This is a genomic window from Pseudomonas sp. MT92 (genome assembly GCF_058792515.1).
Genome location: NZ_JBXAFA010000006.1, coordinates 210,957 through 325,846 on the forward strand (window position 1 = coordinate 210,957; position 114,890 = coordinate 325,846).

Below are 114,890 nucleotides of genomic sequence, written 5' to 3' on the forward strand. Positions count from 1 at the left end.
CACTGCTTGTACGAGATAACTTACGCAGAACAGAGATCCATGTAGCAAAGTTGCCACATCAACTTGTGCTGAATAATTCCTGATTTGGGCAATACACAACGGACAGGAGATAACGTTTTATGACTATCCCCTACAAGGCCATGGCAGCGCCCCTATAAGCGTGCTCAATGGAGCACCCAAGCGCTTGATTTACGGGCTCACGGCCTGGTATCGAGCGCGCAAGACGATTGCACGGACATCCTCTGAATAGTGGATTGGCTGCATAACAGGGCACGTCATAACAATAAGGCCCGATTGCGCACATCTTGAGTGCACTTATTTAGACACTCATCATTCATATGCCAGAACACGGCATTGTTGCGCCTGTAAGCCGCACTTGCGAATGCACTATGAACGCTGAAACACCCTTAACTCCAGCCATCTAATGGCTTGATGAATACAGGCTTGATAATAGAGAGGTAATTGCGATGCGCATCAGCATATTTGGTTTGGGTTATGTCGGCGCAGTCTGTGCCGGATGCCTGTCTGCACGGGGCCATGACGTTGTCGGCGTCGATGTTGCCAAGGACAAGATCGATATGATCAATGCCGGCAAATCGCCGATCGTTGAACCGGGCCTGGGCGAACTTCTGGCGCAAGGTATCCAGACGGGTCGTCTGCGTGGCACGACCAACTTCGCCGAGGCGATTCGTGACACCGACCTGTCGATGATCTGCGTCGGCACGCCGAGCAAGAAGAACGGCGACCTGGAACTGAACTACATCGAAGCGGTGTGCCGCGAAATCGGTTTTGTCCTGCGCGACAAGAGCACCCGCCACACCATCGTGGTCCGCAGCACCGTGCTGCCAGGCACCGTGGCCAACGTGGTCATCCCGATTCTCGAAGATTGCTCCGGCAAGAAGGCCGGTGTCGATTTCGGTGTCGCCGTGAACCCTGAGTTCCTGCGCGAAAGCACCGCCATCGCCGACTACGACCAGCCGCCAATGACCGTCATCGGCGAATTCGACAAGGCCTCGGGCGACGTTCTGCAATCGCTGTACGAAGAGCTCGACGCGCCGATCATCCGCAAGGACATCGCCGTCGCCGAAATGATCAAGTACACCTGCAACGTCTGGCACGCCACCAAGGTGACCTTCGCCAACGAGATCGGCAACATCGCCAAGGCCGTCGGCGTCGACGGCCGCGAAGTGATGGACGTGGTCTGCCAGGACAAGACCCTGAACCTGTCCCAGTACTACATGCGCCCCGGCTTCGCTTTCGGCGGCTCCTGCCTGCCCAAGGACGTTCGCGCCCTGACCTACCGCGCCAGCTCGCTGGATGTGGAAGCGCCGCTGCTCAACTCGTTGATGCGCAGTAACGAGTCCCAGGTGCAAAACGCCTTCGATATCGTTGAAAGCCACGACAAACGCAAAGTCGCCCTGCTGGGACTGAGCTTCAAGGCCGGCACCGACGACCTGCGCGAGAGCCCGCTGGTGGACCTGGCGGAAATGCTGATCGGCAAAGGTTTCGACCTGAAGATCTACGACAGCAACGTCGAATACGCCCGCGTCCATGGCGCGAACAAGGACTACATCGAGTCGAAGATCCCTCACGTCTCGTCCTTGCTCAACGCCGACTTCGACGACGTCATCAACAACTCCGACGTGATCATCCTCGGCAACCGCGACGAGAAATTCCGCGCCCTGGTGCAGAACGTTCCTCACGGCAAGCAGGTGATCGACCTGGTCGGCTTCATGTCCAAGGCCACCAGCGTCAGCGGCCGTACCGAAGGGATCTGCTGGTAAAGCAGCAATAAGCGACAAGCTTCAAGCGGCAAGTTAAGCGCTCCTCGCTTGCTGCTTGAGGCTTGAAGCTTTCAACTGACTTTAGGATTCCGATTATGCACAGGCTAAAGCACGGCCTACTCCAGGCCGCCGGTTGGCTGTTTTATCTGAGTTTATTGATGGGCATCGCCATGGCGTTGCCTGTGTCCACATTCGACTCCGAGTCGAAGGACTTCATTTTCCTGATCGGTATCGTCGGCATCTGGCGCTACTCGATGGGGGCCACGCACTTTCTGCGCGGCATGCTGTTTCTGTACGTGGTCTACCCGCACCTGCGGCGCAAAGTGCGCAAGCTGGGTAAAGCGGCAGACCCGTCCCATGTATTTCTGATGGTCACCAGTTTCCGCATCGACGCCCTGACCACCGCACAGGTCTACAGCTCGGTGATTCGTGAAGCCATCGACTGCGGCCTGCCGACCACCGTGGTCTGCTCCATCGTGGAGATGTCCGATGAGCTGCTGGTGAAAAGCCTGTGGAACCGGATGAATCCACCGGCCCGGGTCAAGCTCGATTTCGTGCGCATTCCCGGCACCGGCAAGCGTGATGGCCTGGCCTACGGCTTCCGCGCCATCTCCCGTCACCTTCCGGATGACCGCGCCGTGGTCGCCGTGATCGATGGCGACACCGTGCTCGCCGAGGGCGTGGTGCTCAAGACCGTGCCGTGGTTCCAGCTGTTCGGCAACGTTGGCGGCCTGACCACCAATGAGTTCTGCGAAGTGCGCGGCGGCTACATCATGAGCGAATGGCACAAGCTGCGCTTCGCCCAGCGTCACATCAATATGTGCTCGATGGCCCTGTCCAAGCGCGTGCTGACCATGACCGGCCGCATGTCGGTGTTCCGCGCCAGCGTCGTGACCAACCCGGACTTCATCGCCGACGTGGAAAGCGACTCGCTGCAACACTGGCGCCTGGGTCGTTTCAAGTTCCTCACCGGGGACGACAAATCGAGCTGGTTCAGCCTGATGCGCCTGGGCTACGACACCTTCTACGTGCCGGACGCCGCGATCCACACCGTGGAACACCCGCCGGAAAAGAGCTTCATCAAGGCCAGCCGCAAGCTGATGTTCCGCTGGTACGGCAACAACCTGCGGCAGAACTCGCGTGCCCTGGGCCTGGGGGTCAAGCGCCTCGGTGTGTTCACGTCGGTGGTGCTGTTCGATCAGCGCGTGTCGATGTGGACCTCCCTGCTGGGCCTGACCGTGGCCCTGATCGCCAGCTTCAAGTACGGCACTGCGTTCATCCTGGTGTACCTGCTGTGGATCGGTATCACCCGCCTGATCCTGACCCTGCTGCTGTCCTGCTCCGGTCACCGGATCGGCCCGGCGTACCCGGCGATTCTCTATTACAACCAGATCGTCGGCGCGCTGGTGAAGATCTACGTGTTCTTCCGCCTCGACCAACAGTCCTGGACTCGCCAGCCCACTTCTCTGACCCGTGATCTCGCCAGCTTTCAACGTTGGTTCAACACCTGGTCGTCTCGGACCATGACCTTCTCTGCCGGCAGCATTTTCGTCGCCGTGCTGCTGATGATGGTCTGACCGCCCCCTTATTGAATTAACCAGGAAACCACCCCTATGAATACCGCCGTCAACGCCAACGTAGTGCATGAATCCGAAGCCCAGCGCCAACACGCCCGAGTGAAAATCCCGGCCAAGCTGCGCTTCTACGGTCCCGACCGCACGCCGGTCGAAGCACGAGTGCTCGACCTCTCCGCCGGTGGCCTGGCCTTCAATGCCGGCCAGTTGCCGCTGAAGATCGGCGACGTGTACAAGGCGCGCCTGCAATTCGTGATCGACAACCTCGGCCTGGCCATGGACGTCGAGTTGCAGGTTCGCTCCTTCGATCGCCAGAGCGGTCGCGCCGGTTGCCAGTTCCAGAACCTGGAACAACAAGACATCTCGACCCTGCGTCACCTGATCACCTCGCACCTGGCCGGCGACATCGTCAGCATCGGCGAAGTGCTGGCGACGCTGCAGCGCGACAACTTCACCAAGGCACGCAAGGTCAAGGACGGCGGCCACGGTATGTCCGCGTTCGGACGCATGAAAGCCGTGACCTTCAGCCTGGGGATCTTCGTCGTTGGCCTGGCCGCGTTCGGCTTCATCTTCAAGTCTGTGTACGGCATGTACTTCGTCAGCCACGCCCAGGCCGGCCTGGTCAGCGTGCCGGGTGTGAACATCACCATGCCTCGCGACGGTACCGTGCAAAGTCTGTTGAAACCCGATGGCGTGGCCGCCAAAGGCGCGCCGCTGGCGACCTTCAGCACCAGCATGCTCGACGTGCTCAAGGGTCATCTGGAAGACGATCAACTGACACCGGCCAAGGTCGAAGAGCTGTTCGGCAAGCAAATGACCGGCACCCTCACTTCGCCGTGCGATTGCACCGTCGCCCAGCAAATGGTCGCCAACGGTCAGTACGCCAGCAAAGGCGATGTGATCTTCCAACTGGTGCCGCGCAACAGCGAAGCCAACGTTGAAGCGCGCTTCTCCTATCGCCAGTTCAGCGACGTGCTGCCAGGCACTGCGGTGCGCTTCCAGATCGCCGGCGAAGACAAATCCCGCACTGGCAAGATCGTCAGCAGCACCAGCCTGAAAAGCGCCGACCTGTCGTCCGACATTCGCGTCCTGATCCAGCCGGACGAAGCCCTGGACACCACCTTCGCCGGCCGCCCGGTGGAAGTGAGCAGCGACCGTGGCCCGAACCTGAACTGGCTGATCGACAAAGCCATGGCCGCTGGTCTTTAAGCGGAGGACATGCCTGTGACGATCATCAGTCTTCTGAGAACACCGAGCTCCCACAGTGGCTTGGTGGTGTGCTCGCTGGCCTTGGCAGTCAGCCTCGCCGGCTGCGCTGGCCTGCCCGACCAGCGCCTGGCCAACGAAGCGCTCAAGCGTGGCGATACCGCCACCGCGGCGGCGAATTACCAGCAACTGGCCGATCTGGGCTACAGCGAGGCGCAAGTCGGTCTGGCTGACATTCAGGTCGACAGCCGTGACCCGGCGCAGATGAAACAGGCCGAGGCAACTTACCGCGCCGCCGCCAGCGTTTCACCGCGAGCGCAAGCACGCCTGGGTCGTCTGCTGGTGGCCAAACCCGGCTCCACCGAAGCCGAGCAACACGAGGCCGAAGGCCTGTTGAAAAAAGCCGCCGCCAATGGCGAAGGCAACACATTGATCCCGTTGGCCATGCTGTACCTGCAATACCCGCACAGCTTCCCGAACATCAATGCCCAGCAGCAGATCAGCAGATGGCGCGCCGAAGGCAAACCGCAAGCGGGTCTGGCGCAGGTGCTGCTCTACCGCACCCAGGGCACTTACGACCAGCACCTGGACGAAGTGGCAACGATCTGCAAAGCCGCGTTGAACACCACCGACATCTGCTACGTCGAGCTGGCCACGGTTTATCAGAAACAGGCCAGGCCCGAGCAACAAGCCGAATTGATCAAGCAGCTGCAAGCCGCTCACGCTCGCGGCACGGTTTCCGCGCAACGGGTCGACAGCGTTGCCCGTGTGCTGGCGGATGCGACCCTCGGCACGCCCGATGAAAAAACCGCGCAGTCGCTGCTCGAACCCATCGCTCCGGGTTACCCGGCATCGTGGGTCACCCTCGCGCAACTGCTCTACGACTTCCCCGAACTGGGCGACGTCGACCAGATGATGAAGTACCTGGACAACGGCCGTGCCGCCGACCAGCCGCGCGCCGAACTGTTGCTGGGCAAGCTCTACTACGAGGGCAAGAGGGTTCCGGTCGATGCCAAGGTCGCCGAAGAACACTTCCAGAAAGCCGTCGGCCGCGAAGTCGCCGCCGATTATTACCTCGGCCAGATCTACCGCCGTGGCTACCTGGGCAAGGTCTATCCGCAAAAGGCCCTCGATCATCTGCTGACCGCGGCCCGCAACGGTCAGAACAGCGCCGACTTCGCCATCGCCCAATTGTTTTCCCAGGGCAAGGGCACCAAGCCTGACCCGCTCAACGCGTATGTCTTCAGTCAATTGGCCAAGGCCCAGAACACCCCGCAAGCCACCGAACTTGCACAAACACTCGAAGCCCAACTGCCGCCTGCGCAGATCAAAGAGGCCCAGCGTCTGTTGAAACAGGAACAGGCGACTCGTGGTGCCTTGAGCCAGAACACGCTGCAACTGCACGCCCTGCAAGAAGACGGCGAGGAATCCCTATGAAGTTGAATCCATTCGTCAAGGCCGGTATTGGCCTGACATTCGCGCTGATCTGGTCCTGCCCGACACTGGCGGCGATCACCGAAACCAAGAACTTCGGCCTCGAAGTGAAAATCACCGGCCAGTCCGAAGACGACCGTGACCTCGGCACACAGCCCGGTGGCGACGTCAACGGTGTCGGTCTGGACCTGCGTCCCTGGGTCTATGGCGAAAGCGGCGCGTGGAGCGCCTACGCCATGGGTCAAGCCGTGACGTCCACCGACATCATTGAAACCGACACCCTGCAACAGTCCGAAGGCACCGAGAACACCAGCAACAATGATCGCCAGACCAAGAAGAACTACCTGGCGATGCGCGAGTTCTGGGTCGGCTACAGCGGCTTCACGCCCTACCCCGGCGAGATCCTGAAAGTCGGTCGCCAGCGCCTGCACAATGACGACGGACAATGGCGCGACACCAACATCGAAGCCGTAAACTGGACCTTCGACACCACCCTGTTGCGCGCCAACGCCGGTGTCGCCGAACGCTTCAGCGAATACCGCACCGACTTGAAAGAGCTGGCGCCCAAGGACAAGGATCGCCTGCACGCTTACGCCGAGGCCGAATACCAGTGGACACCGGGTCAATGGGTCGGCATTCGCGGTCATCACACCCACGACGACGGCAAGCTCGACTATGCGCAACCGGGCGTGCCCAGCGATTCGCTGGACAAAAAACAGAACGGCGACATCAGCTGGATCGGCCTGCAGGCCAACAGCGACGCCTACAACTGGCGCAACACCAACATGGTCAACTACTGGGGCAGCGTCACCGGCATGAGCGGCGACCGCGACACGGTCAACCCGCTGAACGCCGATGGCACCGCACCCGCGCAACCCAAGCAAAGCGGCGATGTCAGCGGCTGGGCCACCGATCTGGGTGTGCGCCTGCGCCTCGATCCGCAATGGCAAGTCGGTGCGGCCTATGCCCGAGCCAGCGCCGATTACGAACAGAACGGCCTGGAAAGCAACCGCTCGAACTACACCGGCACCCGCTCGCGGGTGCACCGTTTCGGCGAGGCCTTCCGTGGCGAAATGAACAACCTGCAAACCGCCACGCTGTTCGGTTCGTGGATGCTCAACGACGAGTACGACGCCAGCCTGATCTACCACAAGTTCTGGCGTGTCGACGGCAACAAGCCGGTCGGCAGCAACGGCATCGATGCGGTGCAGAACAACACCGATGACGTCACCGGCGCCGTGCTCTCCACCACCTCCCTGCCGCTGAACGATGGCGAGAAAGACATGGGCCAGGAAATGGACCTGGTCGTCACCAAGTACTTCAAGCAAGGCCTGTTGCCAGCAGCGCTGAGCCAGAAGATCGACGAGCCTTCGGCCCTGGTGCGCTTCCGTGGCGGCGTGTTCAAGCCCGGCGATGCCTACGGCAGCCAGGTCGATTCGTACATGCACCGCGCGTTCATCGACGTGATCTGGCGCTTCTGATGCACACCGCGAAGGGAGTTTTCCAGATGAATCATCAAGCCCGACAAGGCTCGATCAGCTTGTTGGCCGGCGCTTTGCTGCTGGCCAGTGCAGCTGCCTTCGCCAGTACGGAGCCGGCAGCCAAGCCGGCCACCATGGCCAAGGAACTGCAACAGGCCAAGACCTACACCGTCAGCAGCGCACCGACCGCGCCGCTGGAACTGGCCACGCCGAAATTGCCGGACATCTCCGGCTACACCGCCGAAACCATCGCCGCGAAAATCGTGCGCAGCAAGGCCGGCAAGATCAGCGTGCGCCGGATGATGCAGGAAGACGCCCTGAAGGACTTCATCGGCGGCGACAACAAGATGGCCGAATGGGTGGTGCGTCAGCATGGCATCCCCCAGGCGATCTTCGTCGACGACGGCTACATGAACCTCAAGGACGTGGCAAAAAAGCTGCCCAAGTACGTCATCGAAACCGCGCCGGGCGTGTTCCTCGCCAAGCTGCCGATCGTGGTCGGTCGCCACGGCATCCTGGAAATCGACAAACAGACCCAGGAGCTGCGCCTGTCACAGGAGGCCGGTTCGTTCCTGGTCAACGACGGCCAGTTGTTCGTGCGTGACACCAAAATCACTGGCTGGCGCGAGAAGGACAACGGCCCGGCGACGTTCACTTCGCCGAAGGAATTCCGTCCGTTCCTGCTGTCCTGGGGCGGCACCGAGACCTACATCGCCAACAGCAAGATCGCCAGTTTCGGTTACGCCAACAGTAAGTCCTACGGCGTGAGTATTTCCCAGTACACGCCGAACATGGCCAAGGTGCTCAAGCGCCCTGAACCGACCGGCTGGATCGTCGGCTCCGAGTTCTCGGACATGTGGTACGGCTTCTACTGCTACGAAACCCGCGACTTCGTGGTCAAGGGCAACACCTACAAAGACAACATCGTCTACGGCATCGACCCGCACGACCGCTCCCACGGTCTGATCATCGCCGACAACACGGTGCACGGGACCAAGAAGAAGCACGGAATCATTATTTCCCGTGAGGTCAACGACAGCTTCATCTTCAACAACCGCAGCTACGACAACCACCTCTCGGGGCTGGTGATCGACCGTAACAGCGTGAACAACCTGATCGCCCACAACGAGATCTACCAGAACCACACCGACGGCATCACCCTCTACGAGAGTGCCGACAACCTGTTGTGGGGCAACAAGGTCATCAGCAACCGGCGCCACGGCATCCGCATTCGTAACAGCGTGAACATCCGCCTCTACGAAAACATCGCCATGGCCAACGGCCTGACCGGCGTCTATGGCCACATCAAGGACCTGACCAACACCGACCGCGACATCAAGCTCGACCCGTTCGACGCCCAGGTGTCGCTGATCGTGGTCGGCGGCGAACTGGCCGGCAATGGCAGCGGGCCGCTGTCCATCGACTCGCCGCTGAGCGTCGAGCTGTACCGCGTGTCCATGCTCGCACCGACCAAATCCAGCGGCATCAGCTTCTCGGGGATTCTCGGCGAGCGTCAGGATGAAATTCTCGACCTGCTGGTGCGCCAGCAGAAAGCCGTGCTGATCGACCCTGTCGAACGCCAGACCGAAATGCAGGACTGAGGATAATTTTATGCACCCACACTTGATCAAATTACTCAGCCTGTCGGGCCTGACACTCGGGATGATGGCGGCCGCCAGCGGTGCCCGTGCCGACGAAGTCAAGGCGCCCGTCTTCACCGCCGAACCGTGCTGCAGCCTGTGCCCGGCGGCCCACGACCCGAAGAACTACACCACGCGCTATCAGCAGAACTTCACCACGCTGGTCCAGGCCCAGGGCGACTGGTTGTTCCGTACCCAGGAAGACCTGCGCACCGAATTCGACACCACGCCTGCCGGCTACAAACGCATGAAGCAACTGCACGATGCGTTCAAGAGCAAAGGCGTGGAACTGGTGGTCGTCTACCAGCCGACCCGTGGCCTGGTGAACCGCAACAAGTTGAACCCGGCGGAAAAAGCCAGCTTCGATTTCGACAAGGCACTGAAAAACTACAAGACCATGCTCGGCCGCTTCGCCGCCATGGGCTACGTGGTCCCGGACCTGTCGCCGCTGACCAACGAGTCGTTGCCCGACACCCTGCCCGCCCACGACTTCTACTTCCGTGGCGACCAGCACTGGACGCCGTACGGTGCCCAGCGCACGGCAAAAATCGTCGCCGAGAAAATCAAGCAATTGCCCGAGTACGCGGACATTCCCAAGCGTGAATTCGAGACCCACAAGTCGGGTCGCATGGGCAAGACCGGAACATTGCACAACATGGCCGGTCAACTCTGTGGCACCAGCTACGCCATCCAGTACATGGATCAATTCACCACCGAGCCGAAGGGCGAAGCAGGCGATGGCGATCTGTTCGGCGATTCCGGCAACCCGCAGATCACCCTGGTCGGCACCAGCCACAGCGGCAAGAACTACAACTTCGCCGGTTTCCTCGAAGAGGCCATCGGCGCGGACATTCTCAACGTGGCGTTCCCCGGCGGCGGCCTGGAAGGTTCAATGCTGCAGTACCTGGGCAGCGAAGAATTCCAGAAGAAACCGCCGAAAATTCTCATCTGGGAATTCTCGCCGCTGTATCGCCTCGACCAGGAAACCATCTACCGCCAGATGATGGCGCTGCTGGACAACGGTTGCGAAGGCAAAGAAGCACAGATGTCCGGCAGCACCACCCTGAAGCCGGGCAAGAACGAATTGATGGTCAACAGCAAAAACCTGAACCTGCAAAACAGCAGTCACCAGGTCGACATCCGCTTCGCCGACACCTCGGTGAAAACCCTGCAAGCCACCCTCTGGTACATGAACGGGCGCCACGAGGACATCAAGATCGACAAACCGGAAACCTCCGAGACCGACGGGCGTTTCGCCTTCGAGTTGCGCACGGACGAAGACTGGGCCTCGCAGAATCTGCTGGCCGTCGAAGTCCAGGGTCCTGAAGCAGGCACCGCGCCACAGAAAGTCGAAGCGAAAATCTGCAAACGCAACGTATTCCCGAGCGCTGAGCAACGTACCGCTCAGGCCGGGCAATGAGGTCTGCCATGCGAAATCCAAAACTGAAAAGCCTGTTGGCACCCACGCTTTTGAGCCTGGCGATGTTCGCCGGCGCGACCCAGGCTGCCGCGCCATTGCGCCCGCCACAGGGTTATTTTGCACCGATCGAAAAACTCAAGACCGGCGACAAGGGCGAAGGCTGCGAAGCGATGCCGACGCCGTACACCGGTTCGCTGCAATTTCGCAGCAAGTACGAAGGTTCGGACAAGGCCCGCGCCACGTTGAACGTGCAATCGGAAAAAGCGTTCCGCGACAGCACCGCCGACATCACCAAACTGGAGCGCGGCACCAGCAAACGGGTGATGCAGTTCATGCGTGACGGTCGTCCGGAACAGCTGGAATGCACACTCAACTGGCTGACGGCCTGGGCCAAGGCCGATGCGTTGATGTCCAAGGACTTCAACCATACCGGCAAGTCGATGCGCAAATGGGCGCTGGGCAGCATGGCGTCCGCGTACATTCGCCTGAAGTTTTCCGACTCCCATCCGCTGGCCAACCATCAGCAGGAATCGCAGCTGATCGAAGCCTGGTTCAGCAAGATGGCCGATCAGGTGGTCAGCGATTGGGACAACCTGCCGCTGGACCAAACCAACAACCACTCGTACTGGGCCGCCTGGTCAGTGATGGCCACCTCCATCGCCACCAACCGCCGCGACCTGTTCGATTGGGCGGTCAAGGAATACAAGATCGGCGCCAACCAGGTCGACGCCGACGGCTACCTGCCTAACGAACTCAAGCGCCAGCAACGGGCGCTGGCTTACCACAACTACGCCCTGCCACCGCTGGCGATGATCGCCAGTTTCGCCCAGGTCAACGGTGTGGACTTGCGCCAGGAAAACAACGGCGCGCTCAAACGCCTGGCTGATCGCGTCCTCGCCGGCGTGAAAGACCCGGACGCGTTCGAGAAAAAGAACGGCAAGGAACAGGACATGACCGACTTGAAAGAGGACATGAAATTCGCCTGGCTCGAACCGTTCTGCACCCTCTACACCTGTGCGCCGGACGTGCTGGAAAAAAAACACGGGATGCAGCCGTTCAAGACCTTCCGCCTCGGCGGCGACCTGACCAGGGTCTATGACCCGGCCAACGAGAAGGGCAAAGGTTCTTAGGCAAACATATAACCCTGTGGGAGCGGGCTTGCCCGCGATAGCGGTGGGTCAGTCGACATCAATGTTGAATGTCAGATTGCAATCGCGGGCAAGCCCGCTCCCACAGGGTCGGTGTCGAGTTTGAGTTTTTGTGTGTTACGCCCCCCGGTTTTTGGTGGGGGGGTTTGGGGGGGCTGCGGCCCTTGACTGTGGTTAAACAAGGAGAGATCGGGATGGTTTTTTCGTCCAACGTGTTCCTGTTTTTGTTCTTGCCGATCTTTCTCGGCTTGTACTACCTGAGCGGGCAACGCTATCGCAACTTGCTGCTGCTGATCGCCAGCTACGTGTTCTACGCCTGGTGGCGGGTGGACTTCCTGGCACTGTTCGCCGCAGTCACGCTGTGGAACTACTGGATCGGCCTCAAAGTCGGCGCCGCCGGTGTGCGGACCCAACCGGCGCAGCGCTGGCTGCTGCTCGGCGTGGCCGTTGACCTGTGCATCCTCGGCTACTTCAAATACGCCAATTTCGGCGTCGACAGCATCAACGCGATGATGACGTCGGTGGGCCTGGAGCCGTTCATCCTGACCCACGTGCTGTTGCCGATCGGGATCTCGTTCTACATCTTCGAGTCCATCAGCTACATCATCGACGTCTACCGTGGCGACACCCCGGCGACCCGCAACCTGATCGACTTCGCGGCCTTCGTGGCGATCTTCCCGCACCTGATCGCCGGCCCCGTGCTGCGCTTCCGTGACCTGGCCGACCAGTTCAATAACCGCACCCACACCCTCGACAAGTTCTCCGAGGGCTGCACGCGGTTCATGCAGGGTTTCATCAAGAAGGTGTTCATTGCCGACACCCTCGCGGTGGTGGCCGACCATTGCTTCGCCCTGCAAAACCCGACCACCGGTGATGCCTGGCTCGGCGCGCTGGCCTACACCGCGCAACTGTATTTCGACTTCTCCGGCTACAGCGACATGGCCATCGGCCTGGGCTTGATGATGGGTTTCCGCTTCATGGAAAACTTCAAGCAGCCTTACGTCAGCCAGTCGATCACCGAGTTCTGGCGACGCTGGCACATCAGCCTGTCGACCTGGCTGCGCGACTACCTGTACATCACCCTGGGCGGCAACCGCAAAGGCACTTTGATGACCTATCGCAACCTGTTCCTGACCATGCTGCTCGGTGGTCTGTGGCACGGCGCGAACATCACCTACATCGTCTGGGGCGCGTGGCACGGCATGTGGCTGGCGATTGAAAAAGCCATTGGCCTGAACACTTCGCCACGCCGTTTCAACCCGATCCGCTGGGCACTGACTTTCCTGCTGGTGGTGATGGGCTGGGTGATCTTCCGTGCGGAAAACCTGCACGTGGCCGGTCGTATGTACGGCGCGATGTTCAGCTTCGGCGACTGGTCGCTGTCGGAACTCAACCAGGCCAGCCTCACCGGCCTGCAAGTGGCAACGCTGATCGTGGCGTATGTGACCCTGGCGTTCTTCGGCCTGCGCGACTTCTACACCAACCAGCCACCGGTCAAGACCAAGCCTGCGGTGAACGTCGACAGCGACGGCCCGGCCGCCGCCGAACCGGGACTGATCAATGCCGCGCCTGGGGATAACCCGGCGAGCATCCATCAGCCCGGCTACACCGTCGGGGTTGAAGCCCAGGTGCAGCCGGCCTACTGGACCGCCGACTGGTCGCGCTACGTGATGCGTGCGCTGGTGCTGCTGCTGTTCATCGCCTCGATTCTCAAACTTTCGGCACAAAGCTTCTCGCCGTTCCTTTACTTCCAGTTCTGAGGGATCTGACCATGACCCGCTCATTACGCATCTTCTACATCGCCCTGTTCCTGGTGACCCTGTTGGCCCTGGGCCTGTGGTCTACGCGCAGCTTCTTCGGTTTCAGCACCAACGCCGACGCCACCGTGCTGAACGGTCGCTGGACCAAGGCGGTAGAGACGCACTACGACGACGAGTTTCCGATCAAGCGCCTGGGCACCAACCTCTGGGCGGCGCTGGACTTCAAGCTGTTCAACGAAGGTCGTCCGGGCGTGGTGCTCGGTCGCGACCAGTGGCTGTACAGCGATGAAGAATTCCACCCGATCGTCAACGAAGAGCTGAACCTGCAAGGCAACTACGCGCTGGTCGAAGGCGTGCGCCAGACCCTGAAAGCCAAAGGTGTGCAACTGGTAATGGCAGTGGTGCCGGCCAAGGCACGGCTGTACCCGGAACACCTCGGCGAGGTGAAACCGGCAAGCATCCACGCCAACCTCTACAAGGACTTCCACCAGCGCCTGGCGGCCGACCGGATTCCGGCACCTGACTTGTTGGGCCCACTGCTGGCGGCCAAACGTGACGGCAAGCAAGTGTTCCTGCGCACCGACACCCACTGGACCCCGGAAGGCGCCGAAGTCGCGGCGAACAAGCTGGCCAGGACCATTGCCGACAAGTTCCCGCTGAGCGGCGAACCGCAGAACTTCGTCACCGAGCCTGCGGAGAAAGTCACGCACAAGGGCGACCTGCGTCTGTTCCTGCCGCTGGACCCGCTGTTCGAAAACCTGATGCCGGCGCAAGAGCCTTTGCAGAAACGCAACACCGTGGCGGCCGGCGACCCGCCGGCCAGTGACGATGCCCTGTTCGCCAACACCGAAGTGCCGGTGGCACTGATCGGCACCAGCTACAGCGCCAACCCCAACTGGAACTTCGTGGGCGCGCTGAAACAAGCGTTGCGCAGCGACGTGGTCAATTACGCCGAGGACGGCCACGGCCCGATCCTGCCGATGCTCAGCTACCTCAAAAGCGACGCTTTCAAGAACAGCCCGCCACAAGTGCTGATCTGGGAATTTCCCGAACGATATCTGCCTGTGAATAACGAAATCGGTGACGCCGACCCGCAGTGGGTCGCAGAGCTTAAACAAGCCGGCGCGCGCCAACAAAACGTAGCAATCAACACTAAATCCGAGACGCCCGACCGGGCGCAAAACTGAAAGAGAGAGGTACTTCCATGACTTTCACGACTACTCCTCGCCGTCTCGCTAAGACTTTTGCTCTTGTCGCTGGCATGAGCGTTCTGTCGATGCACGCCTTCGCCGGTGGCGACGCCGCACTCTACGGCCCGACCGCACCGAAAGGCTCGACCTTCGTACGGATCTACAACGCCAGCAACGCTGAAGTCAGCGCCACCGTCGGCAGCACCAGCCTGAGCGATGTCGCACCGCTGTCCAGCAGTGACTTCAGCTTCATGCCGGGCGGTGACTACAGCGCCAAGGTCGGTAGCCAGACACTGCCGGTGAAACTGGCCGGCGATCACTATTACACCCTGGTCAACAACGCCAGTGGCGCACCGCAATTGATCGAAGAGCCGCCGTTCAAGAACAAACAGAAATCCCTGGTTCGAGTACAGAACCTCAGCGACAAGGCACTGACCCTGAAGACCGCCGACGGCAAGACCGATGTGGTGCCCAACGTTGCGCCCAAAGGTCGTGGCGAACGTGAAATCAACCCGGTGAAAGTCAGCCTGGCGCTATACGATGGTGACAAGAAAGTCGGCGACTTAAAACCGGTCGCCCTGGAACGCGGTGAGGCCGCGGTGCTGTACGTCACCGGCAACGGCAGCAGCCTGTCGCCAGTCTGGGTGAAACGCCCGGTATCGACGCGCTAATGAATTTTTCCGGCTGACCAGGAACCCCGTAGGAGCGAGCCTGCTCGCGATGAACTCAAGGACACCGCGTTCATCCAGACAGCACGCGTTTTCGTTGACGTCCATCGCGAGCAAGGCTCGCTCCTACAAGGGACCCAGGTGTCAGCTGGGACACGGAACAAGAACAAGAGAGAAACGACACAGCGTTCGTAGCTCTAACCAAACGATTTTCAAGGAGTAACAACATGATTCCGGTGATCTTGTCAGGTGGTAGCGGCTCACGTCTTTGGCCGCTTTCCCGTAAGCAATTCCCGAAACAGTTCCTGGCCCTGACCGGCGAGCACACGCTGTTCCAGCAAACCCTGGAGCGCCTGGTGTTCGAAGGCATGGACACGCCGATCGTGGTCTGCAACAAGGACCACCGTTTCATCGTTAACGAGCAACTGACCGCGCGCAAACTGGAAACCCAGCGCATCCTGATGGAACCGTTCGGTCGCAACACCGCGCCGGCCGTGGCCCTGACCGCGATGATGCTGGTCAATGAAGGCCGCGACGAGTTGATGCTGGTGCTGCCCGCCGACCACGTGCTGGAAGACCAGAAAGCCCTGCAACGCGCCCTGGCGCTGGCCACGGTCGCCGCCGAAAACGGCGAAATGGTGCTGTTCGGCGTGCCGGCCACCAAACCGGAAACCGGTTACGGCTACATCAAGTCGACCAACGACTCGCTGCTGCCCGAAGGTGTCAGCCGCGTCTCGCACTTCGTCGAAAAACCCGACGTGAAACGCGCCACCGAGTTTGTCCAGTCCGGCGGTTATTTCTGGAACAGCGGCATGTTCCTGTTCCGCGCCAGCCGTTTCCTCGAAGAGCTGAAAAAGCACGACCCGGACATCTACGACACCTGCCTGCTGACCCTGGAACGCAGCCAGCAGGATGCCGACACTGTCGACATCGACGCCGCTACCTTCGCCTGCTGCCCGGACAACTCCATCGACTACTCGGTGATGGAAAAAACCCAGCGCGCCTGCGTCGTACCGTTGACCGCAGGCTGGAGCGATGTCGGCTGCTGGTCGTCGTTGTGGGAAGTGAACGAAAAAGACGCCAACGGCAACGTCACCAAAGGCGATGTGGTCATCCAGGACAGCCGCAACTGCATGATCCACGGCAACGGCAAACTGGTGTCGGTGATCGGCCTGGAAAACATCGTGGTCGTCGAAACCAAGGACGCCATGATGATCGCCCACAAGGACAAGGTCCAAGGCGTGAAGCAGATGGTCAACACCCTCAACGAACAGGGTCGCAGCGAAACCCAGAACCACTGCGAGGTCTATCGTCCGTGGGGCTCCTATGACTCGGTGGACATGGGCGGCCGGTTCCAGGTCAAGCACATCTCGGTCAAGCCGGGCGCGTGCCTGTCGCTGCAAATGCACCACCACCGCGCCGAGCACTGGATCGTGGTCAGCGGCACCGCTGAAGTGACCTGCGACGAGAACGTGTTCCTGCTCACCGAGAACCAGTCGACCTACATTCCGATTGCCTCGGTTCACCGTTTGCGCAACCCGGGCAAGATTCCACTGGAGATCATCGAGGTGCAATCGGGCAGTTATCTGGGCGAAGACGATATCGAGCGGTTTGAAGATATCTACGGTCGCTCCACCCCGATCGAGCGTGGCGTGTCGGTGAAGACCATCGCGCAGTAACCCTCGGAAAAACTCAAAGCCCCCGTCCAGCCCGCTGCGTTCCCCATCCGCAGCGGGTTGGGCTGGGGCTTCTTTTTTTTTGGCACTGAATAGTGTGGAGCCTCGGCTGGCCGCTTCGTCGGAATCCTGCCCATCGCCAACCTCACCTACGCTTAGGTAGGATGCTCCTCTCTGCTTCCGAGGTTTGCGCGTCATGTTCATCGGTGTCCTGCTCGTCATCACCTGGCTGATCCTGCTACTGCGCTATCCGGCCAAAGCGCTGCCCGTTTCCATGGCCGCCGCCGTGGGCCTGGGTATTGTCGCCACGTGGGTGATCTGGATGGACCACCGCGAGCTCAAGCAACTGGAGCGTCTTGAATTGCGCATCAGCTACGCACCGCAACACTGCCCCGCCGACCGGCCGCTGCAATTGACCCTGAACAATGGCAACGACGTGCCGCTGACCGAACTGCGCTGGCGTGTCGCCGCCTATGCGCCGGGCGACACGGTCAATCTCGCGGACAACCAGTACACCGCCCCACGCTACCGTGGCCCCGGCGAATTGCAGGCCGGTGGCAACTGGGAAGACTGTCTGCCGCTGCCGCCGTTGCGCCCCGGCTACCGCCCGGAAACCCTGGAATTTCGCGCCGAGCGCTTGCAGGGTAGTTTCTCCGACTGAGCCTTCCCCCCACTTTTTTGCACAAGGACCGCGCCATGCCCGTTGCGTTGATTACCGGATGTTCCAGCGGCATCGGCCGCGCCCTGGCCGATGTGTTCAAGGCTGCCGGCTACACAGTCTGGGCCAGCGCCCGTAAGCCTGAAGACGTGGCAGCCCTGACCGCCGCCGGTTTCACCGCCGTGCAACTGGACGTCAACGATGGCCAGGCGCTCGAACAGTTGAGCGAGCGCATCAACCAGCAACACGGTGGCCTCGACGTGCTGATCAACAACGCCGGTTATGGCGCCATGGGGCCGCTGCTCGATGGCGGTGTGCCGGCGATGCAGCGTCAGTTCGAAACCAATGTGTTCGCCATTGTCGGCGTGACCCGCGCACTGTTCCCGGTGTTACGCCGGGCCAAGGGCCTGGTGGTGAACATCGGCAGCGTCTCCGGCGTGTTGGTGACGCCATTCGCCGGCGCCTACTGTGCTTCGAAAGCGGCGGTACATGCCTTGAGCGATGCCTTGCGCATGGAACTGGCGCCGTTTGGCGTGCGGGTCATGGAGGTTCAGCCGGGCGCCATCGCGTCGAGTTTCGCCAAGAACGCGGGCCATGAAGCCGAACAACTGATCAGTGAGCAATCGCCGTGGTTTCCATTGCGCGAAGGTATCCGCGCCCGGGCCAGGGCCTCCCAGGACAATCCGACACCCGCCAGCGAATTTGCCGCCGGAGTAATCAAGGCTGTGCAGCAAGGCAAGCCGCCACGACTGTTACGCCTGGGCAATGGCAGCCGGGCGTTGCCGTTGATGGCCGGACTGTTACCCAAGGGCCTGCTGGAATCAGGCTTGATGAAGCGATTCGGATTGCGCGGGCAGCTTTAAGACCGGGTTATCGTTCTTCGCGGCCAAGCAGACTTTGAGGAAACACCATGACCGACTACACCGAATACTTCGACGAAGTGATCAAGGCCCACGTCGCCATCGAACAATGGTTGGCCGAAGAACGCGATGGGCGCGAACTTGAACAGTTGCTGACCCGTTTTTCGCCGCAATTCTCCATGGTTTCGCCATTGGGACGAGTGCTGGACTTTGCCGCGCTGAACGAGCTGTTCATGCTGGCCGGCGGCAAGAAGCTGGGTTTTCGTATCGAGTTGAGCGAATTTCGCGGCATTGCGCTGCATGACGGTGGCGCCACCGTCAGTTACCGCGAGCAGCAGACCGATGCGACGGGGCTGCATTCGGATCGCCGCTCGACCGTGGTGTTCGAGAAACAGGCGGACGGCAAGGTGCTGTGGCGACATCTACACGAGACGTTTAGCCAGGGCTGATCCCGGACTCGACGACAATCAACTGTAGGAGCGAGCTTGCTCGCGATGAAGGTCAACGATAACGCGTTCTTTCTGGATAAACGCGGCGCCCTTGATTCCATCGCGAGCAAGCTCGCTCCTACAATGGCTTCACCACCACCGTACAGGTAATCCCCGCCGCCAGCAGCACGCCTTCCGGCACTTCGTCGATGTGAATCCGCACCGGCACCCGTTGCGCCAGGCGCACCCAGTTGAAGGTCGGGTTCACGTCGGCGATCAACTCACGGCTTTCCGGGTTGTCGCGGTCGTAGATACCGCGCGAGATGCTTTCCACATGGCCCTTGAGCACTTCGCCGCTCATCAGTTGCATGTCGGCCTTATCGCCCACGCGCACATGGGGCAGCTTGGTTTCTTCGAAGAAGCCATAGACCCAGAACGAGTTCATGTCGACCACGGCCATTTTCGCCTCGCCGATGCGCGCGTAGTCGCCGCGATGCACGTTGAGGTTGGTCACATAACCGTCCACGGCGGCGCGGACTTCGGTGCGTTTGAGGTTCAGTTCGGCGGCTTCCAGTTGCGCCTGGGCCTGCTGGTAATCGGCCAGGGCCGAGTCGGCGAGGTTGCTGGCGTCGTCGCGGTTTTCCCTGGAGATCACCAGGTTGTCCATATCGGCCCGGCGATGGGCGTTGACCTTGCGCATCTCCCACGTGGCCTTGCGCGAAGCCACCAGCGACTGCGCCTGCTTGACCGCGAGGCGGTAGTGCTCGGGGTCGATCAGCATCAGCAGGTCACCCTTCTTCACCAACTGGTTGTCACGCACCGGCACGTCCACCACCTCGCCGGTGACGTCGGCGGCGACGTTGATGATGTCGGCGCGCACCCGGCCGTCGCGGGTCCATGGCGTCTCCATGTAGTGCACCCAGAGGGTCCGGCCGATCCATATCGCCAGAGCCAGTACCAGCAGGGTTGCAAGCAGGCTGAATAGCTTTTTCATCAAGGTGTTCTCAACGGTAGACAGTCAGCGCCAGGGCGCCGAACAGACAGGTAAACAGACTCAGGCGCAGCAACGCCGGGTGCCAGAAAAAACGGTACAGGTCGAACCCGGACAAGAAGCGGTCCAGCGCCCAGGCCAGCGCCGCCGCGATCAAAAACATCAGGGTCATGGTCGGCATGTACACGCCATGGAAGGCGATTTCACGAGGCATGTTCAAGTCCTTGGGGCTTGGCGGTGGCATGGTTGTAGCCGGCGAGCGGTGATTGCGGGTCCAGCAGCGAGGTGCGGATGAAGTGCAAGTAGCTCTTGACCCGACGCAACGCCGAGGTGTCGAAGTGCGGAGCGAAGGGTTCGTCGGTGGCTTGCACGCGACTGATCGCATGGTCGACCGCGATCAACGCACGCTCCAGATTGCTCTGGCCGGGTTGCAGGAACAGCCGCACCAGCGAACGCCCCATCACACGGATCGACTGGCGCCACGGCTGGGATTCGGCATAGGCGGGATGCACCGGCAGGACGGCTTGTTCCTTGCGCAGTTCGATGATCGCGTGCCCCACTTCCAGCACCACGAACATCCAGCGCAACAGGTTTCGCTGGACCTGCGGCTGCCCCGCCGCGAAGCCATAGGCCTGGTGCACCAGGTCGCGGGTGCGGCTTTCGAAACGCGAGGCCAGGCCCTTGAGTTTGCCGCTGATGGCATACACCACCTGGCCCCGCAGATCCTGCTCCAGTCGACGCCACAACCAACGGCTGTTGGGCGGCAGAATGATCGCCCCCGCCGCCGCGCACACCAGCATGCCCAGCACCATGGCGATGTAGTCGTTGATGAAGGTGTACGGGTTGTAGACCGTGAGATTGTCCGGCACCGAACCGGTACTGAAGAAGATCAGCAATCCCAGCCCTACCCCGACGTACTGCGGCCGCGAGGTGAGGAACGACCCCAGCACGATCACCGGGGCGAGCATCACACAGAGCAACGGAAACCCGTCGATCCGCGGAAAAATGAAAAACATCTCGACAAAGCCGATCAACGCCCCGAGGAAAGTGCCGCAAGCCATTTGGAATGACATGCGCTTGGGGTTCGGTGTGGCGGCGGAAAGGCCGACGGTGGCGGCGGCGATCAAGGTCATGGTCGCCCCGCTCGGCCACGCCGTGGCCACCCAATAGCTGCCCAGCACCACCAGAATGAAAGCAGCGCGAATCCCTGAGGCGGCCGATACCAGCCAACTGGTCTGCGGCGTGAACGGCTCGTCCCAGCGCTCCCGTTCGTGGCTATGATCGGCCAGCGACGCGTGGGTCTGTGCATAACTGTGCAGGTCATCGACGAAGCGATAGAGCAGTTCGTACGCCGTGTGGAAATCCAGTTGCTCGGCGTCGCTTGGCTGACTCTCCTGGAAAAGCGCCCGAAGGCTGCGTACCCGCGCCGGAAGCCCTTCCTTATAAGCACTCAGAGCCTTCACCAGACGCGCCGCATCGGCGTTGGTCAGGGCGCGGCCGCTGAAGCCGTCGAGCAATTCGGCCAGATCAATCAACCCCGGCTTGATCGCGGCCACCACTTGGTCCGCTGCGCTGCTGCGCAGGCGTTCCAGCAACTGGTGCAAAGCGTTGAAGCGGGTGGTGATGCCCATGAACTCGCTGTTCAGGCGACTGAGCCGGCCGTTGCGGCGGCGCATGTGCGGGTCTTCGAACATGGTGACGCTACGCAGCCCCTCCAGGCCCACGGCCTCGGCGATGAAACGCACGTTGCCGGCCTCGAACGCTTCGCGCTGACTGCGCCCACGCAAACCGTCGGTGACGAACAAGGCGAACACGCCGAAACGCTGGTAAAGGGCGTTGCGCATGGCGGCACCGGACGATTGCGGCAGGATCGCGGCACTGACCAGGGTCGAACAGAGGATCCCCAGGGAGATTTCCAGCACCCGCCAGACCGCCGCCATGAAGGCGCCGTCCGGATGGGCCAGCGCGGGCAAACCGACCATCGCCGCGGTGTAACCGGCCAATACGAAACCGTAGGCGCGAAAATTACGATAACGGGCCGCGCCGGCCGTGCAGATACCGACCCAGATCGCCAACGAACCGAGGAACAGTTCGGTGTTCTGCGCAAACAGGGCGATCAACGCGACCATCACCGACGACCCGGCCAGGGTGCCAAGGAACCGATAAAAACTCTTGGCGAACACATGACCGCTCTGCGGCTGCATGACGATGAACACCGTGATCATCGCGGTGCGCGGCTGCGGCAACTCCAGGCGCATGGCCAGCCACAGGGTCAGGAATGCGGCGATCAACACCTTGAAAATGTAGACCCAGGTCACGCCATCGCTGCGTGCCCAGTCGAAGAACCCCCGGCGCCATTCCAGGGAATACAGCCAGCGCAGAGGTGCGGGCAAGGGAGTCATGGAGTCCTGCTCACTTAGGAAAGTCTGGAAACAATTGAAGCCCTGTGGCGAGCGAGCTTGCTTGCGCCGGGCTGCAAAGCAGCCCCAAAACGCTGGCAGTCATTGCTGATGTTGTGAGCGCTGCGCACTCAAGCGCGAGCAAGCTCCCTCGCCACAAAGATGGCCTTGCCTGATGCATCCGGGTCATCTCAGCAGCCTCGGCGTTTTCGGCGCGGCGGTCTGACTGTCCTTGGGCACATCGTTACCGGCCCCCAGCCCACCGCCCAACGCCGTCACCAACTCGGCATGAGCACTCAGTCGCGCCGCCTGAACCTGTTGCTGCACTTGCTGCTGTTTGAACAACAAGGTCTGGGCATTGAGCACGTTGAGGTAATCGGTGAGCCCGCGTTGATAAGCGACCATTGCGATGTCGTAAGTCTTCTGCGCCGTCGCCACCGACTCGGCGGCAAACATTTGCTGCTTGTCCATGGACTCCCGGCGGATCAACTGATCGGAGATGTTCTTCAGCGCGTTGACCAGGGTCTGGTTGTACTTCGCCACGGCGATATCGTAACCGGCCGAGGCTTCACCCAGCTCCGCGCGCAATCGCCCGCCGTCAAAGATCGGCAAGGAAATCGCCGGGCCGACGCTGTAGTTGAGTTTCTTGCCGGTCAAAAACTCCAGCGCGCCACCGCCAGTGGCCATGTAGCCGAGGCTGCCGACCAGATCGACGTTGGGATAGAAACCGGCATGGGCAACATCGATACCGCGCGCCTGCGCCGCCACTTGCCAGCGACTGGCGACCACGTCCGGACGTTGACCGAGCAACTGCGCCGGCAACGATGATGGCAACTTCAGCGCCGCGCCCAACGACAGCGTCGGTCGCTGCAACTGCGCGCCCTCGCCAGGACCTTTACCGGCGAGCGCGGCCAATTGATTGCGGCTCAGGGCGATTTCTTCGTCCAGCGCATCGATCTGACGATGGGTTTCCGGCAGTGGCGTTTCGGCCTGGCTGACTTCGAAATGGGTGCCGATTCCGCCGTTCAAGCGCTTTTGCGCCAGCTCGAGGATCTGCTCTTGCTGCTTCAATGTGGCTTCGACAATGTCGCGCTGCGCGTAATGCAGCGAGAGTTCGATATAGACGCGCACGATGTTGTTCTGCAGTTCGAGCTGGGCCTGGCGCGCTTCGGCGACGGTCATGTGCGCCATGTCCACGGCGCGCTCGGTGGCATTGCTTTCACGGCCCCAGAGGTCGAGGGCGTAGCTGAAACCCAATGCGGCGTTGTTGTCCCAAGTGGTGGTGTTGGCCAGGTTACCGGGGCCATAGAACTGATCGGTCGGCCAATTGTGGCGCTTGAGGGTCGATTCGCCATTGATCTGCAGCGATTCGGCAGACTCGGCGAGGCCAGCCATGGATTTGGCCTGACGCACCCTCGCGGCGGCCATGGCCATGGTCGGACTGCCTTGCACGGCGAGGTCGATCCAGCGATTCAGTTGCGGGTCGCCATACGCCTGCCACCACTGTGCGGTGGGCCAATGCGCATCCTGAGCGGCGCTTTGGATGGCTTCGTCGGTGACCAGTGAATCGGCCTCCAGCGCCTTGCCCTGCGGGGCAATACCTCCGGTTCCGATGCAGCCGCTGATTGCCAGGGTTAAAGCCAAAACACTGAGCGGTTGAAGCGCTCTGCTAATGCGACGCGGCACTGCTGCGATTTCCTGAAATAGAGGAGGTAACGAGATCTGACAGGAGCCGGCTGCTGGCGATGCAGACACCCTGGAACATCGGGATGACAGCAGCGACGCATGCGCCAGCAAGCCGGCTCCTACAGTCCATACAATTCTATGGATGAGCCTTGGTCGCGATAAGCCGGAATTCCTGTGAATCTTTGTTACCGTTAACGCGATAATCCCTTGGTCGGGGTCTCAAATCCTGAAACTTCATGTCACAATTTGCCATCGAACCCGAGAGCCCCCCATGGACACATTGCAAAACATGCGCGCCTTCAGTTACGTGGCCGAAGCGGGAAGCTTCACCGCCGCCGCCGTACAACTGGACACCACCACGGCTAACGTCTCGCGCGCGGTCTCCAACCTGGAAGCCCACCTGCAAACCCGTCTTCTCAACCGCACGACCCGCCGCATCGCCCTCACCGAAGCCGGCAAGCGTTACCTGCTGCGCTGCGAGCAGATCCTGGCCTACGTCGAAGAAGCCGAAGCAGAGGCCAGCGACGCCCACGCGCGCCCGGCCGGGCAACTGAAGGTGCACACCATGACCGGCATCGGTCAGCACTTCGTGATCGACGCCATTGCCCGCTACCGCAAGACCCACCCGGACGTGACCTTCGACCTGACCATGGCCAACCGCGTACCGGACCTGCTCGACGAGGGCTACGACGTGTCCATCGTCCTGGCCAGCGAACTGCCGGACTCGGGTTTCGTCTCCCAACGCCTGGGCATCACCTTCAGTATCGTTTGCGCCTCCCCGGCCTACGTCAAAGCCAACGGTTGCGCGCAAAAACCCAGTGACCTGCTCAACCACGCCTGCCTGCGCCTGGTGAGCCCGGTGATCCCCCTGGAAAAATGGGCCTTCGACGGCCCGGACGGCCAGGAAATGGTCACCATCAACAGCTCGCCGTTTCTGGTGAACTCCGCCGACGCCATGAAAAGCGCGATCACCAGCGGCATGGGCGTCGGCGTGCTGCCGCTGTACGCAGCGATCGACGGCCTGCGCAACGGCACTCTGGTACGCGTGATGCCCAAATACCGCTCCCAGGAACTGAACCTGTACGCCATCTACCCTTCGCGGCAATACCTGGATGCAAAGATCAAGACCTGGGTCGAGTATTTGCGCGGATCGCTGCCGGAATTGTTGGCGGCACATCAAGTGGAACTGGCGGCTTATGAAATGAGCGGGAGCATGGCCGGGGCGCGAATGGCGAACTGAGCCTGCCAGAGACACACAATGCCCCCACGGGAAATGGCTGCGTAACCCTATTCCGCGTTCGACCAAGACCATGGGTAGGAGCGAGCCGGCTCGCGATGGACGTCAACGATGACGCGGGCTGTCTGAAGGCCCGCGTTGCCCGGACTTTCATCGCGAGCAGGGCCGCCAAGGTCAAACCAAACTGACAGCGCCGTCAGTTAGCAGTCACCTTCCTGACCGTCAAACAGGTTTATAAAGGAACGTAACGACCTACCGACCACCAGCCCTGGCGCCCCACTCGCATGCGAATCCAGCAAAAACCTGCCCTGCTCGTCGCCCTCCTGATCGTCCTGGCAGGGCTGGGCCTGTGGTATGCCAGCCAACCCGCCAAAACCAGACTCGCCGCCCCCACCGCCATCCCCGTACGCGTCGTCAGCGTCATCCAAAAAGACGTCCCCCGCTACGTCACCGGTATCGGCTCGGTCCTGTCCCTGCACAGCGTGGTGGTGCGCCCGCAAATCGACGGTATTCTCACCCAACTGCTGGTCAAGGAAGGCCAACTGGTGAACAAGGGCGACCTGCTGGCCACCATCGACGACCGCTCGATCCGCGCCAGCCTCGATCAGGCCAGGGCGCAACTGGGTGAGAGCCAGGCGCAACTGCAAGTGGCGCAGGTCAACCTCAAGCGCTACAAACTGCTGAGTGTCGACGACGGCGTCTCCAAACAGACCTACGACCAGCAACAGGCGCTGGTCAACCAGCTCAAGGCCACCGCCCAGGGCAACCAGGCCTCGATCGATGCGGCGCAAGTGCAACTGTCCTACACGCAGATTCGCTCCCCGGTCACCGGCCGCGTCGGGATTCGCACGGTGGACGAAGGCAACTTCCTGCGCATGACCGACGCTCAAGGGCTGTTTACCGTGACCCAGATCGATCCGATTGCCGTGGAATTCTCCCTGCCGCAGCAAATGCTGCCGACCCTGCAAGGCTTGATCGGCGATCCGGAGCGCGCCCAGGTGAAGGCCTACATCGGTGCCGATACCGAGGGTGAAACCGGCAACCTGCTGGGTGAAGGCCATCTGACCCTGATCGACAACCAGATCAATGCCAACACTGGGACCATTCGCGCCAAGGCTGAATTCAGCAACCCCGCGCAGAAGCTCTGGCCTGGCCTGCTGGTGACGGTCAAGATTCAGACAGCACTGGATAAAGATGCCCTGGTGGTTCCACCCACCGTCGTACAGCGTGGCCTTGACCAGCATTTCGTTTACCGGGTGAACGGCGACAAAGTCGAAACCGTTAGCGTGCAGATGGTGTCCCAAGGCAGTGGCCAGGACATCATCAAAGGCGTCAAGCCGGGCGATCTGCTGGTCAGCGACGGTCAGTCGCGGCTCAAGCCCGGGTCGACCGTGCAGGTCCTGACCGACCCGCCGCAAGTGGTCCAATCGGAATCGAAACCATGAAGGGCCACGGTTCGGTTTCGGCCTGGTGCATTGATCATCCGGTCGCGACAATCCTGCTGACCTTTGCCCTGGTCCTGCTCGGCGTGATCGCCTTCCCTCGACTGCCCATCGCGCCACTGCCGGAAGCAGAGTTCCCGACCATCCAGGTGGCGGCGCAATTGCCGGGCGCCAGCCCGGAAACCATGGCGTCGTCGGTGGCCACACCACTTGAAGTGCAATTCAGCGCCATCCCCGGCGTGACCCAGATGACCTCAAGCAGTGCCCTGGGCTCCACCAACCTGACCCTGCAATTCACCCTCGATAAAAGCATCGATACCGCCGCTCAAGAGGTTCAGGCCGCGATCAACACCGCCGCCGGCAAACTGCCCAAGGACATGCCGACCCTGCCGACCTGGCGCAAGGTCAACCCGGCCGACAGCCCGGTGCTGATCCTCAGCGTCAATTCGACCCAGATGCCCGGCACTGAACTCAGCGACCTGGTGGAAACCCTGCTTTCGCGTCAGATCAGCCAGATCGACGGCGTAGGCCAAATCAACATCACCGGTCAGCAACGTCCGGCGATTCGCGTCCAGGCATCGGCCGACAAGCTCGCCGCCATCGGTCTGACGCTGGCAGACATTCGTCTGGCCATCCAGCAAACCAGCCTCAACCTGGCCAAAGGCGCCCTGTATGGCGAGTCGAGCATTTCGACGCTGTCTACCAACGACCAGTTGTTTCACCCCGAGGAATACAGCCAGCTCATCGTTTCCTACAAGGACGGTGCCCCGGTTCATCTGAAGGATGTCGCCAACGTCGTCAACGGTTCGGAAGATGCTTACGTGCAGGCCTGGGCCGGGGACAAACCCGGCGTGAACCTGGTGATTTCCCGGCAACCGGGCGCCAACATCGTCGAGACCGTGGATCGCATCCAGGCCGCATTGCCCGCCCTCGAAGCCATGCTGCCGGCCTCGGTGCAGGTCAAAGTGTTGGTCGACCGCACCCAGACCATTCGCGCCTCGTTGCATGAAGTGGAAGTCACCCTGCTGATCGCCATCCTGCTGGTGGTCGCCGTGATGGCGCTGTTCCTGCGCCAATGGTCGGCGACGATGATTGTGTCGGCGGTGCTCGGGGTTTCACTGACGGCCAGTTTCGCCCTCATGTACATCATGGGCTTCAGCCTGAACAACCTGACGCTGGTGGCCATCGTAGTGGCCGTGGGATTTGTGGTCGACGATGCGATCGTGGTGGTGGAGAACATTCACCGACACCTCGAAGCCGGCGACGGCATGCGCGAAGCGGCGATCAAAGGCGCCGGCGAGATCGGTTTCACCGTGGTGTCGATCAGTTTCTCGCTGGTGGCGGCGTTCATTCCCCTGTTGTTCATGGGCGGCGTGGTCGGGCGACTGTTCAAGGAGTTCGCGTTGACCGCCACTTCGACCATCATGATTTCGGTGGTGGTGTCACTGACATTGGCCCCGACCCTGGCCGCGCTGTTCATGCGCGCCCCCGCGCATCATGCCCACAGCACACCGACCTTCGGTGATCGTTTGCTGGCCCTCTATGAAAAAGGCCTGCGCCGCGCCCTGGCGCATCAGAAATTGATGATCGGGGTGTTCGGCCTGTCCCTCGGGCTGGCGATTGCCGGATACATTTTCATCCCCAAAGGTTTCTTCCCGGTGCAGGACACCGGTTTCGTCCTCGGCACCACCGAGGCGGCTGCGGATATTTCCTACAGCGACATGGTGAAAAAACACCTGGCGATGGCTGAAATCGTCGCGGCAGACCCGGCGGTCGCGGCCTTTTCCCACTCGGTCGGGGTGTCGGGCAGTAACCAGACCATCGCCAACGGACGCTTCTGGATTTCCCTGAAAAAACGCAGTGATCGCGATGTTTCGGCCAGTCAGTTCATCGACCGGATTCGCCCGCAACTGATGAAAGTACCGGGCATCGTGCTGTACCTGCGCGCCGGACAGGACATCAACCTCAGTTCCGGCCCGAGCCGCGCCCAGTACCAATACGTACTCAAGAGCAACGACGGCGCGGTCCTGAGCACCTGGACCCAGCGCCTGACGGAAAAGCTGCGTGGCAACCCGGCATTCCGCGATGTGTCCAACGACCTGCAACTGGGCGGCAGCATCACCCATATCACGATCGACCGCAGCGCGGCGGCACGTTTCGGCCTGACCGCCAGCGATGTCGACGAGGCACTGTACGACGCCTTCGGCCAGCGCCAGATCAACGAATTCCAGACCCAGATCAACCAGTACAACGTGATCCTGGAACTGGACACCAAGCAACGTGGCAAGGCGGAAAGCCTCAACTATTTCTACCTGCGCTCCCCCCTGAGCGGCGAGATGGTGCCGTTGTCAGCATTGGCGAAATTCGATGCGCCGACCGTTGGGCCGCTGTCCATCGCCCATGACGGGATGTTCCCGGCGGCCAACCTGTCGTTCAACCTGGCGCCCGGTGTGGCGTTGGGCGATGCGGTGATCATGCTCAACCAGGCCAAGGTCGACATCGGCATGCCCGTGGCCATCAGCGGTAATTTCCAGGGCGCGGCCCAGGCATTCCAGAGTTCCCTGGCCAGCCAGCCATGGTTGATCCTGGCGGCGCTGGTGGCGGTGTACATCATTCTCGGTGTGCTCTATGAAAGCTTCGTGCATCCACTGACGATCATCTCGACCCTGCCCTCGGCGGGCCTGGGTGCGGTGATCATGCTGTGGATTTGCGGTCAGGACTTTTCGATCATGGCGCTGATCGGCCTAGTGCTGCTGATCGGTATCGTGAAGAAGAACGGCATCCTGATGATCGACTTCGCCCTCGAAGCGCAGCGCAAAGGTGGCTTGCCACCGGAAGAAGCGATCTTCCAGGCCTGCATCACGAGGTTCCGGCCGATCATCATGACCACCCTTGCAGCCCTGCTCGGCGCCTTGCCACTGATGCTCGGCTACGGCACCGGCGCCGAACTGCGCCAACCCCTGGGGATTGCGGTCGTTGGCGGTTTGCTGGTGAGCCAGGCGCTGACGCTGTTCACCACGCCGGTCATATACTTGTGGCTTGAGCGGTTATTTCATAGACCCAAACCTTCGCCCGTACCGGCGCTGGCAACCACAGACTGAGGCGGGTCATGCGCGTTCTGATTATCGAAGACGAAGAAAAAACCGCGGATTATCTGCACCGCGGCCTGACGGAACAGGGATACACCGTGGACCTGGCACGCGATGGCGTGGAAGGCCTGCACCTGGCGCTGGAAAGCGACTATGCGGTGATCGTCCTCGACGTGATGCTGCCGGGCCTCGACGGCTTCGGCGTCCTGCGCGCCCTGCGTGCGCGCAAGCAAACGCCGGTGATCATGCTCACCGCCCGTGAGCGTGTCGAAGACCGGATCAAGGGCCTGCGCGACGGTGCCGATGATTACCTCGGCAAGCCGTTTTCCTTCCTGGAACTGGTGGCGCGCCTGCAAGCGCTGACCCGGCGCAGCGGTGGCCATGAACCGGTGCAAGTGAGCATCGCCGACCTGTGGATAGATTTGATCAGCCGCAAGGCCACCCGCGCCGGTACGCGCCTGGACCTGACCGCCAAAGAGTTCTCGCTGCTCAGCGTGCTGGCCCGCCGACAAGGGGAAATCCTCTCGAAAACGGCGATCGCCGAGATGGTCTGGGACATCAATTTCGACAGCGACGCCAACGTCGTCGAAGTCGCGATCAAACGTCTGCGGGCCAAGCTCGACGGGCCGTTCGAAGAGAAACTGCTGCACACCATTCGTGGCATGGGTTATGTGCTGGAGAGCCGTGGTGTCCAGTAACTCGATCGCCCTGCGCCTGAGCGGCATGTTCACGCTGGTGGCGCTATTGGTGTTCCTGTTGATCGGCTGGGCGCTGTATCAGCAGGTGGATAAAGGCTTGGGATTGTTGCCCGAAGCCGAACTGGATGCGCGCTACAGCGTGCTTGAGTCCACCGTCGGCCGCTATGGCACGCCCGAGCACTGGGTGAAGATCAACAACAAGCTCAAGCTGCTCGGCGAAGAGGACAAGCGCATCAGCTTCTGGATCACCAGTGGCGATCCGCACTACGAATACGGCAACCTCACCCCGCAGATCCGCGCCTTCGCCCAAGGGCCGCTGGGCATGCGCGACCTGCAACTGCCGGATCAGCCTTATCCACTGAAAGTGCTGGTCAGTGAATTCCCGGCCAAGGATCAGCGCCCGCCGCTGCGCTTCATGATCGGCATCGACACCGAGACGTTTTTCCAGACTCAACACCACTTGCTGGTTGCCCTGATCAGCCTGGCGATTATCGGGGTGCTGCTGGCGTCGGCGCTGGGTTACTGGGTGGCGCGAATCGGCCTCAAACCCTTGATCAAGCTGTCCCAGGAAGCTCAGCGCCTGGCCCCGCCATTGCGCTCGGGGCGTCTGCAAATGTCGTCTTTGCCGCCCGAACTGAATCAGTTCGTCAACTCGTTCAACTCCACGCTGGAACGGGTCGAGCAGGCCTACTCGCGCCTTGAGTCATTCAATGCCGACGTCGCCCACGAACTGCGCTCGCCGCTGACCAACCTGATCGGCCAGACCCAGGTTGCGCTGACCCGCGGTCGTTCGGCCGAGCATTATTTCGAGGTGCTGCAATCGAATCTCGAAGAGCTGGAGCGACTGCGTTCGATCATCAACGACATGCTGTTCCTCGCCAGCGCCGACCAAGGCAGCAAGGCGACCAAATTGACCTCCACCTCATTGGCGGACGAAGTGGCGACGACCCTGGAATACCTGGATTTCATTCTTGAGGATGCCCAGGTTCAGGTGCAGGTCAGCGGCGATGCGCAGGTGCAAATCGAGATCGCGCATCTGCGGCGGGCGTTGATCAATCTGCTGAGCAACGCAGTGCAACACACCCAGCCCGGGCAGGTCATTCAGGTAATGATCGAGGCCGAAGAGCATCTGGTCAGCATTGGCGTGGCCAACCCTGGCTCGCCCATCGCCAGCGAGCACTTGCCGCGTTTGTTCGAGCGTTTCTACCGTGTCGATGCTTCGCGCAGCAACAGCGGCAATAACCATGGATTGGGGTTGGCGATCGTCAAGGCGATTGCCCTGATGCATGGCGGCGATGTGTTCGTGCGCAGCGACCATGGGATGAATACCTTCGGGATTCACCTGCCTGTCTGACGCCCTATCCCTGTGGCGAGCGAGCTTGCTCCGGGCGGCGTTCCGCCAAACTCCTTCTTCACAAAGTCCTGGTGTCTTCAGGAACACGAACTATTGCTTAATACGCAATAGTCCTTTCTTGAATCAGGTCTGTTTCTCGGCGCTCAAGATCCTTATCTTTGCCCGCACTAAATAGCACTTGCCAAGCAAGAAGGTTTTAAAGATGTCCAACAGTATGGGTATTGCCAGCGCTTTCGTTTTGTCCTCTTTGTTCGTGTCTCCGTTCGCCATGGCTGAAGAGTCGCACGCCTTCGTCGCACAAAATTCCGCACGCGCCGCAGCGTTTGAAGAGCATCAGGGCGAAATGACCGCCAAAGCCCAGAAAGCCAACCAGGCCCCTCAAGCAGCGAGTTCCAAGACCCAGCCTGAAGCCCGGAAAGACAGCTGATTGCTGCGCGCCACACCTCTTTCCCTCGACGCTTTTCATCGGCTCTTCCCTTTGAAAAGTTGTCTTCAAAGCCGCTGCTATCAGCGGCTTTTTTTCGTCGCGTTATTTAAACGACACGCTCGATTTCTTCTGTAAGCGACGTCTTCCACCGCAAAAATACTAACGTTCAACCTGGACCAGGGCGCTTGGCTGCACGTGCATTTCCCATTCGGTTTCAATCCGTCATTCATTACAGTCACTGCAACGATGGCGACTATTGCCTACAGGACGATGCGCCGGCCATCGAAGGTTCGAGTTTGAATTTCAATGTTCGTCATTGTCTTTTAAGCGTCAACAAGCAAAAGGCCAGCACGTTTTGCTGGCCTTTTTTTTGTCTGGGATTTATATAGTCGCTCTGAATGTCACCGGTTTCTGAGACTCTGCCTTACTCTCGAAAAACTTCAAAATGGCCCCTTAGCAGAAGTCAGAACCATGAGTGTGAGCAGTACGCCATCTCAACCACCGACCCGGTCAATACAGTCTGAGTGGTTTCTGGTGATCAGCAGTTTGTTGCTGGTAACGGCGATATTGAGCATTGTCGCCTTCCTGCTGATCCGTGAACGCGGCAATGCACAAGAATCCGCCACGCGTGCTGCCTCCAATATCGTGCAGTTGATCGATGCAGATGTACTGCGCAACGTCGAACTCTATGATCTGACATTGCAAGGCCTGATCGCTGCATCCCGCCGCGACGACCTCAAGGCGGTTTCTCCAACCATACGTCATTTGGCCTTGTTCGACCGCTCCACTGCCGTGCCCTACAAGGGCGACATTCTGTTGCTTGATGCGCAGGCAAATGTGATCGCGGACTCCGCGTCAGTGCAACCACGCAATGGCAATTATACCGACCGCGAATACTTTCAATCCCACGTCAACAACCCGGACCTGGGGATGTTCATCAGCCGCCCCTTCCGCTCCCGACATGCCGGGCATGAGTGGCGCATCAGTTTCAGCCGCCGACTCAGCGGCGAACAGGGCGAATTCCTCGGCGTCGCTGAAGCGGCAATGCGCCTGAGCTACTTCGACCAATTGTTCAGCAGTCTGAACATCGGGCGTAACAGTTCGGTGAATCTGATCAGCAAGGACGGGATTCTTCTGGCCCAGGAGCCACGTCTGATGGACGAACTGGTCGGCAAGGATTTCAGTAATCGCCCCAACTTCCAGCGCATTGTCAGAGAAGGCGATGGCAGTTTCACCGGCATCTCAAGCCTCACCCATGATGAACGCTTGTACACATTCTCCAAGGTGGGCGACTTGCCATTGATTGTCATCGTCGCGCAGTCCAGCAATGAGGTGTTTGCGTCATGGAGACGCACTGCAATCGTGGTCAGCCTGGCGACCCTTGCACTGTGCATCAGCCTGCTCTGGCTGACCTGGTTGCTCTGCCGGGAACTGCGTCTGCGCCGACAGGCCGAGAAAGAACTGGCGCAACTGGCCACCACCGATGGCCTGACCGGCGTGGCCAATCGGCGGATGCTCGATCAAACCCTGCGCCACGAGTGGTTCCGCGCCCAACGTTCGGGTGAACCGTTGTCGGTGATGATGATCGATGCGGATCATTTCAAGGCGTTCAATGATCGGTATGGGCATCAGGCCGGGGATCGGGCATTGCGCGAGCTGGCCAAGGTCGTCGTTTCGAACGTGCGGCGCCCGGCGGATCTGGTGGCGCGTTATGGTGGCGAAGAGTTCTCGGTGATCCTCGCCGACACCAACGTTGCCGGTGCGCGGCAGATTGCCGAGCATATTCGTGCGGCGGTGGAGCAGATGCCCAAGGTCGAGGGCGCAGAGGTGGCAATGACCGTGAGCATCGGCATCAGCACCTGGACGACTGCGAGTGAGATGACGCTGGAGCAGCTGTTGTTTGCGGCGGACAAAGCGTTGTATCAGGCCAAGGAAGGTGGGCGCAACCGGGTGGTGGCGACTGACTGATGGTGGTTTTGCTCTTCCAGGCAATGCAAACCCTGTGGGCATAAAAAAAGGCCACCCAAAGGTGGCCTTCAAAAAACTAGAGAGGTTTTTTACTTACACGGCCGCAACAGGACGCATGTAAGAGATCGGTGCAGTGCTGGCGTCTTCGAAAGTCACGACTTCCCAAGCATCTGTCTGCTCAATCAACTTGCGCAGCAGCTGGTTGTTCAATGCATGTCCGGACTTGAAGCCCTTGAACTCACCAATCAGGCTATTGCCCAACAGGTAGAGGTCACCAATTGCATCGAGGATTTTGTGCTTCACGAATTCGTCTTCATAGCGAAGGCCGTCTTCGTTCAGTACACCATCCGCGTCGACCACAATAGCGTTTTCAACGCTGCCGCCGAGTGCGAGGTTGTGCTTGCGCAGGTACTCGATGTCACTCATGAAACCAAAGGTACGGGCGCGGCTGACTTCTTTTACGAACGAAGTGCTGGAAAAATCCACGCTTGCACTTTGTGTGCGGTCACGGAAAACCGGGTGATCAAAATCGATCTCGAAGCTCACCTTGAAGCCTTCGAAAGGGACGAAAGTGGCGCGCTTGTCGCCGTCTTCCACTGTCACTTCCCGCAGGATACGGATGAACTTCTTGGCGGCGTCCTGTTCTTCCAGGCCAGCCGACTGAATCAGAAATACGAAGGGTCCAGCGCTACCATCCATGATCGGGACTTCGGACGCGGAGAGCTCGACGTAGGCGTTATCGATGCCCAGGCCAGCCATGGCCGAGAGCAAGTGCTCCACCGTATCCACTTTGGTGTCACCGTTGACCAAGGTGGTCGACATCGTGGTTTCACCAACGTTTTCCGCGCGGGCAGGGATCTGCACCGCAGGGTCCAGGTCGGCACGAACAAACACGATGCCGGTGTCGACAGGCGCAGGCTTGAGGGTCAGATAGACCTTTTCCCCGGAGTGCAGACCTACACCTGTGGCACGGATAATATTTTTCAGTGTGCGTTGTTTAATCATGGCTTGGGCCGCTTCAGCGCAAATTGCGAACTGGTATCAACAAAGGCTGGCGATGATAGCAGACCACGCCTTTGCTGAACACCAATCACCTTCATAGCCCTGATACATTTCATCAATCGGCCTGACGACGCAGGAATGCCGGGATATCCAGGTAGTCCAGATCATCTTGCGGATTCATCTTCGCGGCAGTCGCAGCACCGGCCTGAGCCTGGTTGCGCATGACGGTCGGACGGTCCAGGTCACGGTAGTTCACCGCTGGAGCTTCCTGACGAGCAGGGGCTTGCTGTTGTGGCTGCGAAGCCATCGAGGTGTGAACGGTATTGTCGATGACCTTCACAGGCTTCTCGATTTTTGCGCCCAGACCAGTGGCAACCACAGTCACGTGCAACTCGTCGCGCATGTCCGGATCGATAACGGTACCGACCTTGACCATTGCGTGCTCGGAAGCGAAGGCTTCGATGATGCTACCCACGTCGGAGTACTCACCCAGGGACAGGTCAGGACCGGCGGTGATGTTCACCAGGATGCCGCGTGCACCTTGCAGGTTCACGTCTTCGAGCAACGGGTTGCGAATGGCGGCTTCAGTCGCCTCACGCGCACGGTTCGGACCGCTGGCGCAGCCTGTGCCCATCATCGCCATGCCCATTTCGCTCATTACGGTACGTACGTCGGCGAAGTCGACGTTGATCATGCCCGGACGCTTGATGATGTCGGAGATACCGCGAACGGCACCGGCCAGTACATCGTCAGCCTTGGCGAAAGCCGACAGCAGGCTGGCGTCTTTACCGAGGATGGTCAGCAGCTTCTCGTTGGGAATGGTAATCAACGAGTCGACGCTTTCGGAAAGCAGACGGATGCCTTCATCGGCGATCTGCATGCGCTTGCGACCTTCGAACGGGAACGGACGGGTCACCACCGCAACGGTGAGGATCCCCATTTCCTTGGCCACTTCAGCAATGATCGGCGCAGCACCGGTACCGGTACCACCGCCCATGCCAGTGGTGATGAACACCATGTTGGTGCCCTGCAGGACTTCGGCAATGCGCTCACGATCTTCGAGAGCGGCCTGACGACCTACTTCAGGGTTGGCGCCAGCGCCCAGACCCTTGGTCACGCCGGTACCCAGTTGAAGGATGGTCCGTGCGCCAATGCTTTTCAGCGCCTGGGCATCAGTGTTGGCGCAGATGAACTCAACGCCTTCAATGTTGCTCTTGACCATGTGATTCACGGCGTTGCCGCCGCCACCGCCAACACCGATAACTTTAATAACCGGGCTTGCGGGGATGTTGTCTACGAGTTCGAACATTTTCCCTCTCCTTTACGTTCTCTAGTTTTTTCGCCTACTGCTTTTGCTGCCTGCCGCTTTACCACTTTGCTCTGCTCTTGCCGCTTGAAGCTTGTGGCTTGAAGCTGCTTTTAGAAATTGCCCTGGACCCAGCTCTTGATGCGATCGAGCAAGGCGCCTTTCGGTTCTTCGTTGCTGTAGCTGTCGCGGCTGCCGATGCCCGAGAACGAAATGCCGTCGGATTGCTTCTGCAGGCCGTACATCAACAGGCCGACGCCCGTTGAATAGATCGGGTTGCGGACCACGTCATCCAGGCCTTTGACGCCATGCGGCACGCCCAGGCGCACCGGCATGTGGAAGATTTCCTCAGCCAGTTCGGTGGCGCCTTCCATTTTCGACGTACCACCGGTCAGCACGATGCCGGCCGGGATCAGGTCTTCGTAGCCACTGCGGCGCAGCTCGGCCTGGATCAGCGTGAACAGTTCGTCGTAACGCGGCTCGACCACTTCGGCCAGGGCCTGACGGGACAGTTCGCGTGGTGGACGGTCGCCAACGCTTGGCACCTTGATGGTTTCACCGGCGCCAGCCAGTTTGGCCAGGGCGCAGGCGTAGCGGATCTTGATTTCTTCGGCGTACTGGGTCGGGGTGCGCAACGCCATCGCGATGTCGTTGGTCACCTGATCGCCCGCAATCGGGATCACCGCGGTGTGCCGGATCGCGCCTTCGGTAAAGATGGCGATGTCGGTGGTGCCGCCGCCGATGTCGACCAGGCATACGCCCAGTTCTTTCTCGTCGTCGGTCAGTACCGAGTAGGCCGAAGCCAGTTGCTCGAGAATGATGTCGTCAATTTCCAGACCGCAGCGGCGCACGCACTTTTCAATGTTCTGTGCGGCGTTGACGGCGCAGGTGACCACATGAACCTTGGCTTCCAGACGCACGCCGGACATGCCCAATGGCTCGCGGACACCTTCCTGGTTATCGATCACGTAATCCTGCGGCAGGGTGTGCAGCACACGCTGATCAGCCGGGATTGCCACGGCCTGGGCAGCGTCGAGTACGCGCTCGAGGTCGGCGGAGCTGACTTCGCGATCACGAATCGCCACGATGCCGTGGGAGTTCAGGCTGCGGATATGATTGCCCGCCACACCGACGAAGGCCGAATGAATGCGGCAGCCCGCCATCAGCTGTGCTTCTTCGATCGCGCGCTGGATCGACTGCACGGTGGACTCGATGTTCACCACCACGCCTTTCTTCAGGCCACGGGACGGATGGGTACCGATCCCGACGATTTCCAGCGTGCCGTCGTCCGCAACCTCGCCTACCAGCGCCACCACCTTGGAGGTGCCGATATCGAGACCGACGATCATTTTGCCGCTTTGCACGTTTGCCATGGGTCCTGCCTCTTCTTAATTCTTCGCGACAGCGGGTTGGGCTGTCGTGGGCGCTACAGGTTCCCGCCAGCCAACAGCGAGGCCGTTGGCATAGCGCAGATCGATGCGCGCAATGTTCGTAATCTGTTCTTTGAGCGTCTTGTCATAGATGGCAATGAAGCGGCGCATCTTTTCCACCAGGTTGCCGCGTCCCAGCAACAGTTCGATACCGGGGCCCGAACTGCCGGGGCCGGTGGTCAGGAACCAGCTGCCACGCTCACGCAGCTCCAGGCGTGCAATCGAAAAGCCCAGCGGCCTGAGCATCTGGCTCAACACCTGGTATTGCTGCATCACTTGCTGTTGAGCCCGTTGTGGACCAAACAGCTGAGGCAAGTGTTCGTAGTTCGCCAACTCGCGCGGAGTAAACGCCTGACCCTGGTTGTTCAACAGCGACTCGTCGCCCCAGCGGGCCACCGGCAGTTGCTCTTCCAGGCGGATCACCACTTGATCCGGCCACACCCGACGCACTTCGGCGTGGGCAATCCATGGCATTTGTTCCAGCTCGGTGCGCATGCTTGCCAGGTCGATGGTGAAGAAGCTCGACGCCACGTACGGGGCGATCCGCTGCTGCACGGCTTGCTGGCTGATATAACTCAAGTCGCCCTGCACGTTGATCTTGGTGATCGGCCGGTCGGCGTACGGCAATAAACGCTGCGCGCCTTCGTAAGTGCCGAAACCCAATGCAACCAGCAGTACCGGCCAGAACAACGCTTTGAGAAAACCGAAGTTGGCTTTCGGCAGGCGCACGGACATCGGCTCTTTGGCCACCATTCGGCTGGCACCCCGCGGCACCGGCTTGCGGCCGGGAGCGGGTGGCTGATGTCTTAGCTGTGCGCCTTGCATGGTCTTAACCTCGCGTCGACTCTTGGTTGCCAGCCGTGTTGCCGGCAACGCTCGCAGCCAGGATGGCCAGAACCAGTTGCTGGAAATCCAGACCGGCGGCACGGGCCGCCATCGGAACCAGACTGTGGTCGGTCATGCCCGGTGCAGTGTTGACTTCCAGGAACCAGAACTGCCCTTCGGCGTCCTGCATCACGTCCGCCCTGCCCCAACCGGCGATACCCAGCGCCTCACAGGCTTTCGCCGTGAGGTCCATGAGTTCCTTTTCCTTGGCGCTGTCCAGCCCGCACGGAATGCGGTACTGGGTATCGTTGGCGATGTACTTGGCGTCGTAGTCGTAGAAACTGTGCGTCGTACCCAGGGCAATCGGTGGCAACACCTGGTCACGCAGGGTGGCGATGGTGAACTCGGGACCTTGAATCCATTGCTCGACCAACACTTGCGAATCGTAGGTACTGGCCGCTTTCCAGGCGTCGATCAACTCGGACGTGGAACTCACTTTGGCCATCCCGATACTTGAACCTTCATGGGCCGGTTTGACGATCAAAGGGAAGCCCAGTTCCGTCGCCGCCGAAATACAATCGGCCTCGCTGCTCAGTACCGCGTGACGTGGCGTCGGAATGCCCAGGCTGTGCCAGACCTGCTTGGTGCGCAGCTTGTCCATGGCCAGTGCCGAGGCGAGGATGCCACTGCCGGTGTACGGAATGCCCAGGCATTCGAGCAGGCCCTGCATGCTGCCGTCCTCACCGCCACGACCGTGGAGGATGATGAAGGCGCGGTCGATTTTTTCGTTCAACAGGCGCTGCAGAAGGTCATCGCCCACGTCGAGGCCGAACGCGTCCACACCCGCGCCTTGCAGCGCATCGAGAACGGCGTTGCCGGACTTCAGGGACACTTCGCGCTCGGCACTCTTGCCACCGAACAGCACGGCGACCCGGCCGAAATCTTTCGGCGCGACGGTGGAGACGAGGTTGGCGTAGGCAGCAGTCATTTCAACTTCCCCTCGACCGACGCCGCAACGGCGCCAGCGAACAACTCACTCTTCAACAGTTTGGGTGCAAGGCCACCGATGTCACCGGCCCCCTGGCACAGCAGGATGTCGCCGGCGCGCAGCAGCGGCTTGACGATTGGCGCGAGGTCCACGCCGCGATCGATGTAGATCGGGTCGAGCTGGCCGCGCTGGCGGATGCTGTTGCACAGCTTGCGGCTGTCGGCCCCCGGGATTGGCTCTTCGCCCGCCGGATAGACTTCCATCAGCAGCAGCACATTGGCGTCGGCCAGTACATTGACGAAATCGTCGTACAGGTCGCGTGTGCGGCTGTAGCGGTGCGGCTGGTAAACCATCACCAGACGACGCTCCGGCCAGCCACCGCGTACCGCCTTGATGACCGCCGCGACTTCGGTCGGGTGGTGACCGTAGTCGTCCACCAGCATCACGTTGCCACCCTCTACCGGCAGTTCGCCGTAGACCTGGAAGCGCCGGCCAACGCCCTGGAACCCGGACAAGCCCTGGACGATGGCTTCATCGCTGACACCTTCGTCGGTGGCGATGCAGATGGTGGCCAGCGCGTTCAGCACGTTGTGGTTGCCCGGCATGTTGACCGAGACATCCAGCGGCTCGCGATCGGGGCGCAGCACGGTGAAGAAAGTCTGCATGCCTTGCTGGCGCACGTTGATAGCGCGCACATCGCAGTCATCGCCGAAGCCGTAGGTGACGGTAGGACGTTTGACCAGCGGCAGGATTTCACGCACCACCGGATCGTCCAGGCACACCACCGCCAAACCGTAGAACGGCAGGTTGTGAAGGAACTCGACGAAGGTTTTCTTCAGTTTGTTGAAGTCACCGTCGTAGGTCGCCATGTGGTCGGCGTCGATGTTGGTGACCACGGCCACCAGCGGCTGCAAGTGCAGGAAGCTCGCGTCGCTCTCGTCGGCTTCGGCGATCAGGTAACGGCTGGTGCCGAGCTGGGCATTGGTGCCCGCGGCATTCAGACGGCCGCCGATCACGAACGTCGGGTCCAGGCCACCGGCCGCGAACACCGAAGCGATCAGGCTGGTGGTGGTGGTTTTGCCGTGAGTACCGGCGACGGCGATGCCGTGGCGATAGCGCATCAGTTCAGCCAGCATTTCTGCACGAGGCACCACCGGAATGCGGCGCTCCAGCGCGGTGGCGACTTCCGGGTTGGACGTGTTCACGGCACTCGATACCACCAGCACATCGGCGGTGGCTGCGTTTTCGGCGCGATGGCCGATGAAAATATGCGCGCCAAACGATTCCAGACGCTCGGTGACTGGCGACGCCTTAAGGTCGGAACCGGACACTTCATAGCCCAGGTTCAACAACACTTCGGCGATCCCGCACATGCCCACGCCGCCGATCCCGACGAAGTGGATGCGACGGATGCGGCGCATTTCCGGTTGTGGCATGGCTTTCTGATTCTCAACCATGGGCCACCTCCAGACAGGTATCGACCACGTTACGGGTGGCATCGGGTTTGGCCAGGCGGCGGGCCGCAGTAGCCATATCGTTGAGTCGTTGTGGTTGCATCAGGACCTCTGTCAGGCGCGCGGAAAGATCCGCTGCGCCAGTCGTTCTTTGCGGCATCAGGAAGGCTGCACCTTCACGGGCCAAATAATCGGCGTTGCGGGTCTGGTGATCGTCGATCGCGTGGGGCAAAGGCACCAGCATCGAGGGCAGACCGGCGGCGGCCAGTTCACTGATGGTCAGCGCACCTGCGCGGCACACCACCAGGTCGGCCCAGCCATAGGCTTGGGCCATGTCTTTGATAAAGGGCTGCACTTGCGCCTCGACGCCAGCCGCGCGATAGCGCTCTGCAGTCACTTCATCGTGGTTTTTGCCAGCCTGATGGAACACTTCCGGTCGCAAGTCGACGGCGACTTGCGACAGGGCTTCAGGCAGCAACTTGTTCAACGGTTCTGCGCCCAGGCTTCCGCCCAGGATCAGCAAACGCGCCTTGCGACCGGCCAGGGCTGGTCGCGGTGTTTCGAGGAACAGCTCCGGGCGCACCGGGTTACCGGTGGTCCGACGGCTGCCCGACAGGGTAAAGGTGTCGGGGAAGGCTTCACAGACCCGGGCGGCCAACGGCACCAGCAACCGATTGGCGGTACCTGCCACGGCGTTCTGCTCGTGAACGATCACCGGAACACCGGCCAGTTTGGCGGCAACGCCCCCGGGACCGGTCACAAAGCCGCCAAAACCGACGACACAGACCGGCCGCAACCGGCGAATGATCGCTCGTGCCTGCCAGACCGACTTGAGCAACATGAACGGCGCCTTGAGCAGCGACAACTTGCCCTTGCCGCGCAGGCCGCTGGCATTGATCCGATGCAGCTCGATACCGGCCGCCGGGACCAGATCGTTTTCAATGCCGCGCGGCGTACCGAGCCAGTGCACGGTGTAACCGCGGGACTGAAACTCACGCGCACAGGCCAGCGCCGGGAACACGTGGCCACCGGTGCCGCCGGCCATGATCAAGACGTTAGCGCCCATGGTTCGGCTCCTCGGCGAAGTCGCTCTCATGGAACTCCATCTCTTCGCTGCCCAGGTGGGTTCGACTCTCCCACTCGATGCGCAGCAACAAGCCCAGACAGGCACAGCAGATCACCAACGAACTGCCGCCATAACTGAGGAACGGCAGCGTCAGGCCTTTGGTCGGCAGCAGACCGACGTTCACGCCGATATTGATCAGGAACTGACCGATCCACAGGAACGACAAACCGTAGGCGACATAGGCCGCGAAGAACTGCTTGGCCTTCTCGGCCCACAAGCCGATGTACATACCGCGAATACAGACGAACACGAACAGCGCCACCGTGCACAACGAACCCACGGCACCCAGCTCTTCGGCCAGGACCGAGAACACGAAGTCGGTGTGGGCCTCTGGCAGGTAGAACTGTTTCTGCACGCTGTTGCCCAGACCAACACCCAGCCATTCGCCGCGACCGAAGGCGATCAATGCCTGGGACAACTGATAACCGGCACCGAACTGGTCGGCCCACGGGTCGGCAAAGTTGGTCAGTCGCGCCATTCGATAAGGCTGCATCTGGATCAGCAACACCACCGCGCCGACGGCCAGCACGACCATCAGGGAGAAACGGAACAGCCCCACTCCGCCGAGGAACAGCATCGCCGCAGCAGCCCCCATCATCACGACAGTGGCCCCGAAGTCAGGCTCCATCAGCAACAGGCCGGCCATCGGCAACAGAACGATGAATGGCTTGAAGAAGCCCATCCAGCTTTCACGCACTTCTTTCTGGCGACGCACCAGATAACCGGCGAGGTAGATCACCACGAACACCTTGGCGATCTCGGAAGGCTGAACGTTGAAGAAGCTGAAGCCGATCCAGCGCATCGAACCGTTCACTTCACGGCCGATGCCCGGGATGATCACCATCACCAGCAAACCGAACGCGCCGATCAGCATGAGCCAACCCAGGCGTTGCCAGGTCGCGATCGGGATCATCATGGTGACGATGCAGGCGCCAAGGCCGAGTACGACGTAGATAAGGTGGCGAATCATGTAATACAAAGCGCTGCCCGACTGCACCGCCGCCACTTCGGTCGATGCCGAGGCAATCATGATCAACCCGAGACCGAGCAAGGCCAGGCAGCCGGCGAGCATCGGAAAATCGAGGTCGATTCCGCGTCCGGTGATGATCGGCGACGGGTACGGCTTGATGATGTTTCTCAGGCTCATGCCAGTTCCTCCACAGCGCGGACGAACTGGTGACCACGGTCTTCGTAGTTTTTGAACATGTCGAAACTGGCGCAGGCCGGAGACAGCAACACTGCGTCGCCCGGTTCGGCGACAGCACGGCAATGCTCGACCGCTTCGATCAGCGAACCGACACGAATCAGCGGCACGGCATCGCCGATGGCTTCACCGATCTTGTCGGAATCGCGCCCCATCAGGATCACGGCGCGGCAGTTGGCCGCCACGGGATCACGCAGGTCCTTGAACTCGGCACCCTTGCCATCGCCACCGGCGATCAGCACGAGTTTGCCGTCGATGTCCGCGCCCAGACCTTCAATCGCGGCCAGAGCAGCGCCGACGTTGGTGGCTTTGGAATCGTTGTAATAACTTACGCCGTCGAGATCGCGGACCCATTGGCAACGGTGTTCAAGGCCAGCGAAAGTACGCAAGCTCGACAGCATGGCATCGAAGGGCAGACCGACGGCGTGCCCCAGCGCCAAGGCCGCCAAGGCGTTGGACTGGTTATGGGCGCCGCGAATCTTCAGCTCGCGCACCGGCATCAGGTTCTGGAACTCGAAGGCCAGGTACTTCTCGCCGTTTTCCTCGCGGATACCAAAGCCCTTGAAATCCGGCTTGCTCAAACCGAAGGTCCAGCACGGCTGCCCCTCGCCCATCAGGGGACGGCTCAAGGCATCCTGACGGTTGACCACGAACTGTCTGGCACCACGAAAAATCCGGTGCTTGGCCAGGTGATAAGCCGGCAGACCGCTGTAGCGGTCCATATGGTCTTCGCTGATGTTGAGTACGGTCGCCACTTCAGCATCGAGTTGATCGGTGGTTTCGAGCTGGAAGCTCGACAGTTCCATCACGTACAGCTCGATGTCATCGCTGAGCAGGTCCAGCGCCGGTGTGCCCAGGTTACCGCCAACGGCGACACGCTTGCCGGCCGCTGCCGCCATCTCGCCGACCAGGGTGGTCACGGTGCTTTTCGCGTTGGAACCGCTGATGGCTACGATCGGTGCCTTCGCGTTACGCGCGAACAGCTCGATGTCGCCGGACAATTTTACGCCACGGGCGGCGGCGGCCTGCAGGGCCGGGGTCGCCAGCGCCAGGCCGGGGCTCACGTAAAGCTCGTCGGCACGGCACAGGAATTCCACGTCCAGCTCGCCACAACGCACTTCCACGTGCGGATAGTCACGCTTGAGCGTGGCCAGTTCCGGTGGATTTTCCCGCGTATCGGCCACGGCAAAGGCCACGCCCCGGTTCGCCAGGAAGCGAACCAGGGACATGCCGCTCTTGCCGAGGCCGACAACGATGCGGAAGTGGTCAGAAGCGATCAGAGACACTCGTTCTACCTCAGCTTCAGGGTGGCAAGGCCGATCAGCACGAGAATCACGGTGATGATCCAGAAACGGACGATCACGCGCGGCTCGGGCCAGCCCTTGAGTTCAAAGTGGTGGTGAATCGGCGCCATGCGGAATACACGGCGACCGGTCAGTTTAAAAGAGGCAACCTGAATGACGACTGACAGGGTTTCCATCACGAACACGCCGCCCATGATGAACAGGACGATCTCCTGACGGACGATCACGGCGATGGTGCCCAGGGCCGCGCCCAGTGCCAGCGCGCCGACGTCGCCCATGAAGACCTGGGCCGGATAGGTGTTGAACCAGAGGAAACCCAGGCCGGCACCGATCAGCGCGCCGCAAAAGACGATCAGCTCACCCGCCCCCGGTACGTAGGGAATCAGCAGGTATTCGGCGAACTTCACGTTACCCGACAGGTAGCAGAAGATGCCCAGGCCACCGCCGACCATCACGGTCGGCATGATCGCCAGGCCGTCGAGACCATCAGTCAGGTTGACCGCGTTGCTCGATCCGACGATCACGAAATAGGTCAGCACGATGAAGCCTGCGCCCAGCGGAATGCTGTAGTCCTTGAGCATTGGCAGGATCAGGGTGGTTTCCACCGGAGTGGCGGCAGTCATATAGAGGAAGATCGCCGCGCCCAGGCCGAATACCGATTGCCAGAAATACTTCCAGCGGCTAGGCAGGCCACGGGAGTTTTTCTCGATCACCTTGCGGTAGTCGTCGACCCAGCCGATGGCGCCGAACAGCAACGTCACCAGCAACACCACCCAGACATAACGGTTGGTCAGGTCAGCCCACAGCAGCGTGCTGACCCCGATGGACGAAAGAATCAGTGCACCACCCATGGTCGGCGTGCCCGATTTGGACAGGTGCGATTGCGGACCATCGTTGCGAACGGATTGACCGATCTGACGGTTCTGCAGGGTGCGGATCATCCACGGGCCATAGCACAGCGACAAAACCAGCGCGGTCAGCACACCGAGGATCCCGCGCAGGGTCAGGTACTGGAAGACCGCGAAGCCTTTGTAGAACTGTTGCAGATACTCCGCTAGCAGCAGCAGCATTAATGTTTCTCCAGACGGGTCCCGCACAAGGCGGCAACGATGTTTTCCATCGCGGCGCTGCGCGAGCCCTTGATCAAAATGGTGGTGTTTGTGTCTTGCTCGGCGTCCAGGGCCTTGATCAGTTCAGCCTGCGTGCTGAAGTGAAAGGCTTGAGGACCGAAGGCGTTGACGGCGTGGACCATCATCGGCCCGACGGCGTACAGCGCAGAAACCTTGCCACGGGCGTATTCGCCCACGTCGCGGTGCCCCTGCTCCGCCCAGTCGCCCAACTCGCCGATATCTCCGAGCACCAGAACGGTGCGACCGGAAAAGCCGGCGAGTATATCAACCGCCGCGCACATCGAGGTGGGGTTCGCGTTGTAAGTGTCATCGATCACGCGCATGCCGTTGCTGGCCAGTTGCGCGACGGTCCGGCCCTTGACCGGCTGTACCGCGCCGAGTCCTGTCGCAATGCCGAACAGCGACACGCCCAAGGCATGGGCAGCGGCTGCGGCAGCCATGGCATTGGCGACGTTATGGGTGCCGAGCAGGTTCAGTTGAACGTGCTCCACGCCTTCGGGGCTGTGCAGATTGAATGCCGGGCAGCCGCGAGCATCACGGCCAAGGTCGCTCGCATGGAAGTCTGCGCTAACGTTGCTCAGGGCAAACGTCAGCACTTTGCGACCAGCGGCGCGAGCCTTCCAGATGTCGAAAGCCTTGTCGTCCAGATTCAGAACGGCGACGCCATCGGCATCGAGCCCTTCAATAATCTCGCCCTTGGCCTCGACGATTTTTTCCGGCCCGCCGAACTCGCCGACGTGAGCGGTCCCGGCATTGTTGAGAATGGCCACGTGCGGCTTGGTCATGCCGACGGTGTAGGCAATTTCGCCGAGACGCGAAGCACCGAGTTCGATCACGGCAGCCGTATGCTCCGGCGCCAGCTCCAGCAAGGTCAACGGTACGCCGAGGTCGTTGTTCAAGTTGCCGCGGGTTGCCAGCACCGGACCACGGGTACGCAGGATGCTCGCGAGCATTTCCTTGACCGTGGTCTTGCCGCTGGAGCCGGTGACGGCGGCGACTGGATGGGTGTAGGCCGCCCGGTTGAGTGCGCCCAGTTGACCCAACGCCTGGCGGGTATCGCTGACCACCAACTGCGGCAGCGTGCTGTGGGCGCTTTCGCGCTCGACCAGTGCTGCCACCGCGCCTTTTGCCGCGACATCATTCAGATAGTCGTGACCATCGAAACGCGGACCTGTCAGCGCAATAAACAGTTGCCCCGGCTTGATCGCGCGACTGTCGATGCTGACGCCGTCGAAGCTGACATCGGCACCGACCAGGCGAGCATTCAGCGCGCCAGTCAATTCGCTGAGTTTCAAGGCCTTAAGCATGGGCCACCTCCCACGCGGTCAAGGCATGATCAGCCTCGACCAGATCAGAGAAGGCGTGACGTTCGCCATTGATTTCCTGATAGTCCTCGTGACCTTTACCGGCCAGCACGATCACGTCATCCGCCGAGGCACTGCCAATCAGCTGGGCAATGGCCTGGCCACGACCGGCAACGAAGGTCACGTTATCCACAGCCGTGAAACCGGCGCGGATGTCATCGAAAATCACCGAAGGGTCTTCCGTGCGCGGGTTGTCATCGGTCACCAGCACGCCATCGGCCAGACGCTCGACCACTTCAGCCATCAGCGGACGCTTGCCGCGATCGCGGTCGCCGCCACAGCCGAACAGGCAAAGCAGCCGTCCTTTGACATGCGGACGCAGGGCTGTCAGGACTTTTTCCAGCGCATCCGGGGTGTGGGCATAATCGACCACGACCAACGGCTGAGTCCCGCCGCCCAGGCGCTGCATGCGACCGGCAGGACCTTCGAGCTTCGGCAGAACCTTGAGAATTTCGTCCAGCGCGTAATCCAGGCCGAGCAAGGCGCCAACCGCCGCCAGCACGTTGCTCAGGTTGAAACGGCCAAGCAGCGTGCTGCGCAAGTGGTGCTCGCCTTGTGGGGTAACCAGTGTGGCGCGTACACCTTCGTCGTCGAATTGCGCTTCGCGGCAATACAGATAGGCACTGGAGTCTTCGAGGCTGTAGGTGATCAACCGCGACTCACGTTTTTCGGCCGCCAGTTGCCGGCCGAAGTCGTCATCAAGGTTAACGACCCGGCACTTCAAGTCGTTCCAGGCAAACAGCTTGGCCTTGGCGTCGCCGTAGGCCTGCATGGTGCCGTGGTAATCCAGGTGATCCCGGGACAGATTGGTCATCACGGCCACATCGAACGCCAAAGCAGTCACACGGCCCTGATCCAGACCATGGGAAGAGACTTCCATCGCCACGGCTTTGGCCCCGGCCTTTTTAAGGTCCGCCAGGGTGGCTTGCACGGCGATTGGATTCGGCGTGGTATGCAGGCCGCTTTGCAGCGCGCCGTAGAAACCGGTACCCAGGGTGCCAACGATACCGCAGTGCTGGCCGAGCAGGTCCAGCGCCTGGGCAACCAGCTGAGTCACACTGGTTTTGCCGTTGGTACCGGTCACGCCGATCAGGTTCAGATGATGACTCGGCTCACCGTAAAAACGCCCGGCGATGTCCGAAAGTTGTGCCGCCAGGCCTTTGACCGGAATCAATGGCACTTCGGTGATCGGCAGCACGGTGGCGCCTTCCACTTCATAAGCCACGGCGGCAGCGCCGCGCGTCAGAGCGTCGGCGATGTGTGCACGACCGTCGAATTTGCCGCCCGGTACCGCGAGGAACAGGTCACCGGCGCGGACGTTACGACTGTCCAGCGCCAATTCACGGATCAACAGATCGTGGCCGGCGTGGGGGAAAATCTTGTTCAGACTTAATGACATCAGCCGCGCCCTCCATTGGCTTTCAGTGGAACAACCGGCGTAGCGTTCGCTTGTTGAGTGGGCGGCAGGTTGTCCGGAGTGACGTTCATCAGGCGCAGGGTGCCGGACATCACGCGACTGAACACCGGCGCCGATACCAGACCACCGAAGTAACCGGCCTTGGTCGGCTCATCGATAACGACCACGATGGCGTAACGCGGATCGCTCATCGGGCCGAAGCCGGCGAACAGCGAACGGTAGGAGTTTTCGGCATAGCCTTTGGTACCCACCGATGTTTTACGCGCAGTACCCGACTTGCCGCCCACGTGATACGCCGGCACCTGTGCACGGAATACACCGCGCGGGGCTTCGATCACTTGCTGCAGCATGCCTTGCATCGTCTTCGCGACCGCTTCCGGCAACACCTGGGTCGTTTGCGGAGCCTTGTCGGTTTTGATCAGGGTCAGTGGCGCGAGACGGCCATTGTTGGCCAGCGCCGAAAACGCGTGAACCAACTGGATCGCCGTCACCGAAATACCGTAGCCGTAGGACAGCGTGGCGGTTTCGGCCTTGCGCCATTCGCGGTAGTTCGGCAGGTTGCCGACACGTTCGCCGGGGAAACCCAGGCCGGTGTCCTGACCGAGACCGACTTTCTGCGCCAGCCGGAAAATCGTTTCGCCGCCGATATCGAACGCAACCTTACTCATGCCGACGTTACTGGAATTGATCAGAATACCGGTCAGGTCGAGTACCGGACCTTCGGTCTTGGATACGTCCTTGATGGTGTACTTACCAATCTGCAAGGAGCCTGGGTACACCTCGACGGTATCGCTCGGCTTCCAGCGCCCGGTTTCGATGGCGGCGCTCATGGAGATCGCCTTCATGGTCGAACCCGGTTCGAACACGTCGATCATCGCGCGGTTGCGCATCATCGCCGGTTGCAGGTTGCGGCGGTTGTTCGGGTTGTAGGTCGGCTGGTTGACCATGGCGAGGATCTCGCCGGTCTTGACATCCATGATCACCAGGCTACCGGCCTTCGCACCGTTCTCGATGATCGCGTTGCGCAGTTCGCGGTTGGCCAGATATTGCAGGCGCAAGTCAATGGACAACGCCAAGGGCTTTCCGGCCTTGGCGTTTTTGGTGACCTGAACATCCTTGATCAACCTGCCGCGCCGGTCCTTGATGACCTGGCGTTTGCCGGGCACGCCGGCCAGCCATTCGTCATAGGCGAGCTCGACACCTTCACGACCGTGGTCATCGATATCGGTAAAACCAACCATATGGGCGGTCACTTCACCGGCCGGATAAAAACGCCGGAACTCTTCAATGCCGTAGACACCCGGTACTTTCAGATCGAGCACTGCCTGACCTTGCTCAGGCGTCAGCCCGCGCACCAGGTAAATGAATTCTTTATTGGCTTGAGCCTCAAGACGCTCGGCCAGGGCTTTCGGGTCTTGCCCGAGGGCAACGGCCAGCGCGGGCCACTTCTCTTTGGCCAGCTGCATTTCCTTGGCGTTGGCCCACAGGGTGGTCACCGGCGTACTGACAGCCAATGGCTCGCCGTTGCGGTCGGTGATCAGGCCGCGGTGCGCCGGAATCGGAATATGACGAACGCTACGAGCGTCCCCCTGACCTTTGAGGAAGTCACGGTCGACAACTTGCAGATCGATGATGCGCCAGCAAATTGCGATCACCATGACGCCGAGCAAACCCAGCACCACACGGAATCGCCAGGGAAAGAGTGCGCCTTCGAGTTTCATCATGGCGCCACCATCTGCACTTCGGCGGCACCGGGAATGTGCATTTTCAGTTGTTCGGTGGCCAACACTTCGATTCGGCTGTGGGCAGTCCAGGTGCTTTGCTCAAGAATCAACCGCCCCCACTCGGCCTGCGCCTTGTCGCGCACGCTCAGCTCGTTGTACAGCGAGTTCAGCAACTGACGATTCCAGTGCGCGCTATAGGACACGCCGATCGCCGACACGAGCACGCCGATAAACAGCAGCAGCATGAAAAAGCTTCCGCCGGGCAGTGGCTTGGCGAAAAGCTTGCTCACCGCAGCTTCTCCGCCACACGCATGACAGCGCTACGGGAACGTGGGTTGGCCTTGAGCTCGGCATCGGAGGCCGTCTGCGCTTTGCCATGGATTTTGATTTTCGGTTCGAAAGCGACATGCCGAACCGGCAGGTTGCGCGGCAGGTTATCGGCTTCGCCTTTCACCAGTTTGCGCATGAACAATTTGACGATGCGATCTTCCAGCGAGTGGAAGCTGATCACGACCAGACGACCGCCCACTTCCAGGCAGTCCAGCGCGGCTTCGAGGCCGGCTTCCAGATCACCCAGTTCATTATTGACGTGAATACGCAAACCCTGAAAGGCGCGGGTTGCCGGGTTCTTGCCCTTTTCCCACGCCGGGTTGGCGACTTTGAGGACTTCGGCCAGGTCAGCCGTACGCTCGAAAGGCTTGATATCGCGACGCTCGGCCACGGCACGAGCCATGCGACCGGAGAAACGCTCTTCGCCATATTCCTTGAACACGCGGGCAATTTCTTCCGCCGGCGCGGTATTGACGAATTCGGCGGCGCTGATCCCGCGGGACGGGTCCATGCGCATGTCCAGCGGACCGTCGTTGAGGAAACTGAAGCCACGCTCAGGGTCGTCAAGCTGTGGCGAAGACACGCCCAGATCGAGCAAAACGCCGCTGACCTTGCCGTGCAATCCGCGATCCGCGACTTCCGAACCGAGCTCGGCAAAGCTGCGCTGCACAACGACAAAGCGGCCGTCTTCGGCCGCTAGCGTCTGCCCGGTGGCAATCGCCTGTGGATCCTTATCGAATCCAAGCAACCGACCATCGGGACCGAGCTGACTGAGGATCAACCGGCTGTGCCCGCCGCGCCCGAACGTACCGTCCAGATAGCAGCCATCAGGACGTACGGCGAGAGCCTCTACGGCTTCGTCAAGCAGTACGGTGATGTGGTTAAAGCCGCTATCTATAGTCACAGGATCAAATCACGCAGTTCGTCAGGCATCGCGCCCGGTTCTTGAATAGCAGCCAGGTCAGCGGCAGAAACCGCATCCCAGGCATCCTCATCCCACAATTGGAACTTGTTCAACTGGCCTACCAACATCGCGCGCTTATCCAACTTGGCATATTCACGAAGACGCGGCGGAACCAGAAATCGACCACTGCCATCGAGCTCGAGGTCGACAGCATTACCAATCAGTAAACGTTGCAGGCGGCGGTTCTCTTCGCGTAGCGAAGGCAGTGCGCGCAGTTTGGTTTCAATGATTTCCCACTCGTCGAGGGGGTAAACACACAAGCACGGATCAACGGCATCAATTGTGACGATTAACTGACCGGAACTACGCGAAACAAGCTCGTCACGGTACCGGCTCGGCATGGCGAGACGGCCCTTTGCATCGAGACTGATAGCGTTGGCTCCGCGAAACACGTCAGCGCTTCTCCAAATATTAGCGTTTTGCGCTCAAAAAACCCACTTCATGCCACTTTCCGCCACTTGCGCACACTATAGGAATGCGCCCACCACACCGTCAAGGCGCGGAGTAAAGGAAAACCCTTACGAAACTGAGATTTAGGAGCATAAAAGGAGGGGTAACGAGAATCTGGCAGATGAAACTGCTCGATAACTTGAACCAGCACAGAAGGCTGCATTCGGAAGTTAAAGTAATTTATTAAGAGTAAGATTTTTTCGGTATTACGAAAGTGCTTCTGCTGACGATTCTGAGAGGAGGGAAAATCGGTGCTGCATCGAGTTTAGGCGTTCATCACCAGCGCAGGCAAATTGATATCACGCAACCCCGTCTACTGACAACGCTGCATGACAACATTTTCACCATCCACACCCTGCTCAATGATTTAAGCAGGAGGGGAGAAAAAGGTGGAGAGTCGATCTGTAAGCCGGGTTCTGTCTTGAACAGTCATTCGTCTACGATGGCCATCACTGGACATCTTTAGCAACCTACCCGGTCCCAGCGCGGGCCACGCCTTGGGACCCTATTTGGTCTTGCTCCAAGTGGGGTTTACCTAGCCACGAACTGTTGCCAGACGTGCGGTGCGCTCTTACCGCACCTTTTCACCCTTACCGGCGCCGAAGCGCTTAGGCGGTTATTTTCTGTGGCACTTTCCGTAGGCTCACGCCCCCCAGGCATTACCTGGCACTTCGCCCTATGGAGCCCGGACTTTCCTCCCCCCCCTAATTTTCATAGAGGGCAGCGACTGTCCGATCGACTCTCCGGCGCGAAGGTTAACGGCAGAGCGCCCGAAGAACAAGCGCTAAACGCCTTTTACCGCGCCTGCGCGTCGGGTTTTACTCGCCCTTCTGTTTATCCAGCGCGACCTGGTACAAAACATTCTTACGCTCGCCGGTAATTTGCGCAGCCAATGCGGCAGCACGCTTGAGCGGCATTTCTTCGAGCAACAGGTTAAGCACGCGCATCGCCTCGCTGCTGACAGCGTCCTCACTCTCGGGAGCCGTCCACCCCGCCACCAGCACTACGCATTCGCCGCGCTGCTGATTGCTGTCCGACTCAACGAACTCACGCAGCTCGGCTAATGGCAAGCCTTTGAGTGTTTCAAAGGTCTTGGTCAGTTCACGCGCCAATAACGCCGGACGCTCGCCACCGAATACCAGTTCCATGTCCTGCAAACATTCGAGGATACGGTGTGGCGCCTCGTAGAATATCAACGTACGCGGTTCCTCCTTGACGAGTTCGAGGCGTGCGCGCCGTCCCACGGCCTTGGCCGGCAGAAACCCCTCGAAAATGAAACGATCCGATGGCAACCCCGCCGCCGACAGCGCTGCGATCAATGCACAGGCGCCCGGCACTGGCACTACGTTAATGCCTGCCGCACGAGCCTGACGCACCAAGTGATAGCCAGGATCGGAAATCAGCGGCGTACCCGCATCGGAAATCAGCGCCACATCATCACCGGCCAGCAGCCGGGTAATAAAGCGGCTACCTTCATCCCGCTCGTTGTGCTCATGACAGGCAGCCAGCGGCGTCGCGATGCCGAAGTGTTGCATCAGCCGCTGGGAATGCCGGGTGTCTTCGGCGGCGATCAGTGCGACCTCGCGCAGAATCTTCAGCGCACGCGCACTGATGTCGTCCAGGTTGCCGATGGGCGTCGCCACCACATAAAGCGAGCCCGCAGCGGAATTCAAAGCACCTGGAGCAGTCAAAGCGCACACCTCATGATCGATAAAGCCGCCATTGTAACGCGTCGCGACGCCTGCGATACGCGCAAGGAACACTCGCCTTTGCGACCTCTTGTGCCCTCGCGCAACATTTGTACGAGCTAAATTGATCGATTCACGCCAGTAACATCGCGCCCCGGCCAGCGCTTGGGTACAATTCCACGCTAATTTGATCGAGTATCAGGAACGCTTACATGATCGCTTGCCTGCGGCTGTTCACTGCCCTCTGCCTCGCTGCCTTGCTGGCCGCTTGTGCCAGTTCGCCCTCCTCCAGCCTTGGCGAACTCCCACGAACCCCGGATGCCAGCATTGAGCAACTGCTTGAAAAAGCGGCTCAAAGCAAAACACCGGAAGAAGCTGCACTGTTTCGCCTGAGCGCAGCAGACCTGGCCTACCACCAAGGCAATGCCGGCCAGTCCGCGCAGATCCTGCAACAGGTTCAGGTCGAACAACTCAAGCCGGGGCAACAGATCTTCGCCAGCACCCTGGCGGCGGAACTGGCCATGACCCGCAATCAGCCCAAAGCCGCGCTGAGCGCCTTGAGCCACCCCAGCCTGCAGCGCCTGAGCGAAATGCCTGCCGAGCAACAGGTCCGCACCGGCACGGTTCACGCCCGCGCCCTTGAAGCCGATGGTCAGACACTAGCCGCCGCAAAGGAACGGATCTTCATCGCGCCGATGCTGAACGGCGACGCCGCTCGCAAAAACCACGAAGCCATCTGGGCACTGATCGCTTCGCTGCCAACCGATCAATTGCAGCCAAACACTACCGATGACCTCGGCGGCTGGATGGCGCTGGCACTGGCCGTAAAATCGGCCGGCACCCTGGAACAGCAGCAGGCCGCGATCGACAACTGGCGCACCCAGAACCCGAAGCACCCCGCCGCTATCCAACTGCCATTGCCATTGACCAACCTCAAGCAACTGGCCAGCCAACCCTTGAACAAGATTGCCCTGCTGCTGCCTCAAGACGGCCCGCTGGCGTCGGTGGGCAAGGCACTGCGCGAAGGTTTCATGGCCGCCCACTATCAGGCGCAACAGGCCGGACAAAAGCCGCCAGCCATCGAGTTCTATGACAGTTCGCACCTGACCAATCTCGACGAGTTCTACCGCAAGGCCCAGGCCGATGGCGTGCAGCTGGTCGTCGGCCCACTGGAAAAGCCACTGGTCAAACAACTCAGCACTCGCCCACAACTGCCGATCACCACCCTGGCGCTGAACTACAGCGAAGGCGAGCAAGGTCCGGCCCAACTGTTCCAGTTTGGTCTTGCAGCGGAAGACGAGGCACGCGAAGTATCGCGCCGCGCTCGCGCCGACGGCCTGCATCGCGCCGCCATCATGGTGCCGAAAGGTGAATGGGGCGATCGCGTCCTCAAGGCTTTCAGCCAGGACTGGCAAGCCAACGGTGGCAGCGTCGTCGCCACCGAACGCGTCGACCAGCCAGTGCAACTGGCCCAGCAAATTGCCGACATGTTCCAGCTGCGTCAGAGCGAAGGTCGCGCCAAGAGCCTGCAAAGCACCATAGGCTCGCAGGTTGCCGCCCAACCTTCCCGCCGTCAGGACATCGAATTCATCTTCCTGGCTGCCACCCCGCAACAGGCCCAACAAATCAAACCGACCCTGAACTTCCAGTACGCGGGTGATGTTCCGGTTTACGCCACTTCCCACGTCTTCAGTGCCAGCGGCGATGTGAACCAGTACAACGACATGAACGGCATTCGCTTCTGCGAAACCCCATGGCTGTTGGAGGCTAATGATCCGCTGCGTCGTCAGGTCACCGCACAATGGCCACAGGCGGCCGGCAGCCTGGGGCGCCTGTATGCGATGGGCGTCGACGCCTATCGCCTGGCTCCACGCCTGGGCCAACTCAAGGCCTTGCCTGAAAGCCGTGTCGAAGGTCAATCGGGCAGCCTGGGCATGACGCAGAACCAGCGCATCGTAAGGCAGTTGCCATGGGCCCAGTTCGTCAATGGCCAGGTTCAACGCCTGCCGGACACTCCACGCTGATGCCTGACAGGTCACGCCAGCAAAGCGGTAAGGATGCCGAGCGCCATGCGCTCGAGCATCTTCAACAACAAGGTTTGCGCCTGCTGGCGCAGAACTGGTTGTGTAAACGCGGCGAGCTTGATCTGGTCATGCTTGATGGCGATACAGTAGTATTCGTTGAAGTTCGCTACAGAAAAAACACTCAATGGGGTGGCGCGCTCGATAGCATCGATGAGCGCAAACGGCAGAAACTGATTTTTGCCGCGCAGTATTTTCTTCAGTGCGAGTCGCGCTGGGCCAATTCCCCTTGCCGTTTCGACGTGGTTGCCATCGACAGTAAACTCGATCAGTTGAACTGGTTGCAGAATGCTTTCGACGGCTGATCGTTTACGCTCCGAACCGGACACCCGACAACATTTTTGCTCTTTGTTTTGCGGGCTGCACATTCACGTGCCGGACAGCCGCGCTCATTAAGGTCACACAGATGGACATGCAATCCCGAATTCGCCAGCTTTTTCAGGCCAGTATCGACACCAAGCAACAGGCGATGGACGTACTTGCACCGCACATCGAGCAAGCCAGCCAGGTGATGGTCAATGCCCTGCTGAACGAAGGCAAAATGCTTTCCTGCGGCAACGGCGGCTCTGCAGGCGACGCCCAGCACTTTTCGTCCGAGCTGCTCAACCGCTTCGAGCGCGAACGCCCGAGCCTGCCGGCCATTGCACTGACCACTGACAGCTCGACGATCACCTCGATCGCCAACGACTACAGCTACAACGAAATATTCTCCAAACAGATCCGCGCCCTTGGTCAGCCGGGTGACGTTTTGCTGGCAATTTCCACCAGCGGCAACTCGGCAAACATTATTCAAGCGATCCAGGCCGCACATGATCGCGAAATGATTGTCGTAGCATTGACCGGTCGCGATGGCGGCGGCATGGCGTCGCTGCTATTGCCCGAGGACGTCGAGATTCGCGTACCGGCCAACGTCACCGCACGTATCCAGGAAGTCCACCTGCTGGCGATCCATTGCCTATGCGACTTGATCGACAGCCAACTGTTCGGGAGTGAAGAATGACCCCTAATCGCCTCGGCCTACTGGCCCTGACCCTGTGCCTCGGCATCAGCGGCTGCACCTCTGTGGTGAATGCCAGCCGTGAAGCACCGATCGAAGATGACCGCGGCACCCGCACCTTCGGCAGCAAGATCGACGACTCGCTGATCGACACCAAGGTCGGGGTGAACATCGCCAAGGCCGATCCGGCCCTGGACAACGACTCGCATATCGTCGTCACCAGCTTCAACGGCGTGGTACTGCTTGCCGGGCAAACCCCGCGTGCCGACCTCAAGGCCAAGGCCGAACAGGCCGCTGCCGCCGTTCAGCGCGTGAAGACGGTCCACAACGAACTGCAGATCCTGCCACCCTCCGGTTTCCTTGCCCGCCAGAACGACACCTGGCTGACCTCCAAGATCAAGGCCCAGATGCTCACCGATCCGAACATCCCCGGCTCGCGCATCAAGGTTGTCACCGAGAACGGCATCGTCTACCTGCTGGGCCTTCTGACCAAACAGGAAGCCGCTCAGGCGACCAATTTGGTGCAAAGCGTTTCTGGCGTGCAGAAGATCGTTAAGCTGTTCGAATACATCGATTAAGGCCTGCAGGAGCGAGCCTGCTCGCGAAAAACGTCCGATGAATACGTTCATTCAGACAGCCCGCGTTATCGTTCACGCCCATCGCGAGCAGGCTCGCTCCTACATCGTTTGAAGGCGCTGAAATAAAAAGGGTGATCCTTGCGGATCACCCTTTTTTTATTTCACCACTTTCAAACTAGGTCGACCGCTGGGACGCGGCGGCTCGCTGTCGGGTGGCGGAATATCGTCATCCGGCTCGAGCCCTTCATCGTCTTCCATGGGCGACTCCAGATCGAACACCATACCCTGGCCATTCTCCCGGGCATAGATACCCAGGATCGATGCGATAGGCACGTACAGCGTGTGTGGTACACCGCCGAAGCGCCCCTCGAAACTGACCGCTTCGTTATCCATGTGCAAATGACGCACGGCTTGCGGCGATACATTCAGGACAATCTGTCCATCACTGGCAAAACCCTGTGGCACCTGCACCGACGGATACTCGGAATTGACCAGCATGTGCGGGGTGCAATCGTTGTCCACAATCCACTCATAGAGCGCGCGGACCAGATAAGGTCGACTGGAGTTCATAGCGGCTCCTTAAGCCTTAGCGCATATCGCGTTCGACACCAGACAGACTCGCCTGGAAAGCCTCACGCGCAAACTGGCGCTCCATGTAATCAAGCAGCGGCTTGGCTGGCCGCGGCAGTTCTATACCCAGAATCGGCAATCGCCAGAGTATTGGCAATAGGCAGCAATCCACCAGGCTTTGTTCCTCGCTGAGGAAAAACGGCTTGTCGGCAAACAACGGCGACACGCCGGTCAGGCTTTCGCGCAGTTCTTTACGCGCTACGGCGCGAGCGGCCTCTTTGGTCCGCGAATCCAGGATCAGATCCACGAGACCGCACCAGTCACGCTGAATACGATGAATCAGCAAACGACTGTTGGCACGCGCCACCGGATAAACCGGCAGTAGTGGCGGGTGCGGATAACGCTCATCCAGATATTCCATCACCACCGTTGACTCCCACAACGCCAGGTCACGATCGACCAGGGTGGGCAAGCTGCCATAAGGGTTCACTTCGATCAGTTTAGGCGGCTGGCGGCCAGCTTCCACGTAAATGATCTCGGCGCTTACACCCTTCTCTGCCAGTACGATTCGCACTCGGTGGGAATAGTGGTCGGCGGGGTCGGAGTAACAGGCCAACCGATTGGTCACGCCCATGGCGATCCTCCTCGCTTGTAGAAATTATCGGAAGCGGAAAAACGAGCGCGCCCAGAGGGCGCCTCCCGTAACGCCTGGATCACCAGACTCGTTACACCTTCAGAGACGCCCTTGGGCGCGCGCGATTAACAGCAAATGCTTAAAGCTTTATCAGTGCACATCTTTCCAGTATTCGCGCTTGAGCAAGTAGGCGAATACGAAGAAGAACGCCAGGTACAGCAATACATACGTACCGATGCGCTGATGCTGCAGCTTAACCGGGTTAGCCGAGTAAGCCAGGAAGGTTACCAGATTCTTGACCTTCTCATCGAACTGCTCTTCGGTCAAAGCACCACTTTTCGGCACAATCGTCAGCTGATCGCACGCCTCATGTGTCAGCGGCGTACCGGTGAGCGGATCAAATTGCTTCTTGCCGTCTTCGACGATCTGAACCTGTTTGCAACCGACAACCTGACGACCTTGCAGGCCGACCAGGACGTTTGGCATGCCAACATTCGGGAAGACCTTGTTATTCACACCCCATGGGCGCGCCGGATCTTCGTAGAACGACTTCAGGTAGCCATAGAGCCAGTCAGTACCACGAACGCGGGCAACCAGCGTCAGGTCGGGCGGAGCCGCACCAAACCAGGTCTTGGCGTCAGCTGGCTGCATGCCGATGCTCATGTGGTCGCCAATCTTGGCGCCAGTGAATATCAAATGGCTTTGCATCAGATCCGCAGGGATATCCAGATCATTGGCCACTCGCTCATAGCGCTGGTATTTCGCGCTGTGACAGCCCATGCAATAGTTGGTGAATGTACGCGCACCATCTTGCAAGGCGGCTTTGTCAGCAACGTCGATCTCAACCTTTTCGAGCTCAGGCTCAAGAGCGTTGGCAAAAGACACGACAGGAAGCGCAGCAAGAATCAAAACTGCAAATAACTTTTTCATCAGCCAGTCACCCTTTCCGGAACCGGTTTGGTCTTCTCAAGCCTGGTGTAGAACGGCATCAGAATGAAGTAGGCGAAGTACAGGAAGGTACATACCTGCGACAGCAGCGTCCGCTCAGGGGTTGGAGCCAGAACGCCCAGAACGCCCAGGATCACGAACGCGATGCAGAACACCCAGAGCCAGATCTTGCTCAGCCAGCCCTTGTAGCGCATCGACTTGACCGGACTACGGTCCAGCCAAGGCAGGACGAACAGCACAGCAATGGCAGCACCCATCGCGATTACACCCAGGAGCTTGTCAGGAACAGCCCGAAGGATCGCGTAGAACGGAGTGAAATACCAAACCGGAGCAATATGCGCAGGCGTTTTGAAAGCGTTCGCCGGTTCAAAGTTCGGCTTCTCAAGGAAGTAGCCGCCCATTTCCGGGAAGAAGAACACGATCGAACAGAAGATGAACAGGAACACCACCACGCCGACGATATCTTTCACGGTGTAGTACGGGTGGAAGGCAATGCCGTCCAGCGGTACACCGTTTTCGTCCTTGTGCTTCTTGATGTCCACGCCGTCCGGGTTGTTCGAACCGACTTCGTGCAATGCCAGAACGTGCAGCACGACCAGGCCGAGAATAACGATCGGCAAGGCAACCACGTGCAAGGCGAAGAAGCGGTTCAGCGTAATACCCGAAATCAGGTAGTCACCACGGATCCACTGGGTCAGGTCGTTACCGATGACCGGGATCGCACCGAACAGCGAGATGATCACCTGGGCACCCCAGTAGGACATCTGGCCCCATGGCAGCAGGTAACCCATGAAGGCTTCAGCCATCAGCGCCAGGTAAATCAGCATGCCGAAGACCCACACCAGCTCACGCGGCTTCTGGTACGAACCGTAGAGCAAGCCACGGAACATGTGCAGATAAACCACGATGAAGAACGCCGAAGCGCCGGTGGAGTGCAGCAGACGCAGGATCGAGCCGTACTCCACGTCGCGCATGATGTATTCGACAGAAGCAAACGCCTCTTCCGCCGACGGGGTGTAGCTCATGGTCAGCCAGACACCGGTAACGATCTGGTTGACCAGAACGAGCAGGGCCAGGGAGCCAAAAAAATAGAAGAAGTTGAAGTTTTTCGGGGCGTAGTACTTGCTGAGATGGTCTTCCCACATCTTGGTCGCGGGAAAGCGCGCATCAACCCAATCCATGAACTTGCTCATCACGCTTTCTCCGTATCGACGCCAATGACAATGATGTCATCGGTCTCATAGGAATGCGGGGGAACTGGCAGGTTCAAAGGCGCGGGTTGCGACTTGTAGACGCGGCCAGCCAGGTCGTAGTGGGAGCCGTGGCATGGGCAGAAATAGCCACCTACCCAGTCTTTGCCAAGATCCGCGGGAGCGACTTCCGGACGGAAAGTCGGCGAGCAACCGAGGTGCGTGCAGATACCAATCAGCAGCAGAACCTCAGGTTTGATCGAACGGGTTTCCGGATCTACATAGGTCGGTTGAGTCGAGTTCTTGGAGGTAGGGTCAGACAACTGGCCCTCGATCTTCTTCAGATTCCCCAGGATTTCCTGCGTACGGCGGACGATGAATACCGGCTGACCGCGCCACTCAGCAATCATCTGCTGGCCTGGCTCGATTTTGCTGACATTCACTTTCACCGGTGCACCTGCGGCTTTCGCCTTGGCACTGGGAAACCATGACCCCACGAACGGGACCGCAGCCCCCACCGCTCCTGCAGCACCCACCACGGATGTGGCTGCTACCAAGAAGCGACGCCGGCCTGCATTCACGCCGTCATTGCTCATTCAGTCCTCTCCCATCAGCTTTGTGGCCTGTTAAATCAGGCATCTACTAAGTAAAACTCTGTACTTATAAAAATTTTGCCGAATGGTAATGAAAACCCCCAATTCTGACAAGGTAATTACCTGAGGGCACCACTCCCAAGCCTTGTAGTATAGGGGCTCTGCGCGTGTGGCAAGTTGTCACAGAGCAATTCTTTGATAAATCGCACGCATAAAAAAACGCCCAGCTCCGTGAGGAAACTGGGCGTTCTTTTTTTGAACGTGGAAGCGAATTAACGCTTCGAGTACTGCGGACGCTTACGCGCTTTACGCAGACCAACTTTCTTACGTTCAACTTCACGTGCATCGCGGGTTACGAAGCCGGCTTTACGCAGAGCGCTGCGCAGAGTCTCGTCGTAATCCATCAGAGCGCGAGTGATGCCGTGGCGGATTGCGCCAGCTTGACCACTTACACCACCACCGATCACGGTGACGTAGATGTCGAACTTCTCGACAGTCTCAGTCAATTCCAGCGGCTGACGAACTACCATGCGGGCAGTTTCGCGGCCGAAGAAATTATCCAGCGAACGGTTGTTGATGGAGATGTTACCAGTACCCGGACGCAGGAAAACGCGTGCGGTTGCGGTCTTGCGACGGCCAGTGCCGTAATTTTGAGTCGCCGACATAATGAACTATTCCGTTAAATCTTCAGTTCTTGGGGCTGCTGAGCAGTATGAGGGTGTGCAGCGCCCGCATAGACTTTCAGCTTACGGTACATGTCGCGACCCAGCGGGTTCTTAGGCAGCATGCCTTTGACCGCGGTCTCGATCACGCGCTCAGGGGCTTTGGCGATCAGCTTTTCAAAGTTGATCGACTTGATGCCGCCCGGGAAACCGGAGTGGGAGTAGTACATTTTGTCAGTGGTTTTAGCACCGGTAACACGGATCTGCTCAGCGTTGATTACGACGATGTAGTCGCCGGTGTCAACGTGAGGAGTGTACTCAGGCTTGTGCTTGCCACGCAGACGGCTCGCGATTTCGGTGGCCAGACGACCCAGGGTCTGACCAGCAGCGTCGACGACAAACCAGTCGCGCTTTACTGTTTCCGGTTTAGCAGTAAAAGTTTTCATTCTTTATAGCCTCAGGGGCCGCCCTGTAAATTAGACGGCGGATCTTACTGAATAGTGCGTACTTTGACAAGTCAAAGGCAGCCGGATACAGACGCTTTCGGGGGCTCGGGTCGGCGCGTCCGTTCAACGGCAAGATTCTTCGGCGGCGGCGCATCACTTCCACTGCAGAAAGAGGTGCGCAATTATGCAGATTGCGAAAAATAATTCAACCTGCTTTTATGATTGTTTTGCCCAAGGAGCACCCGATGGACTATCGCCAGCTAGGCCGGACCAATCTCAACGTGAGTGCCATCTGCCTCGGAACCATGACCTGGGGCGAGCAAAACAGCGAGGCTGAAGCCTTCGCGCAGATTGAACGGGCCAAGAGTGCCGGGATCAACTTCATCGACACCGCCGAAATGTATCCGGTGCCTCCCAAGGCCGAAACCTACGCCACCACCGAACGCTACATCGGTAATTACTTCAAAAGCCGCGGCGACCGGACCGACTGGATCCTGGCCAGCAAGATCGCCGGCCCGGGCAACACCATCGATTACATCCGCGACAAGAACCTGCGGCACAATCGACAGCACATCACCGAAGCCGTGGATGCCAGCCTGAAACGCCTGCAGACCGATTACATCGACCTGTACCAGTTGCACTGGCCGGAGCGCAGCACCAATTTCTTCGGTCAACTGGGTTACAAGCACAAGATCGAAGCCAACCTGACGCCCCTGGAAGACACCCTCGAAGCACTGGACGAGCAGGTCAAGGCCGGCAAGATCCGCCACATCGGCCTGTCCAACGAGACACCCTGGGGCACCATGCGCTTCCTCGCCCTGGCCGAAGCACGAGGCTGGCCACGCGCGGTGTCGATCCAGAACCCTTACAACCTGCTCAATCGCAGCTTCGAGGTCGGCCTGGCGGAGATCGCCATTCGTGAACAGTGCGGCCTGCTCGCCTATTCACCGCTGGCGTTCGGGTTTCTGTCCGGCAAATACGAAGGAGGCGCGCGCCCACCAAAAGGTCGCTTGAGTCTCTACAGCCGCTTCAGCCGGTACTTCAACCCGCAGTCGGAAGCTGCTTGCAGCCGTTATGTGGCGCTGGCTCGAGAACACGGCCTGGACCCGGCGCAAATGGCCCTGGCGTTCGTGACACAGCAGCCGTTCGTGACCAGCAACATCATTGGCGCGACCACACTTGAGCAACTGGACAGCAACATCGCCAGTTTCGATCTGAAGCTGTCGGAGGAAGTGCTGGAAGGGATCGAAGCGATCCACAAGGATCAGCCGAACCCTGCGCCTTGATTGATTCGTAGAACCCATCGCGGGCAAGCCCCATACAGGAGTCATTGAACCTGTGGGAGCAAGGCTTGCCCGCGATGGCGTCCACCCTGCCAACGCCGATCAAAGCGATCTGGCAATAATCTCCTTCATGATTTCATTGGTCCCGGCATAGATCCGCTGTACCCGCGCATCCGCCCACGCCCGGGCGATCGGGTATTCCCACATGAAGCCGTAACCGCCATGCAACTGCACGCACTCATCGAGGACCTTGCATTGCAGGTCAGTGCCCCAGTACTTGGCCATCGCAGCGGTTGGCACGTCGAGCCTGCCTTGCAGATGCAACTCCAGGCAGCGATCCACAAAAACTCGACCGATCTGGATCTCTGTCGCCATCTCCGCCAGTTTGAAGCGGGTGTTCTGGAAGTCTGCAATCGCCTTGCCGAACGCCTTGCGCTCGCGGGTGTACTCCAGCGTCCATTGCAGTGCCGCTTCGGCCGACGCGAGGCCGCCGATGGCCACGGTGAGGCGCTCCTGCGGCAATTCCTGCATCAGGTACGCAAACCCCATCCCGGCCTGGCCCAGCAGGTTTTCCTTGGGCACCCGCACGTCCTGAAAAAACAATTCCGAGGTGTCCTGGGCCTTCATGCCGACCTTTTCCAGGCGCTTGCCCTTTTCAAAGCCGGGCGTATTGGCTTCTACCAAGAACAGGCTGGTGCCTTTCGCGCCAGCCTTGGGATCGGTCTTGGCGACGACAATCACCAGATCGGCGAGAAAACCGTTGGTGATAAAGGTCTTCGAGCCGTTGATCACGTATTCGTCGCCGTCCAGCACCGCCGTGGTCTTGACGCCCTGGAGGTCGGAACCGGCGCCAGGTTCGGTCATGGCGATGGCGGTGACCAGCTCCCCGGAAACCAGTTTCGGCAGGTATTTGTGTTTCAACATTTCACTGCCGTAATGCAGGATGTAGGGCGCCACGATGTCCGAATGCAGGGAAAAACCGATGCCGGTCAAACCCAGGCGCCCCACCTCTTCGATCACCACCGCACTGTAGAGAAAGTCTGCGCCCAACCCGCCGTATTCCTCCGGCAGATGCGAGCACAGCATTCCCGCCTCCCCTGCCTTGTTCCAGAGTTGACGGTCGATGTAGCCCTGTTTTTCCCATTGTCCGTGGAACGGCACGGCCTCTTTTTCGAGGAACGTTCGCACACTGTCACGAAAAAGTTCGTGCTCGGAACTGAACAAGGTTCTGGGAATCATGCGGCACCTTTCTTGGTATTGGCAGGAATGAACCTTCAGAGACTAAGCCCCGCGTCCGATACAGGACACTGGACACATCCGACAAAAAATAAGACGATCCAGCCGTCTGGTGACCACTTTCCCCTATAAGAATAAAGTTGAATTATGTCTAACCAAGCCTCCACGCCCCTGCGGCGCGTCAGCATCCTGGCTATCGACCGGGTTTTCGCTTCCACCCTCATGCAAGCCAAGGATTTCTTCCACCTCGCCAGCCTGCGCTACGGCAAACAGCTGGGCCACGGCCTGACACCGGCGTTCGAAACACGCCTGGTCAGCCCCGACGGCCAGTCGGTCAACACGTTCAGTGATGTGAAGATCCCGGTAGACGGCGGCCTGGAAAATGCCGACATCATTGTCATTCCGGCCTTCTGGGACGATTTCGACACCCTGAGCAAACGTTATCCACAGGTCCTGCCCTGGCTGCGCCAGCAACATGCCCGTGGCGCGGTGCTCTGCGGCGAAGCGACCGGCGTGTTCTGGCTGGCCGAGGCCGGACTGCTAAACGGCAAGGAAGCGACCACCTACTGGCGCTTCTTCAATGCCTTCGCCGAACGCTTCCCGCAGGTCCAGCTCAACCAGGACAAACATCTGACCGACGCTGACAACCTGTACTGCGCCGGCGGCACCACATCGGCGTGTGATCTCTATATCTATCTGATCGAGCGTTTCTGCGGCGCCAATGTGTCCCAGGCCGTGGCACGGGACATTCTTTACGAAGTCCAGCGCAGCTACTCACCGGGTCGCATCGGCTTTGGCGGACAAAAGCTGCATCAAGACGTGATCATCCTGCAGATCCAGCATTGGCTCGAAGAACACTTTGCCGACAAGTTCCGCTTCGAAGATGTCGCCCGCGAACACGGCATGAGCATCCGCAACTTCATGCGCCGCTTCCAGACCGCCACCGGCGACAAGCCCCTGCACTACCTGCAACGCCTGCGCATCGAAACCGCCAAGGGCCTGCTGTCCGGGAGCCGCAAGAGCATCAAGACCATCAGCTACGAAGTCGGCTACGACGATGCGAGCTTCTTCGCCCGCCTGTTCCGCCAGCACACGGACCTGTCGCCGAACCAGTATCGGCAGCAGTTTCAGCAGGCGGCGTAATTGGATAAAAAAGGGTCTGCATTGCAGACCCTTTTTTCATTGAACATTCATTGCCTACAAAAAAAGCGGAAAGCGGAGCACCTCAGCACCCGACTTGGCTGATATACGCTACGCGCTCAAAACTTCAACGTCGTCCCTGCAAAAAACATCAGTACTGTCAGGGAAGATCACAATGACTATAGGTTCAAGCTACAACTACCCTTCATTCGCAGCCAAGCAAACCACTCGAACAAAGCGCTCGACTGACAACAAATGGGCTGCCCGCTTTCCCAATCCACCAGACTTGTGTTTCGACTATCGATCACTGGTTGAACAGGCAAACGGAATAGCGAAGGCTACTTCCCTCGATCACCGAATTTGCATCATCGGTGCAGGCGTAACCGGACTAACCGCCGCCCGTGAACTGTATCGCTGCGGTTTCACCAATATCACCCTCATAGAACAATCCCGCCGCATAGGGGGCAGGCACTTAACCATCCCGGGAAGCCCTAACTCCACAGAAAGTCATACTCCCTTTGAACTAGGGGCAATGCGCATGCCCTTTTTCAACCGGGCAGACGAGCCACCAACAGATGGCAGGTCTCTAATGGCTTACTACGCCAAGGCGTTTGAGTTGTCGTTTTCAGACTTTGCCAATCCTGGAAGTCAGTGGGTTCGCTCGACCGGCATCTATCTCAGAGAAGGTAGCGTGGGCAACAGCGGGACGCCGCAGATGTTGATTTGGAAAAATGCCGATGGCTTGACCCCACCTCCCGGCGAATATCTGCAGAAGGTCTATGCCAAGTGGAAGGATTTCGCCGATCGCATGACAAAACATGTTGCAGAAATTTACGCCAGTCAAAAATGGGAAAGCATGTGGGCTGCAATCGTTAAAAAGTACGAGAGCGTCTCATTTCGCGATCTGGTCAGTATGCCGGCCCTGACAACCTGGGATGAACGTTCGCCCGGTGACTTTGGCGGAATGGGAATGTCCGCAGAAGAATCCGCGATTTTCTATGCGATCGGCATCGGTGACGGGAGCTGGGGAGCCTTTTATGACGTCTGCTGCCTTTATCCTCTGCGAACTGCCATTTTTGGGTTTAGCAGTCAGTTGCAACTGATCCACGGTCGGGTAAACGCTGCTGGAGACCCACTAGCCTCACCCTACCTCCACAGCAGCGCAGTTTCTGACTCGGCGGGATTGAGCTTCGATGCCCCGCGCTACATCGGACTCGCCGCTTTGGACGAATCTCTGATGTTCCTGAAAACCGCCGAAACCGGAAAATCCGTTTATGAACACAGTCTCGAAAGAAGCAATGGCCTCCTCACAGATTCGTCCGTTACAAAACTAAAAAAACTGACTAATCAGAAGATACGCGTCTACTTCAACTGGAAACACAGTCAGGCCGAGCAAACCCAGGAGCGCTTCGAAGACTTTGATTCGGTCATCATGACCCTACCGTCTTGGTTAATAGAGACTCGAATCGAACTGAAAAACTTCACTCAGGAGATGCTGCCATTCGAGATAATCAACGCCTACAAAACGGCACACTGGGAAACCAGCTGTAAAGTCTATGCACCGTTGAAAAAATCATTTCTTTCGAAAAACCACAAAATTCCGCAAACCATCGTTACCGATAGTTTTATCCATGATGTCTATACCTATCGCTACAACGACAACTACAGCTATGACTGCATTCTCCTGAGTTATACATGGGAGGATGACGCAACAAAACTTGCCTACTTCTCCGACAAGGAATTGGTTGCCACGTGCGCCAAAGAGCTTGATCGCATCCTTATGAACGCCACCAATATTCAGGAGAAAATTTCCCCTTACATCGGCATTGAGCAGGCAGTGGTTCAGCGCTGGATAACTGACAAAAACGCCTTGGGATGTGCAAAGCTCTACCGGCCCGGGACCTATTACGATGCCGTGAGCCTGATGAAGTACAACAGGGACTTTGCGCGAACTTCAGGCCTGTATTTTTCTGGTGAGTCATTTTCAGTCGACGCTGGCTGGACGGAACCTTGCTTTCGGACGGCTGTTGATGCGGTTATTCACATCTGTGACAAAACCGCAGCCATTTTCAATGGCGGTTTTTCCATGAGTGACTATCCACACTACAAACTCAAAACCTGATCCCCCCCGTTCAGAGCCATGCAGGTCTGGCATGGCTCTGCTTTTCCCCCTGACCAGGCCGACGAACACAAACGCCTCGCTCATACATCTTCGGATAAAGGCTACAGCCATACCGGAAGCATCCGACTTACGCCAGCTGGCTTTTGGACTCTTATAAACACGCAATTAAACAGCGTGAATAAAAATAAAAAGAGGTCACCCGAAATGAGCGAGCCAACAAGCCCCGTTCGTGTAGCAGTCGTGCAATTCGATCCACAAGTCGGTATCGAGAATTGTGATGCAAATCTGCGTCGCAGCCAGGAATTGGCGTTGGAGGCGGTAACCGGCGGTGCGAACCTCATCGTTCTGCCTGAGCTATCCAGCACCGGCTATTTCTTCAGCAATAGGCAGGATGCCTTTGAACATGCGCAGCTGATTCCCGGCGGGCCAAGCGCACAACTCTGGATCGACTTCGCCTCCGAGCACAATGTGTACCTCGTAGCCGGCTTGGCCGAGCGCGACGGCATGCAGCTCTTTAACACCGCAATGCTGGTCGGCCCTGGCGGCTTTATCGGCAAGTATCGAAAAGCCCATTTATGGAATCTGGAGAAACTCTGGTTCACACCGGGCGATCTCGGTTTTCCGGTTTTTGATACACCCATTGGCCGTATCGGAATGTTGATCTGTTGGGATATCTGGTTCCCCGAGGTGCCGCGCATTCTGAGCCAACAGGGCGCCGACATCATCTGCAGTCTCAACAACTGGGTCTGGACACCTCCGCCGCTGTTCGATGATGCCGGCAAGTGCATGGCGTCGTACCTCACGATGACAGCAGCCCACGTCAACAATGTGTTTATTGCAGCTGCCAGCCGAATCGGTGAAGAACGAGGTGCCCGCTACTTGGGCTGCTCACTGATTGCCGGGACCAATGGTTGGCCGATTGGCGCGGTAGCATCGGCAGACCAGCAGGAAATCCTGTTTGCCGATATTGACCTGACAGCCTCTCGCAGCGCCCCTATTTGGAACAACCTGAACGACTTGCATCGTGATCGTCGAGCCGATCTCTACGATCAAATGCTCGGTTACACCCAACACCCATGCCTCCCGCGCTGATGAGGGGGACCTGACACATGGTAACCACAACCGATAAAAACCGGTCTGGCCCCAGATCACCATTTGATGTAGCCGTCCTCCTGCTGATGATCGGCACGACACTGCTGATTATCTGGCTTTCACTCACCTATCGTTCGTTCTGGTCCGCCCACTGGCCGAGTTACAGCGATATGGTATCGAGCCTTCCCCAGCCGAGTGCCTGGCTGCGCTGGCTGATGGGCGACATCAGCGAGGTGGCATTCTATAAACACGAATTCGCCTCAATAGGACTGTTGGCGGGCGCCTATCTCGCCTACTGGGCGAATCGAACGAGGAGATCGTGGCAAGGCTTCAGCATTTCTTATGGCACAGGGCTATGGCCGTGGCTGATCACCAGTTCGCTACTCGGGTTACTGCTGAGCAACGCTCTGTGGGGGTGGACAGTGACCACCACCAGCTGGCAACCGACATTTGTCGCGTTCGTTTCGCTACCAGCGGCTATGGTGCTGATGTTTGGCGGCGGCTGGAAGGTCACGATCAACGGCGCAATCATGGGTGCCGTATTCGTCACACCAATGTGCCTGCTGATCGTCAATTACGTGTGTAACCCGCTGGGGTTGCCGGCAGTGATCGGAAATGTTCTGGGGATGGCAGTCGCCAGTGTCATGGCATTTCTGCTCTGCCGCTACCGGCCGAGCCTGATGAAGTCCGAACACCCCAAGACACCGCCCTCCTCGCCCCCTGCACCCGCCACCAATTCCCCGGACTACGGGGTCATCTGGAGCATACGCCGGGTCCTGGCAGATTTTTCCGAAGCGCCATTTTTCGGTAACGAACTGGCTAGCCTCGGCTTGTTACTGGGGGTACTGCTAGCTTACACCATGAACCCGATGAGCCCGGCGTACGGTTCAGGCCTGTTGCTGCACATTATCGCTGCACAGGCGCTGACCTCGGCCATCGGCGTGCTGATCTGGCGTCGACAATGGAAGCTACACGGCTGGTATCCCACTTATGTTCCCCTGGTGTCAGTGGTGCCAGCCGCGATCCTGACCCATGGTGGCAGTTGGCTGGTGATCGGTTCAAGTGCATTGCTGGGGGCATTAATCGCACCGCCTCTGGCCAGTGCGATCACCAAGCGACTGCCGGCCGACATGCACGCTTACATCGGCAATGTCCTATCCATGGCCATCAGCACGGCGCTGATCGTGCCGCTGATCGGCGTTCTTATCGCGGAGTAAATGCTACCCACCTTTCGGCTGTATCCGTCTCGAACCGGGTACAGCCACTTCTCTTCCCGAACACGCGAGGTATCACATGGATCTGCCTGAACTTGCCATCGCGGCGCTCGGCGGCACGGTGAGCATGCAAGCCAGAAATGCCGGCGAGGGCGTTATCCCGACAGTCAGCGGCGCAACCCTGCTCGCCTCTGTACCAGAGTTGACGACATTGGCCAGGGTGTCAGTTGAAACGCTTGGATTGTTACCAAGCGCATCCTTAAGTTTCGAGTTTTTGCTGGGCGTCCTTTCCTGGGCGAAAGATCAGATTGCACAAGGCGTCAGTGGTGTTGTCATTACCCAAGGCACCGACACCCTCGAAGAAACCGCCCTATTTTTCGAGTACTTGTGGGACCACCAGGAACCATTGGTCCTGACAGGTGCCATGCGTTCGGCAAAGCAGGCGGGAGCCGAAGGACCGGCAAACCTGCTCGACGCTTGCCGAGTCGCATTGGCTGACAACAGTCGACAACGCGGCGTTCAGGTCGTCATGAACGGAGAGATTCATGAAGCGCGCTACGTACGAAAAACCGATTCACTGGCACTGCATGCGTTTTCCTCCCCGGTCTTTGGACCCGCAGGCTTGCTCGTCGAAGGCGTCGTTCGCTATCTACGGCAGCCAACGCCGCGCATGCTTTTGCCGCTGCCACAACACACCACACAAAACGTCGCGATGCTGGAAGCGTCGCTTTCTGCCGATACCCTGCTATTGGAAAACATTCTTGAACTGGGCTACGACGGGCTCGTGATCGCTGGTTTTGGAGCCGGACATGTCTCGGAGCATTGGGCCTGCGCCATTGAGCGCATCGCTCAAAGAATCCCTGTAATAGTCGCCACCCGTACCGGCTCCGGCTCCACCGCGCAATCGTCGTACGGCTTTATTGGCGGTGAGGTGGACTTGAGTCGCAAGGGTGCATTGATGGCCGGTTTTCTCTGCCCGCGCAAAGCCAGGATCCTGCTCTGGTTGCTCCTCGGCTCCCAGCGGGAAAATGAGCTGGCGCGCTACCTCAACAACACTGCATAAACCCTGCTTACTTCCGTGGGGAATCTCCAGCCGATAAAAAAGGGCCTGCATGTGCAGGCCCTTTTTGTATTCCGAAATACCCTACGGCTTGTGCGGACGCGACAGGAATTCGTGGGACTGCATTTCCAGCAGACGGCTGAGGGTGCGCTGAAACTCAAAGTTCAGGCGACCGCCGGTGTAGAGATCCTTGAGCTCGACTTCGGCGGAAATGATCAGTTTCACGTTACGGTCGTAGAACTCGTCGACCATGTTGATGAAGCGTCGGGCGATGTCGTCGGTGGTGACGCTCATCTGCTCGACACCGCTGAGCAACACAGCGTGGAAGATCTTGCCCAGTTCGATGTAGTCGTTCTGGCTGCGCGGGCCGTCGCACAGCTCCCGGAAGTCGAACCAGGCCACGTCATCGCAGGTGCGCAGGGCAAGGATTTCGCGGTTTTCGATCATCAACACGTCGTTCTCGATCGCTGCCGTGCACTCTGGCGTCAGCGCACGGAAGCTTTTGCGCAGGCTTTCGTGGGACGCTTCGTCGAGCGGAAAGTGGAACAGCTCCGCTTGTTCGAGGTGACGCAGACGGTAATCGACACCGCTGTCGACGTTGACGATCTCTGTGTTCTGCTTGATCAGCGCAATGGCCGGCAGGAAGCGCGCGCGCTGCAAGCCGTCCTTGTACAGGCCGTCCGGCACGATGTTCGAGGTCGCGACCAGGGTCACGCCATTCTTGAACAGCTCTTCCATCAGGGTGCCGAGAATCATGGCATCGGTGATGTCGGAAACGAAGAATTCATCGAAGCAGATCACCCGGGCTTCGGCGGCGAAACGCTTGGCGATGATGGTCAGCGGGTTTTTCTCGCCGCCCAGGGTCTTCATCTCTTCGTGCACGCGCTTCATGAAGCGGTGGAAGTGAGTGCGGGACTTTTCCTTGAACGGCAGCGCCTCGAAGAAGGTGTCGACCAGGTAAGTCTTGCCGCGACCCACGCCACCCCAGAAGTACAGGCCTTTGACCGGGGTCTGATCCTTCTTGCCAAACAGTTTGCCCAGCAGGCCCGGTTTGTTCTGCTCGGCTGCGACCAGATCGTCGTACAGGCGCTGCAAATGACGCACAGCCGTTTCCTGCGCAGCGTCATGGAAGAATTCCGGGCGTTTCAGATCAGCTTGATATCGTTCTAGGGGCGTCATAATTCGTTAGCAAGGCAACAAAAACGGGCCGTCACTGTAGCGATGGCCCGTGGGAATGGCAATCAGCCCTTGGTCGGGCCGTGCCGTTGATTATTCCTGAACCGGCGTCAGAGCGAGCCGCAATGCTTCGATTGCAGCATCGCGTGAAGCGCTGTCAGCGAAGGCAGGGCTCTGGGCGACACACTCGCCTTCCAGCCAGACGCTGAAGCTCAAGTCTTCATTGCGCACGTCCAGTGGCTGGCCCGATTGCAGTTGCTTGGTCACCTGGCCGGCGGTTTTACCGTCAGCGAAGTGGCGCGACAGCAGCAGTTGCTCGCCATCGGCCGCCAGCAGACGGAAGCGGAAACTGCCGTCGTCTTCACGGAAGCTGACAAAACGTGCAGCTTTTGCCGCTTTTTTCTTGGCGGTCGCTGCAACCTGGGTTTGGGCAACGAACGAACGCAGACCCACCGCCTCACGCAGTTCATTGAGGAACGGTGTCGCCACTGAGCGGGCCTTTTTCGCGCCGTGCTGCAGGATGTCTTCCAGGTCCGCCGGGCGCTCGATCAACTGGTGATAGCGTTCGCGCGACTCGCCCAATTCATTGTCCAGCAACTGGAACAGGCGATTCTTCGCCTCACCCCAACCCAGGCCCTGCAGCAGTTCGCTGCGGAACTCGTCGGATTGCGCCGGTGTGGCGAACGCCTGGAACAGTGTGAACAAGTGCGAATTGTCCGGATCCTTTGCTTCGCCCGGCGCGCGGGAGTCAGTGACGATCCGCGAAATCGCGTCCTTCATCTCTTTGGCGCTGCTGAACAACGGAATGGTGTTGTCGTAGCTTTTCGACATCTTGCGACCGTCGAGGCCTGGCAGCGTGGCAACGCTTTCCTCAATCAATGCCTCGGGCATGGTGAAGAACTCTTTGCCCTGGCCGAACAGGTGGTTGAAGCGCTGACCGATATCCCGGGCCATTTCCACGTGCTGGATCTGGTCGCGACCGACTGGCACCTTGTGTGCGTTGAACATCAGAATGTCCGCCGCCATCAGCACCGGGTAGCTGTACAGGCCCATGGTGATACCGGCGTCCGGGTCTTCGCCGGTCTCGACGTTCTTGTCCACCGATGCCTTGTAGGCGTGGGCACGGTTGAGCAGGCCCTTGGCGGCAACGCAGGTCAGCAGCCAGGTCAGTTCAGGGATTTCCGGGATGTCGGACTGGCGGTAGAAAGTCACGCGGTCCACATCCAGGCCACCGGCCAGCCAGGTCGCGGCGATTTCCAGACGCGAGCGCTGGATGCGCAGCGGGTCATCGCATTTGATCAGGGCGTGGTAGTCCGCCAGGAAGTAGAACGAATCGGCATTGCTGTCACGGCTGGCGAGGATCGCCGGGCGAATGGCGCCGGCGTAGTTGCCCAGGTGCGGCGTGCCGGTGGTGGTGATGCCGGTGAGGATACGGGTACGAGTCGTCATGGGTAATCGCTTGTCAGACTGCAATCATTTCGAAAGACGCGGCAGGATCAGATCCTTGAGATCGGTCAGCTTGCCATGAAAAAAGTGTCCGCATTCTGCCACTTTCAGCAGCTCATGGGGACGTTCGAGCTTGTCGGACCATTGGTAAACGAGGTGCGGATCGATGACTTCGTCGGTTTCCGGCTGAATCAGGGTCAGTTCGCCGTTCTGCGGCAGCTGATCCTGATCCCCCAGGCGCATGACCGCCGGCGCGACCATGAACAGATGCTTGAGACGCTCGCCCTGCGCTTCCAGGCGCCCGCCGAGACTGGCGGCGACAAAACCGCCGAAGGAAAAACCGAAGAGGTTCAGTGGCAAATCCGGGTGCCGGGCCCGAAACCACTTGGCCACGGCCTGGGCATCATCGACTTCGCCCGTGCCCATGTCGTGGGTGCCTTCGCTGGCACCGACGCCACGGTAGTTGAAACGCAGGGTAATCAAACCGGCATCGCGTGCGGTGCGCTGCAGGGTCGAGACCACTTTGTTGAGCATGGTGCCGCCCTGCACCGGGTTAGGATGGCAGATCAGCGCCAGGCCGCGCGGCTGTTCGTTATCCAGGTAAAGTGCTTCCAGTTGACCGACCGGGCCATCAATCACTACAGGGGTTTCACGCATAAGCAAGGAAGGAACTCCGTGACCTCGAATCGGGTCGACTCGTCTAGCAAATTGTCTGTCGCTGTCTATTGCGAGTGAATCGCGGTATACAGCGCAGGTTCGAGCCGTTAACGTAAAGCAAAGCCGTTTATAGAGGAAGGACTCGTGGAACACTCGCTCTTAGTTTGGTTGTTGCCGACTCTTGCCCTGGTTGTGGGTGTCGCCATTGGATTCCTGATCGCTCGCCTTGCGCCGAATGCCGCGCCTAGCAGCACGCAACGTCAGCTGGACGATATTCAGGAACGTTTCGACAGTTATCAGAATGAGGTGGTGACCCACTTCAACAGCACTGCAACACTGGTCAAAAAACTGACTCAGAGCTACCAGGAAGTGCAGGATCATCTCGCCGAAGGCGCCAACCGCCTGGCCTTGGACGAGCAGACCCGCCAACGCCTGCTGGCCTCCCTGCACGCCGACGCGGCGCAGGCTCCACGGGAACGCCTGACGCCGCCGCGCAATCAGGAACCACCGCGTGACTACGCGCCTAAAGCCCCGAACGCACCGGGCATGCTCGACGAGCATTACGGCCTGAAGAAGTAATCAGGTTTCAGGTATGAAAAAGCCCCCGGACGAGTGATCGTCCGAGGGCTTTTTTGTTTTTGAACGCTTCTTTGCCCGGCCTGCTCGCGATGGGGCCGCAATCAACGACAAAAAACCGCCCGATCTTTTCAGGATCGGGCGGCTCTTTCACGCCTGGGATTCAGTCAGACGATCAAGGGTATTGCTGGACGGTGCCTTGTTGCTGGCCGCCATACTGCTGACCCGGAATCGCCTTGAGGTTAACCTCGACACGGCGGTTCTGCGCACGGCCATTGACGTCGCCGTTGCTGGCAATCGGGTTATCCGGGCCGGCGCCACGGGCGCTCAGGTTGGCACCGCTGACGCCTTGCGACGTCAGGTAGGTCGCCACGCTCTGCGCACGACGCTGGGACAGGTCCATGTTGTGCTGACGGCTGCCGGTGCTATCGGTATAACCGACGATCTCGATCTGGTTCTGGTTGAACTCTTTCAGCGAGCCGGCCAGGTTGTTCAGTGGCTGGTAGAAGCTCGGAGCAATGTTCGCCGAATCGGTGGCGAACGTGATGTTACCCGGCATGATCAGTTTGATCTGATCGCCCTGGCGCTGCACTTCAACACCGGTATTGGCCATGCTGGCCCGCAGTTTTTTCTCCTGCTGGTCGGCGTAATAGCCATAACCGGCAGCGGAGGCACCGCCCAGCGCCGCGCCGATCAATGCCCCTTTGCCACGGTTATCGTGGTTGATGGCCGCACCCGCCACAGCACCTGCCAGAGCGCCGAGACCACCGTATTTGGCGGTTTTGCTCATACCCGTGGAGCCGCTATCCGCCTGACCCTGGCCGTCGTACGGGTTGGGCGAGGCACAACCGGACAACAGCGCCACGGCAGTAGCAACAATAATCAAACGACGCGTGGTGAACATGTAGAGCTCCTACTTTTACATTCTGTGGTGCAACGAACTTAAGCATCGAACCATTGCGGGCGTTGGATCGTCTCGCCGAGCAAAAATTCCGCCCGTTACAATTCAAACCCGAACAAAAGGATTCTCGCGCATTTCATCGCCGAGTCGGGTGTCGGGACCATGGCCGGCCACCACGATGGCTTCCTCGTCGAGGGTGTACAGACGCTGCTTGATCGAGCGCACGATAGTCGCCTGATCGCCGCCCCACAAATCCGTGCGCCCCACTCCGCGGCGAAACAGGGTATCGCCGGCAATCAACAGCTTCGCGTCGGAAAACCAGAAGCTCATGGACCCCGGCGTATGCCCGGGCGTGTGCAGCGCCACACCGCAACCGCAAGCCAGCTCTTCATCATCGGCCAGCCAACGGTCCGGTGATGGCACTGGCGTGTAGGGCACGCCGAACATCTGGCACTGCATCTCCAGATTGTCCCAGAGGAATTGATCTTCTTTGTGCAGGTGCAAGGTGGCGCCGGTTTTCTCCTTCAACTGACCGGAGGCCAGGAAGTGATCGAGATGCGCGTGAGTGTGAATGATGCTGACCACTTTGAGGCCCAATGCATCGAGCCGAGCCAGGATCAACTCATGGTTGCCTCCCGGGTCGACGACAATGGCCTTTTTCGTTACCCGATCGCCGATGATCGTGCAGTTGCACTGCAAAGGGCCGACGGGGAAGGTTTCTCGAATGAGGGTGGTTGGCGGGGACATCGCAGAGGGCTCAATCAACAGGGATGGGTAATGTTCGCACAAATCGGCGCCCGGCAATTTACCGCCCTGTGTAACTTTAGTTTCACCCTTAACCCAGCACCCCCAACTCCTTCGCCCGTGCAACCGCCTGCGTACGCCGCTCCACCCCGAGCTTGCTGTTGATGTGGCTGGCGTGGGTTTTGACCGTGTGCAGGGAAATAAACAGCTGATCACTGATTTCCTGGTTCGAACAGCCTTGGGCGATCAGGCGCAGCACAGACAGTTCCCGCGTACTGAGCTGTTCTGTCGCTGCGGTGGATTCCAGCGCCGGGCGGACCACGGGCGTCGGAAGTTTCTCGGCCAGGTCCTGGCAAACGGTCGTCGGCGCACAGAGTTGAAGCTGTCCACGCAGCCAGTCCGGGTGCTCGGCCAACAACCTGTCGAACGGTTGCAGCACGCCACCGGCAGCCGCCTCTAAGGCCTGTCCCAAGGCCTTTCGAGCCTCGGGTTCGTGCCCAGTGCTCAGCAACAACGAGGTGATTTGCGTCAGTGCCATCGTACTGAGCAATTGCCGACCGGTTTGCTGACCACGTTCGAGCAAAGCATTCAAACGCCCCTCGGCCAGCATCGGTTGGCCCTGAATAACCTCCAGCAAAGCTTGCTGCAGCTCGATGTGCAGTGGCAGTTGCGGGTGGAATTCAGGAGGCGCCGCCGGGTGTTCGCCGTTGTAGGTCTGACTCAATCTCGTCAGCCATGCTTCGGCCAGATCGGTGCGCCCCTGGGCCAGCCAGAGTTCGCATTTGACCAGCGTGATCATCGCCAGATAGTAGATGGGCGGCACGTCCCAAATGTGCATCAGCCGTTCGGCTTCGGCCAGCTCGGCAAAGGCCTTGGCAAACTCGCCAATGCTGCCTTCCAGCCGCGCGATCACGCAGTGGCCGATCAGCACGCTGATGTCGCGACAGGCACGTGCCTCGCTCAACCCGACCTGCAATCGCGCCTTCGCCGCTTGTGGTTGCAGGCGCTGCGCCAGCAGAAATCCTTCGTACAAGGCCAGTCTCGCGCGTACCGCATAAAGCCGTTGCGGAGATAAACCTTGCAGACGTTGCAACCCTTGACGGACTTCATCCAGTGAACGAAGGATTTCCCCGCGCGCCTGCAGCACTCGGGCGCGGTCGTAGTGAGCCAGCGCTTCGAACAACGGATTGCCAACCCGCTGTGCCAACTCCAGAGAATCCCGGTTCAACTCGCGTGCACGCCACAAGTCGCCATCGGCGATGGCGAGATTGGACAGGGTCGAGAGGCACATCAAACGCTGCCCGTAGCGTTTGCTCGGAAGGCTTTCCAGCGCCTCGCTGCAATAGAGCAGCGTGAGCTCGCGGTTGCCGCGCCCGCGAGCGATGATCCCGCTCAGTGCCAGCCACTGCGCCAGCATGGATTTCTGCGCCGTGGCCGACGGGGCCGGCAGGAAGCGGCTCAAATGGCTCGACAGCTCCTCGGCCGCATCCAGTTGACAGGCCAGCCCCAACGCCCAGCTGTAGAGGACGATCAGACGCGGCGTGCTGATCAGCAAGCTGTCGGGCAAGTCCATTTTCCAGCGCAGCAACATGCCGACGTTTTGCTCGGCCAGCAATTGCTCTTCGGAAAGGTTTTGTACCAGGTTCGCCGCCACATCCAGGTGTCCGGCGCGCAAGGCCTGCTCCACCGCTTCGTCGAGCAGACCCTGGGCATTGAACCAGCGACAGGCACGCAGGTGCAGGCTCGCGGCCGGCACCACTGGCTGTGCGGTAGGCCGCGTGCGCAGCAGATCGGAGAACAGATGGTGATAACGAAACCAGTGGCCGTGTTCGTCCAGTGGCACCAGAAAAACCTGGTGTGCCGCCAGAAAACGCAGGATCTCGGCGCTGTCATGCGCGTCGCGAATGGCGTCGCAGAGCTCACTGCAAAAACGCTCCTGGGGCGCCGTGTCGTAAAGGAACGACTGAACCTCGGCGGGCAGGCAATCGATCACTTCTTCAAGCAGGTAATCGCGGATCAGTCCCTCTCCGCCGTGCAGCGCCTGAGGCAATGCTCCTTGGCTGCCGGCCTCCGAGGCCGCCAGCAACCAGAAGCGCAACCCGGCTACCCAACCTTCGCTGCGCTGGATCAGGCTCTCCAGGGCCTCACCGCGCAATGAACTGCTGTGCCGGTCGAGCAAGGTCAAGGCTTCGTCGTGGGTCAGGCGCAAGTCCTGTTCATTCAGCTCAAGCAGTTGCCGCGACAAGCGCAGCCGCGCCAGATGCCAGTCAGGGCGCTGGCGACTGGTGACCATGACCAGCAAGCCGTCGGGCAAATGGTTGAGGAAAAACTGCAGGCAGCGATCAAGCACCGGCCCCTGGGCCAGATGATAGTCATCGAGCACGAGTAACAGCGGCGTCGCTGTCGAAAGGTGCACCGCCAGCTCGTCGAGCAAGCCGTCCAGCCATTCCTCGAAAGCAAACGGCTGATGCCGCTGGCGCATCTTCAACAGCCCCAGGGACTGCCTGCCCAGTTGTGGAAAATAGTCCTGAAGGCCTTCGAGCAAGCGTTCGAGGAATCGACCCGGATCACTGTCTCGCGGGCTCAATCCCAGCCAAAGGCTTTGCCAATGGGCCGGCAGCGACTGACAGAACTCCACCGCCAACGAACTTTTTCCGAACCCTGCCGGTGCACTGACCAGTAACAGCCGACCATTGAGCCCGGCACTCAGACGCTCGCAAAGACGAGGCCGCAGCACATGGCCGTCGGGCAAGGGTGGCCGGAAAAAACGCCCGGCCAGCGTGGCGACGGCAACGCTTGCAGGACCTGGTGGTGGGGACAGATCAGTCATGGCCGGCTCTTGTTTGAATTGCGGATGGCGGCGTTGCAGATGTCCGCAGACTAGCGGTAAACGAAGTGGTTATGAAGGTTGTTGCTACAAATGACTACAAAAAGTCTACGAACAAAAGATCACAGCCTCGTTTCACTCCATGGCGCCGACGTTGAAATGAGGCCGCCAGCTTTATCAACGCACAAAAAAAACGCCCCGAACCAGTCGGGGCGTTTCTAGAGGATGCGGCCTCTGTTCAGTGCACGTTAGCGAACACCATCCTGACGCAACGCTGCCGGGGTGAAGTCACTGGTGGTGGCCGTGAAGCCGAAGTCGTACGCAGACTTTTCTTCGTTTTTCATGCCCAATGCCAGGTAACGGCCCGATTGCAGGTCGTACAAGGCTTCCAGCGCATACCACGGTACTTGCTTGTCGTAGTAGTTCTCGGCATGAGCCTCGGCGACACGCCACAGTTGGTTACGACCGTCGTAGTGATCGATCACCGCTGCTTGCCAGGTGTCTTCGTCGATGTAGAAGTCACGCTTGGCATAGATATGGCGCTGACCTTCCTTCAAGGTGGCGACCACATGCCAGACGCGGCGCAGCTCGTAACGCGCCAGGTCCTGGTTGATGTGACCGGCCTTGATGATGTCGGTGTACTTCAGATTCGGGTCGTCGAGCTTGTAGGCGTCGGAGGCGATGTACATCTCTTTCTTGCCTTCGAGTTTCCAGTCGTAACGATCCGGCGCACCGTTGTACATGTCCAGGTTGTCGGAGGTACGCAGGCCATCGGCTGCGGTACCCGGCCCGTCATAGGACACTTGCGGCGCACGACGCACACGGCGCTGGCCGGCGTTGTAGACCCAGGCCGAACGCGGCTCCTTAACCTGGTCGAGGGTTTCGTGAACCAGCAGCACACCACCGGCCAGACGTGCCGGAGCGGTCACTTTCTGCTTGAAGTAGAACAGGATGTTGCCCGGGTTTTTCGGGTCGTAGTCCTTCATCTTGTCGCGGAACACGAACTGGTCCTGGAAGTACACCAGGCTGAACGAGCCGTTTGGCTGCGGCGTAGCCTGGGTGACCAGGCGGGTTACGCTGCCGCCGCGATAGCGGGTGATGTGGTTCCAGATGACTTCAACGCCGCTTTTCGGAATCGGGAACGGCACTGCGGTTTCGAAGTTTTCCAGACCGTTGCCGCCGGATACCAGATTGGTATTGGTGGCGTTGCGCTTGATGGCGGCGAACACGTCATCCGGCACGGTAGCGCCACGATGGGACGGGTAAACCGGCATCTTGAAGGTTTCCGGGTAACGCTTGAACATCGCGTACTGGCCCGGGGCGAGCTTGTCCTTGTACTGCTCGACGTTCTGCGCCGTGATGATGAACAGCGGTTTTTCGCTGGCGTACGGATTGGACAGGAAACCTTTGCTGTCGACGGAACCGGCGTTCTTCGGCATGGGTTTCCAGGCCGGGATCGAACCGTCGGCGTTACCCGCCATTTCGGCCCCCATGGGGGTCAGGCTCTTGCCCAGTTTGTCCGCCTCGGCTGCCGGGACCGCCGCCATGACACTGGTCGCCAGCAGCGAAAGCCCCAGAACACCGGCGTGGAACAGACTCTTTGTTATTTTCATATGTGCGTTCGTCCTGAAAATACAGTGCTTAGAAGTTCACGCCGAAGCTGAGCGCAACGAAGTCGCGGTCATCCACGGTGGTGTACTTGCCATCGAAGAAGTTGGTGTAAGCCAGGCTCGCGGTGTAGGTGTTCTGGTACTCGGCGTCCAGACCCAGGCTGACCGCTTTGCGACCTTCCTCGAAGTTGCCGCCAGGGCCAGGGGAGTAACCGCTCACGTCATGAGACCAGGCGACGTTGGGCTTGAGGTTCACGCCGGCGAAAACGTCGTTGTATTCCCAGATGGCCCGGCCGCGATAACCCCAGGAAGTGGCGGTAGTGAAGCCATCATCGTTGCAGTTACGGCTGCGGTTGTTGGTTGCAGCACCTGGACCTGCACCGTTGATGGTGCTGGTGTTGAGCGCCACGCAGGTGTTCTGGCCGCCGGTGGCAGGCAGCTCGCCAGGCCCGTAGACCGGATCACGGCCGTAGCGGACGTCGGAGGTGCTTTCCAGGCCGCCGACGTGGGTCACGCCCACTTCACCGACCAGGGTCAGACGGCTGGCGCCCATGACCTGATCGAAGAAGTGCGTCAGGGTGGTCTGGAACTGGGTGATTTCCTTACGGCGATAGCCGTGCAGATCCGTGCCCGGTGGTGCGGAAAGCAGCGAAGCGTTGGTCAGCGCGCCGCCCAAAGGACGTACGCCGGCGAACAGGATGTCGGTGGAGTTGAGCTGCACCGGTGCGTTCGGACGGTAGCTGACTTCACCGCTCCACGCCGTACCGGTAGGCAGGGTGGTGGAGAAGCTCAAGCCGTACAGGCGAATGTCTTCCGGGTATTCGACGAAGTAGCTCGAGTTACCCGCGACAATCAGCGGCGCCAGTGCTTGCAACTGCGCCGGCAGCGCCCTGACCCCGGCAAAGGTCGACGCAGGAGCACCGGTGGCGCTGAAGATCGGCGCACGGCTGTGGTAGTTCATGAAATAGGCACCGAATTCGGTGTCTAGCGGATCGAACATGTACTTGAAGGACGCGCCCCATTGGCCGCTGTCCCGTGCATCGCGGTCGCCGGCACGACGCACCAGCACACCTTCGTTGTCGACGTCGACGCCCAGTCGGGTCAGCGTAGGCAAGGCTGCGGCCGGAATGGTCGAACGTTTGTTCAGCACACGCAGGTTGTTGTCGCAGCCGTCGGCAATGATGTCCGGCTGAGAGAAGAAGGTGCCGCAGTTGTCAACGACGGTCTGGTCCCATTCCAGCTGGTAGAACGCTTCGGCCGACAGGTTTTCGGTGAGGCTCTGGGACACGTAGAACATGTTGACCGGGATCAGGCCTTCCTTGATCTCGGCACCCGGACGACGGAACGCGGACACGTCGATCGGGTTGATGGAGTTGATGCCGCCGCCGATGAAGGTACTTTCACCCCAGCTCACCACCTGCTTGCCCAGACGCACGGAACCTGGCTGATCGGCAATCGAATAGTTGTGATAAACGAAGGCATCGAGGATCTCGCCACCAGCAGACTTGGCGCCTTCCTTGCGATTGTCGTCGCTGATGTCCTTGAACGGACGGCTTTCGTCCTTGAGCTCAAAGTCGTACCAGTATTTGCCACGGACGAAGACACCGGTATCGCCGTACTTCAGTTCCAGGTCATGGATGCCCTTGAAAATCTTCGAGAAGGTTTCCCCGCTCTTGAAGTTCAGGTGACCGTCATCGGAAGTCTGGGACAGGCCATGGCCGCCGTTGTTGACGCCGATGAGGTTTTTGTTCGGCTGCTGGGTAGACCAACTGGCACCAACGGACAGGGACGAGTCGAACTGGCCTTCGATTTCACCAACGTTGAAACTGACGCCGAATGCTGGCCCGGCGAGCGTAGAGGCAAGACTGACGGCCAGAGGCAGTTTCGCCCGGCGCCAGAACTGATTTACTGATGTCATCGACGCTACTCCATGTGCATTTTATTGTTATGGCAGTGAGCACTTCTAAAAACGTTGTGGATGACGGGGAGCCAAGGCATCCCGAAGTCATTCCAAAATTGCATCGCCCCGTTTTGTGCGTTTGCTCCGTTCTTAAAAATCCTTGAGCGGACTATAGCCAGCAGGTAGTAGTGCTTGATCCCTCTAAAGTGTGATTTGCACCTGTCAGCCACTCTGGAACAGTCCTTTTGCCAGACCGACGCCCGTCGGCAGGGCAAGGATGGCTTAATTTTCTGATTTGACAAGCCAAGCGCTTGCTTGGTGGGGCCGGCGTGCCCTTGTGGGCACGCCGGAGCACGCTTAAAGCGTGGAAAGGAAGGTACTGTTGTTGGCTTGCCATTCGGTGATATCGACGCGAATTCGCTTCTTGTCGAGCTTGCCGACGCTGGTCTTGGGAATTTCAGTAACAAGAGCGATCTGACTCGGGATCGCCCACTTGCTCAGGTGCCCCAGTTCCACGAACGGTTTGAGGTGTTCCTTGAGTTCCCGGGCATCGATAACATGGCCTTCGCGGACCACCAGCAAGGCAAACGGCCGCTCGCCCCACTGCGGATCGGCAATGCCCACCACTGCTACTTCGCGTACCGCCACATGGCGACTGATCAGGTCTTCCAGGTCCAGGGAGGACACCCACTCGCCGCCGGTCTTGATCACGTCCTTGATGCGGTCGCGAATGTCGATCACGCCCATGCCGTCCAGGGTCGCCACGTCACCGGTGTGCAGCCAGCCCCCAGCCCAGAGCTCGGCGCCCTTCTGCGGCTCTTTGAAATACCCCTCGGTCAGCCACGGCGCACGCAGCACCAGCTCGCCCTGGGTCTCGCCATCGGCGGGCAGGAAATTGCCCTCGGTGTCGACGATCGCCGCTTCCACCAGTGGCCCCGGCACGCCAGCCTTGATCCGGTAGGTGGTGCGCTCGTCTTCGGTGCCGGCCATCAACTCGTCGTTGAGGTGCGCGCAGGAGATCAGCGGCCCGGTTTCCGACATGCCATAAGCGGCCGTCAACTGAATGCCCTTGGCCTTCGCCGCTTCGTACAGGGCACGATTGAGTGCACTGCCGCCGATGACGATTTTCCAGCCAGCGAAATCGGTGTTTTGCGCTGCCTTGGCATTGAGGACCATTTGCAGGATGGTCGGCACACAATGAGAGAAAGAGACCTTTTCCTTGCGCCACAGCTCCACCAGAAACTCCGGGTCATAGCGCCCGGGATAAACCTGCTTGAGCCCGAGCATGGTTGCCACATAGGGCAGGCCCCAGGCATGCACATGGAACATCGGCGTGATCGGCATGTACACGTCGTTGGTGCCCAGCAGGCGCACGCTGTCGATCGCGCCCATGATGGTCGACACGCCCATGGTGTGCAGCACCAGTTGTCGATGGCTGAAGTAAACGCCTTTGGGATTACCGGTGGTACCGGTGGTGTAGAAAGTCGTTGCGACCGAGTTTTCGTCGAAATCCTGGAAGTCGTAGTGCGGGCTCGCGGCCGCCAGCAGTTGCTCGTACTCGCCGACCAGGTTCGGCAGGTCGGCGGTCTTTTCCGGCAGGTCGGTCAGCAGCAGGGTTTTCTCGACCGTGGTCAGGTGCCCGGCAATCGCGTTGTACAGCCCCACGAACTCGCTGTTGACCAGTACAAACCGGTCCACGGCGTGGTTCATGGTGTAGAGGATCTGTTCCGGCGACAGGCGCACGTTGATGGTGTGGATGACCGCGCCGATCATCGGAATGGCAAACATGCATTCCAGATAACGATGGCTGTCCCAATCCATCACCGCCACGGTGTCCCCAGGCTTGACCCCGGCCTCTGTCAGCACATTGGCCAACCGAGCGACCCGTTCGATCAAGGTCGGATAGCTGTAGCGCAACTGGTCGCGGTAAACGATCTCGCGGGTTTTCTCATAGCGCGCGCCGGACATCAGCAGCCGTTTGATCAGCAGCGGATACTGGTAAGCGCCTTCGGCTGGGGGGATAACGCGAGTCTGCAACATAAGAATCCCTTTTCTGACTGCACGGTCGTGGCTGAAAGCAAGCACTCTAGTGCCCTTGATCGCCAGCCAAATCAGCCAAAGGAATGATTTGCAGAGCCGCACAAATGCTGGCGTTGCGCCAGCATTTGTCGGTATGCACAGGGCTCAGGCCGTTTGTCCTGCCAAAGCCTCCGAGGGCGTGCGCGGGAAGACCAGGGCCGCCACGAAGGTCAATGCCGCAATCGCCGCCAAAATCAGATAGAGCCCGACCAATCCCTGGACCGGTTCGACGTAAGAGATCAGAGGGATGGCGGTGGCGCTGGCGCCGAAAGACAGGCAGTAACGCAACGCAAAGACCCGTGACTGCCATTGAGGCGCAACGAAATTGGCAACCATCGCATCGTTGACCGTGACTTGGCCGAACACCACGAACATGAACGCCGCCCCCAACGCAATCACGCCCCAGCCTTCGCCATAGGCGAGTGCGTAGAGCAGCGGCGCCTGGCACATCGTCAGCACCACGAACGGCCACTTGAGACTGACGCGATGCAATACCCGGCCAATGCTCAACTGAGCCACGGCGCCAAAGGCATAAGCCAGGCTGACCACGACACCCAAGGTTTGCGGCGAAGCGAACAACTCGTGCAACCGCTCCTGGAACAGTTTCGGATAAGTCATCGTCGTCGCGTTGAACACCACGCCGCCGGTCGCCGTGGCCAATGCCAGCACGCCGAACACCAACGCCATGGAGATTCGCTGACCGCCCGCCCCTTTGAGCGGCGTGTGGGGACGCTTGGGGACGGGCTCCTCACGCACCTGCAAGGCGAACCCGACACCCAGTACCATCGCCACCACACCTGGCAGAATGAACGCCGCACGCCAGCCGAAGTGCGCCACCAGCAGCCCGGTGATCAGCGCTGAAAACGCCACGCCCAGGTTGCCCCACATGCCATTGATGCCGATCTCCCGGCCACGGTTTTGTGCGTAGGCCACCAGCATCGCGGTGCCCACCGGATGGTAGATCGCTGCAAAAATACCGATCAGCGTCAGACCCAGCACCAACATCGGCGCGCTGTGACTCAAGCCGGTAAAAATCGCTGAAGCGCCAATGCCGAAGAAAAAAACCAGCATCATTCGCCGTCGGCTCCAGTGATCCCCCAGCCAGCCGGCCGGCAAGGAACAAGCGCCAAAGGCGATGAATCCGCCCAGGGACAAGCCGATCAGTGCCGCGAAATCGAGGGCAAACGCCTGCGTCATGCCGAGCACCGCGGCGGGAAATATGAGCATGAACATGTGGTCGATCACATGGGCGGCATTGATGTAGCGGATTACGTTTCTGGACTGATTCATCGCGGCACGCTTTTACGTTGGAGTGAGCAACCTATGCTAAGTTGGCGAAAAAGCGCATTCCTGACAACAAAGTCATCGGATCTGACATGTTAATCAGCCATTTCCAGCACGGGCCGGTCAGTGCCTATCCGCGAGATTACGTGGATGGCGCACACCAGGAACTTCATCGACATCGCGAAGCGCAGTTACTGTATGCCGTGTGCGGGATGATGCGAGTGGTGACGGCGCAGGGTGCGTGGATCATTCCACCGACCCGCGCCGTGTGGATTCCGCCAGGGGTGGAACATGAGATTTTCATGTCCGGGGAGGTGCGCATGCGCTCGCTCTTCATCGACGCCGAACTGTCGCCGGCGAACCTGCAGCAGTGCTGTGTGCTGGCGGTCACGCCGCTGCTGCGCGAGCTGATCGTGCGGGCAGTGCAAGGCCCGCAGCACGCTGAAAATCCTCTGATTCAGCAACTGATGCTGCAAGAGCTGGCCAGCCTGGAAAACCTTGCGCTGCACATACCCATGCCCGAGGATCGGCGCTTGCAGAGCATCTGTCTGGCACTGCTGCAAAAACCTGATCACCTCAACACGCTGGAGGACTGGGCGCAGCAGGTCGGCGCCAGTTCACGCACGCTGGCACGACTGTTTCAGCAACAGCTCAAGATGACTTTCAATGACTGGCGCCAGCAACTGCGCTTGATGGAAGCCCTGCCCCGCCTGCTCGCCGGGGAAAGCGTGCAGAGCGTGGCGCAGGACCTGGGTTACGGCAGCGCCCGCGCGTTCAGCGCGATGTTCCGTCGTTTGCTGGGAGAAAATCCCCGGCAATACCTGAACACCCTGAACAAGCTGAGCGAACTCGGCGCCACGTAGGATCAGTGCATCTCGGTAAACGCGAGCTTCACACCGATTGCAATCAGTACGGCGCCCATGGTGCGGTCGAACCAGTGTCCCATGCGGGCAAAACCGGCGCGCACACGTTGCTGGCTGAACAGCATCGCCACCAGGCAGAACCAGGTCGCGGTCGCGGCGGCCAGGTAAATGCCGTAGCCGGCTTGCACCATCAGCGGTGTGTGAGGATTGATCACGACGGTGAACAGCGACAGGAAAAACAGCGTGGCTTTCGGATTGAGGCCATTGGTCACAAAGCCCGAAGTGAACGCGCCACGGGCCGTGCGTTCGCCCGCTTCCTTGTGCAGATCATCCGCCACCGGTTTGGCCGGTTGCGCCCGCAGGGCCTTGAAGCCGATGTAGAGCAAGTAAGCGGCAGCGGCCCATTTCAAGGCATTGAACAGCACGATCGACTGCGACACGATCAGGCCGATGCCCAGCAGCGAATAGCCGACGTGCAGGAAAATCGCGGTGCCGACACCGAGTGCCGTCCAGGTCCCGGCACGACGACCGTGGGTCACACTCTCACGCACCACCACGGCAAAGTCCGGGCCGGGGCTGGCCACGGCCAGCAGGTGAATCAGGGCAACGGTCAAGAACTCCGTCCAGTACATGAAGGCTCCTTTTTGGACAAGCGTAACTGGTTGTTTCATCTGGTAGGCTCGCAGATTACGCCTTCAGTTCATTGCACAAAAGGTACAGTTGATGACGAACATTCGCCGCGCCGTTTTCCTCGACCACCCGTCCCTGGATCTGGGCGACCTCGACCTCAGCCCGTTCCGCGATTGTTTCAGCGAGTTGCAGCTTTACCCCCAGACCCTGCCGGTTCAGGTGATCGAGCATCTCAAGGGCGCCACTGTCGCCATCACCAATAAAATCCAGATCGACGCCGCCGCCATGGCCGCCAGCCCCGAGCTGAAGCTGATCCTCATCACGGCGACCGGTACCAACAACGTCGATCTCGCTGCCGCCCGCGCCCACGGGATTACCGTCTGCAACTGCCAGGGCTACGGCACGCCTTCGGTGGCCCAGCACACCCTCATGTTGCTGCTCAACCTGGCCACACGTCTGGCTGATTATCAGAAAGCTGTCGGTGAAGGCCGCTGGCAACAGGCCAAACAGTTCTGCCTGCTGGACTACCCGATCGTCGAACTGGAAGGCAAAACCCTCGGTTTGCTCGGTCACGGCGAACTCGGCGGCGCCGTCGCGCGCCTGGCCGAAGCCTTTGGCATGCGCGTGCTGTTGGGTCAGATTCCAGGCCGCCCTGCCCGCCCGGATCGCTTGCCGCTGGAAGAACTGCTGCCGCAGATCGACGCGCTGACCCTGCACTGCCCGCTCAACGAACACACCCGTCATTTCATCGGCGCCCGCGAACTGGCCTCGATGAAACCCGGCGCTTTCGTGGTCAACACCGCCCGTGGCGGCCTGATCGACGAGCAGGCGCTGGCCGATGCCTTGCGCAACGGCCATCTGGGCGGCGCCGCCACCGATGTTTTGAGCGTCGAACCGCCGACCCATGGCAATCCGCTGCTGGCCCACGACATCCCGCGACTGATCGTCACCCCGCATAACGCCTGGGGCAGTCGCGAAGCGCGGCAACGAATCGTGGGTCAAGTCACGGAAAACGCTCTGGCGTACTTCAGCGGTAAGGCGCTGCGGGTCGTCAGTTGATAAACTGCGGCACTTTTTTCCACAGGAGCAGTTATGGATCCGCGCAGTGAAGTACTGCTTCGTCAGGCCGAGTTATTCCAGGGTTCGGTGCTGCTGGCCGGTTTGCCCGCCGACGACTTGCTCGGTCGCCTGCCGACCGCTCACGGCTGGTGCTGGCATGCCGGCGACCAGGCGGCCCTGGATGCGCGCTTTGCCGAGCGCAGCCATTTTGGCGTGAATGTCCCACAGCGCGAGTTCGACAGCGCGGTGGTGTTCCTGCCCAAGTCCAAGGACCTGACCGATTACATCCTCAACGCCGTGGCTTCGCGCCTGGAAGGTCGTGAGGTGTTTCTGGTCGGCGAGAAAAAAAGCGGTATCGAGGGGGCGGCCAAGCAACTGAACCCGTTCGGCAAGCCGCGCAAGCTCGACAGCGCGCGGCATTGCCAGCTCTGGCAAGTCACCGTGGTCAATGCACCGGCAGCCAAACCGCTGGAAAGCCTGGCCCAGGAATACGAATTGCCGCTGGCGGAAGGCCCGCTCAAGGTCATCAGCCTGCCGGGCGTGTTCAGCCATGGTCGCCTGGATCGCGGCAGCGCGCTGTTGCTGGAGCATCTGGACAAACTGCCAAGCGGCCATTTGCTGGATTTCGGCTGCGGCGCCGGTGTACTGGGGGCCGCGGTCAAACGTCGCTACCCGCACAACCAGGTCACTTTGCTGGACGTGGATGCGTTCGCCGCCGCCAGCAGTCGCTTGACCCTGGCTGCCAACGGTCTGGAAGCAGACGTCATTACCGGTGACGGCATCGACGCCGCGCCTATGGGTTTGAGTGCGATTCTGAGTAACCCGCCGTTCCACGTCGGCGTCCATACCGACTACTTCGCCACCGAGAACTTGCTGCGAAAAGCCGCCAAACATCTGAAAAACGGCGGCGAACTGCGCTTGGTGGCGAACAGTTTCCTGAAGTATCAGCCACTGATCGAAGAGCATCTGGGCGTGTGCGCGATCAAGGCCGAGGGACAGGGCTTCAGAATCTACCGGGCCAAACGCGGATAAGAAATTTCTGCTTGCCGAATGGATTTTGCCTAGGCAGAATCCGCTCCGTCCTAGGGGAGTAGTCTCCCACGAGCGCCACGCTCGTCCGGCATGCGTCAACATACTTGGTCCTCAGACCATGGCGTATGCGACCCAAGCGTCCACATCAGATGGATCGCCGGGGTTTGACAAGACCTATGACACGAACACCTTACCCGGGGCGGGAAGGCTGTACGTGTCATAGCCGTGTCGACCCGCCCCTTAGGAAAACCCCTGATGCTGGATTCACTACTCGTACCTACCGCAATCGTTGCCTTGGCCGAAATCGGCGACAAGACGCAACTGCTCGCGCTCATTCTCGCCGCTCGCTTCCGCAAACCCTGGCCAATCATCGCCGGGATCATCGCCGCGACCCTGGCCAACCACGCGGCAGCCGGCGCGGTAGGCGCCTGGGTGGGAAGTTTCTTCTCGAATACGATGCTGCACTGGATTCTCGCGGCGAGCTTCACCGCCACTGCGCTGTGGACCCTCGTGCCGGACAAGATGGATGACGACGAAGCCAGCACCGCCCGCAAGTTCGGACCGTTCCTGACCACGTTGATTGCATTCTTCCTCGCCGAAATCGGCGACAAGACTCAGATCGCGACGGTGATGCTCGCCGCGCAATATCCGGAGCTGTGGCTGGTCATTATCGGCACCACGCTGGGCATGTTGATTGCCAACGTACCCGTGGTTCTGGCGGGTAACTTTGCCGCTGAAAAATTGCCACTGACACTGATTCGCCGGCTGGCGGCTTCGGCCTTTTTCATCCTCGCCATCGTGGCGGTGTACAAGGCGATGCAGAGCAGCGGCTGGGTTTGACCACACCCCTGTGGCGAGGGGGCTTGCCCCCTCGCCACATCATCACTGCCGCAAGATCAGGACTTCTTGGCCTGCTCGTAAAGCGGCATGACTTTCGGGATGGCCGCCTGCAACGACGCAATACGACTCGACGAAGCCGGGTGGGTGCTCATGAACTCCGGTGGGGCACCTTCCGAAGCCTTGCTCATCTTGTTCCACAGGGTGATCGCGGCATTCGGGTTGTAACCGGCGCGCGCGGCCAGTTCGAGACCAATCAAGTCCGCCTCGTTTTCATTGGCGCGGCTGTTGGGCAAGGTCATGCCGTAGTTGGCCACGGTGTCGGCCAGTGCCAGGCTGTCCTGGCTCAATCCGAGCAAGGCACCGGCGCCCTGCTTGGCCATTTCGATGCCATAGGCCTTGGACATCGCCTCGCGACCGTGCTCGCGCAGGGCGTGGGCGATTTCATGGCCGAGGATGGCGGCGATTTCGTCGTCGGTCAGTTTCAGGCTGTCCATCAGGCCCGTGTAGAAAATGATCTTGCCACCCGGTCCGCAGTTGGCGTTGAGCTCATCGCTCTTGATCAGATTGACTTCCCACTTCCACTGGGCCGAATCCGGACGAAACACCGGAGCCTGGGCAATCAGTCGATCGGAGATCGCCTGAATCCGCTTGGCATCGTTACTGGTCTTGTCCAGCACACCCTGAGTGCTCGCCTCGCCTACCGTCTTTTGATAAGACTGGGCGTACATCTGATTAACCTCATCGGTGGACAACATGCTGAACATGTATTGCTTGCGTTCAACACCTACGGCCCCACCGCTGGTCGTGTTGACCGACTGACAGCCGGCAAGCAGCAGACTCGCGCTCAGCCCACACAACACCCATGTCTTGTTCATCAAAAAACTCCGTAAAAACATGCCCGTATCCTATGCGCGCAAATGTATCGACGCCAGATACAACTGATGTAAGACGCTGATTTCTTGCAAAGCGCTCACCGCTGCAGGAAAAAATTCACAAAACGATGCACGCCACGACCGCTCATGGTTCATTTACGACCTCGAACACGCCAAAACAGTCATTTCGTCCACGTCTGCTAATGCCTGATCGACTCCCTGCCGATACACCACCGCAGTCGTCTTTTCGCGTGCGGAGCCCCCATGAAATTCAAGTCAATCCAGTTTTCCGTGGCAGCCCTTGCCGGCGCCATTGTTCTAAGTGTCGTGGCAGCACTGGTTGTTTATGCACTGTTTTCCGGGGCACGGACGCAAGACATGGTCCAGGAGCGGACCCAGGCGCAATTCGAGCAGGTGATCGAACAACGCTTGACGTCGCTGGCGCAAACCCAGGTCAGCCAGATTCAGCGTGAACTCGAAGCGCCACTGCTGATCGCCGGCGGACTGGTGCGGGTCAATGCACTCATCGGTACGCCGGGTGTCGATGGCCAGCCTTCGCTGAGCCTCAGCCGTGAGCAGTTGATCGGCCTGATCAAGGAAAACGTCGCCAGGAACCCGAAAATCCTCGGCACCTACATCGGCTGGGAAAAGGACGCACTGGATCACAACGATGCGGCCTACATCGGGACCAAAGTCGTCGGCATCGACCCCGCCAACGGGCGCTTCCTGCCGTGGTGGTTCCGCAACGAGGACGGCAGCCTCGGCCTCGACAAACTGGTGGACGTCGACGACCAGAAAACCCTGTCCACCGGCGTGCGCGCCAGCGAGTACTACCTGTGCTCGAAGGAAACCAAAAAATCCTGCGTGATTGATCCGGCGCCCTACAAGGTCGGCGACAAGATCGTCATGCTCGCCTCCTTTATCGAACCGATCATGCTCAACGGTGCGTTCCAGGGCATCGTCGGCGCTGACCTGTCGGTGAACTTCATTCAGGAGATGCTCCTGGGCGCCAACCAGAAGCTCTACAGCGGTGCCGGTGAAATGGCCCTGATCGGCGGCAACGGCCGAATCGTCGCCTATACCAAGGACTCGACCAAGTTCGGCGAAAAGGTCAGCGACATCCTCGACAGCAAGCAGATCGCCAACATGGCCAATCTCAAGCGCGGCGAAGTCACCTATACCGTCGACAAAAACCAGGGCCGGATCGAGCTGTACCTGCCCTTCGGCATCGGCCAGACCGACGCGCGCTGGACCCTGATGCTGCAACTGCCGCTGGACGCGGTGATGGCTGATCTGCAAAAGCTTCAGGCTGACCTCAACACCCAACGCAAATCCGACACCTTCGGCATGGCCATGGTCGGCCTGTTGATTGCCGGCATCGGCTTGCTGGTGATCTGGCTGGTGGGCCACGGCATTGCTCGCCCACTCAAGCAAATGGTCGCCATGCTCGACGACATCGCCCAGGGCGAAGGCGACCTGACCCGCCGCCTGACCAGCGACCGTGCCGACGAACTGGGTTCGATCGCCAAGGGCTTCAACACCTTCCTGGCCAAGTTGCAGGCGATGATCACTCAGGTGGTGGCTTCGGTGCAGAGCGTCAGCGATTCGTCGGAACATACCGCCGACATCGCCATTCGCACCAACACCGGGGTGCACAAGCAGATGGCCGAGATCGACCAGGTTGCCACGGCGGTGCACGAAATGACCGCCACCGCCCAGGACGTGGCGCGCAATGCGACCCAGGCTGCGCAAGCCGCCAGCCACGCGGATCAGGCTGCCAGCCAGGGCATGCAAATCGTCCGCGACACCTCGACCTCCATCGGCGCACTGGCGCTGGAAATCGGGCGCGCGGTCGGTGTCGTACAGACCCTGGCCAAGGACAGCGAGAACATCAACGCAATCCTCACCGCCATTCGCGGGATCGCCGAGCAGACCAACCTGCTGGCCTTGAACGCCGCCATTGAGGCGGCACGGGCCGGTGAACAGGGGCGCGGTTTCGCGGTGGTGGCTGACGAAGTGCGCAATCTGGCGCAGAAGACCCAGAAAGCCACGGAAGAAATCCAGACCATGATCCAGCAGTTGCAACAAGGCACGCGGGATGTGGTGCGGGTGATGGAAGATAGCCAGAATCGCACGGACGAAAGCGTGCAACACGCGGCAAAAGCAGCAGAAGCGCTGGAAACCATTACCAAAGCGGTGTCGGTAATCAATGACATGAACACCCAGATCGCCAGCGCCGCCGAAGAGCAAAGTGCGGTGGCCGACGACATCAACCGGAACGTGATCAACATCGGCCAAGTGGCCAATGAAGTGGCCGGCGGCGCGGATGAATCGAGCGCGGCCAGTGCAGATCTGACCAAGCTGGCCGAGCAGCAGCGGCGGTTGATCAATCAGTTCAGGGTTTGATCGAGGCCCCCCATCGCTGGCAAGCCAGCGATGGGGACGGTCCAGTCGCCCAAGAACTCAACCCGGCGTCAAACACTCCGGCCCATTGAGCTTCGGATCATTGACCATGTTCGCCAGTACCCGTTCGCGCAAGGCGGCGGGCTCGCTGGCCAGCAATGCCTGCAAGGCATGCAATGGCGTTTCGGGATCGAGCCAGATGTCCTGCGCCGCCGCATCGAGAATCAACGGTCGGCGCTGACTGGCGGCCGGCTGGGTAATCACGGCCGTACTCAACCACACCTGTTCCTGCACCGGATACGCCTCCCAGATGGCCGCGAAAAACAACGATGAGCCCTCCCCTGGCGTCAACCAGTACGGGCGTTTGCGCGTGGTGCCGCGCCATTCGTAGAAACCGTTGGCCGGCAACAGGCAGCGACGTTCGCGCAAGGCCTGGCGAAACATCGGTTGTTCGGCAACGGTTTCGGCGCGGGCGTGGGCCGGGGTGCGCGACAGATCGGTCAGCCAGGGCGGCGTCAGGCCCCAACGGGCACGGGCCAACTCGCGCTGACCGTCCGCACCGGCACGCAGCATCAACACCGAATCATTGGGGGAAATGTTCCACTGCGCCTGCTGATCGGCGGGAAAACCGGGCAAGGCCGCAAAGGCGGGATTCCAGCGAAACAGGGCATAACGTCCACACATGGGGCAACACGACTCTTGATCAAACGAACGCCAGCCTAACAGACCAGCGTGCCGGGAAAACTGTCCGGTTCATCGCCGGACAGCGGCAGCGCGGCATTGTACGCGGTGATCAGCTCCCGGGCGTATTGCGCCTGATCGTTCTCCACCGCCAATCCCAGCAGGCCGAAGATCGGCAGTTCGCCGGCGCCGCCCACCAGATCCCGACCGACCAGATGCGCCTCGATGCCCTCACTGGCCAGCATGCTTTGCAGCAACTCGCCTTCCATCAGGTTTTCCGGTTCGTAGATGCGCTGCATAAAGGGCTCTCACTCGTTTTCGCCATGCACGTCGAGCATCCATTCCTGACCATCGGTTTGCAGCGTGAACACAATCGGCCGACAACACACGGGACAGTCCTCAATGTACTGCTGATCACCGCCAGACAAGTCCAGAACCGCCTCGCAAACTTCACCACAATACGGACATTGATAATGCTCGGTTTCCAGCATCGCGGTCTCCCAGGTGACTTGTGCGTATAATCGCCGGTCTATTTGCAGGGCTATTTTTGTCTGACTACTTTTCAGACCGTGCCCCGTCGGTTTTCGATCAAAACCTTTACTTACCCTAGCCGTTTCCAACAAGAGAGCATGATGGGCGAATTCGATGCCATCCGACCTTACGACGACAGCGAAGTCCCAGCGGTGCTGGCACGGTTGCTCGGCGACAAGGCGTTTCTAGATATCCTCACCCACTTCCGCTTCCCGCGTTTCGCTGGCGCTTTAGGCTGGGCGCTCAAACCTCTTATAGCTCATCGGCTGCGTCGTGAGTTCGCCGGCGTCAATTCGGTCGCCTCGTTGCAGGACAAAGTCGAGGTGTATGTCGACCACACCATCGAGAGGGCCACGGACGGTGTGACGTACACCGGCGTCGAGCAGTTCAAGTCCGGCAGCGCCTACGTGTTCATCGCCAACCACCGCGACATCGTGATGGACCCGGCTTTCGTCAACTACGCCGTGTACCACGCCGGCCTGCCGACGCCACGCATCGCCATTGGCGACAACCTGCTGCAAAAGCCCTTCGTCAGCGACCTGATGCGCCTGAACAAAAGCTTCATCGTGCACCGCTCGATCAGCGGTCGCCGCGAGAAGATGGCGGCGTACCAACTGCTCTCCGCGTACATCAATCATTCGATCCGCAACGATTGCGCCTCGATCTGGATCGCCCAGGCCGAGGGCCGGGCCAAGGACGGCGACGACCGTACCGAGTCGGCCATCCTCAAGATGTTCCACATGAGCCGCAAGGACGAGCCATTTGGCGAAGTCATTCGCTCGCTGAACCTCACGCCGGTGTCGATCAGCTACGAATACGACCCGTGCGACCTGGCCAAGGCCCGTGAGCTTTATATCCGAGCCACCACCGGCAGCTACACCAAAGTGCCAGGCGAGGACGACGTCAGCATCGCCAAGGGCATTACCGGCTACAAGGGTCGGGTCCATGTGAACTTTGCCGCACCGATCACCGAGCTGTTCGAAGACACCAAGCAACTGGCCGTCGAAATGGACAAGCAAATCCTCGGTGGCTATCGCCTGTTCCCGGTGCACTACCTCGCCTATGCGCAATGGAAGGACGCCGACCCGCAATTGCAGGTACCGAGCGCCGCCAAGATATTCCCGGCCGACGAACTGGCCAAGGCCCGGGAGCAATGGCAACAGCGCCTGGACGCCTGCCCCGAGGAGCACCGCCCCTTCCTGGTGCTGCAATATGCGACGCCGGTACGCAATCAGTACCGTGTGAAGGCAGGATTGCCGCTGTAAGGCAGTTCGCGGATACGACAACGGCGCCTTTGGGCGCCGTTTGTTTTTTCTGATCAACCCACACAGGGTTCAGGTCAACTTCAGACCCGCGTGCTGATCCACGACACCAGCAACGCCAACCCCAGGCAGGCAAAACCGAAGCTGTAGAAAAACCGGTTCATGCGCACGGTCGCGCCATCAAGAAACAACATGGGCTCATCGATGCGACGGCTCTGGCTCTGCGCCTCGAGGCTGGCCATCGCGCGCTGCTCGCGGCGGCGGGTCGCGTGCAGCAGCCATCCGCCGGGGCAAGCAAAGAGCAAGGCCAGCAGATTGATCAATTTGGCGGGATGGGCGGTAAACAGCGTCATCAAATGCAGCGACATCATGGGCCTCGGGGGAAACAGATGTGGCAGACGCCGAACCGACGACCGCGCGCGAATTCTACCGAAAGCCTGGGCGTCTGCCCGCTCTTTCCGACAAATAACAAGCATTTGACCAACGGTTGCCCTGCGTCACGGCATCGTCATCTGTATCGGTCAGTCTGTCGCCCCTCGAAACCGACAGGGACCGTGTCATGTTGCACGCAGAAAACCAGGATCGCCTCTATCTCATCAATCACAGCGACGAACAACAAGCCCTCGTCGGCAGCCTCGCCTTCAACGTTCAGGACCGCCATTGGCTGGTGTATTGCGCGCTGGGCGGCCATCAACATGCCGACTTGCCCGAAGCGGATTTGCTGACGGGTGTGAGTGTGCTGGATTTTTACTCGCAAGCAGCTTGATACGACGTCCCCCTGTAGGAGCGAGCCTGCTCGCGATGGTCGTTAACGATTACGCGGGGTATCTGATGCCCCCGCGGCGTCCTCAAGTCCATCGCGAGCGGGCTCGCTCCTACAGGGGCTCGCATTACTCGCCGAGAATCTGCCCCACGGTCGGGTCCTTGAACAGTCGGGTCAAGGCATCGCTCAACACGTCGCTAACCAGTTTGGTGTTGGTTTCCTGGTTCGGCGCCATGCCGAAACGCTGGTCCAGGGATGAACCATAACGACCGCTGTAGCGACGATTGGCGTTCTGCACATCGGAGCGGAAGGTCGCGCCGATGGTCGCCTCGGTCACATACATGCCTTCTTTGGGCGACTGATACTTCAGCTCGGTCAGGGTCACGGTCAGTTGTGGCGCATTCATCGCGTTGGCTGTCGGGGTGAAGCCCAGCAGGCGCACGGCGGCTTCGGCCTGAGCCTGCAACTTCGGCAGGATCTGCTGGCCTTGCACGGTAATCGCGCTGGTTTCCGGGTACAGGCCACCACGGGTGCCCAGGGTCGGCGACGGACGGCCGTCCACCACACGCACCACCACCGGCTGACCGTGGCCCACCGGCGCCAGTTGAGCGGTGAGCTTGGGTTCCGGGCTCAGTTGTTGCGGACTGTGGGCGCAGCCGACCAGCGTCAAGCTGGTCACAGTGATCAAACCGAACAACAGGCGTTGCAACATGCTCTTCTCTCCAGAATCAGGCACAAACAGGCCGGCAGTATAGCGGTGCGCCACTGCGGCTAACTAGGGTCATGCAACGATTACTGAAATCTCTGACACACCCTCGCCCACGCGGTTCCTGTCACACATTTTTCATCCGCCATTCACTTGTGTGTCACGACTGGCTGCCACCTTTGTCGGTAACCACCCAAAAGGTAATCCGCCATGCGCTTTCTCGTTTCGCTCTTCACCCCACGTCCGCGCCACCGCAGCTTTGCCCTGCTCGACAGCAATGGCCATTGCCAGGCATTCAAGCAATGCAGCCTTCAACCGATGGGCGATGGCTGGGTCGAAATCGAAGAAATTCGCCTCAACTGGTTGCACCGACCTCTGCCCGCTGGCGCCCGTATCAGTCAGCATCAATCCCGTTCGCGGGTGCAACATCTGCTAACGACCTGACCAGACGCCTAATAAAAGTCATTAAACACGACCATTTCCCTGCATTTCTTAGATACAATCTCCCCCCGATTATAAGGACGTCTCCTGATCGGGCCTCGCAGCATCGTCAATGCCCAGGTATTGGCACCCCCGCACCGCCCACAGAGAGCCGCCCACACAGATCGAGTGAAGCTGGCGCGCTTGCTGTTTTCTTCGGCAAAACCTCCACTTACCGCGAATCTGTAGAGCTGTCATTACGCTCGGTCACTGAGCTGTTTGCCCGTTTTGCCTGCCATGGATTCCCTGGCGGCAAGCCATCCGGGCACGGTGCCAGGCTGGGACAGCCCTTTTTTGAGGTTCACGTCTTCAAAAGAGCGTGAAAAAAACGGGTTTTCACAACTTCACAAGAGTGTGGCGAGCAAATGAATAGTTTTGCGTCTGAACATGCACCATTAGCGTCTACAACAGCCCAACGACACAGGATCGAGTACTCCTCGAACACCGGAGCCTGAAGCCTGTCCGCTACGGATTTGGTTGCACAAACGGATGTATCGACCATAAGTCGAATTGCCTCCCGCGCGCTGAAATGAGTTCATATGGCTCATAGGCCCGGCAGGTAGCGTCCGTCGAAGTTGCGAAAAATTGCGAAGATTCGGACATGGCGATCCTGGCCATGAGTACTTGGGGCATCACTGACACGCCCCGGAACGCCTGGCAGCCATGCCGTCAATTTGGTGCTGCAGATTTTGGAGACGCGTTAAATGGCGCATAACGAAGCAGTCGACGTAGTACTGGTTGGGGCCGGCATCATGAGTGCCACCCTCGCGGTACTGCTCAAAGAGCTCGACCCCGCGATCAAGCTGGAAGTCGTCGAGCTGATGGATTCCGGTGCTGCGGAGAGTTCCAACCCCTGGAACAACGCCGGCACCGGTCACGCTGGCCTGTGCGAGTTGAACTACACGCCCCAGGCTGCCGATGGCACCGTCGACATCAAGAAGGCCGTGCACATCAACACCCAGTTCGAGGTGTCGAAGCAATTCTGGTCGTACCTGACCAAGAAAGGCACGTTCGGCTCATGCAAATCATTCATCAGCCCGGTTCCACACCTGAGCTTCGTGCAGGGTGAAAGTGGTGTGTCGTTCCTCAAGGAACGCTTCAAGGTGCTGAGCAAGCACCACGCTTTCGCCAGCATGGAATACACCGAAGACAAGGCTAAAATGGCAGAGTGGATGCCATTGATGATGCCTGGCCGCGACCCTGGCGAAACCCTCGCCGCCACCCGCGTGATCAATGGCACCGACGTCAACTTCGGCGCCCTGACCAACCAGTTGCTCAAGCACCTGACCAGCGCACCCGATGCCCAGGTCAAGTACTGCAAGCGTGTGACCGGCCTGAAGCGCAATAACGGCGGCTGGACCGTCAGCATCAAGGACGTCAACAGCGGCAGTTCCCGTGATGTCGATGCCAAATTCGTTTTCCTCGGTGCTGGCGGCGCGGCGTTGCCACTGCTGCAAGCTTCGGGCATCGAAGAGAGCAAAGGCTTCGGCGGCTTCCCGATCAGTGGCCAATGGCTGCGTTGCGACAACCCGGAAGTGGTCAAGCATCACCAGGCCAAGGTCTACAGCCAGGCTGCCGTGGGTTCGCCACCGATGTCCGTACCGCACCTGGACACCCGGGTCGTCGATGGCAAGAAGTCCCTGCTGTTCGGACCTTATGCCGGTTTCACCACCAAGTTCCTCAAGCACGGTTCCTTCATGGACCTGCCGATGTCGGTTCGCGCCGGCAACATCGGCCCGATGCTCGCCGTGGCGAAAAACAACATGGACCTGACCAAGTACCTGGTCAGCGAAGTGATGCAATCGATGGAACAGCGTCTGGAATCCCTGCGCCGCTTCTACCCGGAGGCGAAAGCCGAAGACTGGCGCCTGGAAGTGGCTGGCCAACGGGTACAGATCATCAAGAAAGACCCGAAGAAAGGTGGCGTCCTGCAATTCGGCACCGAACTGGTCGCCGCCAAGGACGGTTCCCTGGCCGCGCTGCTCGGCGCTTCGCCGGGTGCCTCGGTGACCGTTTCGATCATGATCGAGCTGATCGAAAAATGCTTCCCGGGCAAAGCCAAGGGCGAATGGGCTGCCAAACTGGCAGAAATCTTCCCGGCCCGTGAGAAAGTCCTGGAAACCGACGCTGCGCTGTATCGCAAGATCAACGCGCAGAACAACGTCGCGCTGGAACTGGTTGAAGCAAGCAGCGAAACCGAAAGCTACGCTTGATTGAGCCACACAAAAAACGCCCCGTTCTCATTGAGAGCGGGGCGTTTTTTTATGGGCGGTCAACCTATCGTTGTAGCGACGGAGCTTGCTCCTTCGCTACAAATCAGCCGCGCGCTTTCTCGATCAGCTCGATGTAATCCGCTGCGTTGCGCTGATCCTTGATCAGGGCGACAAAATCATTGCCGTGCTCATCCTTGCCGTTCAGGTCCAGACCGGCCTCGACGAAGAACGTCAGAAAACGCTCGAAATCATCGATACGCAGGCCACGATAAGCCTTGACCAGTTTGTGCAACGAAGGCGAAGTGGCGTCGACCGGTTCGAAATCGAGGAACAACTTGATCTGCTCATCGCCGATCTCGTCACCAATCACTTGTTTCTTATCTTTACGCATTGCCGACTCCAGCTCGCAGACATTTCACGGGGCGGGCAGTTTACCCCTGCGCGGGCCCGGCACTCAACGCGGACGAACACTGCCAGTGTGAAGATCGGCCCAGATATGGCCATTGGCATAACTGAGGAACTGGCAATACACCGTGTCATTGCGTAGCAAGTCCATCACCACCCGGTAATGAGCCAGGGGGTAATAGAGCGTCAGGGTCTTGCTCTTGTCGTCGTAGGCCGGTTTTTTCAGGCTTTTGCTTTCACCGTCGAAGTTGACCAGCACCTGATTGATCGTGGCGCCCTTGTTCAAGGATTTGCCCTTGAGGCGGATCGACAGCGGCGAGGTGACCGGAATCGGTTGCTGGTTGGACTGGCGTTGCGCACCAACCACCACTGAATAGTCGGTGACCTGCATCAGTTGTTGCTGCTCAGGCGCGGCATCGCGCAGGGTCAGGTCATCCGGTGGCAGGAACTGCGCATGCATCGGCGCCGGGGCGGCGGCCAGGGGAAGGCTGAGGGTCAGCAACAGGGCGGCGCAGCAGCGGATCGAACGGCTCATGACAGGCTCCGGAATCGGGGCTGAGCACTCTAGCATGAGCTAACAGGACTGGAGGGGTGAACACATCTCTTGCAGGCTCGCTCCTGCAGGTCATGGTTCAGTCGAACTGCGCGCGCATCCAGGCGTGATACTCCGCGACACCCGGTTCACCTTCACGCGGTGCCCAGTGGGCCTGCTCGCCTTCACCCACCGGACGGTAAGGACCGGCCTTGCATTCGAACATCAGGCTGTCGGCCTCCAGCGCCACCAGACCATGGAACACGCCTGCTGGCAGGTCCACGCCAACGCAATCACCACCGGCCTGCAGGACCGACCTGCTCAACACTGCACCGGATTCGTCGAAGATCAACAAGCCCAGCTTCCCCTTGAGCACCAGCAAGGTTTCAGCCTTGTTTCCCCCCAGGTGCCGGTGAGGCGGGATATAGGTGGCGGGCTGCAAACCCACCGCCATGCGGTGACAAGCCTCTTCCATCTGGTGGAAATTGTGATGTTGGCGCCCGCGAGGATTAGCCGCGGCTTTCTCGGCCAGTTCAGCGAACAGCGTTTGATCAAGAAAGCTCGCGTTGGTCATGGTCTTACATACCTTTAACGGCAAAAATCCCGTTGGCGTTGCGCCAGTAGCCTTTGTAGTCCATGCCGTAGCCGAAGATGTAACGGTCGATGCAGGGCAGCCCCACGAAATCGGCCTTGAGATCCGGACGCGCCTTGCGGTCATGGTCCTTGTCGATCAGCACGGCGGTGTGCACTTTGCGCGCGCCGGCGTGTTTGCAGAAGTCGATGATCGCGCCCAGGGTGTGACCTTCGTCGAGGATGTCATCGATGATCAGCACGTCGCGGTCGATGAACGACACTTCCGGCTTGGCCTTCCAGAACAGCTCGCCGCCGCTGGTTTCGTTGCGATAGCGGGTGGTGTGCAGGTAGGAAGCTTCCAGCGGGAAATGCAGATGGGTCAGCAGTTTGCCGGCGAAAATCAGCCCGCCGTTCATCACACAGAACACCACCGGATTGCTGTCCGCCAGTTGTTCGTTGATGTGCGCACCGACGCGAGCGATGGCCGCCTCGACTTCAGCTTCGGTGTACAGGCAGTCAGCCTCTCGCATGATTTGACGGATATGCTCGAGATCAGCGGACATGGTGCTCTCCAGGGGGTGACGGATTCGGGAAAAGCGGGCAAAGGTACGCATCAAGCGAGGTCAGATCAAGCGTTTGTGGACTAACGTACTGAATGTCTATAGGACAACACCCTCGGATAGATTAATCTAGGCCGGTTTTTTTGCCCGCCGCCGGAGCCTTTCCCATGCCCATCCTCGAGATCCGCCATCCGCTGATCCGTCATAAACTTGGCCTGATGCGCCGCGCAGACATCAGCACCAAGAATTTCCGTGAACTCGCTCAGGAAGTCGGCGCCCTGCTGACCTATGAAGCCACCAAAGACCTGCCGCTGGAAACCTACGATATCGAAGGTTGGTGCGGCACGGTGTCGGTCGAGAAAATCGCCGGCAAGAAAATCACTGTAGTACCGATCCTGCGCGCCGGCATCGGCATGCTCGAAGGCGTGCTGAGCCTGATCCCGGGCGCCAAAGTCAGCGCCGTGGGCGTGGCCCGCAACGAGGAAACCCTCGAAGCCCACACCTATCTGGAAAAACTCGTACCTGAAATCGACGAACGGCTCGCGATGATCATCGACCCGATGCTCGCCACCGGTGGCTCGATGGTCGCCACCATCGACCTGCTCAAGAAAGCGGGCTGCAAGGACATCCGCGCCATGGTGCTGGTGGCTGCGCCGGAAGGCATCGCCGTGGTCGAGAAAGCTCACCCGGACGTGACCATCTACACCGCTTCCATCGATGAAAAATTGAACGAGCACGGTTATATCATCCCGGGCCTGGGCGATGCCGGTGACAAGATCTTCGGCACCAAGCAGAAGGACGCTTGACCATGCAGGATGAGTTCAACGATCCGCTCTGGCGCACGGTACTGTCCGGCGCACAGATGCTGTTCGTGGCCTTCGGCGCTTTGGTGCTGATGCCCCTGATCACCGGCCTGGACCCGAACGTGGCGCTGTTTACCGCCGGCCTGGGGACGATTCTGTTCCAGATCGTCACCGGGCGTCAGGTGCCGGTGTTCCTGGCCTCGAGCTTTGCCTTCATCACCCCGATCATCCTCGCCAAAGGCCAGTTCGGCCTGGCCGCGACCATGGGCGGCGTGATGGCGGCCGGTTTCGTCTACACCTTCCTCGGCCTGGCCGTGAAGATCAAAGGCACCGGTTTCATCGACCGTTTGCTGCCGCCCGTGGTCATCGGCCCGGTGATCATCTCCATTGGCCTGGCCATGGCGCCGATTGCCGCCAACATGGCGATGGGCAAGGCCGGTGACGGCACTGAGCTGATTCATTACCAGACGGCGATGATGATCTCGATGCCAGCGTTGCTGACCACCCTGATCGTCGCGGTGTTCGGCAAAGGCATTTTCCGCCTGGTGCCGATCATTTCCGGCGTGCTGGTGGGGTTTGCCATGGCGTTCTACTTTGGCGTGGTCGATACCGCGAAAATTGCCGCCGCCCCCTGGTTCGCCATCCCGCACTTCACTGCGCCGGAATTCAACTGGCAGGCGATCCTGTTCATCGTTCCGGTGGCCCTGGCTCCGGCCATCGAGCACATTGGCGGTGTGATTGCCGTGGGTAGCGTGACCGGTCGCGATTACCTGAAAAAACCCGGCCTGCACCGCACCCTGCTCGGCGATGGCATTGCCACCACCGCTGCCGGCCTGTTCGGCGGCCCACCGAACACCACCTACGCCGAAGTCACCGGCGCGGTGATGCTGACCAAGAACTACAACCCGAAAATCATGACCTGGGCGGCCATCTTCGCCATCAGCCTGGCGTTCATCGGCAAGTTCGGCGCACTGCTGCAAAGCATTCCGGTGCCGGTGATGGGCGGGATTCTCTGCCTGTTGTTCGGCTCGATCGCGGCCGTGGGCATGAACACGCTGATTCGCCACAAGATCGACCTGGGCGAAGCACGCAACCTGGTGATCGTGTCGGTGACCCTGGTGTTCGGGATTGGCGGCGTACTGGTCGGCACCGGCACCGGCCCCGATGACTTCGGCCTCAAAGGCATCGCGCTGTGCGCGGTGGTGGCGATTGCGCTGAACCTGATTCTGCCGGGCAATGACAGCTGGAAGCACAAGAAGGCGGATGAGCCGCTGCTGTAACAGATGATCCCCTGTGGCGAGGGCGCTCGCTCCCTCGCCACAGGTTGTAGGCCTACAGCGCCAACGGCGCTCGCTCGCACAACGCACTCAACGCCCGCGCCCACTGCGGGTCATCGTTGAGGCACGGCACCAGCACCAACTCCTCGCCGCCCGCTTCGCGGAATTGCTCCCGTCCGCGATCACCGATCTCCTCCAGTGTCTCGATGCAGTCGGCGACGAACGCCGGGCACATCACCAGCACCTTTTTCACGCCACTCTTGGCCAGTTCGTCGAGGCGCGCTTCGGTGTAGGGTTCGATCCATTTCGCGCGGCCCAGTCGCGATTGAAATGACACCGACCACTTGCCGTCCGGCAAGCCCATGCGCTTGGCAAATTCAGCCGCGCTACGCAGGCATTGGGCGCGGTAACAGGTCGCCAGGGAGGCCGGCGAAGCATTCCTGCAGCATTCGTCATTCTTGAAGCAATGCTGGCCGGTCGGATCGAGCTTGGTCAGGTGGCGCTCAGGCAACCCGTGAAAGCTCAACAACAGGTGATCGTAGTCCTGTTGCAGATAAGGTTTGGCGCTGGCCACCAGGGCATCGAGGTATTCCGGCTGATCGTAAAACGGCTGGAGCACCGACAGTTGCACGTCGAGTTTCTTTTCGCGCACCACCCGCTTGGCTTCTTCGATCACAGTGGTAGTGGTGCTATCGGCGAACTGAGGATAAAGCGGCGCCAGGGTGATTCGCTTGATTCCCGCAGCCACCAGACGCAGCAGCGACGACTCGATGGACGGTTCGCCATAACGCATCGCCAGCTCCACCGGGCCATGCTTCCAGTGGGCAGTCACGGCCTGTTGCAGGCGACGGCTGAGCACCACCAGTGGCGAGCCCTCCTCCCACCAGATCGAGGCATAGGCATGGGCCGATTGCTCGGGGCGCTTGATCAGGATCAGCGACACCAACAAGCGCCGAACCGGCCATGGCAGGTCGATCACATACGGGTCCATCAAAAACTGATTGAGGTAGCTGCGTACATCCGCCACCGAGGTGGAGGCTGGTGAGCCCAGGTTGACCAGAAGCAACGCGTGATCCGTCATGCAACATCCTATTTCAGAGGCGGCCGGACAGATCGTCCAGGGCCGCGCGCAAATCAGTGAACCGGAAAGTGAAACCCGCCTGCAGCAAACGAACCGGCGTGGCTCGCTGACCGCCCAGCAGTAACAATGACAACTCGCCCAGGCCGATCTTCAATACAAAGGCCGGCAACGGCATGAACGCCGGGCGGTGGAGCACGCTGCCCAACGTTTTGGCAAATTCGCGATTGCGCACCGGCTTCGGTGCGCAGGCATTATATGGACCGCTGGCTTCATTGCGATGCAGAAGAAAATCAATCAGGGCAATTTGGTCGTTGATATGGATCCATGGCATCCACTGGCGACCATTGCCAATCGGGCCGCCCAACCCTGATTTGAATGGCAACAACAGCCGCGACAAAAAGCCGCCTTCGGCCGACAACACCAGCCCGGTGCGTATAAGAATCACACGAATCCCCAAAGCCTCGGCGCGCTGCGCGGTTTCCTCCCAGGCGATGCACAACTGACTGGCGAAATCTTCGTTGACCGGTGGCGATTCCTCGGTCAGCTCGCGCTCGCCACCATCACCGTACCAACCGACCGCCGACCCGGAAATCAATACCTGTGGCTTGTGCTCACGGCCTTCAAGCCAGGCCAGCAAGGTTTCAGTCAGGGTGATACGGCTGCTCCACAACAAGGCTTTGCGTTTGTGAGTCCATGGACGGTCCGCGATCGGTGCGCCGGCGAGATTCACCACGGCATCGACGGGGGCGGCGCCCAGGTCTTCGAGCCGCGCGATTCCACGCACTTGATCGCCACAGATCTTCGCGACTTTTTCAGGCGTCCGGCTCCAGACTGTCAGGCGATGCCCCTGACTCGACCAGTGTCGGCAGAGCTGACGTCCTATCAAACCAGTACCGCCGGTCAGCAATATGTGCATGACATCTTCCTCACGTGGCGTTTTACCCTGATCACTAGTCTATTTTTATAAGCAAGGGATCTTTTGGTATCGGGCAGGCTCTGTGTTTAACAATAGGCCAAGCTGTCAGAACAAGAACGCTAAAAGTTATACCAAAAAACAATATTGTACAGGTTTAAACCCCGGCGTAGTCTGTACAGAAAGGTAAACGAGGCCCTTATGACTGTACCTATCGCGATCATCGGCACCGGCATTGCCGGATTATCCGCCGCACAAGCCCTGACAGATGCAGGGCATGTCGTTCAACTTTTCGATAAAAGCCGCGGCAGTGGTGGACGCATGTCGAGCAAGCGTAGCGACGCGGGCGCCCTGGACATGGGCGCACAATATTTCACCGCTCGCGATCGCCGCTTCGTCACCGAAGTGCAGCGCTGGCAAGCCAACGGCTGGGTCGCCGAATGGACGCCGCAGCTGTACACCTTTCATGGCGGCCAGCTCAACCTGTCACCGGACGAACAGACCCGTTGGGTCGGTACGCCACGCATGAGCGCCATCACCCGCGCTTTGCTCGGCGACCTGGAAGTGCATTTCGCCTGTCGCATCACCGAGGTCTATCGCGGCGAAGAACACTGGCACCTGCAAGACGCCGAAGGCTTCACCCATGGTCCCTTCAGCCATGTGGTGATCGCCACGCCGGCGCCTCAGGCAACCGCGTTGCTGGCCTCCGCGCCGAAGCTTGCCGGTGCCGCCGCCGGGGTAAAAATGGACCCTACCTGGGCGGTCGCACTGGCGTTCGAAACCCCGCTGGACACCCCCATGGAAGGCTGTTTCGTGCAGGACAGTCCGCTGGACTGGCTGGCACGCAACCGCAGTAAACCGGGCCGCGACAACACCCTCGATACCTGGGTGTTGCATGCCACCAGCGCCTGGAGTCGCCAACACATCGACCTGCCGAAAGAAGCCGTGATCGAACAACTGCACGGCGCCTTCGCCGAGTTGCTGCACAGTGCCATGCCCGCCCCGAGCTTCAGCCTCGCCCACCGCTGGCTCTATGCCCGTCCCGCGAGCAGCCATGAGTGGGGCACGCTGGCCGATGCCGACCTGGGCCTGTATGCGTGTGGCGACTGGTGCCTGTCCGGACGCGTGGAAGGCGCCTGGCTCAGCGGTCAGGAAGCCGCCCGCCGCTTGCATGAGCACCTCCAGTGAACCGCATCAACCCAAACAAGTTGCTGCTGTCGAAATGGACAGCAGCCCATCCGCAAAACCGCGAGAAACACTTTCTGGTGACCGAGCTGATCCGCAACGACGAAGGGGAGGTGCTGGAGGTCGAGTTGCAAGCGGTGTTGACCCAACGCAGCGAACAGCTCAAGTGGCAGGCCCTTTGCGATAAGGATCACTGGAAGTTCGGCTGGCTGTAGGCCCGCCTCGGAAAAACTTGTGCAAATTGTTTGACTTGTACACCTTTGAATCTATGATGAACCTATGTTGTACAGATCGTGACATCTGTATAGGTTTTGATTTTGAGGTGCTCCAATGCTCCCATCTCCTGCCAAACCAAAAATCGCCATCAGCGCCTGCCTGATGGGCGCAGAAGTGCGCTACAACGGCGGGCACAAGGAATCGCGACTGTGCAGCCGCGTCCTCACCGACTACTTCGATTTCGTGCCGGTCTGCCCGGAAGTCGCGATTGGCCTTGGCATTCCCCGGGAGCCGATCCGGCTGGTGGGTGATCCGAATCAACCCGAAGCCGTCGGCACGATCAACCGCGAGATCAATGTCACTCAGCCATTGGCCGATTACGGCCGCAAAATGGCGGCCGAGCTACGCGATATCAGCGGCTACATCTTCATGCAGAAATCGCCGTCCTGCGGACTGGAGCGGGTCAAGGTCTACCGCGCCAATGGCGCACCGCAGGACGGTGGCGGCCAAGGCATCTATGCCCAGGCGTTTTGCGCCTTGCATCCGGATTTGCCGGTGGAAGAAGACGGCCGACTCAACGACCCGGTGCTGCGCGAAAACTTTCTCACCCGTGTATTCGCCTACAGCGAATGGCAGCAATTGCTGAAAGAAGGCCTGACTCGACGCGGTCTCACAGACTTCCACTCGCGCTACAAATACCTGCTGATGGCCCACAACCCGGTGCAATACAAAACCCTGGGCAATCTGCTGGGCAGCATGGGCCGCACCGACCCGAAGGTGCTTGGCCCACGCTATTTCAGCGAGTTGATGGCGGCCCTGAAAAAATGCGCGACCCGCCGCACCCACACCAACGTTCTGCATCACATCAGCGGTTACTTGAAACAGGCAATCAGCGCCGAGGACAAACAGGAAGTGCAACACGTCATTGGCCAGTACCGCCACGGCATCGTGCCATTGGTGGTGCCGCTGACGCTGCTCAAGCACTACTTTCGCCAGCACCCGGACCCATACATCGCGCAGCAGGTTTACCTGCAACCGCACCCGGAAAACCTCAGCCTGCGAAACGCCATCTAATGAAAGTCCCTCTCGACAGTAGCGCCAGCGAAGACCTTGGCGCCGATTTCAAGAAAGCCCTGGATGAGGGCTGGCTGCCGATCCGCGAAGTGGCCCGGCAAACCGGGGTCAACGCCATCACCTTGCGCGCCTGGGAGCGACGCTACGGCCTGATCGTGCCGCAGCGCACGCCCAAGGGGCATCGACTGTTCTCGACCGAACATGTGCAACGCATCCTGACCATCCTCACCTGGCTCAATCGTGGCGTGGCCGTCAGCCAGGTCAAGCAATTGCTCGACACCCCGCAAGACTTCAGCGAGTCCGCGGAGAACGATTGGCAGCGTCTTCGCCAGACCTTGTTGCAAGCCGTTGCGACGTTATCCGAGCGCACCCTGGACGACACCGTCAACCAGGCCATGGCCCTGTATCCACCGCGGACCTTGTGCGAACAACTGCTGATGCCATTGCTCACCGACCTGGAGCAACGCTGGCAAGGCCAGTTCGGTGCGCAAATGGAGCGGGTGTTTGTGTATTCCTGGCTGCGCAGCAAATTCGGCGCGCGCATCTACCATAACAATCGTCAGCTACACACCGCGCCGTTGCTGTTGATCAACCACTCGGACCTGCCCCTGGAACCTCACCTGTGGCTGACCGCGTGGCTGATCAGCAGTGCCGATTGCCCGGTGGAGGTGTTCGACTGGCCCCTGCCCGCCGGCGAACTGGCGCTGGCGGTCGATCATCTGCAACCCCGTGGCGTCCTGCTGTATTCCAGCAAAGCCATCACGCCTTCGCAGCTGCCGAAACTTTTCAATGGCGTCAGTTGCCCAAAAATGATCGCCGGACCAACGGTATGCATCCACCACGCCGAGTTGTCCGTAAAAACATCAGAGATCGCTGATCTGTACGTGGCTGAAGATCCTTTGGCAGCTCATCAAGTACTGGTTCAGCGCGGGCTTATTTAATGCGGGCATTCCCATGCAATTGATCTGGTTGCGCAGTGACTTGCGCGTGAACGACAACACCGCACTCTCGGCCGCCGCTGCGGCTGGCCCCTGCGTGGCGGTGTATCTGCCGAGCCCGGAGCAATGGCTGGAACACGATGACGCGCCGTGCAAAGTCGACTTCTGGTTACGTAACCTGAAGACGCTGAGCCAGGCGTTGGGCGAACTGAACATTCCACTGCTGATCCGCAACGCCCCGCGCTGGGACGATGCACCCCAGGTGCTGCTGGACCTGTGCCGGCAGTTGAACGTCGACGCCGTGCACTTCAACGAAGAGTACGGCCTGCATGAAACCCGCCGCGATGCCGCGGTGGCCGATCGGCTCAAGGCCCAAGGCATCGACGCCCGCAGTTATCTGGATCAACTGCTGTTCAAGCCCGGCAGCGTACTGACCAAGACGGGCAGCTACTTCCAGGTCTTCAGCCAATTCCGCAAGGTGTGCTACGAACGCCTGCATCGATCATTGCCGCGCCTGGTGAGCGCGCCAATGGCCCAAGCGCCGCTGAACATCATCAGCGATCCGATCCCGGCACAGGTCCAGGGTTTCGATACACCCGGCGACAGCTTGCGCGCGTTGTGGCCGGCCGGTGAAGCCGAAGCCCGCCGCCGCCTCGACACCTTCGCCGACGTCCAGATCGACTACTACCAGAGCGAGCGTGACTTCCCGGCAAAACCCGGCACCAGCCAACTCTCGGCGTACCTCGCCGCCGGGGTGATTTCCCCTCGCCAGTGCCTGCACACGGCGCTGCAAAGCAATCAGGGCGAATTCGAAAGCGGCAAGGTCGGCGCTGTCACCTGGATCAATGAGCTGCTGTGGCGCGAGTTCTACAAACACATTCTGGTGGGCTACCCACGGGTCTCCCGTCACCGCGCCTTCCGCCCGGAAACCGAAGCCCTGGCCTGGCGCGACGCTCCAGAAGAACTGACGGCCTGGCAAGAAGCGCGTACCGGCGTACCCATCATCGACGCGGCCATGCGCCAATTGCTGGAAACCGGCTGGATGCACAACCGCTTGCGCATGGTGGTGGCGATGTTCCTGACCAAGAACCTGTTGATCGACTGGCGCGAGGGCGAACGCTTTTTCATGCGTCACCTGATCGATGGTGACCTGGCCGCCAACAACGGCGGCTGGCAATGGAGCTCATCGACCGGCACTGACTCGGCACCCTACTTCCGGATTTTCAACCCGCTGAGCCAGTCGGAAAAATTCGACGCCGAAGGCGTGTTCATCAAGCACTGGTTGCCGGAACTGGCCGGGCTGAACAAAAAGGAAGTGCACAACCCGGCGAAACTCGGCGGCTTGTTCGGCGTGGCGGATTATCCGCCCCCGATCGTCGATCTGAATGCTTCCCGTGCTCGCGCCCTGGCGGCGTTCAAGAACCTGCCGTCGCGCCAGAACGCCGGAGGTCGGGATGAGTAGCTTCCTGCGCCAGTTCGCCCAGCGGTTTGCGCAATTGGATAAAGACAATCTGCAACGCCTCGGCGAGTTGTACACCGACGACGTGCGCTTCACCGATCCGCTGCACGAAGTGCAGGGTCTCGGGCAACTGCGCGGCTACTTCACCGAGCTTTACGCCAACGTCAGCGAGCTGCGATTCGACTTTCATGGTTTCGACCAGATCACTGAAGGCGAAGGCTATTTGCGCTGGGTCATGAGTTATCGCCATCCGCGCCTGGCGGGTGGCCGGCTGATCCGGGTCGACGGTTGTTCGCACCTGCGCTGGCGCGACAAGGTCTATTGCCACCGGGATTACTTCGATGCCGGGGCACTGCTTTATGAACATCTACCGGTTTTGGGCCGGGCGATTGCCTGGCTGAAAAGGAGAATGGGATGAGCATTACACCTCCACGAAGATACTGGCTGACCGGCGCCAGCAGCGGTATTGGCGCCGCGTTGGCCGAAGAAATCCTCAAGACCGGCGCCCACCTGGCGGTCAGCTCACGCTCGGTGGCCCCGTTGAAAGTCTTGTCCCAACGTTATCCGGGACAAGTGCTGGTGGTGGCGGGAGACCTGACCAACAGCCAGACCGTGCGTGAAATCGGCGAACAGATTGCCGAGGACTGGGGCTCGCTGGATACAGTGATCCTCAACGCCGGCACCTGCGAGTACGTGGATGCCCGGCAGTTCGATGCCTCGATCATCGAACATGTGGTGCGCACCAACCTGCTTGCCAGCAGCTATTGCATCGAAGCCGCGCTGCCACTGTTGCGGGCAGGCACTGCGCCGCACCTGGTGGGCGTGGCCAGTTCCGTGACCTACCTGCCGCTGCCCAGGGCCGAAGCCTACGGCGCCTCAAAGGCCGGGATGCGTTATTTGTTCGAATCGCTGCGTATCGATCTGGCACCGGAAGGCATCGAAGTCACCGTGGTCAGCCCCGGATTCGTCGACACCCCCCTGACCGCAAAAAACGACTTCCCCATGCCTCTCAGTTGGCCGGCGGATAAAGCCGCGCGGCACATCTTCGCCAAACTCAAGGATCGACCGCTGGAAATCGCGTTTCCAGGGTTGTTCATGGCCGCCCTCTGGCCCTTGTCGAAGTTGCCCGGCCGGATGAAGCTGGCGATCGGCAAACGCATGGTTCGCAGCCATCCACCGATCAAGGACGAGCCGTGAACATTGCCATTATCGGCAGCGGTATCTCGGGGCTGACTTGTGCGTATCTACTCAATCGCAGCCATGAGATCACCCTGTTCGAGGCCAGCGACTGGATCGGCGGCCACACCCACACGGTGGACGTGACCGTCGATGGTCACCGCTATGCCGTGGACACCGGCTTCATCGTGTTCAATGACTGGACCTATCCGAATTTCATTCGTCTGCTGGGCCAGATCGGCGTGGGCTTCAAGCCCACCGAAATGAGCTTCTCGGTCACTGACCCCGACAGCGGCCTGGAATACAACGGCAACAACCTCAACAGCCTGTTCGCCCAGCGCCGCAACCTGCTGTCGCCGGGATTCTGGGGCATGCTGCGGGACATCCTGCGCTTCAACAAACAAGCCCTGCGTGACCTGGAAGAACAGCGGATCAAGCCCGATACCACGCTGGACGACTACTTGAAAGCCGGCGGCTACGGCGAGCGTTTCATCCTGCACTACATCGTGCCGATGGGCTCGGCGATCTGGTCGATGCCCATGGCTGACATGCTGGCCTTCCCGCTGCACTCGTTCGTCAGGTTTTTCAAGAATCACGGCTTGCTGTCCGTGAGCAATCGGCCGCAATGGCAGGTCATCGAAGGCGGTTCAAGCGCCTACATCGCGCCATTGACCGCCAGCTTCCGCGAGAAAATCCGCCTCAACTGCCCAGTGATGCGAGTCGAACGCGATGCAGAGGGTGTCGTTATCCACAGTCACGCCGGGAGCGAGCGCTTTGACAAGGTGGTGTTCGCCTGCCACAGCGATCAGGCCCTGCAACTGTTGGCAGCGCCCAGCGAAGCCGAACAATCGATCCTCGGCGCCCTGCCCTACGCCGACAATGAGGTGGTGTTGCACACCGACACGCGCCTGCTTCCACAGCGAAAACTCGCCTGGGCCAGCTGGAACTTTCGTCTCGGCGGCGCTGGCCATACACGTGCCGCCGTCACCTACGACATGAACATCCTGCAAGGCATCCAGAGCGACACGACGTTCTGCGTCAGCCTCAACCAGAGCGCCGCCATCAACCCGTTCAAAGTGCTCGCCAAATACACCTACGCCCACCCGCAATACAGCTTGGCGGCGGTGGCGGCCCAGGCGCGCCGGGGAGAACTGGACGGGCAACAGCACACCTGGTACTGCGGCGCGTACTGGGCCAACGGTTTCCATGAAGACGGCGTGGTCAGCGCCCTGCATGTGGCCCGCGCCTTTGGAGAACACCTGTGAACAGCGCCCTTTACAGCGGCTGGATCGCCCATCGACGCTTTACCCCTCGGCACCACGCCTTCCGCTATCGGATCGGCCTGCTGTACCTGGACCTCGATGAACAGGATGCGGTGCTCGGCCTGTCAGGA

General features: G+C 59.8%; 105 protein-coding genes, 1 other RNA gene, 1 pseudogene and 1 riboswitch (1 of these 108 only partly in view). Of the genes and pseudogenes, 54 read left to right on the forward strand and 53 right to left on the reverse strand.

The genetic code is table 11. The features are described from left to right. Positions 1-467 precede the first annotated feature (467 nt). The 15 genes from AC1Q6D_RS13595 to AC1Q6D_RS13665 all read left to right on the forward strand — a co-directional run bounded on the left by AC1Q6D_RS13595 (position 468) and on the right by AC1Q6D_RS13665 (position 18,948). Positions 468-1,784 carry a nucleotide sugar dehydrogenase gene (locus AC1Q6D_RS13595; RefSeq protein WP_047532871.1) on the forward strand — a complete coding sequence of 439 codons (1,317 nt, stop codon included), beginning with the start codon at positions 468-470 and terminating at the stop codon, positions 1,782-1,784. 95 nt (positions 1,785-1,879) lie between these two features. Beyond that, positions 1,880-3,361, forward strand: coding sequence for a mannuronan synthase (gene alg8, locus AC1Q6D_RS13600; protein ID WP_103403858.1), 1,482 nt, complete (start codon positions 1,880-1,882; stop codon positions 3,359-3,361). Positions 3,362-3,397: 36 nt separating this feature from the next. Then, positions 3,398-4,567 (forward strand): alginate biosynthesis protein Alg44, encoded by a 1,170-nt coding sequence (locus AC1Q6D_RS13605; RefSeq protein ID WP_103403857.1) that lies wholly within the window; start codon positions 3,398-3,400, stop codon positions 4,565-4,567. 9 nt (positions 4,568-4,576) lie between these two features. Next, a complete protein-coding gene (gene algK, locus AC1Q6D_RS13610) occupies positions 4,577-6,001 on the forward strand; it encodes an alginate biosynthesis TPR repeat lipoprotein AlgK (protein WP_103403856.1) in 1,425 nt (474 codons plus the stop codon). Next, positions 5,998-7,479 (forward strand): alginate export family protein, encoded by a 1,482-nt coding sequence (locus AC1Q6D_RS13615; RefSeq protein WP_103403855.1) that lies wholly within the window; start codon positions 5,998-6,000, stop codon positions 7,477-7,479. Before algK ends, AC1Q6D_RS13615 begins: the two co-directional genes overlap by 4 nt. Before the next feature lie 26 nt (positions 7,480-7,505). Further along, positions 7,506-9,080 carry a mannuronan 5-epimerase AlgG gene (gene algG, locus AC1Q6D_RS13620; protein ID WP_103403854.1) on the forward strand — a complete coding sequence of 525 codons (1,575 nt, stop codon included), beginning with the start codon at positions 7,506-7,508 and terminating at the stop codon, positions 9,078-9,080. A gap of 10 nt (positions 9,081-9,090) precedes the next feature. Then, positions 9,091-10,539 (forward strand): alginate O-acetyltransferase, encoded by a 1,449-nt coding sequence (locus tag AC1Q6D_RS13625; protein WP_103403853.1) that lies wholly within the window; start codon positions 9,091-9,093, stop codon positions 10,537-10,539. An 8-nt stretch (positions 10,540-10,547) separates the two neighbouring features. Next, positions 10,548-11,669, forward strand: a complete 1,122-nt coding sequence (locus tag AC1Q6D_RS13630) for a mannuronate-specific alginate lyase (RefSeq protein ID WP_103403852.1) — start codon at positions 10,548-10,550, stop codon at positions 11,667-11,669. Between the two features lie 212 nt (positions 11,670-11,881). Next, positions 11,882-13,447, forward strand: a complete 1,566-nt coding sequence (locus AC1Q6D_RS13635) for an MBOAT family O-acyltransferase (protein ID WP_103406158.1) — start codon at positions 11,882-11,884, stop codon at positions 13,445-13,447. A gap of 11 nt (positions 13,448-13,458) precedes the next feature. Further along, positions 13,459-14,634 carry an alginate O-acetyltransferase gene (locus tag AC1Q6D_RS13640; protein WP_207291547.1) on the forward strand — a complete coding sequence of 392 codons (1,176 nt, stop codon included), beginning with the start codon at positions 13,459-13,461 and terminating at the stop codon, positions 14,632-14,634. 17 nt (positions 14,635-14,651) lie between these two features. After that, a complete protein-coding gene (locus tag AC1Q6D_RS13645) occupies positions 14,652-15,308 on the forward strand; it encodes an alginate O-acetyltransferase AlgF (protein ID WP_103406160.1) in 657 nt (218 codons plus the stop codon). A gap of 224 nt (positions 15,309-15,532) precedes the next feature. After that, positions 15,533-16,984 (forward strand): mannose-1-phosphate guanylyltransferase/mannose-6-phosphate isomerase, encoded by a 1,452-nt coding sequence (locus tag AC1Q6D_RS13650; RefSeq protein ID WP_103406162.1) that lies wholly within the window; start codon positions 15,533-15,535, stop codon positions 16,982-16,984. A gap of 193 nt (positions 16,985-17,177) precedes the next feature. After that, the gene (locus tag AC1Q6D_RS13655; protein ID WP_047532900.1) at positions 17,178-17,642 is read left to right on the forward strand and encodes a hypothetical protein; all 465 of its coding nucleotides are present in this window, start codon (positions 17,178-17,180) and stop codon (positions 17,640-17,642) included. Between the two features lie 35 nt (positions 17,643-17,677). Beyond that, positions 17,678-18,502, forward strand: coding sequence for an SDR family oxidoreductase (locus tag AC1Q6D_RS13660; protein WP_103406163.1), 825 nt, complete (start codon positions 17,678-17,680; stop codon positions 18,500-18,502). Between the two features lie 47 nt (positions 18,503-18,549). Then, on the forward strand, positions 18,550-18,948 hold the full coding sequence (locus tag AC1Q6D_RS13665; protein WP_103406164.1) for a DUF4440 domain-containing protein: 399 nt from the start codon (positions 18,550-18,552) through the stop codon (positions 18,946-18,948). Positions 18,949-19,066: 118 nt separating this feature from the next. Here the strand turns inward: AC1Q6D_RS13665 and AC1Q6D_RS13670 are convergent, their stop codons facing one another. The 4 genes from AC1Q6D_RS13670 to AC1Q6D_RS13685 all read right to left on the reverse strand — a co-directional run bounded on the left by AC1Q6D_RS13670 (position 19,067) and on the right by AC1Q6D_RS13685 (position 24,003). Beyond that, entirely contained in the window at positions 19,067-19,921 is an 855-nt protein-coding gene (locus AC1Q6D_RS13670) for an efflux RND transporter periplasmic adaptor subunit (protein WP_047532912.1), read from the reverse strand. 10 nt (positions 19,922-19,931) lie between these two features. Then, complete coding sequence (locus AC1Q6D_RS13675) at positions 19,932-20,132, reverse strand: DUF1656 domain-containing protein (protein WP_047532914.1); 201 nt, start codon at positions 20,130-20,132, stop codon at positions 19,932-19,934. Beyond that, positions 20,122-22,320: an FUSC family protein gene (locus AC1Q6D_RS13680; protein ID WP_103406165.1), complete on the reverse strand. Its 2,199-nt coding sequence runs from the start codon at positions 22,318-22,320 to the stop codon at positions 20,122-20,124. Before AC1Q6D_RS13680 ends, AC1Q6D_RS13675 begins: the two co-directional genes overlap by 11 nt. Positions 22,321-22,503: 183 nt before the next feature. Further along, entirely contained in the window at positions 22,504-24,003 is a 1,500-nt protein-coding gene (locus AC1Q6D_RS13685) for an efflux transporter outer membrane subunit (protein ID WP_047532917.1), read from the reverse strand. Between the two features lie 271 nt (positions 24,004-24,274). Here AC1Q6D_RS13685 and AC1Q6D_RS13690 point away from each other — a divergent pair, with 271 nt between their 5' ends. From AC1Q6D_RS13690 to AC1Q6D_RS13720, 7 genes are all read left to right on the forward strand, one after another. Next, positions 24,275-25,243, forward strand: coding sequence for a LysR family transcriptional regulator (locus AC1Q6D_RS13690; RefSeq protein ID WP_047532920.1), 969 nt, complete (start codon positions 24,275-24,277; stop codon positions 25,241-25,243). A gap of 281 nt (positions 25,244-25,524) precedes the next feature. Continuing rightward, positions 25,525-26,685 carry an efflux RND transporter periplasmic adaptor subunit gene (locus AC1Q6D_RS13695; protein ID WP_103406166.1) on the forward strand — a complete coding sequence of 387 codons (1,161 nt, stop codon included), beginning with the start codon at positions 25,525-25,527 and terminating at the stop codon, positions 26,683-26,685. Beyond that, positions 26,682-29,783: a multidrug efflux RND transporter permease subunit gene (locus AC1Q6D_RS13700; protein ID WP_103406167.1), complete on the forward strand. Its 3,102-nt coding sequence runs from the start codon at positions 26,682-26,684 to the stop codon at positions 29,781-29,783. Before AC1Q6D_RS13695 ends, AC1Q6D_RS13700 begins: the two co-directional genes overlap by 4 nt. A gap of 8 nt (positions 29,784-29,791) precedes the next feature. Next, a complete protein-coding gene (locus tag AC1Q6D_RS13705; RefSeq protein WP_033056445.1) occupies positions 29,792-30,469 on the forward strand; it encodes a heavy metal response regulator transcription factor in 678 nt (225 codons plus the stop codon). Further along, on the forward strand, positions 30,459-31,823 hold the full coding sequence (locus tag AC1Q6D_RS13710) for a heavy metal sensor histidine kinase (protein ID WP_103406169.1): 1,365 nt from the start codon (positions 30,459-30,461) through the stop codon (positions 31,821-31,823). Before AC1Q6D_RS13705 ends, AC1Q6D_RS13710 begins: the two co-directional genes overlap by 11 nt. Before the next feature lie 202 nt (positions 31,824-32,025). Further along, positions 32,026-32,250, forward strand: a complete 225-nt coding sequence (locus tag AC1Q6D_RS13715; RefSeq protein ID WP_047532933.1) for a hypothetical protein — start codon at positions 32,026-32,028, stop codon at positions 32,248-32,250. Between the two features lie 471 nt (positions 32,251-32,721). Then, positions 32,722-34,218, forward strand: a complete 1,497-nt coding sequence (locus AC1Q6D_RS13720; protein WP_103406170.1) for a sensor domain-containing diguanylate cyclase — start codon at positions 32,722-32,724, stop codon at positions 34,216-34,218. 93 nt (positions 34,219-34,311) lie between these two features. Here the strand turns inward: AC1Q6D_RS13720 and lpxC are convergent, their stop codons facing one another. The 18 genes from lpxC to rsmI all read right to left on the reverse strand — a co-directional run bounded on the left by lpxC (position 34,312) and on the right by rsmI (position 53,927). Beyond that, on the reverse strand, positions 34,312-35,223 hold the full coding sequence (gene lpxC, locus AC1Q6D_RS13725) for a UDP-3-O-acyl-N-acetylglucosamine deacetylase (RefSeq protein WP_034149517.1): 912 nt from the start codon (positions 35,221-35,223) through the stop codon (positions 34,312-34,314). Positions 35,224-35,335: 112 nt separating this feature from the next. After that, complete coding sequence (gene ftsZ / locus AC1Q6D_RS13730) at positions 35,336-36,529, reverse strand: cell division protein FtsZ (RefSeq protein WP_047532942.1); 1,194 nt, start codon at positions 36,527-36,529, stop codon at positions 35,336-35,338. 110 nt (positions 36,530-36,639) lie between these two features. Then, positions 36,640-37,899: a cell division protein FtsA gene (gene ftsA / locus AC1Q6D_RS13735; RefSeq protein WP_047532946.1), complete on the reverse strand. Its 1,260-nt coding sequence runs from the start codon at positions 37,897-37,899 to the stop codon at positions 36,640-36,642. A 15-nt stretch (positions 37,900-37,914) separates the two neighbouring features. Then, positions 37,915-38,781, reverse strand: a complete 867-nt coding sequence (locus AC1Q6D_RS13740) for a cell division protein FtsQ/DivIB (protein WP_103406171.1) — start codon at positions 38,779-38,781, stop codon at positions 37,915-37,917. 4 nt (positions 38,782-38,785) lie between these two features. After that, positions 38,786-39,769 carry a D-alanine--D-alanine ligase gene (locus tag AC1Q6D_RS13745; RefSeq protein WP_103406172.1) on the reverse strand — a complete coding sequence of 328 codons (984 nt, stop codon included), beginning with the start codon at positions 39,767-39,769 and terminating at the stop codon, positions 38,786-38,788. Continuing rightward, positions 39,766-41,226 (reverse strand): UDP-N-acetylmuramate--L-alanine ligase, encoded by a 1,461-nt coding sequence (gene murC, locus AC1Q6D_RS13750; RefSeq protein WP_047532955.1) that lies wholly within the window; start codon positions 41,224-41,226, stop codon positions 39,766-39,768. The genes AC1Q6D_RS13745 and murC overlap by 4 nt, the downstream gene beginning before the upstream one ends. Beyond that, entirely contained in the window at positions 41,219-42,289 is a 1,071-nt protein-coding gene (murG, locus tag AC1Q6D_RS13755) for an undecaprenyldiphospho-muramoylpentapeptide beta-N-acetylglucosaminyltransferase (protein ID WP_103406173.1), read from the reverse strand. Before murG ends, murC begins: the two co-directional genes overlap by 8 nt. Continuing rightward, positions 42,279-43,496 (reverse strand): putative lipid II flippase FtsW, encoded by a 1,218-nt coding sequence (ftsW, locus tag AC1Q6D_RS13760; RefSeq protein WP_103406174.1) that lies wholly within the window; start codon positions 43,494-43,496, stop codon positions 42,279-42,281. The genes murG and ftsW overlap by 11 nt, the downstream gene beginning before the upstream one ends. Then, positions 43,493-44,839, reverse strand: coding sequence for a UDP-N-acetylmuramoyl-L-alanine--D-glutamate ligase (gene murD / locus AC1Q6D_RS13765; RefSeq protein WP_047532964.1), 1,347 nt, complete (start codon positions 44,837-44,839; stop codon positions 43,493-43,495). The genes ftsW and murD overlap by 4 nt, the downstream gene beginning before the upstream one ends. Before the next feature lie 5 nt (positions 44,840-44,844). Then, the gene (gene mraY / locus AC1Q6D_RS13770) at positions 44,845-45,927 is read right to left on the reverse strand and encodes a phospho-N-acetylmuramoyl-pentapeptide-transferase (RefSeq protein ID WP_008016698.1); all 1,083 of its coding nucleotides are present in this window, start codon (positions 45,925-45,927) and stop codon (positions 44,845-44,847) included. Further along, entirely contained in the window at positions 45,927-47,294 is a 1,368-nt protein-coding gene (locus AC1Q6D_RS13775; RefSeq protein WP_103406175.1) for a UDP-N-acetylmuramoyl-tripeptide--D-alanyl-D-alanine ligase, read from the reverse strand. The genes mraY and AC1Q6D_RS13775 overlap by 1 nt, the downstream gene beginning before the upstream one ends. Further along, positions 47,287-48,750 carry a UDP-N-acetylmuramoyl-L-alanyl-D-glutamate--2,6-diaminopimelate ligase gene (locus AC1Q6D_RS13780; protein ID WP_103406176.1) on the reverse strand — a complete coding sequence of 488 codons (1,464 nt, stop codon included), beginning with the start codon at positions 48,748-48,750 and terminating at the stop codon, positions 47,287-47,289. The genes AC1Q6D_RS13775 and AC1Q6D_RS13780 overlap by 8 nt, the downstream gene beginning before the upstream one ends. Further along, positions 48,750-50,489 carry a peptidoglycan D,D-transpeptidase FtsI family protein gene (locus AC1Q6D_RS13785; RefSeq protein ID WP_178083161.1) on the reverse strand — a complete coding sequence of 580 codons (1,740 nt, stop codon included), beginning with the start codon at positions 50,487-50,489 and terminating at the stop codon, positions 48,750-48,752. The genes AC1Q6D_RS13780 and AC1Q6D_RS13785 overlap by 1 nt, the downstream gene beginning before the upstream one ends. Continuing rightward, positions 50,489-50,782, reverse strand: coding sequence for a cell division protein FtsL (gene ftsL, locus AC1Q6D_RS13790; RefSeq protein WP_047532978.1), 294 nt, complete (start codon positions 50,780-50,782; stop codon positions 50,489-50,491). Before ftsL ends, AC1Q6D_RS13785 begins: the two co-directional genes overlap by 1 nt. Further along, a complete protein-coding gene (gene rsmH, locus AC1Q6D_RS13795; protein ID WP_371919936.1) occupies positions 50,779-51,726 on the reverse strand; it encodes a 16S rRNA (cytosine(1402)-N(4))-methyltransferase RsmH in 948 nt (315 codons plus the stop codon). The genes ftsL and rsmH overlap by 4 nt, the downstream gene beginning before the upstream one ends. Continuing rightward, entirely contained in the window at positions 51,723-52,178 is a 456-nt protein-coding gene (mraZ, locus tag AC1Q6D_RS13800) for a division/cell wall cluster transcriptional repressor MraZ (protein ID WP_047532982.1), read from the reverse strand. The genes rsmH and mraZ overlap by 4 nt, the downstream gene beginning before the upstream one ends. Positions 52,179-52,625: 447 nt before the next feature. Next, positions 52,626-52,979: RNase P RNA component class A (rnpB, locus tag AC1Q6D_RS13805), an RNA gene on the reverse strand. Between the two features lie 75 nt (positions 52,980-53,054). Beyond that, positions 53,055-53,927 (reverse strand): 16S rRNA (cytidine(1402)-2'-O)-methyltransferase, encoded by an 873-nt coding sequence (gene rsmI / locus AC1Q6D_RS13810; protein WP_047539058.1) that lies wholly within the window; start codon positions 53,925-53,927, stop codon positions 53,055-53,057. Positions 53,928-54,136: 209 nt separating this feature from the next. Here rsmI and AC1Q6D_RS13815 point away from each other — a divergent pair, with 209 nt between their 5' ends. The 4 genes from AC1Q6D_RS13815 to AC1Q6D_RS13830 all read left to right on the forward strand — a co-directional run bounded on the left by AC1Q6D_RS13815 (position 54,137) and on the right by AC1Q6D_RS13830 (position 57,580). Next, entirely contained in the window at positions 54,137-55,948 is a 1,812-nt protein-coding gene (locus tag AC1Q6D_RS13815; RefSeq protein ID WP_103406178.1) for a penicillin-binding protein activator, read from the forward strand. After that, positions 55,948-56,310 (forward strand): YraN family protein, encoded by a 363-nt coding sequence (locus AC1Q6D_RS13820; protein WP_081997945.1) that lies wholly within the window; start codon positions 55,948-55,950, stop codon positions 56,308-56,310. The genes AC1Q6D_RS13815 and AC1Q6D_RS13820 overlap by 1 nt, the downstream gene beginning before the upstream one ends. A 101-nt stretch (positions 56,311-56,411) precedes the next feature. Then, entirely contained in the window at positions 56,412-57,005 is a 594-nt protein-coding gene (locus AC1Q6D_RS13825) for a phosphoheptose isomerase (protein ID WP_007904374.1), read from the forward strand. Then, entirely contained in the window at positions 57,002-57,580 is a 579-nt protein-coding gene (locus AC1Q6D_RS13830) for a BON domain-containing protein (protein WP_047532995.1), read from the forward strand. The genes AC1Q6D_RS13825 and AC1Q6D_RS13830 overlap by 4 nt, the downstream gene beginning before the upstream one ends. A 156-nt stretch (positions 57,581-57,736) precedes the next feature. Here AC1Q6D_RS13830 and AC1Q6D_RS13835 read toward each other — a convergent pair whose 3' ends face one another. From AC1Q6D_RS13835 to rplM, 7 genes are all read right to left on the reverse strand, one after another. Beyond that, a complete protein-coding gene (locus AC1Q6D_RS13835) occupies positions 57,737-58,150 on the reverse strand; it encodes a ClpXP protease specificity-enhancing factor (protein WP_047532998.1) in 414 nt (137 codons plus the stop codon). Positions 58,151-58,166: 16 nt separating this feature from the next. Then, positions 58,167-58,784, reverse strand: coding sequence for a glutathione S-transferase N-terminal domain-containing protein (locus AC1Q6D_RS13840; RefSeq protein WP_007972581.1), 618 nt, complete (start codon positions 58,782-58,784; stop codon positions 58,167-58,169). A 150-nt stretch (positions 58,785-58,934) separates the two neighbouring features. Further along, positions 58,935-59,714 (reverse strand): cytochrome c1, encoded by a 780-nt coding sequence (locus tag AC1Q6D_RS13845; RefSeq protein ID WP_103406179.1) that lies wholly within the window; start codon positions 59,712-59,714, stop codon positions 58,935-58,937. Continuing rightward, positions 59,714-60,925, reverse strand: a complete 1,212-nt coding sequence (locus AC1Q6D_RS13850) for a cytochrome b (RefSeq protein ID WP_047533006.1) — start codon at positions 60,923-60,925, stop codon at positions 59,714-59,716. Before AC1Q6D_RS13850 ends, AC1Q6D_RS13845 begins: the two co-directional genes overlap by 1 nt. Beyond that, positions 60,925-61,518 (reverse strand): ubiquinol-cytochrome c reductase iron-sulfur subunit, encoded by a 594-nt coding sequence (gene petA / locus AC1Q6D_RS13855; protein WP_047533009.1) that lies wholly within the window; start codon positions 61,516-61,518, stop codon positions 60,925-60,927. Before petA ends, AC1Q6D_RS13850 begins: the two co-directional genes overlap by 1 nt. Positions 61,519-61,787: 269 nt before the next feature. Beyond that, a complete protein-coding gene (rpsI, locus tag AC1Q6D_RS13860) occupies positions 61,788-62,180 on the reverse strand; it encodes a 30S ribosomal protein S9 (protein WP_003228056.1) in 393 nt (130 codons plus the stop codon). Positions 62,181-62,194: 14 nt separating this feature from the next. Then, positions 62,195-62,623 carry a 50S ribosomal protein L13 gene (gene rplM, locus AC1Q6D_RS13865; RefSeq protein WP_003228062.1) on the reverse strand — a complete coding sequence of 143 codons (429 nt, stop codon included), beginning with the start codon at positions 62,621-62,623 and terminating at the stop codon, positions 62,195-62,197. 245 nt (positions 62,624-62,868) lie between these two features. Here rplM and AC1Q6D_RS13870 point away from each other — a divergent pair, with 245 nt between their 5' ends. Then, the gene (locus AC1Q6D_RS13870; protein ID WP_103406180.1) at positions 62,869-63,909 is read left to right on the forward strand and encodes an NADP(H)-dependent aldo-keto reductase; all 1,041 of its coding nucleotides are present in this window, start codon (positions 62,869-62,871) and stop codon (positions 63,907-63,909) included. Positions 63,910-64,008: 99 nt separating this feature from the next. On the opposite strand, the gene AC1Q6D_RS13875 is transcribed toward AC1Q6D_RS13870, so the two are convergent. Next, the gene (locus tag AC1Q6D_RS13875; RefSeq protein WP_103406181.1) at positions 64,009-65,145 is read right to left on the reverse strand and encodes an acyl-CoA dehydrogenase family protein; all 1,137 of its coding nucleotides are present in this window, start codon (positions 65,143-65,145) and stop codon (positions 64,009-64,011) included. A gap of 219 nt (positions 65,146-65,364) precedes the next feature. On the opposite strand from AC1Q6D_RS13875, the gene AC1Q6D_RS13880 reads away from it, so the two are divergent. The 5 genes from AC1Q6D_RS13880 to AC1Q6D_RS13900 all read left to right on the forward strand — a co-directional run bounded on the left by AC1Q6D_RS13880 (position 65,365) and on the right by AC1Q6D_RS13900 (position 71,773). Next, positions 65,365-66,285, forward strand: a complete 921-nt coding sequence (locus tag AC1Q6D_RS13880; protein WP_178083162.1) for a GlxA family transcriptional regulator — start codon at positions 65,365-65,367, stop codon at positions 66,283-66,285. A gap of 172 nt (positions 66,286-66,457) precedes the next feature. Further along, entirely contained in the window at positions 66,458-68,404 is a 1,947-nt protein-coding gene (locus AC1Q6D_RS13885; protein ID WP_103406183.1) for a flavin monoamine oxidase family protein, read from the forward strand. A gap of 204 nt (positions 68,405-68,608) precedes the next feature. Continuing rightward, complete coding sequence (locus tag AC1Q6D_RS13890) at positions 68,609-69,496, forward strand: nitrilase family protein (RefSeq protein WP_103406184.1); 888 nt, start codon at positions 68,609-68,611, stop codon at positions 69,494-69,496. Between the two features lie 17 nt (positions 69,497-69,513). Then, positions 69,514-70,713 (forward strand): hypothetical protein, encoded by a 1,200-nt coding sequence (locus tag AC1Q6D_RS13895; RefSeq protein WP_492618472.1) that lies wholly within the window; start codon positions 69,514-69,516, stop codon positions 70,711-70,713. Positions 70,714-70,789: 76 nt separating this feature from the next. Next, a complete protein-coding gene (locus tag AC1Q6D_RS13900) occupies positions 70,790-71,773 on the forward strand; it encodes an asparaginase (RefSeq protein WP_103405147.1) in 984 nt (327 codons plus the stop codon). An 81-nt stretch (positions 71,774-71,854) separates the two neighbouring features. Here the strand turns inward: AC1Q6D_RS13900 and zapE are convergent, their stop codons facing one another. The 3 genes from zapE to AC1Q6D_RS13915 form a co-directional block, all read right to left on the reverse strand. Further along, on the reverse strand, positions 71,855-72,949 hold the full coding sequence (gene zapE, locus AC1Q6D_RS13905) for a cell division protein ZapE (protein ID WP_103405146.1): 1,095 nt from the start codon (positions 72,947-72,949) through the stop codon (positions 71,855-71,857). A 90-nt stretch (positions 72,950-73,039) separates the two neighbouring features. Further along, positions 73,040-74,395 carry a tryptophan--tRNA ligase gene (locus tag AC1Q6D_RS13910; RefSeq protein ID WP_103405145.1) on the reverse strand — a complete coding sequence of 452 codons (1,356 nt, stop codon included), beginning with the start codon at positions 74,393-74,395 and terminating at the stop codon, positions 73,040-73,042. Positions 74,396-74,419: 24 nt separating this feature from the next. Beyond that, the gene (locus AC1Q6D_RS13915) at positions 74,420-75,049 is read right to left on the reverse strand and encodes an alpha/beta hydrolase (RefSeq protein ID WP_103405144.1); all 630 of its coding nucleotides are present in this window, start codon (positions 75,047-75,049) and stop codon (positions 74,420-74,422) included. Positions 75,050-75,193: 144 nt separating this feature from the next. Here AC1Q6D_RS13915 and AC1Q6D_RS13920 point away from each other — a divergent pair, with 144 nt between their 5' ends. Next, positions 75,194-75,628, forward strand: coding sequence for a Z-ring associated ZapG family protein (locus AC1Q6D_RS13920; protein ID WP_047533043.1), 435 nt, complete (start codon positions 75,194-75,196; stop codon positions 75,626-75,628). A gap of 172 nt (positions 75,629-75,800) precedes the next feature. Here AC1Q6D_RS13920 and AC1Q6D_RS13925 read toward each other — a convergent pair whose 3' ends face one another. From AC1Q6D_RS13925 to AC1Q6D_RS13955, 7 genes are all read right to left on the reverse strand, one after another. After that, positions 75,801-76,529, reverse strand: coding sequence for a YiaD family glycine zipper/OmpA-like lipoprotein (locus AC1Q6D_RS13925; protein ID WP_047533045.1), 729 nt, complete (start codon positions 76,527-76,529; stop codon positions 75,801-75,803). A 102-nt stretch (positions 76,530-76,631) separates the two neighbouring features. Continuing rightward, positions 76,632-77,273, reverse strand: a complete 642-nt coding sequence (locus tag AC1Q6D_RS13930; protein WP_103405143.1) for an MBL fold metallo-hydrolase — start codon at positions 77,271-77,273, stop codon at positions 76,632-76,634. 88 nt (positions 77,274-77,361) lie between these two features. Continuing rightward, on the reverse strand, positions 77,362-80,100 hold the full coding sequence (locus AC1Q6D_RS13935) for a winged helix-turn-helix domain-containing protein (protein WP_103405142.1): 2,739 nt from the start codon (positions 80,098-80,100) through the stop codon (positions 77,362-77,364). A gap of 245 nt (positions 80,101-80,345) precedes the next feature. Next, positions 80,346-81,710 (reverse strand): DUF1329 domain-containing protein, encoded by a 1,365-nt coding sequence (locus AC1Q6D_RS13940; RefSeq protein ID WP_047533054.1) that lies wholly within the window; start codon positions 81,708-81,710, stop codon positions 80,346-80,348. Between the two features lie 28 nt (positions 81,711-81,738). Next, entirely contained in the window at positions 81,739-83,625 is a 1,887-nt protein-coding gene (locus tag AC1Q6D_RS13945; protein WP_103405141.1) for a DUF1302 domain-containing protein, read from the reverse strand. A 339-nt stretch (positions 83,626-83,964) separates the two neighbouring features. Further along, on the reverse strand, positions 83,965-85,647 hold the full coding sequence (locus AC1Q6D_RS13950) for a fatty acid--CoA ligase (protein ID WP_103405140.1): 1,683 nt from the start codon (positions 85,645-85,647) through the stop codon (positions 83,965-83,967). Between the two features lie 144 nt (positions 85,648-85,791). Continuing rightward, positions 85,792-86,976 carry an MFS transporter gene (locus AC1Q6D_RS13955; protein ID WP_103405139.1) on the reverse strand — a complete coding sequence of 395 codons (1,185 nt, stop codon included), beginning with the start codon at positions 86,974-86,976 and terminating at the stop codon, positions 85,792-85,794. An 86-nt stretch (positions 86,977-87,062) separates the two neighbouring features. Here AC1Q6D_RS13955 and AC1Q6D_RS13960 point away from each other — a divergent pair, with 86 nt between their 5' ends. Beyond that, complete coding sequence (locus AC1Q6D_RS13960; RefSeq protein WP_103405149.1) at positions 87,063-87,833, forward strand: AraC family transcriptional regulator; 771 nt, start codon at positions 87,063-87,065, stop codon at positions 87,831-87,833. Positions 87,834-87,835: 2 nt separating this feature from the next. Here the strand turns inward: AC1Q6D_RS13960 and AC1Q6D_RS13965 are convergent, their stop codons facing one another. After that, positions 87,836-88,465, reverse strand: a complete 630-nt coding sequence (locus tag AC1Q6D_RS13965) for a LysE family translocator (protein WP_090464985.1) — start codon at positions 88,463-88,465, stop codon at positions 87,836-87,838. A 91-nt stretch (positions 88,466-88,556) separates the two neighbouring features. Between AC1Q6D_RS13965 and AC1Q6D_RS13970 the strand changes: the two genes are divergently transcribed. The 3 genes from AC1Q6D_RS13970 (at position 88,557) to AC1Q6D_RS13980 (ending at position 91,394) form a co-directional block, all read left to right on the forward strand. Further along, a complete protein-coding gene (locus AC1Q6D_RS13970; RefSeq protein ID WP_103405138.1) occupies positions 88,557-89,522 on the forward strand; it encodes a 2-hydroxyacid dehydrogenase in 966 nt (321 codons plus the stop codon). 33 nt (positions 89,523-89,555) lie between these two features. Further along, positions 89,556-90,554: a methyltransferase gene (locus AC1Q6D_RS13975; RefSeq protein WP_103405137.1), complete on the forward strand. Its 999-nt coding sequence runs from the start codon at positions 89,556-89,558 to the stop codon at positions 90,552-90,554. A 40-nt stretch (positions 90,555-90,594) separates the two neighbouring features. After that, a riboswitch (yybP-ykoY riboswitch) is annotated at positions 90,595-90,720 on the forward strand. Positions 90,721-90,809: 89 nt separating this feature from the next. Beyond that, positions 90,810-91,394 (forward strand): TMEM165/GDT1 family protein, encoded by a 585-nt coding sequence (locus tag AC1Q6D_RS13980; RefSeq protein ID WP_047533074.1) that lies wholly within the window; start codon positions 90,810-90,812, stop codon positions 91,392-91,394. A gap of 56 nt (positions 91,395-91,450) precedes the next feature. On the opposite strand, the gene AC1Q6D_RS13985 is transcribed toward AC1Q6D_RS13980, so the two are convergent. After that, a complete protein-coding gene (locus tag AC1Q6D_RS13985) occupies positions 91,451-92,269 on the reverse strand; it encodes a M48 family metallopeptidase (protein ID WP_103405136.1) in 819 nt (272 codons plus the stop codon). 1,350 nt (positions 92,270-93,619) lie between these two features. Here AC1Q6D_RS13985 and AC1Q6D_RS13990 point away from each other — a divergent pair. Further along, positions 93,620-93,817, forward strand: a pseudogene (locus AC1Q6D_RS13990) (HAMP domain-containing protein); the annotation flags it as partial. A 111-nt stretch (positions 93,818-93,928) separates the two neighbouring features. Then, on the forward strand, positions 93,929-94,672 hold the full coding sequence (locus tag AC1Q6D_RS13995; RefSeq protein WP_404943288.1) for a methyl-accepting chemotaxis protein: 744 nt from the start codon (positions 93,929-93,931) through the stop codon (positions 94,670-94,672). Between the two features lie 57 nt (positions 94,673-94,729). Here the strand turns inward: AC1Q6D_RS13995 and AC1Q6D_RS14000 are convergent, their stop codons facing one another. From AC1Q6D_RS14000 to AC1Q6D_RS14010, 3 genes are read right to left on the reverse strand one after another with little or no spacing between them, the layout of a single operon-like run. After that, complete coding sequence (locus AC1Q6D_RS14000) at positions 94,730-95,353, reverse strand: SOS response-associated peptidase (protein ID WP_047533082.1); 624 nt, start codon at positions 95,351-95,353, stop codon at positions 94,730-94,732. Between the two features lie 35 nt (positions 95,354-95,388). Further along, positions 95,389-95,649, reverse strand: a complete 261-nt coding sequence (locus tag AC1Q6D_RS14005; protein WP_103405134.1) for a putative signal transducing protein — start codon at positions 95,647-95,649, stop codon at positions 95,389-95,391. 9 nt (positions 95,650-95,658) lie between these two features. Beyond that, positions 95,659-95,841, reverse strand: coding sequence for a CPXCG motif-containing cysteine-rich protein (locus AC1Q6D_RS14010; RefSeq protein WP_047533087.1), 183 nt, complete (start codon positions 95,839-95,841; stop codon positions 95,659-95,661). A gap of 141 nt (positions 95,842-95,982) precedes the next feature. Here AC1Q6D_RS14010 and AC1Q6D_RS14015 point away from each other — a divergent pair, with 141 nt between their 5' ends. After that, positions 95,983-97,146: a 1-acyl-sn-glycerol-3-phosphate acyltransferase gene (locus tag AC1Q6D_RS14015; protein WP_178083142.1), complete on the forward strand. Its 1,164-nt coding sequence runs from the start codon at positions 95,983-95,985 to the stop codon at positions 97,144-97,146. An 80-nt stretch (positions 97,147-97,226) separates the two neighbouring features. On the opposite strand, the gene AC1Q6D_RS14020 is transcribed toward AC1Q6D_RS14015, so the two are convergent. Then, the gene (locus AC1Q6D_RS14020; RefSeq protein WP_090465004.1) at positions 97,227-97,511 is read right to left on the reverse strand and encodes a hypothetical protein; all 285 of its coding nucleotides are present in this window, start codon (positions 97,509-97,511) and stop codon (positions 97,227-97,229) included. Positions 97,512-97,702: 191 nt separating this feature from the next. Between AC1Q6D_RS14020 and AC1Q6D_RS14025 the strand changes: the two genes are divergently transcribed. Next, complete coding sequence (locus AC1Q6D_RS14025) at positions 97,703-97,909, forward strand: hypothetical protein (protein WP_047533094.1); 207 nt, start codon at positions 97,703-97,705, stop codon at positions 97,907-97,909. 124 nt (positions 97,910-98,033) lie between these two features. On the opposite strand, the gene AC1Q6D_RS14030 is transcribed toward AC1Q6D_RS14025, so the two are convergent. Then, positions 98,034-98,618 carry a YajG family lipoprotein gene (locus AC1Q6D_RS14030; protein WP_090325093.1) on the reverse strand — a complete coding sequence of 195 codons (585 nt, stop codon included), beginning with the start codon at positions 98,616-98,618 and terminating at the stop codon, positions 98,034-98,036. A 204-nt stretch (positions 98,619-98,822) separates the two neighbouring features. On the opposite strand from AC1Q6D_RS14030, the gene AC1Q6D_RS14035 reads away from it, so the two are divergent. Both AC1Q6D_RS14035 and mqo read left to right on the forward strand, forming a co-directional pair. Beyond that, positions 98,823-99,056 (forward strand): hypothetical protein, encoded by a 234-nt coding sequence (locus AC1Q6D_RS14035; RefSeq protein ID WP_103405132.1) that lies wholly within the window; start codon positions 98,823-98,825, stop codon positions 99,054-99,056. A 740-nt stretch (positions 99,057-99,796) separates the two neighbouring features. Further along, positions 99,797-101,305 (forward strand): malate dehydrogenase (quinone), encoded by a 1,509-nt coding sequence (gene mqo, locus AC1Q6D_RS14040; protein WP_103405131.1) that lies wholly within the window; start codon positions 99,797-99,799, stop codon positions 101,303-101,305. 103 nt (positions 101,306-101,408) lie between these two features. Here mqo and AC1Q6D_RS14045 read toward each other — a convergent pair whose 3' ends face one another. The 4 genes from AC1Q6D_RS14045 to AC1Q6D_RS14060 form a co-directional block, all read right to left on the reverse strand. Then, positions 101,409-101,696, reverse strand: coding sequence for a PA4642 family protein (locus AC1Q6D_RS14045; RefSeq protein ID WP_090465008.1), 288 nt, complete (start codon positions 101,694-101,696; stop codon positions 101,409-101,411). 63 nt (positions 101,697-101,759) lie between these two features. Beyond that, the gene (locus AC1Q6D_RS14050; protein WP_090465012.1) at positions 101,760-102,245 is read right to left on the reverse strand and encodes a hypothetical protein; all 486 of its coding nucleotides are present in this window, start codon (positions 102,243-102,245) and stop codon (positions 101,760-101,762) included. Positions 102,246-102,342: 97 nt separating this feature from the next. Continuing rightward, positions 102,343-102,816, reverse strand: coding sequence for a WbuC family cupin fold metalloprotein (locus tag AC1Q6D_RS14055; RefSeq protein ID WP_090465015.1), 474 nt, complete (start codon positions 102,814-102,816; stop codon positions 102,343-102,345). 4 nt (positions 102,817-102,820) lie between these two features. Continuing rightward, entirely contained in the window at positions 102,821-103,378 is a 558-nt protein-coding gene (locus tag AC1Q6D_RS14060) for a hypoxanthine-guanine phosphoribosyltransferase (RefSeq protein ID WP_103405130.1), read from the reverse strand. Between the two features lie 164 nt (positions 103,379-103,542). Between AC1Q6D_RS14060 and upp the strand changes: the two genes are divergently transcribed. Next, positions 103,543-104,181 carry a uracil phosphoribosyltransferase gene (gene upp, locus AC1Q6D_RS14065; RefSeq protein WP_047533111.1) on the forward strand — a complete coding sequence of 213 codons (639 nt, stop codon included), beginning with the start codon at positions 103,543-103,545 and terminating at the stop codon, positions 104,179-104,181. Between the two features lie 2 nt (positions 104,182-104,183). Continuing rightward, a complete protein-coding gene (locus AC1Q6D_RS14070; RefSeq protein ID WP_047533114.1) occupies positions 104,184-105,458 on the forward strand; it encodes a uracil-xanthine permease family protein in 1,275 nt (424 codons plus the stop codon). A 52-nt stretch (positions 105,459-105,510) separates the two neighbouring features. Here the strand turns inward: AC1Q6D_RS14070 and hemH are convergent, their stop codons facing one another. Both hemH and AC1Q6D_RS14080 read right to left on the reverse strand, forming a co-directional pair. Then, positions 105,511-106,536: a ferrochelatase gene (gene hemH / locus AC1Q6D_RS14075; RefSeq protein ID WP_103405129.1), complete on the reverse strand. Its 1,026-nt coding sequence runs from the start codon at positions 106,534-106,536 to the stop codon at positions 105,511-105,513. 13 nt (positions 106,537-106,549) lie between these two features. Next, a complete protein-coding gene (locus AC1Q6D_RS14080; RefSeq protein ID WP_103405128.1) occupies positions 106,550-107,452 on the reverse strand; it encodes a TIGR01777 family oxidoreductase in 903 nt (300 codons plus the stop codon). A gap of 198 nt (positions 107,453-107,650) precedes the next feature. On the opposite strand from AC1Q6D_RS14080, the gene AC1Q6D_RS14085 reads away from it, so the two are divergent. The 9 genes from AC1Q6D_RS14085 to AC1Q6D_RS14125 all read left to right on the forward strand — a co-directional run. Beyond that, on the forward strand, positions 107,651-108,637 hold the full coding sequence (locus tag AC1Q6D_RS14085) for an NAD(P)/FAD-dependent oxidoreductase (RefSeq protein WP_047533123.1): 987 nt from the start codon (positions 107,651-107,653) through the stop codon (positions 108,635-108,637). After that, positions 108,634-108,849 (forward strand): TIGR02450 family Trp-rich protein, encoded by a 216-nt coding sequence (locus tag AC1Q6D_RS14090; protein WP_103405127.1) that lies wholly within the window; start codon positions 108,634-108,636, stop codon positions 108,847-108,849. Before AC1Q6D_RS14085 ends, AC1Q6D_RS14090 begins: the two co-directional genes overlap by 4 nt. A 115-nt stretch (positions 108,850-108,964) precedes the next feature. Then, entirely contained in the window at positions 108,965-109,924 is a 960-nt protein-coding gene (locus AC1Q6D_RS14095; RefSeq protein WP_103405126.1) for a YbgA family protein, read from the forward strand. Further along, positions 109,924-110,865, forward strand: a complete 942-nt coding sequence (locus AC1Q6D_RS14100) for a MerR family transcriptional regulator (RefSeq protein WP_103405125.1) — start codon at positions 109,924-109,926, stop codon at positions 110,863-110,865. Before AC1Q6D_RS14095 ends, AC1Q6D_RS14100 begins: the two co-directional genes overlap by 1 nt. A gap of 13 nt (positions 110,866-110,878) precedes the next feature. Further along, positions 110,879-112,324 carry a deoxyribodipyrimidine photo-lyase gene (phrB, locus tag AC1Q6D_RS14105; protein ID WP_492618473.1) on the forward strand — a complete coding sequence of 482 codons (1,446 nt, stop codon included), beginning with the start codon at positions 110,879-110,881 and terminating at the stop codon, positions 112,322-112,324. Continuing rightward, entirely contained in the window at positions 112,317-112,739 is a 423-nt protein-coding gene (locus AC1Q6D_RS14110; protein ID WP_103405123.1) for a nuclear transport factor 2 family protein, read from the forward strand. The genes phrB and AC1Q6D_RS14110 overlap by 8 nt, the downstream gene beginning before the upstream one ends. After that, on the forward strand, positions 112,736-113,518 hold the full coding sequence (locus tag AC1Q6D_RS14115; protein ID WP_103405122.1) for an SDR family NAD(P)-dependent oxidoreductase: 783 nt from the start codon (positions 112,736-112,738) through the stop codon (positions 113,516-113,518). Before AC1Q6D_RS14110 ends, AC1Q6D_RS14115 begins: the two co-directional genes overlap by 4 nt. Next, positions 113,515-114,762: an NAD(P)/FAD-dependent oxidoreductase gene (locus tag AC1Q6D_RS14120; protein WP_103405121.1), complete on the forward strand. Its 1,248-nt coding sequence runs from the start codon at positions 113,515-113,517 to the stop codon at positions 114,760-114,762. The genes AC1Q6D_RS14115 and AC1Q6D_RS14120 overlap by 4 nt, the downstream gene beginning before the upstream one ends. Further along, a protein-coding gene (locus tag AC1Q6D_RS14125; RefSeq protein ID WP_103405120.1) for a DUF1365 domain-containing protein crosses the window boundary here: on the forward strand, positions 114,759-114,890 show its 5' end (the start). It continues 684 nt past the right edge of the window; only the first 132 of its 816 coding nucleotides appear in the window; its start codon is at positions 114,759-114,761; the stop codon falls past the right edge of the window. The genes AC1Q6D_RS14120 and AC1Q6D_RS14125 overlap by 4 nt, the downstream gene beginning before the upstream one ends.

Coding starts and splice junctions, on each gene's coding strand:
- AC1Q6D_RS13595 (WP_047532871.1), top strand. CDS start 468: ATGCGCATCAGCATATTTGGTTTGGGTTATGTCGGCGCAGTCTGTGCC.
- alg8 (WP_103403858.1), top strand. CDS start 1,880: ATGCACAGGCTAAAGCACGGCCTACTCCAGGCCGCCGGTTGGCTGTTT.
- AC1Q6D_RS13605 (WP_103403857.1), top strand. CDS start 3,398: ATGAATACCGCCGTCAACGCCAACGTAGTGCATGAATCCGAAGCCCAG.
- algK (WP_103403856.1), top strand. CDS start 4,577: ATGCCTGTGACGATCATCAGTCTTCTGAGAACACCGAGCTCCCACAGT.
- AC1Q6D_RS13615 (WP_103403855.1), top strand. CDS start 5,998: ATGAAGTTGAATCCATTCGTCAAGGCCGGTATTGGCCTGACATTCGCG.
- algG (WP_103403854.1), top strand. CDS start 7,506: ATGAATCATCAAGCCCGACAAGGCTCGATCAGCTTGTTGGCCGGCGCT.
- AC1Q6D_RS13625 (WP_103403853.1), top strand. CDS start 9,091: ATGCACCCACACTTGATCAAATTACTCAGCCTGTCGGGCCTGACACTC.
- AC1Q6D_RS13630 (WP_103403852.1), top strand. CDS start 10,548: ATGCGAAATCCAAAACTGAAAAGCCTGTTGGCACCCACGCTTTTGAGC.
- AC1Q6D_RS13635 (WP_103406158.1), top strand. CDS start 11,882: ATGGTTTTTTCGTCCAACGTGTTCCTGTTTTTGTTCTTGCCGATCTTT.
- AC1Q6D_RS13640 (WP_207291547.1), top strand. CDS start 13,459: ATGACCCGCTCATTACGCATCTTCTACATCGCCCTGTTCCTGGTGACC.
- AC1Q6D_RS13645 (WP_103406160.1), top strand. CDS start 14,652: ATGACTTTCACGACTACTCCTCGCCGTCTCGCTAAGACTTTTGCTCTT.
- AC1Q6D_RS13650 (WP_103406162.1), top strand. CDS start 15,533: ATGATTCCGGTGATCTTGTCAGGTGGTAGCGGCTCACGTCTTTGGCCG.
- AC1Q6D_RS13655 (WP_047532900.1), top strand. CDS start 17,178: ATGTTCATCGGTGTCCTGCTCGTCATCACCTGGCTGATCCTGCTACTG.
- AC1Q6D_RS13660 (WP_103406163.1), top strand. CDS start 17,678: ATGCCCGTTGCGTTGATTACCGGATGTTCCAGCGGCATCGGCCGCGCC.
- AC1Q6D_RS13665 (WP_103406164.1), top strand. CDS start 18,550: ATGACCGACTACACCGAATACTTCGACGAAGTGATCAAGGCCCACGTC.
- AC1Q6D_RS13670 (WP_047532912.1), bottom strand. CDS start 19,921: ATGAAAAAGCTATTCAGCCTGCTTGCAACCCTGCTGGTACTGGCTCTG.
- AC1Q6D_RS13675 (WP_047532914.1), bottom strand. CDS start 20,132: ATGCCTCGTGAAATCGCCTTCCATGGCGTGTACATGCCGACCATGACC.
- AC1Q6D_RS13680 (WP_103406165.1), bottom strand. CDS start 22,320: ATGACTCCCTTGCCCGCACCTCTGCGCTGGCTGTATTCCCTGGAATGG.
- AC1Q6D_RS13690 (WP_047532920.1), top strand. CDS start 24,275: ATGGACACATTGCAAAACATGCGCGCCTTCAGTTACGTGGCCGAAGCG.
- AC1Q6D_RS13695 (WP_103406166.1), top strand. CDS start 25,525: ATGCGAATCCAGCAAAAACCTGCCCTGCTCGTCGCCCTCCTGATCGTC.
- AC1Q6D_RS13700 (WP_103406167.1), top strand. CDS start 26,682: ATGAAGGGCCACGGTTCGGTTTCGGCCTGGTGCATTGATCATCCGGTC.
- AC1Q6D_RS13705 (WP_033056445.1), top strand. CDS start 29,792: ATGCGCGTTCTGATTATCGAAGACGAAGAAAAAACCGCGGATTATCTG.
- AC1Q6D_RS13715 (WP_047532933.1), top strand. CDS start 32,026: ATGTCCAACAGTATGGGTATTGCCAGCGCTTTCGTTTTGTCCTCTTTG.
- AC1Q6D_RS13720 (WP_103406170.1), top strand. CDS start 32,722: ATGAGTGTGAGCAGTACGCCATCTCAACCACCGACCCGGTCAATACAG.
- lpxC (WP_034149517.1), bottom strand. CDS start 35,223: ATGATTAAACAACGCACACTGAAAAATATTATCCGTGCCACAGGTGTA.
- ftsZ (WP_047532942.1), bottom strand. CDS start 36,529: ATGTTCGAACTCGTAGACAACATCCCCGCAAGCCCGGTTATTAAAGTT.
- ftsA (WP_047532946.1), bottom strand. CDS start 37,899: ATGGCAAACGTGCAAAGCGGCAAAATGATCGTCGGTCTCGATATCGGC.
- AC1Q6D_RS13740 (WP_103406171.1), bottom strand. CDS start 38,781: ATGCAAGGCGCACAGCTAAGACATCAGCCACCCGCTCCCGGCCGCAAG.
- AC1Q6D_RS13745 (WP_103406172.1), bottom strand. CDS start 39,769: ATGACTGCTGCCTACGCCAACCTCGTCTCCACCGTCGCGCCGAAAGAT.
- murC (WP_047532955.1), bottom strand. CDS start 41,226: ATGGTTGAGAATCAGAAAGCCATGCCACAACCGGAAATGCGCCGCATC.
- murG (WP_103406173.1), bottom strand. CDS start 42,289: ATGGGCGCTAACGTCTTGATCATGGCCGGCGGCACCGGTGGCCACGTG.
- ftsW (WP_103406174.1), bottom strand. CDS start 43,496: ATGAGCCTGAGAAACATCATCAAGCCGTACCCGTCGCCGATCATCACC.
- mraY (WP_008016698.1), bottom strand. CDS start 45,927: ATGCTGCTGCTGCTAGCGGAGTATCTGCAACAGTTCTACAAAGGCTTC.
- AC1Q6D_RS13775 (WP_103406175.1), bottom strand. CDS start 47,294: ATGCTTAAGGCCTTGAAACTCAGCGAATTGACTGGCGCGCTGAATGCT.
- AC1Q6D_RS13780 (WP_103406176.1), bottom strand. CDS start 48,750: ATGTCATTAAGTCTGAACAAGATTTTCCCCCACGCCGGCCACGATCTG.
- AC1Q6D_RS13785 (WP_178083161.1), bottom strand. CDS start 50,489: ATGAAACTCGAAGGCGCACTCTTTCCCTGGCGATTCCGTGTGGTGCTG.
- AC1Q6D_RS13815 (WP_103406178.1), top strand. CDS start 54,137: ATGATCGCTTGCCTGCGGCTGTTCACTGCCCTCTGCCTCGCTGCCTTG.
- AC1Q6D_RS13820 (WP_081997945.1), top strand. CDS start 55,948: ATGCCTGACAGGTCACGCCAGCAAAGCGGTAAGGATGCCGAGCGCCAT.
- AC1Q6D_RS13825 (WP_007904374.1), top strand. CDS start 56,412: ATGGACATGCAATCCCGAATTCGCCAGCTTTTTCAGGCCAGTATCGAC.
- AC1Q6D_RS13830 (WP_047532995.1), top strand. CDS start 57,002: ATGACCCCTAATCGCCTCGGCCTACTGGCCCTGACCCTGTGCCTCGGC.
- AC1Q6D_RS13835 (WP_047532998.1), bottom strand. CDS start 58,150: ATGAACTCCAGTCGACCTTATCTGGTCCGCGCGCTCTATGAGTGGATT.
- AC1Q6D_RS13840 (WP_007972581.1), bottom strand. CDS start 58,784: ATGGGCGTGACCAATCGGTTGGCCTGTTACTCCGACCCCGCCGACCAC.
- AC1Q6D_RS13845 (WP_103406179.1), bottom strand. CDS start 59,714: ATGAAAAAGTTATTTGCAGTTTTGATTCTTGCTGCGCTTCCTGTCGTG.
- AC1Q6D_RS13850 (WP_047533006.1), bottom strand. CDS start 60,925: ATGAGCAAGTTCATGGATTGGGTTGATGCGCGCTTTCCCGCGACCAAG.
- petA (WP_047533009.1), bottom strand. CDS start 61,518: ATGAGCAATGACGGCGTGAATGCAGGCCGGCGTCGCTTCTTGGTAGCA.
- rpsI (WP_003228056.1), bottom strand. CDS start 62,180: ATGTCGGCGACTCAAAATTACGGCACTGGCCGTCGCAAGACCGCAACC.
- rplM (WP_003228062.1), bottom strand. CDS start 62,623: ATGAAAACTTTTACTGCTAAACCGGAAACAGTAAAGCGCGACTGGTTT.
- AC1Q6D_RS13870 (WP_103406180.1), top strand. CDS start 62,869: ATGGACTATCGCCAGCTAGGCCGGACCAATCTCAACGTGAGTGCCATC.
- AC1Q6D_RS13875 (WP_103406181.1), bottom strand. CDS start 65,145: ATGATTCCCAGAACCTTGTTCAGTTCCGAGCACGAACTTTTTCGTGAC.
- AC1Q6D_RS13880 (WP_178083162.1), top strand. CDS start 65,365: ATGCAAGCCAAGGATTTCTTCCACCTCGCCAGCCTGCGCTACGGCAAA.
- AC1Q6D_RS13885 (WP_103406183.1), top strand. CDS start 66,458: ATGACTATAGGTTCAAGCTACAACTACCCTTCATTCGCAGCCAAGCAA.
- AC1Q6D_RS13890 (WP_103406184.1), top strand. CDS start 68,609: ATGAGCGAGCCAACAAGCCCCGTTCGTGTAGCAGTCGTGCAATTCGAT.
- AC1Q6D_RS13895 (WP_492618472.1), top strand. CDS start 69,514: ATGGTAACCACAACCGATAAAAACCGGTCTGGCCCCAGATCACCATTT.
- AC1Q6D_RS13900 (WP_103405147.1), top strand. CDS start 70,790: ATGGATCTGCCTGAACTTGCCATCGCGGCGCTCGGCGGCACGGTGAGC.
- zapE (WP_103405146.1), bottom strand. CDS start 72,949: ATGACGCCCCTAGAACGATATCAAGCTGATCTGAAACGCCCGGAATTC.
- AC1Q6D_RS13910 (WP_103405145.1), bottom strand. CDS start 74,395: ATGACGACTCGTACCCGTATCCTCACCGGCATCACCACCACCGGCACG.
- AC1Q6D_RS13915 (WP_103405144.1), bottom strand. CDS start 75,049: ATGCGTGAAACCCCTGTAGTGATTGATGGCCCGGTCGGTCAACTGGAA.
- AC1Q6D_RS13925 (WP_047533045.1), bottom strand. CDS start 76,529: ATGTTCACCACGCGTCGTTTGATTATTGTTGCTACTGCCGTGGCGCTG.
- AC1Q6D_RS13930 (WP_103405143.1), bottom strand. CDS start 77,273: ATGTCCCCGCCAACCACCCTCATTCGAGAAACCTTCCCCGTCGGCCCT.
- AC1Q6D_RS13935 (WP_103405142.1), bottom strand. CDS start 80,100: ATGACTGATCTGTCCCCACCACCAGGTCCTGCAAGCGTTGCCGTCGCC.
- AC1Q6D_RS13940 (WP_047533054.1), bottom strand. CDS start 81,710: ATGAAAATAACAAAGAGTCTGTTCCACGCCGGTGTTCTGGGGCTTTCG.
- AC1Q6D_RS13945 (WP_103405141.1), bottom strand. CDS start 83,625: ATGACATCAGTAAATCAGTTCTGGCGCCGGGCGAAACTGCCTCTGGCC.
- AC1Q6D_RS13950 (WP_103405140.1), bottom strand. CDS start 85,647: ATGTTGCAGACTCGCGTTATCCCCCCAGCCGAAGGCGCTTACCAGTAT.
- AC1Q6D_RS13955 (WP_103405139.1), bottom strand. CDS start 86,976: ATGAATCAGTCCAGAAACGTAATCCGCTACATCAATGCCGCCCATGTG.
- AC1Q6D_RS13960 (WP_103405149.1), top strand. CDS start 87,063: ATGTTAATCAGCCATTTCCAGCACGGGCCGGTCAGTGCCTATCCGCGA.
- AC1Q6D_RS13965 (WP_090464985.1), bottom strand. CDS start 88,465: ATGTACTGGACGGAGTTCTTGACCGTTGCCCTGATTCACCTGCTGGCC.
- AC1Q6D_RS13970 (WP_103405138.1), top strand. CDS start 88,557: ATGACGAACATTCGCCGCGCCGTTTTCCTCGACCACCCGTCCCTGGAT.
- AC1Q6D_RS13975 (WP_103405137.1), top strand. CDS start 89,556: ATGGATCCGCGCAGTGAAGTACTGCTTCGTCAGGCCGAGTTATTCCAG.
- AC1Q6D_RS13980 (WP_047533074.1), top strand. CDS start 90,810: ATGCTGGATTCACTACTCGTACCTACCGCAATCGTTGCCTTGGCCGAA.
- AC1Q6D_RS13985 (WP_103405136.1), bottom strand. CDS start 92,269: ATGAACAAGACATGGGTGTTGTGTGGGCTGAGCGCGAGTCTGCTGCTT.
- AC1Q6D_RS13995 (WP_404943288.1), top strand. CDS start 93,929: ATGGCCGAGATCGACCAGGTTGCCACGGCGGTGCACGAAATGACCGCC.
- AC1Q6D_RS14000 (WP_047533082.1), bottom strand. CDS start 95,353: ATGTGTGGACGTTATGCCCTGTTTCGCTGGAATCCCGCCTTTGCGGCC.
- AC1Q6D_RS14005 (WP_103405134.1), bottom strand. CDS start 95,649: ATGCAGCGCATCTACGAACCGGAAAACCTGATGGAAGGCGAGTTGCTG.
- AC1Q6D_RS14010 (WP_047533087.1), bottom strand. CDS start 95,841: ATGCTGGAAACCGAGCATTATCAATGTCCGTATTGTGGTGAAGTTTGC.
- AC1Q6D_RS14015 (WP_178083142.1), top strand. CDS start 95,983: ATGGGCGAATTCGATGCCATCCGACCTTACGACGACAGCGAAGTCCCA.
- AC1Q6D_RS14020 (WP_090465004.1), bottom strand. CDS start 97,511: ATGTCGCTGCATTTGATGACGCTGTTTACCGCCCATCCCGCCAAATTG.
- AC1Q6D_RS14025 (WP_047533094.1), top strand. CDS start 97,703: ATGTTGCACGCAGAAAACCAGGATCGCCTCTATCTCATCAATCACAGC.
- AC1Q6D_RS14030 (WP_090325093.1), bottom strand. CDS start 98,618: ATGTTGCAACGCCTGTTGTTCGGTTTGATCACTGTGACCAGCTTGACG.
- AC1Q6D_RS14035 (WP_103405132.1), top strand. CDS start 98,823: ATGCGCTTTCTCGTTTCGCTCTTCACCCCACGTCCGCGCCACCGCAGC.
- mqo (WP_103405131.1), top strand. CDS start 99,797: ATGGCGCATAACGAAGCAGTCGACGTAGTACTGGTTGGGGCCGGCATC.
- AC1Q6D_RS14045 (WP_090465008.1), bottom strand. CDS start 101,696: ATGCGTAAAGATAAGAAACAAGTGATTGGTGACGAGATCGGCGATGAG.
- AC1Q6D_RS14050 (WP_090465012.1), bottom strand. CDS start 102,245: ATGAGCCGTTCGATCCGCTGCTGCGCCGCCCTGTTGCTGACCCTCAGC.
- AC1Q6D_RS14055 (WP_090465015.1), bottom strand. CDS start 102,816: ATGACCAACGCGAGCTTTCTTGATCAAACGCTGTTCGCTGAACTGGCC.
- AC1Q6D_RS14060 (WP_103405130.1), bottom strand. CDS start 103,378: ATGTCCGCTGATCTCGAGCATATCCGTCAAATCATGCGAGAGGCTGAC.
- upp (WP_047533111.1), top strand. CDS start 103,543: ATGCCCATCCTCGAGATCCGCCATCCGCTGATCCGTCATAAACTTGGC.
- AC1Q6D_RS14070 (WP_047533114.1), top strand. CDS start 104,184: ATGCAGGATGAGTTCAACGATCCGCTCTGGCGCACGGTACTGTCCGGC.
- hemH (WP_103405129.1), bottom strand. CDS start 106,536: ATGACGGATCACGCGTTGCTTCTGGTCAACCTGGGCTCACCAGCCTCC.
- AC1Q6D_RS14080 (WP_103405128.1), bottom strand. CDS start 107,452: ATGCACATATTGCTGACCGGCGGTACTGGTTTGATAGGACGTCAGCTC.
- AC1Q6D_RS14085 (WP_047533123.1), top strand. CDS start 107,651: ATGACTGTACCTATCGCGATCATCGGCACCGGCATTGCCGGATTATCC.
- AC1Q6D_RS14095 (WP_103405126.1), top strand. CDS start 108,965: ATGCTCCCATCTCCTGCCAAACCAAAAATCGCCATCAGCGCCTGCCTG.
- AC1Q6D_RS14100 (WP_103405125.1), top strand. CDS start 109,924: ATGAAAGTCCCTCTCGACAGTAGCGCCAGCGAAGACCTTGGCGCCGAT.
- phrB (WP_492618473.1), top strand. CDS start 110,879: ATGCAATTGATCTGGTTGCGCAGTGACTTGCGCGTGAACGACAACACC.
- AC1Q6D_RS14110 (WP_103405123.1), top strand. CDS start 112,317: ATGAGTAGCTTCCTGCGCCAGTTCGCCCAGCGGTTTGCGCAATTGGAT.
- AC1Q6D_RS14115 (WP_103405122.1), top strand. CDS start 112,736: ATGAGCATTACACCTCCACGAAGATACTGGCTGACCGGCGCCAGCAGC.